67 protein-coding genes and 2 pseudogenes (1 of these 69 running past the window's edge) are annotated in these 115,343 nt (G+C 41.8%); 28 read left to right on the top strand and 41 right to left on the bottom strand.

All coding sequences use genetic code 11. The features are described from left to right. The 14 genes from ACEYW6_RS17120 to ACEYW6_RS17055 all read right to left on the bottom strand — a co-directional run. On the bottom strand, nt 1–2,025 hold the 5' end (the start) of the coding sequence (locus ACEYW6_RS17120) for an amino acid adenylation domain-containing protein (protein ID WP_412980643.1). 3,777 nt of this gene lie to the left of the window's left edge; only the first 2,025 of its 5,802 coding nucleotides appear in the window; its start codon is at nt 2,023–2,025; its stop codon lies off the left edge, out of view. Nucleotides 2,026–2,039: 14 nt separating this feature from the next. Further along, on the bottom strand, nt 2,040–3,080 hold the full coding sequence (locus ACEYW6_RS17115) for a TauD/TfdA family dioxygenase (protein ID WP_412980642.1): 1,041 nt from the start codon (nt 3,078–3,080) through the stop codon (nt 2,040–2,042). Between the two features lie 8 nt (nt 3,081–3,088). Next, complete coding sequence (locus ACEYW6_RS17110) at nt 3,089–8,608, bottom strand: amino acid adenylation domain-containing protein (RefSeq protein ID WP_412980641.1); 5,520 nt, start codon at nt 8,606–8,608, stop codon at nt 3,089–3,091. Nucleotides 8,609–8,664: 56 nt separating this feature from the next. After that, the gene (gene ectB, locus ACEYW6_RS17105; protein WP_412980640.1) at nt 8,665–9,933 is read right to left on the bottom strand and encodes a diaminobutyrate--2-oxoglutarate transaminase; all 1,269 of its coding nucleotides are present in this window, start codon (nt 9,931–9,933) and stop codon (nt 8,665–8,667) included. 13 nt (nt 9,934–9,946) lie between these two features. Continuing rightward, complete coding sequence (locus ACEYW6_RS17100) at nt 9,947–11,350, bottom strand: condensation domain-containing protein (protein WP_412980639.1); 1,404 nt, start codon at nt 11,348–11,350, stop codon at nt 9,947–9,949. A gap of 122 nt (nt 11,351–11,472) precedes the next feature. Then, nucleotides 11,473–16,068 carry an amino acid adenylation domain-containing protein gene (locus ACEYW6_RS17095; RefSeq protein WP_412980638.1) on the bottom strand — a complete coding sequence of 1,532 codons (4,596 nt, stop codon included), beginning with the start codon at nt 16,066–16,068 and terminating at the stop codon, nt 11,473–11,475. Between the two features lie 182 nt (nt 16,069–16,250). After that, on the bottom strand, nt 16,251–20,354 hold the full coding sequence (locus ACEYW6_RS17090; protein WP_412980637.1) for a condensation domain-containing protein: 4,104 nt from the start codon (nt 20,352–20,354) through the stop codon (nt 16,251–16,253). Nucleotides 20,355–20,368: 14 nt separating this feature from the next. After that, complete coding sequence (locus ACEYW6_RS17085) at nt 20,369–28,372, bottom strand: amino acid adenylation domain-containing protein (protein ID WP_412980636.1); 8,004 nt, start codon at nt 28,370–28,372, stop codon at nt 20,369–20,371. Continuing rightward, entirely contained in the window at nt 28,369–33,012 is a 4,644-nt protein-coding gene (locus ACEYW6_RS17080) for an SDR family oxidoreductase (protein WP_412980635.1), read from the bottom strand. The genes ACEYW6_RS17085 and ACEYW6_RS17080 overlap by 4 nt, the downstream gene beginning before the upstream one ends. Nucleotides 33,013–33,034: 22 nt before the next feature. Beyond that, nucleotides 33,035–36,295, bottom strand: a complete 3,261-nt coding sequence (locus tag ACEYW6_RS17075) for a non-ribosomal peptide synthetase (protein ID WP_412980634.1) — start codon at nt 36,293–36,295, stop codon at nt 33,035–33,037. Between the two features lie 107 nt (nt 36,296–36,402). Continuing rightward, on the bottom strand, nt 36,403–37,293 hold the full coding sequence (locus ACEYW6_RS17070) for a hypothetical protein (RefSeq protein WP_412980633.1): 891 nt from the start codon (nt 37,291–37,293) through the stop codon (nt 36,403–36,405). 51 nt (nt 37,294–37,344) lie between these two features. Then, nucleotides 37,345–43,320: an SDR family NAD(P)-dependent oxidoreductase gene (locus ACEYW6_RS17065; RefSeq protein ID WP_412980632.1), complete on the bottom strand. Its 5,976-nt coding sequence runs from the start codon at nt 43,318–43,320 to the stop codon at nt 37,345–37,347. An 84-nt stretch (nt 43,321–43,404) separates the two neighbouring features. Continuing rightward, the gene (locus tag ACEYW6_RS17060; protein WP_412980631.1) at nt 43,405–44,271 is read right to left on the bottom strand and encodes a TauD/TfdA family dioxygenase; all 867 of its coding nucleotides are present in this window, start codon (nt 44,269–44,271) and stop codon (nt 43,405–43,407) included. A 26-nt stretch (nt 44,272–44,297) separates the two neighbouring features. Further along, entirely contained in the window at nt 44,298–49,613 is a 5,316-nt protein-coding gene (locus ACEYW6_RS17055; RefSeq protein WP_412980630.1) for an amino acid adenylation domain-containing protein, read from the bottom strand. Between the two features lie 635 nt (nt 49,614–50,248). Here ACEYW6_RS17055 and ACEYW6_RS17050 point away from each other — a divergent pair. The 5 genes from ACEYW6_RS17050 (at nt 50,249) to ACEYW6_RS17030 (ending at nt 58,181) form a co-directional block, all read left to right on the top strand. Then, nucleotides 50,249–53,008 carry a TonB-dependent siderophore receptor gene (locus tag ACEYW6_RS17050; RefSeq protein WP_412980629.1) on the top strand — a complete coding sequence of 920 codons (2,760 nt, stop codon included), beginning with the start codon at nt 50,249–50,251 and terminating at the stop codon, nt 53,006–53,008. Between the two features lie 41 nt (nt 53,009–53,049). Next, a complete protein-coding gene (locus ACEYW6_RS17045; RefSeq protein ID WP_412980628.1) occupies nt 53,050–54,000 on the top strand; it encodes an iron-siderophore ABC transporter substrate-binding protein in 951 nt (316 codons plus the stop codon). A gap of 11 nt (nt 54,001–54,011) precedes the next feature. After that, on the top strand, nt 54,012–54,404 hold the full coding sequence (locus tag ACEYW6_RS17040) for a DUF1636 family protein (protein WP_412980627.1): 393 nt from the start codon (nt 54,012–54,014) through the stop codon (nt 54,402–54,404). A 128-nt stretch (nt 54,405–54,532) separates the two neighbouring features. Beyond that, nucleotides 54,533–56,293: an ABC transporter ATP-binding protein gene (locus tag ACEYW6_RS17035; RefSeq protein WP_412980626.1), complete on the top strand. Its 1,761-nt coding sequence runs from the start codon at nt 54,533–54,535 to the stop codon at nt 56,291–56,293. Nucleotides 56,294–56,351: 58 nt separating this feature from the next. Then, a complete protein-coding gene (locus tag ACEYW6_RS17030; RefSeq protein WP_412980625.1) occupies nt 56,352–58,181 on the top strand; it encodes an ATP-binding cassette domain-containing protein in 1,830 nt (609 codons plus the stop codon). 100 nt (nt 58,182–58,281) lie between these two features. Here ACEYW6_RS17030 and ACEYW6_RS17025 read toward each other — a convergent pair. Continuing rightward, a pseudogene (locus tag ACEYW6_RS17025) lies at nt 58,282–58,638 on the bottom strand (winged helix-turn-helix domain-containing protein); the annotation flags it as partial. Nucleotides 58,639–58,644: 6 nt separating this feature from the next. Here ACEYW6_RS17025 and ACEYW6_RS17020 point away from each other — a divergent pair. From ACEYW6_RS17020 to ACEYW6_RS16995, 6 genes are all read left to right on the top strand, one after another. Then, nucleotides 58,645–59,727: a glycosyl transferase gene (locus ACEYW6_RS17020; protein WP_412980624.1), complete on the top strand. Its 1,083-nt coding sequence runs from the start codon at nt 58,645–58,647 to the stop codon at nt 59,725–59,727. A 219-nt stretch (nt 59,728–59,946) separates the two neighbouring features. Continuing rightward, the gene (locus ACEYW6_RS17015; protein ID WP_190890618.1) at nt 59,947–60,360 is read left to right on the top strand and encodes a secondary thiamine-phosphate synthase enzyme YjbQ; all 414 of its coding nucleotides are present in this window, start codon (nt 59,947–59,949) and stop codon (nt 60,358–60,360) included. 291 nt (nt 60,361–60,651) lie between these two features. Then, nucleotides 60,652–61,401 (top strand): hypothetical protein, encoded by a 750-nt coding sequence (locus tag ACEYW6_RS17010; protein ID WP_412980623.1) that lies wholly within the window; start codon nt 60,652–60,654, stop codon nt 61,399–61,401. A gap of 32 nt (nt 61,402–61,433) precedes the next feature. Beyond that, nucleotides 61,434–62,222, top strand: coding sequence for a Nif3-like dinuclear metal center hexameric protein (locus tag ACEYW6_RS17005; RefSeq protein WP_412980622.1), 789 nt, complete (start codon nt 61,434–61,436; stop codon nt 62,220–62,222). A 281-nt stretch (nt 62,223–62,503) separates the two neighbouring features. Continuing rightward, on the top strand, nt 62,504–62,722 hold the full coding sequence (locus tag ACEYW6_RS17000; RefSeq protein WP_190890622.1) for a hypothetical protein: 219 nt from the start codon (nt 62,504–62,506) through the stop codon (nt 62,720–62,722). A 609-nt stretch (nt 62,723–63,331) separates the two neighbouring features. After that, the gene (locus tag ACEYW6_RS16995) at nt 63,332–63,643 is read left to right on the top strand and encodes a DUF6679 family protein (RefSeq protein ID WP_012408115.1); all 312 of its coding nucleotides are present in this window, start codon (nt 63,332–63,334) and stop codon (nt 63,641–63,643) included. Between the two features lie 77 nt (nt 63,644–63,720). On the opposite strand, the gene ACEYW6_RS16990 is transcribed toward ACEYW6_RS16995, so the two are convergent. Next, nucleotides 63,721–65,388, bottom strand: coding sequence for an MBL fold metallo-hydrolase (locus ACEYW6_RS16990; RefSeq protein ID WP_412980621.1), 1,668 nt, complete (start codon nt 65,386–65,388; stop codon nt 63,721–63,723). Between ACEYW6_RS16990 and ACEYW6_RS16985 the strand changes: the two genes are divergently transcribed. Beyond that, nucleotides 65,387–65,674 (top strand): hypothetical protein, encoded by a 288-nt coding sequence (locus tag ACEYW6_RS16985; RefSeq protein ID WP_412980620.1) that lies wholly within the window; start codon nt 65,387–65,389, stop codon nt 65,672–65,674. The two genes, ACEYW6_RS16990 and ACEYW6_RS16985, sit on opposite strands and share 2 nt — an antisense overlap. 391 nt (nt 65,675–66,065) lie before the next feature. On the opposite strand, the gene ACEYW6_RS16980 is transcribed toward ACEYW6_RS16985, so the two are convergent. From ACEYW6_RS16980 to ACEYW6_RS16955, 6 genes are all read right to left on the bottom strand, one after another. Then, nucleotides 66,066–67,184, bottom strand: coding sequence for a hypothetical protein (locus ACEYW6_RS16980; RefSeq protein ID WP_412980619.1), 1,119 nt, complete (start codon nt 67,182–67,184; stop codon nt 66,066–66,068). A gap of 545 nt (nt 67,185–67,729) precedes the next feature. Next, nucleotides 67,730–71,359: a HEAT repeat domain-containing protein gene (locus ACEYW6_RS16975; RefSeq protein ID WP_412980618.1), complete on the bottom strand. Its 3,630-nt coding sequence runs from the start codon at nt 71,357–71,359 to the stop codon at nt 67,730–67,732. An 81-nt stretch (nt 71,360–71,440) separates the two neighbouring features. Next, the gene (locus ACEYW6_RS16970; RefSeq protein ID WP_412980617.1) at nt 71,441–71,695 is read right to left on the bottom strand and encodes a hypothetical protein; all 255 of its coding nucleotides are present in this window, start codon (nt 71,693–71,695) and stop codon (nt 71,441–71,443) included. A gap of 234 nt (nt 71,696–71,929) precedes the next feature. Beyond that, nucleotides 71,930–72,406 carry a hypothetical protein gene (locus ACEYW6_RS16965; RefSeq protein ID WP_412980653.1) on the bottom strand — a complete coding sequence of 159 codons (477 nt, stop codon included), beginning with the start codon at nt 72,404–72,406 and terminating at the stop codon, nt 71,930–71,932. A 130-nt stretch (nt 72,407–72,536) separates the two neighbouring features. Beyond that, nucleotides 72,537–75,671 carry an efflux RND transporter permease subunit gene (locus ACEYW6_RS16960; RefSeq protein WP_412980616.1) on the bottom strand — a complete coding sequence of 1,045 codons (3,135 nt, stop codon included), beginning with the start codon at nt 75,669–75,671 and terminating at the stop codon, nt 72,537–72,539. Nucleotides 75,672–75,768: 97 nt separating this feature from the next. Then, nucleotides 75,769–77,226, bottom strand: coding sequence for an efflux RND transporter periplasmic adaptor subunit (locus tag ACEYW6_RS16955; RefSeq protein WP_412980615.1), 1,458 nt, complete (start codon nt 77,224–77,226; stop codon nt 75,769–75,771). A 564-nt stretch (nt 77,227–77,790) separates the two neighbouring features. Here ACEYW6_RS16955 and ACEYW6_RS16950 point away from each other — a divergent pair. Both ACEYW6_RS16950 and ACEYW6_RS16945 read left to right on the top strand, forming a co-directional pair. Next, nucleotides 77,791–78,672 carry an Npun_R2479 family HD domain-containing metalloprotein gene (locus ACEYW6_RS16950; protein WP_412980614.1) on the top strand — a complete coding sequence of 294 codons (882 nt, stop codon included), beginning with the start codon at nt 77,791–77,793 and terminating at the stop codon, nt 78,670–78,672. Nucleotides 78,673–78,805: 133 nt separating this feature from the next. After that, on the top strand, nt 78,806–79,921 hold the full coding sequence (locus ACEYW6_RS16945; protein WP_196512485.1) for an ABC transporter permease: 1,116 nt from the start codon (nt 78,806–78,808) through the stop codon (nt 79,919–79,921). Nucleotides 79,922–80,185: 264 nt separating this feature from the next. On the opposite strand, the gene ACEYW6_RS16940 is transcribed toward ACEYW6_RS16945, so the two are convergent. Together ACEYW6_RS16940 and ACEYW6_RS16935 are read right to left on the bottom strand one after the other, a co-directional pair. Next, on the bottom strand, nt 80,186–82,894 hold the full coding sequence (locus ACEYW6_RS16940) for an ATP-binding protein (protein ID WP_412980613.1): 2,709 nt from the start codon (nt 82,892–82,894) through the stop codon (nt 80,186–80,188). Between the two features lie 83 nt (nt 82,895–82,977). Next, on the bottom strand, nt 82,978–84,090 hold the full coding sequence (locus ACEYW6_RS16935; RefSeq protein ID WP_412980612.1) for an AAA family ATPase: 1,113 nt from the start codon (nt 84,088–84,090) through the stop codon (nt 82,978–82,980). Between the two features lie 148 nt (nt 84,091–84,238). On the opposite strand from ACEYW6_RS16935, the gene ACEYW6_RS16930 reads away from it, so the two are divergent. Then, nucleotides 84,239–84,781: a hypothetical protein gene (locus ACEYW6_RS16930; RefSeq protein WP_412980611.1), complete on the top strand. Its 543-nt coding sequence runs from the start codon at nt 84,239–84,241 to the stop codon at nt 84,779–84,781. Between the two features lie 41 nt (nt 84,782–84,822). Then, a pseudogene (locus ACEYW6_RS16925) lies at nt 84,823–85,423 on the top strand (hypothetical protein). Between the two features lie 16 nt (nt 85,424–85,439). Here the strand turns inward: ACEYW6_RS16925 and ACEYW6_RS16920 are convergent. After that, nucleotides 85,440–86,465: an ABC transporter permease gene (locus ACEYW6_RS16920; protein ID WP_196512486.1), complete on the bottom strand. Its 1,026-nt coding sequence runs from the start codon at nt 86,463–86,465 to the stop codon at nt 85,440–85,442. Nucleotides 86,466–86,601: 136 nt separating this feature from the next. Next, complete coding sequence (locus tag ACEYW6_RS16915; protein ID WP_412980610.1) at nt 86,602–88,254, bottom strand: ABC transporter substrate-binding protein; 1,653 nt, start codon at nt 88,252–88,254, stop codon at nt 86,602–86,604. Nucleotides 88,255–88,833: 579 nt separating this feature from the next. On the opposite strand from ACEYW6_RS16915, the gene ACEYW6_RS16910 reads away from it, so the two are divergent. From ACEYW6_RS16910 to ACEYW6_RS16890, 5 genes are all read left to right on the top strand, one after another. Further along, nucleotides 88,834–89,160: a hypothetical protein gene (locus ACEYW6_RS16910; protein WP_196512488.1), complete on the top strand. Its 327-nt coding sequence runs from the start codon at nt 88,834–88,836 to the stop codon at nt 89,158–89,160. Between the two features lie 447 nt (nt 89,161–89,607). Next, nucleotides 89,608–91,137 (top strand): photosystem II chlorophyll-binding protein CP47, encoded by a 1,530-nt coding sequence (psbB, locus tag ACEYW6_RS16905; RefSeq protein ID WP_412980609.1) that lies wholly within the window; start codon nt 89,608–89,610, stop codon nt 91,135–91,137. Nucleotides 91,138–91,249: 112 nt separating this feature from the next. Further along, on the top strand, nt 91,250–91,357 hold the full coding sequence (locus ACEYW6_RS16900) for a photosystem II reaction center protein T (protein ID WP_084227385.1): 108 nt from the start codon (nt 91,250–91,252) through the stop codon (nt 91,355–91,357). A gap of 295 nt (nt 91,358–91,652) precedes the next feature. After that, nucleotides 91,653–92,780, top strand: a complete 1,128-nt coding sequence (locus ACEYW6_RS16895) for a 30S ribosomal protein S1 (protein WP_196512490.1) — start codon at nt 91,653–91,655, stop codon at nt 92,778–92,780. A 167-nt stretch (nt 92,781–92,947) separates the two neighbouring features. Then, on the top strand, nt 92,948–93,682 hold the full coding sequence (locus ACEYW6_RS16890) for an HAD family hydrolase (protein WP_412980608.1): 735 nt from the start codon (nt 92,948–92,950) through the stop codon (nt 93,680–93,682). Between the two features lie 188 nt (nt 93,683–93,870). On the opposite strand, the gene ACEYW6_RS16885 is transcribed toward ACEYW6_RS16890, so the two are convergent. Further along, nucleotides 93,871–94,887 carry a sulfate/molybdate ABC transporter ATP-binding protein gene (locus ACEYW6_RS16885; protein ID WP_190890660.1) on the bottom strand — a complete coding sequence of 339 codons (1,017 nt, stop codon included), beginning with the start codon at nt 94,885–94,887 and terminating at the stop codon, nt 93,871–93,873. Nucleotides 94,888–94,981: 94 nt separating this feature from the next. Continuing rightward, nucleotides 94,982–95,506 carry a membrane protein insertion efficiency factor YidD gene (gene yidD, locus ACEYW6_RS16880; RefSeq protein ID WP_412980607.1) on the bottom strand — a complete coding sequence of 175 codons (525 nt, stop codon included), beginning with the start codon at nt 95,504–95,506 and terminating at the stop codon, nt 94,982–94,984. Nucleotides 95,507–95,688: 182 nt separating this feature from the next. On the opposite strand from yidD, the gene chlP reads away from it, so the two are divergent. Then, nucleotides 95,689–96,909 carry a geranylgeranyl reductase gene (gene chlP / locus ACEYW6_RS16875; protein ID WP_196512493.1) on the top strand — a complete coding sequence of 407 codons (1,221 nt, stop codon included), beginning with the start codon at nt 95,689–95,691 and terminating at the stop codon, nt 96,907–96,909. 202 nt (nt 96,910–97,111) lie between these two features. Here chlP and ACEYW6_RS16870 read toward each other — a convergent pair whose 3' ends face one another. Next, nucleotides 97,112–97,456, bottom strand: coding sequence for a hypothetical protein (locus tag ACEYW6_RS16870; RefSeq protein ID WP_412980606.1), 345 nt, complete (start codon nt 97,454–97,456; stop codon nt 97,112–97,114). Nucleotides 97,457–97,486: 30 nt separating this feature from the next. Between ACEYW6_RS16870 and ACEYW6_RS16865 the strand changes: the two genes are divergently transcribed. Next, nucleotides 97,487–98,839 (top strand): pentapeptide repeat-containing protein, encoded by a 1,353-nt coding sequence (locus ACEYW6_RS16865; protein ID WP_412980605.1) that lies wholly within the window; start codon nt 97,487–97,489, stop codon nt 98,837–98,839. A 372-nt stretch (nt 98,840–99,211) separates the two neighbouring features. On the opposite strand, the gene map is transcribed toward ACEYW6_RS16865, so the two are convergent. After that, the gene (gene map / locus ACEYW6_RS16860) at nt 99,212–100,012 is read right to left on the bottom strand and encodes a type I methionyl aminopeptidase (RefSeq protein ID WP_412980604.1); all 801 of its coding nucleotides are present in this window, start codon (nt 100,010–100,012) and stop codon (nt 99,212–99,214) included. Between the two features lie 10 nt (nt 100,013–100,022). Continuing rightward, nucleotides 100,023–101,033, bottom strand: coding sequence for a Gfo/Idh/MocA family protein (locus ACEYW6_RS16855; protein WP_412980603.1), 1,011 nt, complete (start codon nt 101,031–101,033; stop codon nt 100,023–100,025). Between the two features lie 771 nt (nt 101,034–101,804). Between ACEYW6_RS16855 and ACEYW6_RS16850 the strand changes: the two genes are divergently transcribed. Beyond that, entirely contained in the window at nt 101,805–102,104 is a 300-nt protein-coding gene (locus ACEYW6_RS16850) for a ferredoxin (protein WP_190890680.1), read from the top strand. A gap of 272 nt (nt 102,105–102,376) precedes the next feature. Here ACEYW6_RS16850 and ACEYW6_RS16845 read toward each other — a convergent pair whose 3' ends face one another. After that, nucleotides 102,377–104,044, bottom strand: a complete 1,668-nt coding sequence (locus ACEYW6_RS16845; protein WP_412980602.1) for a SpoIID/LytB domain-containing protein — start codon at nt 104,042–104,044, stop codon at nt 102,377–102,379. Between the two features lie 115 nt (nt 104,045–104,159). On the opposite strand from ACEYW6_RS16845, the gene ACEYW6_RS16840 reads away from it, so the two are divergent. The 4 genes from ACEYW6_RS16840 to ACEYW6_RS16825 all read left to right on the top strand — a co-directional run bounded on the left by ACEYW6_RS16840 (nt 104,160) and on the right by ACEYW6_RS16825 (nt 106,609). Beyond that, nucleotides 104,160–104,423 carry a ParB N-terminal domain-containing protein gene (locus ACEYW6_RS16840; protein WP_094329374.1) on the top strand — a complete coding sequence of 88 codons (264 nt, stop codon included), beginning with the start codon at nt 104,160–104,162 and terminating at the stop codon, nt 104,421–104,423. Between the two features lie 94 nt (nt 104,424–104,517). After that, nucleotides 104,518–105,009: a Dps family protein gene (locus ACEYW6_RS16835; RefSeq protein WP_190890685.1), complete on the top strand. Its 492-nt coding sequence runs from the start codon at nt 104,518–104,520 to the stop codon at nt 105,007–105,009. Nucleotides 105,010–105,097: 88 nt separating this feature from the next. Continuing rightward, on the top strand, nt 105,098–105,751 hold the full coding sequence (gene grpE / locus ACEYW6_RS16830) for a nucleotide exchange factor GrpE (RefSeq protein ID WP_412980601.1): 654 nt from the start codon (nt 105,098–105,100) through the stop codon (nt 105,749–105,751). Between the two features lie 531 nt (nt 105,752–106,282). Then, the gene (locus tag ACEYW6_RS16825; RefSeq protein WP_196512501.1) at nt 106,283–106,609 is read left to right on the top strand and encodes an STAS domain-containing protein; all 327 of its coding nucleotides are present in this window, start codon (nt 106,283–106,285) and stop codon (nt 106,607–106,609) included. Here ACEYW6_RS16825 and ACEYW6_RS16820 read toward each other — a convergent pair. From ACEYW6_RS16820 to ACEYW6_RS16780, 9 genes are all read right to left on the bottom strand, one after another. Further along, on the bottom strand, nt 106,592–107,746 hold the full coding sequence (locus ACEYW6_RS16820) for a SpoIIE family protein phosphatase (RefSeq protein ID WP_190890691.1): 1,155 nt from the start codon (nt 107,744–107,746) through the stop codon (nt 106,592–106,594). The two genes, ACEYW6_RS16825 and ACEYW6_RS16820, sit on opposite strands and share 18 nt — an antisense overlap. A 153-nt stretch (nt 107,747–107,899) precedes the next feature. Further along, nucleotides 107,900–108,667 carry a DUF1350 family protein gene (locus ACEYW6_RS16815; RefSeq protein WP_190890694.1) on the bottom strand — a complete coding sequence of 256 codons (768 nt, stop codon included), beginning with the start codon at nt 108,665–108,667 and terminating at the stop codon, nt 107,900–107,902. Between the two features lie 179 nt (nt 108,668–108,846). Beyond that, a complete protein-coding gene (locus ACEYW6_RS16810; RefSeq protein ID WP_412980600.1) occupies nt 108,847–109,566 on the bottom strand; it encodes a hypothetical protein in 720 nt (239 codons plus the stop codon). Between the two features lie 336 nt (nt 109,567–109,902). Then, nucleotides 109,903–111,834, bottom strand: coding sequence for a M48 family metallopeptidase (locus ACEYW6_RS16805; protein WP_412980599.1), 1,932 nt, complete (start codon nt 111,832–111,834; stop codon nt 109,903–109,905). A gap of 6 nt (nt 111,835–111,840) precedes the next feature. Next, nucleotides 111,841–112,428: a LemA family protein gene (locus tag ACEYW6_RS16800; RefSeq protein WP_412980598.1), complete on the bottom strand. Its 588-nt coding sequence runs from the start codon at nt 112,426–112,428 to the stop codon at nt 111,841–111,843. A gap of 292 nt (nt 112,429–112,720) precedes the next feature. Continuing rightward, nucleotides 112,721–112,963, bottom strand: a complete 243-nt coding sequence (locus ACEYW6_RS16795; RefSeq protein WP_412980597.1) for a hypothetical protein — start codon at nt 112,961–112,963, stop codon at nt 112,721–112,723. A gap of 55 nt (nt 112,964–113,018) precedes the next feature. Next, nucleotides 113,019–113,420 carry a type II toxin-antitoxin system VapC family toxin gene (locus ACEYW6_RS16790; RefSeq protein WP_412980596.1) on the bottom strand — a complete coding sequence of 134 codons (402 nt, stop codon included), beginning with the start codon at nt 113,418–113,420 and terminating at the stop codon, nt 113,019–113,021. Further along, the gene (locus tag ACEYW6_RS16785) at nt 113,417–113,776 is read right to left on the bottom strand and encodes a ribbon-helix-helix protein, CopG family (RefSeq protein ID WP_412980595.1); all 360 of its coding nucleotides are present in this window, start codon (nt 113,774–113,776) and stop codon (nt 113,417–113,419) included. The genes ACEYW6_RS16790 and ACEYW6_RS16785 overlap by 4 nt, the downstream gene beginning before the upstream one ends. Nucleotides 113,777–113,835: 59 nt before the next feature. After that, nucleotides 113,836–115,269 (bottom strand): ABC-three component system protein, encoded by a 1,434-nt coding sequence (locus tag ACEYW6_RS16780; RefSeq protein WP_412980594.1) that lies wholly within the window; start codon nt 115,267–115,269, stop codon nt 113,836–113,838. Nucleotides 115,270–115,343 lie beyond the last annotated feature (74 nt).

Genomic DNA, 115,343 nt, shown 5'->3' with positions numbered 1-115,343 from the left:
ATGCAGACATCCACCACTGCACAGCGAAGGGAAAATTGTGGTGTTGCCTAAGTCAGCAGCAAAGGTAGTAATTGTCGCAAATGTATTACAGGCGGAAAGGTCTAGTCTCTCTTTGATAGCGTTGATATAGTTGAACAGTTGTTGATGTTCAACAGCAACGCCTTTGGGTTTGCCTGTAGAGCCAGAAGTAAACAGCACATAGACTAAATTATCTAGTTCAACTTCGCTAGTGAGATTCTCCTGGGTTTCCTGGGCAATATTTTGCCAGTCAGTGTCTAAAGATACTATTGTTCCAGCGTAATCAGGTAGTGTCTCAACTAAATGCTGCTGGGTTAATAGTATTGGGGCTTGGGCATTTTGCAACCTTAGGTTTAAGCCTTCTTTCGGCAATGTTGGGTCTAAAGGTAGGTATGCTCCACCAGCTTTTAGGATACCAAGGATTCCTATGATTAATTCAAGCGAACGCTCGACAAACAACCCTACTAACACATCAGGCCGGACTCCCAGTCGCTGGAGATAATGAGCTAGTTGGTTAGCCTTGCCATTGAGTTCAGCATAAGTAATTTGCTGGTCTTCAAAGACTACAGCAATTTTGTCTGGTGTCAGATCTGCTTGTTGTTCAAATAAATAGTGAATGCATTTATCTGGCGAATAGTCAGTTTTGGTTTGATTAAACTGAATTAATAATTGTTGTCGTTCAATATGATTGAGGATTTCTAACTTGCCAATTGCCACTTCCGGTTCATTGATTGCACTTTGCAACAAAGTCTGAAATTGGCTTGCTAAACGTTCAATAACTTCTGAGTTAAATAAAGATGAATCGTAGTGAAAATCTAATGTTAAATAATCATCTCGATAAATACAAGATAATTTTACTTTAAATCTGTCAAGACAGACATACTGCTTCAAAAGCGAGAATGTAATTCCGCCATGAGAATATTTTTCAGGATATTCTGAAAATTCAAAACTAAAAGGTAAAAATGCTGGTTTTATACTTTTGTTAGTAAAATTTATTTGCTCCCAATCAAAATATTCTTGCCATTTGTAGGCATTATTGACTAATTTACTGGCTTGATTTATAACTTCACTAATTTGTAAATTATCTTCTAGAACACAAGCGATCGGTAAATATTTGGCAAATAGCCCTATTGCTTGCTCTAACTCTTCATATTTTCTACCATCGAAAGCCTGACCTACAATAATCTTTGACTCTCCAGTAAAACGCCATAACATAATTTGCCAGCAAGCTAGTAAAAATGTAGAAGTTGAAGTTTCATATTTCTGAGCTAAAGCTGCAATTTTATCTACTAAATCTGGACGAATATTTAAAGTTAAACTTTGAGGATGAAATAGTGATTTTTGTATAATTTTATTTTCAAAAGGAAGCTGTGCCTTGCAAATTTTATCAATATCTATAAATTGCCAATATTCTACTCCTGTTTTTGTGTCATCAACTTCAATGATTTCATTTTGCCATTGAGCAATATCTGCATATTGTGTAGGTTCATCAGTTAATTCTTCATCATGACAACATGCTGCATATAAATCACTAATTTCTTCTACTAATTTAAGGATAGTTGCAGTATCCGCACAAAGAGATGGTAAACTAATCAGCAATATATGCTTATTTATGGATAGATTTATTAGATATACATCAAAAATTGGCTTCTGTTCAAAGTTAAAAGGTAATTGAAGTACTTCATCAAAAAGCACTGCAATTTTGACATCTTGTTGTTGGCTATCTAAATTGCTGAAGTCAGAATAATGAACTGAGAGTTTACTGTTATCAGCTATTACCTGAAGTGGAATTGTCATTCCAGGTAAACAACAAAAGTTTGTCCGAAGAATTTCATGTCGATTGACAAGCTTTTCTAAGGCAATCTCTAAAATTTTCTGATTGAGATTTCCCTCAATCATCAGAGAAAACTGAGCGCGATAATGTAGTGACGAATCAAGTTGTTGCAATGACCACAAATGCCTTTGTTGAGGCGAAAGCCGATAACCTTCAATGATTTCCTGTTGCATTTTTCACCCTCTGATTAATTCTTACTACTAAACGGCTCTGCCATACCTGCTAAAACCTTTCGAGAGCCTATGAATGGAGAGCGTCCATGACAAGTCAACATATTGTCTAGTAACAATACATCACCGGCTTGCCAAGGAAAAGTAATTGCTTCTTGCTGATAAATTTCCCGAATACTATCTAATACAGAAGTTTCAATAGGTGAACCATCACCGTAATAAGTATTACGTGGTAAGTCTTCTTCTTTGAAACCAGCTAATAGACCTTCTCGAACAGTTGGATTCAAGCTAGAAACATGAAACAAATGAGCTTGATTAAACCAGACTATTTCGTTGGTTTTAGGATGAGTAGAAACAGCCTGACAAATTTGGCGAGTTTTCAGACTATTTTGATCATACCATTCATATTCAATGCCATTGTTGCGGCAATAATCTTCTACTTCGGTTTTGCTATTAGTCTGAAAAACATCTTGCCAAGGAAGGTCTAATTTATCTCTATAGTTTCGCACATACATGACCTTTTTTTGCTGAAATTTTTCTCTAATGCTGGGATCGATGCGTTGAAAAACTTTACGACTATCGGCAATTGGTGTTTCTCCTCCTTCTTTTGCAGGTTGCACGCAATGAAAGCAAATCTTCATTGGCCAGTTGCACGAATATGACATTTCATTGTGTAGGGGAATAGACTCTTCAGCCGGATATTCAGTTGAAGTGTAGATTTTGCCACTGACATGATGACGTGGTGTTGAACGATAAGAATACTCTAATAATTTTCCAGCGATCGCCTGAATGAATAACTCAAATTCTGCTGCTCCATTTACCTGAAAATTACGAAAAAGAATGCCGCCGTGGTCGAGTAAATTTTTATCGATAAACCGTTGATTATTTTTAGCCCAAGCTGCAAGGTTTAATCCTTCTACTGTTGGCTTAACGATTAAAGGTAATAATTTCCCAGGCTGAAGATACTCTACATTTATCAATTTTTCTGGAGCAATGCTGATAGATTGCCGCCTACTAATTCCTTTGATACTGGGCTTTTTGAGTTCTGGGTTGTTCATAGTCAGTCTTACATACGGATTGCTTTTCGCTTTGTTAGTTTGAGCTTATTTAGACTAGCTTTTTCAGTTTCTTTTTCTTTGAGGAATTGCTGTTTTCTATCGGCTTCAGTGAGAATTTCTATTAGTTCACTCAGCTTGGCGTTAGGTTCAGCAATCATCTTTTCCAGGAGTGTTTCAAGTTGACCTAATCTCTGTGTGATAGTAGTGCCTTTAAAACGATAGGAATCGTACATCATCTGTAGCGTCCATTCTGCACCAAGCACAACTCTGAGAGTTAGAGGATAGTTATTTCTGGTAACTGAAAGAATTTGAGACACTTCTAAGTCTGTAATGCCTTGACTTAATGAAGGGTCAACAGGTAAATTTTGAAAAACAATAATACTCTCAAATAAAGGCAAATTTTGAGGTATGTCACTCCATTTACGGATTTGTACCAGCGGAGTATGTTCGTATTGGCGTGCTTCAACCTGCTGATCCTGAAGTTTCTTCAACCAAGACGGTAATGTTTCCTGCGGTTCAACTTGTGTTCGCAGTGGCAAAGTATTGATAAACACTCCGATTATCGACTCAGAACCTACTAAAGCTGGTGGGCGACCAGATACAGTGCTGCCAAAAACTACATCTGACTCACTACTAACAAAGTTCAGTAACAGCGCCCACGCTCCCTGAATTACTGTATTAAGTGTCAGTTGATACTGCCGAGCTAAGGACTGTAGTGCTGTTGTTGTTGCCTTTGATAGCTTAATTTCCTGCTTATCGTAGCTTGCTTCCTGTTGATGAAAACTTCCAGCAGCACGGTTAATTTCTAGAGGCGTTGGATTAGTGAAGCCTTTGAGCATCTCCCGCCAAAAACTTTCAGCTTTTGATAGATTTTGCTGTTGTAACCAGGCGATATAATCCCGATAAGGACGACGCGCTTCTGGAGTAATTTTCTCACTTTGGCGGAATGCTTCGTAAGAAGTCAAGATTTCTTTGAATAGTAAGGGAAGAGACCAACCATCCATCAGTAAGTGGTGGTTACTCCAAATAAAGTAATAGTCATCCTCAGCTATCTGAATGAGAGTTAGACGCAGTAAAGGGGCTTTGACAAGCTCAAATCCTTGCTTGCGGTCTGTTTGCAAGAAAGTTTCTAGCTGCTGTTGCTGCTCAACTGGAGATAAGGATTGCCAATCATGCACTTCCCAAGGCAATGCAACTTGCTGATGTACAATTTGTAGTGGCTGTTCCAGATTTTCCCAGTGAAAAGAAGTACGTAAAACGGGTTGGAAATCTACTAATTGTTGCCAAGCTTGCTGCAATGCTGAAATATTGAGATGTCCGTGGATTTTAAATAGCATCTGCTCAAAATACACACCCGCCTCTCGTTCGTAGACACTGTGGAAGAGTATGCCTTGCTGCACCGATGAGAGGGGATAGATATCTTCTAGCTGCGGCGTATTTCTGAGTAACTCATCGAGTTGTTGCTGAGTTAATTTAGTCAGGAGAAAGTCAGAAGGTGTGTAGCCTCCGGCTTCTGGGGACTGACAGTGACTGATGAGCGATCGCAATGCTGTTAAAAATCCTTGAGTCAACGCCTCAATTGTTGACTGGCTATGAACTGCTTCGCTGTACGCACAACTGAGTTGCAACTGACCATCTACTACAAAACTGGTGAAGCTGAGTAAGTGACTGCGGTTATTTTGCAGGCTACTTTGTGGTCCTGTAGACTCGTGCGCCAATTTAAATAGCGATGACTCTGAAAGTGTTTGGTCAAACTGGCCCAGATAATTGAAAACTACCTCAGGTTCCGGAAGCGCACGTAATGATTCAATTACTTTGGTGTCATCACTGAGATAGCGCAGCATACCATAGCCAATACCACGATTTGGGATATGCCGCAGTTGTTCTTTAATAGCTTTCAAGGCATCCCCAGGCGTAGATACTTCCCCAAGATCCAACAGCACTGGGAAAATCGAGGAAAATAAACCTACAGTGCGGGATATATCCGCGTTGTCAAAAATCTCCTCCCGTCCGTGACCTTCTAAATTAACAACTAGCGATCGCTGTCCCGTCCATTGTGCTAATGTCTGGACTAATGCCGTTAGCAACACATCGTTGATTTGGGTGCGATAGACAGATGGCACATCCTGTAGTAATACTTTGGTTTCTGCAATACTCAGTGCGATCGATACCTCACGAACTGAAGCTTCGGTATTAGCTCCCCCCGGATAATCCACGGGTATACGGAATGCATTTCTCCGGCTGGGAGCCAGCCAGTAGTCTAACTCTTGCTGTACTAGCGCTGAATTAGCATACTCGCGTAACTGTTCGCTCCACTGTTTGAGTGAGGTCGTTTTGGCAGGAAAACTAACTGCCTTTCCTTGGCTGAGTTGCTGATAGGCTGTTTGGAGGTCTTCAAATAAAATCCGCCAAGATAAGGTATCAACTACGATGTGGTGAATAATAATCAGCAAGCGGCTGGTTTTTTCTGCACCCAGGTTGATCAAAGCTACTCGTACTAGGGAACCTTGGGATAAGTTCAAACTAGTTTGTAGCTTGGTAGCGGCTGCCTCAAGCGCAGATTCATGTTTATCAGGTGGTACGCTCGACAAATCTATGCAGGAAAATGGCACTTGCTCACTAGGTTCACCATAAATTTGTTTCCAGCCAGATTCTGTTTGCTCAAACCGCAGGCGCAGAGAGTCGTGGTGGTTTAGCAATTCCTGGACAGTCTGCTCTAGAAGTTTGGGGTCAAGTGCTTGGTTCAACTCCAGCAAAACTGCTTCGTTCCAGTGATTTGGCTCCAACAAATTTTGTTCAAAGAAGTAGTGTTGAATCGGTGTGAGGGTTACAGAACCAGTCACTAATCCTTGCTCTGCTGAGATGGTTTGACTTGTAGCAACAACCTTGGCTAATTCAGCAACTGTCTGGTTTTGAAACAACTGCTTAGGAGTCAGATTCAATTGGGCTTGGTGGGCTTTGGCGATCGCCTGAATGCACAGAATAGAATCCCCGCCCAATTCAAAAAAGTTGTCGTGGATGCCCACGCGCTCAATACCCAATACCTGCGCCCAAATCTTGGCAAGAGTTTCTTCAGTTGGTGTGCGAGGTGCGGCAAAGGTATCTTGCAATTGCGGCTGTACTGGGTCTGGTGCTGGCAGTGCCCGACGGTCTATCTTGCCACTAGGAGTTAGAGGCAGTGTCTCCAGCAGCACAAAAGCTGATGGGATCATGTGTTCAGGTAGCCTATCTTTGAGGAAATGCCGTAGCTGTGGCACTAGATCATGGCTGATGGAGTCGAGATCCCGATCTGCAAAGTTAGGAACTACATAAGCCACCAAACGCTTGTAGTTCGTTTCTTCTCTGACTACAACTACAGTCTCTTGCACAGCCGAATGCTGAATAAGTAGCGCTTCAATTTCTCCTAATTCAATGCGGAAGCCGCGAATTTTTACTTGGTGGTCGATGCGTCCGAGAAATTCGATATTCCCGTCAGCAAGCCACCTACCTAAATCACCAGTTTTATAGATAACATCTGTGTTAGTTCCTGGTAAAGGTTTTTTGGTAAGAAATGGGTTAGGAATAAAGCTTAACTGAGTAAGTTCTGGATTTTTCCAATACCCCACACCAACACCAAATCCTGATACACAAATCTCTCCCGGAACTCCAACAGGTACTAATTGCATCTGTGGATTAAGTATATAGAGATTTAAGTTAGCTAAGGGTTTACCAATAGGAACTGTTCGCTGGTTTACTGGTAAAGGCTTGTCGATAATAAATTGAGTAATATCATCAGCAGCCTCAGTTGGCCCGTAGGCATTAACTACCTTGATTGCAGGGTAAAGATTTAGCCATTGATTTACCAATTCTACCGATGCAGATTCTCCTGTTACCATCATCCACTTGAGGTGAGGTAAGGCTCTTTGCTCAGTTGATAAGCGGGAAATATAATCTATTAATTCTCTTAAGATAACTGGGACAAGTTCAGCGATCGCTATTTTTTCTTCTTTAATAATCTTGAATAAGTTTTCCGGATTACAAACAGTTTCTGTTTCAACTATAACTGTACTACCGCCAATTAAAAGCGGTGCAATAAATTGCCAAACAGAAATATCTGAGGAAGCCGGAGCAGTTTGAAGAAAGTTAAATTCTTCAGTAAACCCTAAAGCATCAAATTGGGCATATATATGATTAATTGCACCACCATGTCTAATAATTGCTCCCTTCGGCAATCCGGTTGAGCCGGATGTATAAATCATGTAGGCGGGATCTACTCCCTGATGATTTTCATTTATATTGTTTTGGGGTAATTTATCGAAATCAAATTTATCGTATATATTTACTTCTGATAGATTGATATTTACCAAGTTTTTTGGTTTTACATCTAAACAAATAATAGATTTTAGATGAGAACTATCTTCTAGCAGATTTATTAAATTGTTGAAGAATGTAGAATCTGTAAACAAAATTCTAATTTCGCTATTGGATAGCATATAGCGAATTCTATCAACTGGATAAGTACTATCAATTGGGACGTAAGCTCCACCTGCCTTTAATATAGCCAGCAAGGCTATTAAGAAATTAATGTCACGCCCTTTTAATATTCCAACAAATTCCCCTTTTTGTAATCTAGAGTTTTGCAGAAAATTAGCTAATTTATTTGCTTTATTATTTAGTTCTTCATAGGTTAATTGAATATTTCCAAAAACTACAGCAATTTGATCAGGTGTTTGTTTTACTTGCTTCTCAAATAAGCTATGAATAGTTTGTTCTACCGGATAATCACCGATATTATTATTAAATTCTTTTAATAGTTGATATCTTTCTGATTCTGCTAATAAATCTATCTCTGATATTTGAATATTACTGTTATAAATAAGCTGTCGAAGAAGATTGGTATAGTGTTTAGCTACTGCCTTTATAATTCCTTCTTTAAAAATAAAATCATTATATTTAATTTCTCCATTAATTTTATTACCTTCCACAAAAAACTCTATTGTTAAATCATTGATGACATCAGCTACATCATTGCTATCATGTAGATTTCTCATTAAGATGATGATATCAAAAATTGGACAGCGATTCTGGCTTGTTGGTAGCTTCAATAACTGTACCAATTCATCAAAGGGATAGTTTTGATGAGTATAGGCATTTATTATCGTTTTTTTAACTTCTAGTAAAAATTCCTTGAATGAAATTTGTTTCGTTATTCTAGAACGTAAGGTAACAATTTTATTATTTAAAATATTGCTATTTATTTGTCTATAAATAGGCGAACCAACAATAATTTCTTCATTGTTAGTATATTTATTAAGCAAGAGCTTAAACGCTGAAACAAGTACTAGATATGCTGAGAAATTAGAGTTTTGTGTAAACTTGAGGATTGCTTGAGATAATTCATTGCCTAAATCAAAAGCTATAGATTTAGTTTTGCCATTATAAATTATGGGTCTGACATAATCTGTAATTAAGTTTGTCTCAGGTAGCTCTCCTGATAATTGATTTAGCCAATAAAGTTTCTGAGAAAAAAGCTTATTAGAGGATGTCATATATTTACCGATTTTGAAATGTTACTTTACTTGTCTATTTATTTTTATTCAAATCCTTAAGCACTAACTGATTGCTGGAGACAATCATCAAGAGCTTGTTTAATGATTAAACACCCTTTTTTCAGGGTTGATAATTCAATTGTTAAAGCAGGTAAAATTTTAATTACAGTGTCATTTCTGCCAACGCGTTCAGCTATTAATCCCATTTCAAAACACCGTGAGGTGATTTGTTTCGCTAAATTAGTACCTCCAAAGTTGGCTAGATCAATGCCCCAAATCATACCAATGCCTCTGATTTTTATTTTTTCATTGATGGATGCTATTTCTTGATTAAGGAAGTCTTTTAAAAAAGCTTCTTTAACTTTTACTTCTTCTTCGAGATTACTAATTTCTCTATACTCAAGAGCAGCTGTACCACCAACAAAGGCTAGTTGATTTCCTCTAAACGTGCCAGTGTGTTCACCCGGTTCCCACAGGTCTAATTCTGGTTTAATCAACAATAACGACATCGGGAAACCATAACCACTAATAGATTTTGATAACACTACCATATCAGGCACAATTTTGGCTCTTTCAAAAGAGAAGAAAGGCCCAGAGCGACCACAGCCTACTTGAATATCATCACAAATTAATAAAATCTCATGTCTATCGCACAAATCTCTCAACTTTTGCATCCATTCAATTGGTGCTACGACAATTCCACCTTCGGCTTGCACTGTTTCAAAAATGATTGCTGCTGGTTTTTCAACTCCAGAATTGACATCATTAAGTACTGATTCAATAAAGCCGATTGTGTCTAAGTTTTCCATAAAACCATAAGGATAAGGCATAAACGTCACGTTATTTGATGTGCCACTTATCCCTGAGCGAATTGCAGTATTACCAGTAATAGATAAACTTCCCAAAGTCATGCCGTGATAAGCTCCCATAAAGGAGAATATCCCCGTTCTATTTGTAACTTTTCTAGCTAATTTTAAAGCTGCTTCAACAGCATTAGTTCCAGTAGGCCCACAAAACTGCACGTGATAATCGAGATTTTTAGGATTTAAGATTAACTCCGAAAATTTTGCTAAAAACTTTTCCTTTGCTGATGTATGCATATCTAAACCATGTGCGATCGCATCAGCTTCTAAATAAGAAATTACTCTTTCTTTGATGTAATCATTATTATGTCCATAATTTAACGCACCTGCACCTGCCAAAAAATCAATATACTCTTCGCCAGATTGAGAGTAAACTATAGAACCCTTGGCTCTATGGAATATAGCCGGGAAACTGCGACAATAACTCCTAACATTTGACTCGCGCTGTTCAAAGATATTCATAATATCTACCTGCTTAATTGCAATTAGCAAATTCAAAATCAAACATTGCTGATTTTTCTAAAATTAAGGCTATCTGCTGTTCTTCTGTTGTTAACAAAGACAAGTCTTGAAGGCGTACTTCCGGATTAGCCACCATATTTTGTAGTAGTATCCGAAAATGCTCTAAGATACCATTAATTGTGTGATTATCAAAGCGACGAAAATCGTAATTAATTCCTAGCCCTAACTTTAAACCAGGCAATCCAACCACTGTTAAGGGATAATTTGTCTTGTAAAAATAACCACTCTGCTGAAGCTCTAGACTGCCTAATTCTTCTTGTAATACCTGAGCTACTGGGTAGTTTTCAAACACAAGAATGCTGTCAAACATAGGCACGCCTCGTCGGATTTCACTCCACGCTTGAATTTGTGTCAGGGGCGTGTAATCATACTGGCGCATTTCAACTTGGTGAGCTTGAAAGTCTCTTAGCCAAGGCAGTAAAAATTTTTCACCATCTACCTTTACTGATACAGGCAAAGTGTTGACAAAAGTCCCTATCATCGATTCAGCATCCGTCAACTCTAGCGGACGTGCAGAAAGAGTACACCCATACACTACGTTTTTTTCACCAGTGTAATAACTTAGGAGAATAGCCCAAGCCCCCTGAACTAAGGTGTTCAGTGTTAGCCTATGCTGCTTTGCTAAGGACTGTAGTGCAGATGTGGTTGCTTCCGATAGATAAATAACTTCCTCGTCGTATTTTTCTTCTTGAGTTGATAAGTCGTCAACATAGAGGTTATTTAAGGCAGTGGGTGCTTTTACGCCCCTCAGCGCCTGTCTCCAAAAATCCTCAGATTGAGATATATCCTGTTTTTGCAACCAATTGATGTAGTTTCCAAAGGAACTACCGGGTTCTGAGGGAGCATCTTTACTTTGGCAAAATGCTTCGTAATGCTGAGCAAAATCCTTAATTACCATCGAACTCGACCAACCATCGAGAATTAGATGGTGTTTGCTGAAGATAAATTCGTAAGAGTCGTTAGTAAGACGGATTAAAGTCAGACGAATCAGTGATTCTTGAGAGAAATCAAAACCCCGTTGGCGATCGCTATCTAAAAAAGATTTTAAGCGCTTTTGCTGTTCAATTGGGTCTATTGTCCGCCAATCTTGCTGCTCTAGGGGGACTTTTACATTTTTGTACACAACTTGTAAGGGTTTGTCTATTTCTTCCCAATAAAAGCCGGTACGTAAAACTGTGTGCCGATCCACTACTTTTTGCCAAGCTTGCTCAAAAGCAGCAACGTTGAGATTCCCATACAATGTATGACTAAATTGGAAAAAATAGAGTCCTAATTCTGGGGCGTACAAACCATGAAAAAGGATGCCTTTCTGTAGGGGTGATAGTTCGTAAATATCTTGGATGTTGTCTGTTTTCATTACGGAAAACCTTTATGTATGCCCGTCGTGTATAGCAAGATTTTTTGAGTTGAAGGTGTTAGATCATGTCTGGTGACATAGTTGTTATTTCTCACGTAGAAACGCAAAGAGTTTTATTATGGCTACTTAGGATTATTTCCTTGGTTGATTTTGGCTAATAACTGGTCTAAATCTTCTTGGCTAACGTTCGCTTTTGAAAAATCAGAAGGTGTATAACCTCCAGTAGGAGAGGATTGACAATGAGTGATAAGTTCGCGCAACGCCTGTACAAAATTCTCAGCTAAAGTTTCAATCGTGATTCGGCGATGGATATTTTCGCTATAACTCCAATTCAGTTGCAGCTGACCGGAAGTAATTAAGCTGTTAACTACCAACAAGCGATCGCGGCTACCTTGCAAACTGCGCTCTAGTCCAGTAGACTCGTGAGCTGGTGCAAACAATGATGACTCCGACATCACCTGGTCAAATTGACCCAAGTAGTTAAATTTAACTTGCGGTTGCGGCAGTTTTGCTAGTTGGCCAGTAATATTACTGTCTTCGTTGAGGTAGCGCAGCAAGCCATAGCCAATACCCCGATGCGGTATACTACGTAGTTGCTCTTTGATCAGTTTTAATGCTGTTCCAGGTTCGGCAACTTCCCCTAAATCCAACAGTAGCGGGAAGTGGGTTGTAAACCAGCCAACTGTACGTGATAGGTTGATGTTATCGAAGATTTCCTCGCGTCCGTGACCTTCCATCTCAACTAACAGCGAATTCTCTCCTGTTAACTCAGCAAAAGCTTGCACTAGTGCTGTCAGCAAAACTTCGTTTATTTGTGTACGATAGGCAGCCGGAACTTCCTGAAGTAGCGCTTGAGTTTCTTCTTTACTCAAGGATACTGAGACTACTTTTTCGGAAGCAGCTGTGTTATCACCTTCTAAATAGTCCACTGGGAAGGAGGAAGATGATTTCTGAGTTTGAGTACGCCAATAATCCCACTCTTGCTGCACTGCTGTTGAGTGCGCGTACTCTGTTAGTAACTGTGCCCATCGTTTGAAAGAGGTTGTTTTGGGTGGCAATTGCATCGCCTCTCCCCGTTCCAGTTGTTCATAAACTGTTTGGAAATCTTCCAGCAAAATCCGCCAAGAGACACCATCAACAGCTAAGTGATGGATGAGAATTAACAAGCGACTGGGTTTAGATGCACCCAAATTAAATAAAGCTACTCGCACCAGTGGGCCTGAGGACAAGTCAAGACTAGTTTGTAACTCTGCTGCGGCTGTTTCCAAAGCTTGTTGTTGCTCTGTTTCTGGGAGTGCTGACAAATCTATTTGTGTAAATGGCACCACATTCTCAAAATCAGCGTTGATTTGTTGCCAACTAGATTCTGTTTGTACAAAATGCAGGCGCAGTGCGTCATGGTATATCAATAATTGCTGGACTGTCTTTTGTAATAGTACAGGGTCAAGCGATCGCCTCACTTGCAGTAAAACTGACTGGTTCCAGTGGTGTGGTTCAGGCTGATTTTGCTCAAAAAACCAGTGCTGAATCGGTGTCAGAGGCAAGGAACCAGTTACTGTATCTTGTTCCGCCACCATAACCAAACTAGTGCCAGCTGCTGCTGCTAAGTCAACAATTGTTTGGTGTTCAAACAGTTGCTTTGGTGTCAGCTTGAGACCTGCTTGATTAGCTCTGGCGACAATTTGAATACTAATAATCGAGTCACCGCCTAACTCGAAGAAGTTGTCATAAATGCCAACTTGCTCAACCCTCAGAACTTGTGCCCAAATATCAGCTAATATTTTCTCGTTAGGTGTGCGTGGTGCTAAATAGGCTGCTTTCAACTCCGGTCTGGATGTATCAGGTGCGGGTAGTAGCTGGCGATTCACTTTACCATTGGCTGTCAAAGGCAAAGCCTTTAGCTGGACAAAGACAGCAGGTAGCATATATTCGGGTAGCAACTCCAGCAAGAATTCCCGCAGTTCACTAGTTGTAGGAGACAATTTGGCTTTAGGCACGACATAAGCTACTAACCGCTTGTTGCCTGGTTGATCCTCCCGTAAAATCACCACAGTTTCACTGACAGCATGGTGTTTCAACAATGAGGCTTCAATTTCTCCAAGTTCGATGCGGAAGCCGTGCAGCTTAACTTGGTCGTCAATGCGTCCAACGAATTCAATATTGCCGTCGCTGCGATAGCGAGCTAAATCTCCAGTTTTGTAAAGGCGTTTTCCAGGAATAAAAGGATTGTCAATAAACTTCTCAGCAGTCTGTTCTGGCTGATTGAGATAACCTCGTGCTAAACCTGCACCACCGATGTGCAGTTCGCTTGTTACACCAATAGGGACTGGTTGTCCTAGTGAGTCAAGTAAATAGATTTGGGTATTCGCCAGAGGACGACCAATAGGAACGGTTTGAGATTCCTGATTAGTGGGTATGCTCTCGACACGATAAGTTAGCACGCCTACCGTGGCTTCAGTTGGGCCGTAGTGGTTAAAAATTTGACAATCTGGTGCTAATTGCTGAATCTGCTCAATCAAATTCCAATTTGTTGCCTCACCTCCTAGCACGAGTCGCTGACGGGGGAGAACTTGTTTGCTGTTCTTGGCACTCAGCAATGCTTTTAGGTGAGATGGCACAATTTTGAGGCAGTCTATGGGATGGCGGAAAAAGTAATCTGCTAGAGCTTCAGGATCGGCGGAGCGATCGCTTGACACCACATGCAGACATCCGCCACTACACAGGGAAGGGAAGATAACAGTATTGCTCAAGTCGGCGGCAAAGGTGGAAACAGTCGCAAAATTCGCACCGACGGGAAAATTCAATTTTTCTTGGATGCTGTACAGGTAGTTGAGCAGTTGCTGATGCTCAACTAACACGCCTTTGGGTATGCCTGTGGAACCAGAGGTGTAAATTACATAAACTAAGTTCTCAGGTTTAACTTTACTAGTTGGATTATCGCTAGCTTCTCGATCGATGGCTTCCCAGTCAGTATCTAAGCAAACTACCCGTGTTGTCTGTGCAAAAACATGATTTACTAAATGCTGTTGCGTTAATAATATTGGTACTTGAGCATCCTGCAAACGCAAAGCGATGCCAGAAGTTGGTAAGGTCGGGTCTATTGGTAGATAAGCTCCGCCTGCTTTGAGAATACCAAGCAGTGCAATAATCATTTCGAGCGAACGCTCTACACAAATACCTACTAATACATCTGGCCCGACTCCCAATTGTTGGAGATAATGAGCTATTTTGTTAGCACGACTATTAAGTTCGCTGTAGCTTAGTTGATCCTCCTCAAACACAACAGCAATTTTATCTGGTGTCTTGGTGACTTGTTCTTCAAATAGTTGGTGAATGCACTTATCTTGGGGATAATCTGTAGTTGTTTTGTTACATTCAATTAGTAGATGATTTCGTTGGTTTTCGCTGAGAATATTTAATTTCAGTATAGCAGAATCTGGATTATTAATAACGCTTACTAATAATGTCTGGAATTGTTCTGCCAGAAGTTTAATATTATCTTCGCTAAAGTAATTTACATCGTAGTGGAATTTTGTTATTAGTGCATCCTGGTAATGATTACAAGAAAGTTTCAATTTAAATTTATCTAGACAAATGTATTGCTGAATCAGTGAAAACCAGACATCACCGGCTAAAATCTTTCCTGTCCACTGTTCATATTCAAATTCTATTGGAAAATAAAATGTCTCTGGATGCTTGACTATTTCTTCTACCGTAAAATACTCCTGCCATTCATAGGCATCATTGACAGTTTGATTAATTTGCTGAAGTATTTCCGAAAATTTAGAATCAGTCTCAAAATGACAATTTAATGGTAAATATTTAGTAAATAATCCTAGCGATCGCTCTAACTCTTCATATTGACGACCATCAAAGGCAGTACCAATTATAATATCTTGTTGTCCAGTGATACGCGACAACAGAATATGCCAGCAAGTTAATAAAACTATAGAAATTGAAGTTTCATATTTTCGTGCGATCGCTTCAATTTCAGTAACTATTTTAGGCTCTATCTTCGATTCAAATAAGTTAAACTCAAATTTAGCATAATCATTACTTTGTTGGATTCCAAAAGGCAGTTTTAGAGTAGTTAGAGCAGACAAATCTTGCTTAATCCAGTATTCTTTACCAACTGCACAATCTTCATCATTGAGTAATTGATTCTGCCATTCTGAAAATTGAATATATTGTATGATTTCTTCGGCTGAGGATAATTCCTCTCCTTGAAGACAAGCAGCATAATACTGGTGAATTTCCTCAACTATAATTTGGAGTGTTTTGCCATCGGCACAAATTGCTGGCAGACTAATTAGTAAAATATGCTTTTGGGCTGACAATTTCAATAAACATAGACGCAACAGAGGACTTTTATCAAAGTCAATGTTTTGTTGTCTTTCCTTCTGAATAACTTTTTCTATTTGTGCTTTTTGTTCTTTACAGTCAAAATTACTCAAATCGATATTGTGCCAAGAAACTTCACTGCTCTTTGATACGACCTGAAGAGGAGTTTTTATTCCTGGTTTACGGAGAAAATTTGTCCGCAGAATCTCATGTTGGCTAATAACCTTTTTTAAGGCTATTTCAATAAATTCTGTTTTGAGATTTCCTTCAATGAGGATAGCACCTTGACTCTGATAAGCAAGGCTATCTTGTTGTAGTGACCAAAGATGCTTTTGTTGAGGAGAAAGTTGAAATCCTTCGATTATTTGCTTTTGCATTGATTTTTCCAGCTTTTGTGTCTTATTTCTTAATACCAGCCAAGACAGCAAACAACTATGTATTACTAAATCATTGGTGAAAATATCTCTGTGCCCTCTGCGTCTCTGTGGTTAGTTTAAAAAAACACAAATTTGCCTAGCACTTTTATAAAAATAGAATACCATTTAATGGTGTTAATTCACTAAAAAATACTATTTTTTATTTTATCCAAATTTTTAAAACTTATCATTTCTCCCATTGCGACTACAATTTTTCGTGAACCAACAAAGGAATTTCGTCCGTGGGCAGCCAACATATTATCCAACATTATTATGTCCCCTTTTTGCCAAGTAAAACTAACTTGTGACTGTTGATAAATCTCACTAATTTCTTGAATTACTGATTGTTCAATAGGAGAACCATCGCCATAATAGACATGACGTGGTAGCCTTTGTTCTCCAAATAATGACAATAGGGAATTTTGAATTTCAGAGTCTAGGTATGATATATGGTGCAACTGCAATTGATTGAAAAATACTAATTCATCAGTACGAGGATGTTTGGCGATCGCTTGTCGATAAGAGCGAGTTCTTAAACTATTATCTGACCATTCAAAATCCATGCCTGCTTGGCGGCAATAATCTTCAACTAATGCTTTTTCTGTAGTTCTAAAAAACTCTTGCCAACTCACATCTAAACCTTCTGTGAAGTTGCGGACATACATCAGTTTTTTATCAGCAAATCGCTCTCTCAGTTTGGGGTTGAGAAGTTGATAAATCTTCCGACAATCTACAATCGGTGTTTCTCCACCAAGCTGGGCTGGTTGCACACAGAAAAACCAAATTTTCATTGGCCATTGCTGTAAGTGCGAACTTTCATTATGAAACAGGATTGCTTTGTCGTTAGGATAAGGGGTAGAACCATAAACTTTACCGCCTAATCCCTCACGTGGTAAATCACCATACTCACCGAATAAATTTGGGCAAATAGCACCAGCAACATTTTCAAACTCAGAAACTGAATTGATATTGAAGTTGCGGAAGAGAATTGCACCATGCTTTAATAGCTGAGTTTCGATGAAGTCGCGGTGACTTGTAGCCCAGTCTGCAAGTTCAATATCTGCTACATCAGGTTGTATTACCAAAGGTAAGGTGCTTTCCGAATGGAGAAAATCTGTTTTAATTAATTCTCCTGATGGCAAACTTACAGCTTTAGGTTTAACCGTTTTGAATTTGCTTAACTTAGCCGTTTGGCGTTGTTTTTGTTCTAAGCTTTGATGTTTCTTTTCAGGTTCAGTCAGCATTTCTAAACTATTAATTCTAGTATCGGGCTGTGCCACAATGTTCTTGAGCAATGTTTCAAAGTGACCTGACATGCGGGTAATGGAATCAGCATCAAAAAGATCGGTGCTATATTTCCAAGTGCCCATAAGTCCTTGTTCGGTTTCTGTAACAAATAAAGCCAAGTCAAACCTTGCCATACCAGTGTTAATTTCCATCGGTGTCAAGGTAAGTTCTGAAAGCTCTACGGTTGGGTTTGGGGTATTTTGAAGGACGAACAATATTTGAAATAGTGGTGTATGACCTAACTTGCGTTCTGGCTGTAAGGCATCTACCAATTTGGCGAAAGGTAAATCTTGGTGAGCATAGGCTCCTAATGCCACTTCTCGCACCCGCCGCAGTAACTCCCGAAAACTAGGGTTACCAGAGAGGTCAGTCCGCAAGACCAGTAGGTTGACAAAGAACCCGATTAGTTGTTCGGTATTGCTACGGTTACGGTTAGCAACATCTGTACCAACAACGATGTCTTCTTGATGGGTGTAACGCGATAAAAGCGTTTGCAAGGTTGCCAGCAGGGTCATAAAAAGAGTGACTCCCTCCTGGCGCGAGAGCGTTTTGATTTCCTCAGTTAACGCTTTGGGGATGACAAAGTTAGTACTTCCTACACCGAAAGTCTGGACTCTCGGTCGTGGTCGAGCCATCGGTAACTTTAGCATGGTGGGAGCGCCACTTAAATGCCGTTGCCAGTATGAAAGTTGCGTTTCTAAAACTTCTCCCACCAGCCATTGCTGCTGCCAATAAGCAAAGTCTGCATATTGGATGGGGAGTTCGGGTAATGGTGAGGGTTGACCACGGTTAAAAGCTTCGTACAGTGTCGCCGCTTCTTGGACGAGTAACCCCATTGACCAAGCGTCAGAAACTATATGGTGAATTGTAAATAAAAGTACATGCTCATCTTTATTTAATTGCAGTAGCATGACTCGCAGTAGCGGCCCCTCTGCCAAATTGAAGGGTCGCTGTGACTCTTCTGCCGCAAAATGTTCTATCTCTATTTGCTGCGTATTTGGAGAGAGCGATTCTCTGAAAGAGACACTTCGTGAACGCAAGTCTACTATCGGTAAGCTTAATCTTAAGACAGGCGTAATTACTTGGACTGGTTGTCCATCTACCGTGGTAAAAGTAGTACGTAAAGCTTCATGACGCTGCACAATTTCATTGAGACTCTGCGCTAAAGCGGCAATATTGAGCCTACCTGTAAGCCGCACAGCGATAGTGTCATTGTATAGCGAGCTACCAGGCTCTAGCTGGTCGATAAACCACAGACGTTGTTGAGCGAACGACAGAGGTAAATTTGTCTCGCGTGGGCAAGGCTGAATAGGTAGTTCCTTGAGTCCCTGCCCAGCTTTCATAAGTTTTTCAATGCTTTGGGCAAGTTCTGCTATTGTTGGTGACTCAAACAAATAACGTAGCGGTAGCTCTACCTGAAAGGCATCCCGGAGGCGAGAAATAATTTGCGTTGCCAATAGGGAGTGTCCTCCCAACTCGAAGAAATTGTCATTGCTGCCAACTTTCTCTAAACCAAGTACCTGAGTCCAGATTCCTGCTATTACCTCCTCAATGGGAGTGCGAGGAGTCACAAAAGTTTTCTCTGACTCAAGTTGCAGAGTTTTAAATTTAGGGATTTGGTTAACCGGAATTTGCCCCAGCAGTGTTGCAATGCTAATTTCTGGTTCGGAAATGAGGTTTTGCAGTACAGCTACAAAATGCTCGCGAATCAGCGCTACATCAGCACTATCGAAGCGGCGTGCGTCGTAGATAAGCTTCAATTCTAGTTCTGATTCGACAGTTACTAAGAGAGTTAGGGCGTATTTAGTTTGTGCGCCAATGAATCGTAAATCGCTGATATCGATTTTAAAATCGCTAGATTGTAATACAGCTGAATCAACCGGATAGTTCTCGAAAACTAAAATGCTTTCATAAAGAGGTAATGCTCCTGGTACTTCACTCCACTGATGGACTTGTCCAGAGTGGCTGTGTTCATACTGCCGTAATTCAAAATTATAAGTTTGGATATCTTGCAGCCATAACCAAAGCTGTTCTTGGGGATTAATTTTTAACCGTAAGGGCAAAGTATTAATGAAAAGCCCGATTGTTGATTCGACCCCTGGCAAACTCGGTGGACGGCCAGATACTGTGATGCCAAATAATACATCCTCTTCGTGGCTGTAGCGGCAAAGCAGCAACGCCCAAACTCCCTGAACCACAGTATTTAAAGTTAGGCGGTTCGCTTTTGCTAAAGATTTGAGAGTTGCTGTGTTTGAGGCGTTCAAAGACAGCGACTCTTCGCCATAGCGTTCTGTTGCCGAGCAATTACCAAGTTCTATTTTGCCTAGTGGGGTTGATTTTGTGAAACCTTGCAATGCTCTACGCCAGAAAACTTCTATTTGGGATAAATCCTGCTGTTGTAGCCAAGTTATGTAGTCTCTGTAGGGACGGACTGGTTTTAGTTGCAAATTCTGACCTTTGCTGAAAGCTTGGTAACAGGAAAGGACTTCTTGAAAAACTAAAGGAACACACCAGCCATCCATCAAAATATGATGATGAGTCCAAACGAATTGATAGGTTTCCTCGCCCATTTGCAAAAGTGCCAAACGCATAAGCGGTGGCTTGGTTAAATTGAGGCCGCGATCGCGCTCTGTCTTAATAAATGCTTCCAGTTGCTCTTGTTGTTCAGATAATGAGTACTGACGCCAGTCTTGCCGCTCAATGGGGATTTCTACTTGTCGTAACACCACCTGAAGCGGCTGTTCCTGATCCTTCCAGACAAAGCCGGTTCTGAAAATGGCGTGTCGCTCAATAATCTGCTGCCAACCTTGCTCAAAAGCCGAAAAATTGAGTTTTCCGTCCAAAACACAGGTAAATTGCTCGATATGAATTCCTAACTCTGGAGTGTATAGAGTCTCAAAGAGCATACCTTGTTGCGAAAAAGACAGGGGATAAATAGCTTCAACGTTTTTTTTGCTCATGGTATTTGCTCCTGTTACCCAATTTCCATTTCTGCCAGGGCTTTTTCAAGTTGTGTTTGGCTAAGTTCAACATCAGGAAAGTCTGAAGGTGTATAGCCACCAGATTCAGAAGATTGACAGTGGGTAATAAGTTTACCTAAAGCAGTTACAAAGTTTTGCATTAGGAACTCCACTGTAGTTTTGCGATAAAGGTTCTTGCTATATGTCAGTTCCAGTTGTAGCTGTCCGCCATTCACTAAACTATTGATTTCTAAAAGATGACTTCGCTTACCTTGCAAACTGTGCGATCGCCCACTAGACTCATTAGCAAAACTAAACAAAGATGAATCAGAAAATGTTTGGTCAAACTGACCCAAGTAGTTAAAAATAATTTCAGCCTGGGGCAGCGTTTTCAAAGTTTCGATTATTTCCGTATTATTACTGAGGTAGCGCAACATTCCGTAGCCAATGCCTCGATTAGGAATACTGCGTAACTGTTCTTTGACTGCCTTTAATGCTGCTCCAGAATCAGCAGCTTCTCCGACATTTAGCACTACTGGAAAGATAGTCGTGAACCAGCCCACTGTCCGCGATAGATCGACATCGGGGAAAATTTCTTCTCGTCCGTGACCTTCGAGATTTACCAACAAAGAGCGTAGGCGTAGCCCGTCGTAGACATCGCCCCAAGTTTCAGCAAAAGCTTGTACCAATGCTGTAAGCAATACATCGTTAATTTGGGTGTTATAAGCTTTCGGTACTTCATGTAGTAAGCCTTGGGTTTGTTCCACACCCAGAGCAATTGATACTGTCTCAGCTGATTCCTCTGTGTTTTCGCCCTCTGGATAGTCCGCCTGCAAGTAAGAAACTGGTTTTTGCAGTTCTGTTAGCCAGTAGTTCCACTCTTGTTTAAGAGTAGCTGAATGTGCGTACTCCTGGAGACTTGTAGCCCATTGCTTGACAGAAGTTGTTTTTGATGATATTAATACTGCCTCACCCTTGCTCAGTTGCTTGTAAGCTGTCTGCAAGTCCTCAAGCAAAATTCGCCAAGAAACTCCATCCACAACTAAATGGTGAATGACAATAAGGAGGCGGCAACGCTTGTAAACACCCAAATCAAACAAAGCCACTCTTACAAGCGAGCCTGCTGACAGGTTGAAGCTAGCTTGTAATTCAGTAGCAGCTACTTCCATCGCTTCTGCTTGTGCAACTTCTGCCAGCGTCGAGAAATCCCAGCAAGTAATGGGAACTTCGGGTTCAGAACTAGTGATAAATTGCTGCCAACCAGACTCTGTTAGTTCAAAGTGCGATCGCAGTGCATCATGATGTAACACTAAGTGCTGTAACGCCTGCTTTAACAAGTTAACATCGAGCATCGGCACTTCCAGCAGCACAGCTTGGTTAAAGTGATGCGGCTCTGGCGAATTCTGCCCGAAGAACCACTGCTGAATGGGCATAAGCGGCACTGCACCCGTGACAAGTCCTTGCTCCGCTTGAATTGCCCCAATAGCAACACACACAGTTGCCAAATCGGCAATATTCTGGTGTTGAAATAGCTGTTTAGAAGTTAGCTGTAAACCTGCTTGATTAGCTTTAGCAACAATCTGGATAGTGAGGATAGAATCTCCACCCAACTCAAAAAAGTTATCGTGAATTCCCACCTGCTCTACATGAAGGACTTCAGCCCAAATTTCAGCTAACTGAGCTTCGACAGAAGTGCGGGGAGCTACAAACGCTTTGTCTAATTCGGGTCTGGCTGTGTCGGGTGCTGGTAGTGCTTTGCGGTCTAGCTTGCCGTTGGGAGTTAGAGGTAAGCTTGCAAGCGGCACAAACACGGCAGGAATCATGTATTCGGGCAACTTTTCACTTAGGAAGCGGCGCAGTTCACTAGTAGAGGGTGTTGGCTGTTCCTTGGCAACTACGTAGGCTACTAAACACTGATCTCCACGTATATCTTCTTGAGTTGTCACTACAGTTTCTCGCAGTGCTGGGTGTTGGCTTAATAAAGCCTCAATCTCTCCGAGTTCTATTCGGAAGCCGCGGATTTTTACCTGATTGTCAATTCGTCCCAAGTACTCAATGGTTCCATCTGGTCGGTATCGCCCGATATCTCCAGTTTTGTACAGTCGTTTTCCTGGTTCTTGACTAAAGGGATGGGGTATAAATTTTTCAGCAGTCAGTTCTGGACGGTTGTAGTACCCGCGCGCCAAGCCAACACCACCAATATACAGTTCGCCTGGTATGCCCACAGGAACTAAGCGCTGCTGTTCATCCAGCACATACATTTGCATGTTAGCAATTGGAGAACCAATGGGAACTTCTTGCCTCGTGCTTGCGCGATCGCACGCCCAAGCTGTAACATCAATTGCCGCCTCAGTTGGCCCATACAGATTGTGCAGTTCTGCTCCCAAATGTGCAAAAAAGCGTTGCTGTAGATTGAAAGACAATGCTTCACCACTGCAAATCACACGCTTAAGACAATTACAGGTTTCTAGCCTCTGTTCTTCTAAGAAAATAGCCAGCATAGAGGGAACAAAATGAATTGTGGTGATTTTTTGTTCAGCAATTAGCTTGACTAAATAAGCACTATCTCTATGAACTCCCGGTTGGGCAACCACAAGACAAGCACCTGTAAACAAGGGCCAAAAGAATTCCCAAACAGACACATCAAAGCTGAAGGGAGTTTTTTGGAGAATACGGTCTGCTTGGGTTAATTGATAAGTATCCTGCATCCACAGTAAGCGATTGCATACTCCTACATGAGTGTTCATCGCTCCTTTTGGTACACCTGTGGAACCAGATGTGTAAATGACGTAGGCTAAGTTGTGGGCTGCAATGCCGGTGACTGGGTTATCGCTGAGTTCTTGGGCAATGGTAGCCCACTCACTGTCTAGGCAAATTAGTTGAATTTCCTGCCTGGGCAGGGTTTGTTTAAATTTATCTTGAGTTAATAATATTTTTGTTTGGCAGTCTTGTAAAAAGAAGGTTAAGCGCTGTTGCGGATAGTCTGGATCGATTGGTACATAGGCTCCACCAGCTTTGAGGATGCCTAAAAGACCGATTACCATTTCTAGCGATCGCTCTATGCAAATCCCCACAAGCACTTCTGGCCCCACTCCTAGCTTTTGCAAGTGATGTGCTAGTTGATTGGCTCGCTGATTCAGTTCTTGGTAGGTCAACTGTTGGTCTTCAAATACTACAGCAATGGCATCTGGCGATCGCTCTACCTGCTCCTCAAACAACTGATGGATACACTTATCCTGGGGATAGTCAACCTGAGTGCTATTCCACTCTACTAGTAACTGCTGTTGCTCAGATGCTGTCAGTAGAGGTAATTGCGAAATCTGCTGTTGTGGGTTAGCAACAATTCCTGCCAGCAAAGTCTGCAAATGCCCTGCCATCCTCTGTATAGTACTTGCGTCGAACAAATCGGTGTTGTACTCCAGAGTCCCAATCATTCCCGCAGTTGTCTCTTCCATGTACAAGGTCAAATCAAACTTTGCTGTGTCGCTGTTGTCCTCCAAGAAACTCAAAGTCAAACCTGGCAACTCCAACGCAGACATCGGTGCATTCTGAAGCACAAACATCACTTGGAATAAAGGCGTATGACTCAAGTTGCGTTGTGGCTGTAGTGTTTCTACTAGCAGTTCAAATGGCAAATCCTGGTGGGCATATGCTCCTAATGCCACTTCGCGTACTCGCCGCAGTATTTCCTCAAAGGTGGGGTTTCCAGAAATATCTGTTCGCAGTACCAAAGTATTGACAAAAAAACCAATTAACCCTTCTATTTCGGTTCGGTTGCGATTAGCGATCGGTGTACCTACGACAATATCCGCGCTTCCGGTATAGCGGTAGAGCAGTGTCTTAAAAACTGCTAATAAAGTCATAAATAGAGTACTCTGTTGCTGCTGACTCAGATTTTTGAGTGCAACAGTTAGTTTTTGAGATAGTTTGAGAGTATGGGTAGCACCTCGAAATGTCTGAACCGCAGGACGTGGGCGATGCCTACAGCGAGCTTCCCTAACGCTCGGTAACTCTAGTACTGTGGGTGCGCCGCTAAGGTGTTTCCGCCAATAAGCGAGTTGAGATTCTAGTACATCACCTTGCAACCACTGCCGTTGCCAAGCTGCGAAGTCTCCATACTGTATTGGTAGTTCCGGTAGGGATAAAGGTTGCCCGGTACAGAAGGCTTGATATAGCGTAGCTAATTCACTTACAAGTACACCTATTGACCACCCATCAGAAACAATGTGGTGCATCGTGAGTAGCAAGATATGTTCTGTCTCACTCAGTATGAGTAAAGTCCCCCGTATTAACCATTCAGTAGCGAGGTCAAAGGGTTGCTGGGCTTGTTTTGTTGCTAATTGCTGCCAAAAAATGTGTTGCTCATTGGTTGGTAGATCTTCGCAGTCAACAACTGACAGTTTCCAAGTACTTTCTGGCTGAATAATTGCAACTGGTTGCCCATCCACCGTGATGAAGTTGGTGCGTAGGGTTTCGTGGCGGCGAATAACTTCTTTAAGACTTTCTTCTAAAGCAGTTGGGTTAAGTTTACCTTGCAAACGGACAACAGCAGGGATGTTGTAAAAGTTGCTGTTTGGCTCTAACTGATCTAGAAACCACAAGCGTTTTTGAGCAAATGACAGTGGTAACCCTGCATCCCTTGTTGTTGGTAACAGCGGTGGTGCTAATAATTCTGACTTTTCTTGCTGTCTTTGCTGAATGTACTGGGCAAAATCGGCGACTGTAGCAGCTTCAAATAAACTACGTAATGGAACTTCTAATCCAAAGGTGGTTCGCACGCGTGAGACGAGTTGAGTTGCTAGCAGGGAGTGTCCACCTAGTTCAAAGAAATTATCGTGAATCCCCACTTGCTCAACTCGCAAGACATCAGCCCAGATCAGCGCTAGTATTTCTTCGATAGGAGTTCGCGGCGCAACAAAGCCGATTTCCAGTTCTCGATATGATTCAGGTACTGGTAGTGCTTTACGGTCTACCTTGCCATTGAGAGTTAGTGGTAAGGTTTCTAGCATCACGAAAGCTGAAGGAACCATGTACTCAGGCAGCTTTCTTTTGAGGAATTGCCGCAACTCACTGATTGTCAGTGTCTGTTTGTGGCTGGGGACAAAGTAGGCAACCAAGCTTTGAGTATTGGGAGTGTCTTGTCTAGCTATCACTACAGATGTTTCCACATCCGGGTGTTGGGCTAGCACGGACTCAATCTCACCCAACTCAATACGAAAGCCGCGAATTTTGACTTGGTAATCGATGCGTCCCAAGTATTCTATATTGCCATCACTTAAGTAGCGAACTAAATCACCAGTTTTGTAGAGACGGGAATGGGGGTCATCGCTGAAGGGATTGGAAATGAATTTCTCTTGTGTCAACTCTCTTGCGTTGAGGTAGCCTCGTGCTAGACCAGAACCACTAATGTACAATTCGCCTGGTACACCAATAGGCACTGGTTGGAGATAGCGGTCTAGAATGTAGGCTTGTGTATTAGCAATCGGGCGACCAATTGCAGGTAACTGGCTTGTACCTCTTTCTATCAAAGCAAATGTAGAGTATGTGGTGTCTTCTGAGGGGCCATAAAGATTGAAGACATGCTGGATTGTTTTTTGCTGATAAATCTGCTGTACAAGTTGATTTTGTAAAGGTTCACCAGCTAGGTTGACTGTACATACCCAATCAGGTAAGCTACTAACTCGAATTAACTCAGCGATCGCCGACGGTACTGTATTAATTAGAGTGACTTGGTTAGCAGTAGGTAAGGTGGGTAAATGTAACGCATTTACGGCAAGAATAACTTTCCCACCCCAGCACAGTGGCACAAACAACTCAAAAACTGAGAGGTCAAAACAGATAGAGGTGGAAGCTAATACACCAGCAAGCTGCTGTGAGGTAAATACTTCTGATGCCCAACTTACTAAAGCGACTGGACTGCGATGTTCGATAGCTACTGCCTTGGGTCTGCCCGTAGAACCGGAGGTATAAAGTACGTAAGCTAGGTTTGTTGGCTTCACCCCGCGGGCAAAATTCTCTGCATTCTCTTGGGCAAATGTCTGCCAGTCACTATCCCAACACACCACAACCGCCTCATGCTCAGTTAGCCTCTCAACTAGTTGCTCTTGCGTCAACAACACTTTCGCCTTTGCATCTGACAACATGAAACTCAGTCGTTGTTGGGGATAATCTGGGTCTAAGGGTAGATAAGCCCCACCCGCCTTGAGAATTCCCAGTAGTCCCACAACCATTTCTAAGGAGCGTTCGATGCAAATCCCCACTAGTACCTCTGGCCCCACTCCTAGCTTTTGCAAGTGGTGTGCTAGTTGATTGGCTCGCTGATTCAGTTCTTGGTAGGTCAACTGTTGGTCTTCAAATACTACAGCAATGGCATCTGGCGATCGCTCTACCTGCTCCTCAAATAACTGATGGATACACTTATCTTGGGGATAGTCTCTTTGAGTGTCGTTCCATTTATACAGTAATTGGTAACGTTCAATTTCTGTAAGTAGCGGCAAATGGGAAACTGGCACTTTAGGATTTGCAACAATCCCTGTGAGTAAAGTCTGGAAATGCCCTGTCATTCGCTCGATGGTGCTAGCATCAAATACGTCAGTGTTGTATTCCCACGACCCCACAAATCCATTAGGGGTGTTCTCCATTGTCAAGGTAAGATCAAACTTTGCTGTCAAGCTTTCTACTGCCAATGGACTCAGAGTTAAGCCGGGAAGCTCCATCTTGGGCATGGGAGCATTCTGGAGTACAAACATTACCTGAAACACAGGTGTATGGCTTAAGTTTCGTTCCGGGTGTAATGCCTCTACCAGCATCTCAAACGGTAAGTCTTGATGAGCATAGGCATCCATTGCTGTTTTCTGGACTCGACCCAGTAATTCTCGAAAACTGGGATTGCCTGACATATCAGCGCGGAAGACTAAAGTGTTAACAAAGAAGCCAATTAATCCTTCAAGTTCACTGCGATTGCGGTTAGCGATGGGTGAACCAACCAAGATGTCTTCTGTACCTGTGTAGCGGTAAAGTAATGTGTCAAAGGCTGCCAACAGGGTCATGAACAAGGTAACTCCTGCTTCCTGACTCAGTAAGTTGAGTGCTGCAATTAGCTCTACAGAGAGTACAAAGGATTGAGATGCCCCCTGGAAAGTTTGTACTGCTGGTCTGGGTCGGTCAGTAGGCAGTGATAATAAAGCTGGCGCATTTGCGAGTTGTTGCTGCCAGTAAGTGAGTTGGGCTTCTAGTACATCACCTTGCAACCACTGCCGTTGCCAAGCTGCGAAGTCTGCGTACTGTATTGGTAGTTCGGCTAAAGGTGAGAGTTGTCCAATACAAAAGGCTTCATAGAGTGTGGCTAACTCACTCACAACTACACCCATTGACCACCCATCAGAAATAATGTGGTGCATGATGAGTAGTAAGATGTGTTCTGTCTCACTCAGCACTAGTAAAGTCGCCCGTACTAACGGTTCAGTCGCTAAGTCAAAGGGTTGCTGGGCTTGTTGTGTTGCTAATTCCTGCCAAGCGGTTTGTTGCTCAGTTGTTGGCAGATCTTCGCAGTCAAAAACTGACAATTGCCAAGCACTTTCTGGCTGAATGATTGCAACTGGTTGCCCATCAACTTTGATGAAGTTGGTGCGTAAAATTTCGTGGCGGCGAATAACTTCTTTAAGACTTTGTTCTAAGGCTAGTATGTTTAGTTGACCTTGCAGGCGGACAGCAACCGGAATGTTGTACAAGGCACTGTTTGGCTCTAACTGGTCTAGGAACCACAACCGTTGTTGAGCAAAGGATAGAGGTAGTTTTCCTTCTCGCGGTATGGACTGTATCTTCTCAAAGGTAGAACTAGAAGCAAGATGAGCTTTTTGAAGAAACGGGAGTATTTCTGCTTTACGCTCTTGTATTTGAGTACGCAAAGTTAATGTCAAGGTTCCTTCGGGTGCGTTACAGCGCAGGCGATCGCCATCAGCCCAAAGCTTAATGTCCAAGCTGCCAAGGTAAGACAAAAACTCCTCGATAGTTTTCATAACTCTATCTCCTCTCGGTTGTTCATTAATGCAGCAGGGCGATCGCCTATTTGTTGGACTATCGAACGAATTCTCTCAATTTGCTCAACTAGTCCGGCTACGGTAGGCTCTTTAAACAGGTCATGCAACGGTAGATTGACTTGAAATGCTTCGCGCACTCGTAAGATAACTTGAGTTCCTAGCAGAGAATGTCCTCCTAATTCTAGGAAATTGTCGTAAATCCCTACTTGCTCAATCCCCAATAGTTCTTCCCAGATGTTAACGAGTGCTTGCTCAGTGTCATTTCTCGGAGCAACATAAGCATTGGGCAAATTTGGTCTGGTATGAAGTGAGAATGAATTATCTATTTGAGAAGCAGCTTTTTGTGGTAAGGGTTCCAACTTAATCCATTGGTCAATCCTGGCTTGTAGATTTCCAGTTGAGACAATTAGCTGGTTGACTTCACCCCAAGATAAAATCTTTTCAAATGCCTCCAAACCTTCTGTTGGCGTCATTGCCAATTTCGTCAAATTTCCACCAAAGGATATATTTGGTTGATGTTCTTCTTCTAATAGCCAACCATCCCAATTTATGCCGAGCCAAGGGAACGAATTTTTCTGGTTATGCTGATGAACAAAAGCATCCATGAAAACATTGGCTGCCGAATAAGCAATAAATTCTAGCCCTCCTAAAATTGTCGATAGGGAAGACATTAATACGCAAAAGTCAAGCTTTCTGTTCTGCAAAATCTTTTCCAAAACCAAAGTTCCGTATATTTTTGGTTGAAATTGCAGTTCACACTCCGTTTTACCAATCTGTGCAATGGAGGTAAATGAATCTCCTGCGACGATCCCAGCAGCATGAATCACACCGTTGAGTTGACCAAACCGCTTTTCACCTTGGGCGATCGCTGCCTGCATTTGTTGTTCATTGGCGACATCAGCAGCGATCGCTATCACCTCAGCTCCTAGTTTTTCTAATTCCTGCAATTTTTGGATCTTGCGGCTTGTGCCATCGTTTTCATCATGAGTAACTAACCATTTTTCCCATTCATCTGGTGCGGGAAGTGCTGAACGCCCTATTAATATTAATTTGGCGCGAACAGTCTTAGCCAAATGTTCAGCCAGCACTAGTCCAATGTCTCCGAGTCCCCCTGTAATTAAATAAACTCCTCCTTCTCTAAATTTAGTAGTTGTTCTATTAAAGTTATCTAATCGAACTGGTTCAAAAGTTTGTACCCATCGGTGATCGCCACGGTAAGCTATCACTAATTCAGAAGTTTTTTTGGTAATTTCTAATAACAAATAGTCTATAATTTTCTGTTCATTATCTTGAAGAGATTTGGGAATAAGAATATCAATATTACGACAATGAATATTTCGGTATTCCTGGGGGATGACGTTTATACAACCAAGCACAGTTGCCTTTTGGGGACATAGCACTTCCTCTCCTGTTACTGCTTGAATGTTGTTGGATATAACGACAATTTCCACTTTATTATTAAAATTGTGTTTTTCCAGCGCTTGGGTTAAAAACAACAGACTATAAAAACCTAAATCTTGAGCTTTATTCAGGCTTGATGCTTGATAAATATCTGGTGTTACACTCCATAAATGAATAATATTTGTAGGAATATTGTCTGTTGCATCAAGTTTTTCCATTAAGGCATTATAATCCTGATGATTATGAGGATTAATAGTAAATATACGTTGAAAATATTTATCTGTAAGAGATTCACTCACCTCACTAAACTCTAACCCGACCTTGACAATAATCACGTTCTGATTTTCTTGTTCCAGTCTTTTTACCAGTTGGTAACCTAAGCCGCACTCATCGATAAAAACAAGCCAAGTGGAGCGAATCTGCATTTCCCCTGGTTTGAAGGTCAAAGCTATAGAGCGTTTCCAAGATGGTATATAAAACCAGTCTGCAACGTCTGGCTTTTTGGAGGTTGTAAGTAATACTGGTAAATTAGCCTTGAGAAGTTCTGCCTGTTTTTGGGGATCGATCCAATAACGCTGACGCTCAAATGGATAAGTTGGCAAGGGGATGCGGTGACGGCGTTCTTGCGAGTAAAATTGCGACCAATTCACCTGCACACCAGCCAGCCAAAGTCTGCCGAGAGTAGTGAGCAAAAACGCTATATCTGACTCTTGTTCGCGGGGGTGGCGGATTGAAGAAACCACAACCTGTTGAGTACATCGAACAAGCTGCTGTTTAGCTAAAGTACTCAAAGTTTTTCCAGGGCCAATTTCTAGGAAAATGCCTTCTGGTTCTTGGAGTAACTCAGCCATACCCGTGGCAAAACGAACTGTTTGGCGTAAATGCTTCACCCAATAACTCGGATCTGTCGCATCTGCTGCGGTAATCCAAGTACCAGTTACGTTGGATACAAAGGGAATTTCTGGGGTTTTGAGAGCGAGTTTTGCAACTTGCTGCATGAATGGAGCGAGGATAGGCTCCATCATTTGGGAATGAAAGGCATGAGATGTATGTAAGGAGCGGTAGTCTACACCTTTTTCAGTGAGTTGATTTTGTAGTAAAGCGATCGCCTCACTACCACCTGAAACCACACACATGGCAGGCCCATTGATGGCTGCTAAAGAAAGTTTCTCACCAAGTAGGGGGTTAATCTCCGACTCTGATAGAGGTACAGCCACCATTTCCCCCACAGGAAGTTGCTGCATCAGTCTTCCTCGCGTAGCTACTAGTCCTAAAGCATCTTCTAGAGAAAAAACTCCGGCTAGAGTTGCAGCTACATATTCCCCAATGCTATGACCAATCATCGCTTGCGGATTTACTCCCCATGCCATCCACAACTTAGCCAAGGCATACTCAATTACAAATAGTGCAGGTTGAGCCAAAGAAGTCTGCATTAGCTCTTGGGTAGTGTCTTGCTCTTGGGGATAAAGTACACTACGCAAATCCAACCCAAGATGCGGTTTTAGCACTTGGCAGCAGTAATCAACTTGCTCGCTGAAGATAGGTTCACTCTTGTAGAGTTCCAGCGCCATATTTACGTACTGCGTTCCCTGTCCAGAAAACATAAACACAACAGGGCGATTGCTGGGTGTCTGGTAGCTGGTAAAAACTCTTGGAGAATCTGTAATTTCCAGCACTTTTATCGCATCATCAAGGTTTTGGCATACCACCATGCGACGATGGTCAAAAGCCTGACGGCCCACATCTAAGGTGTAAGCGACATCAGCCAAGTTCAAATCAGGATGCTGTCGGAGGTGAGCAACTAAATTTGCTGTAGCAGTTTCCAGAGCTGTACTAGTCTTTGCCGAAAGTAGTAACAATTGCCAGGAGCGAGAAGCACTGGAAGATTCAGCAATTGGGGCTTCTTCGAGAATTACATGGGCATTAGTGCCACCAATGCCAAAGGAACTTACTCCCGCACGGCGAGGAGTGCCGTTGGTTTTCCATTCCGCCAGGGAGCTATTGACGTAAAAAGGACTATTGGCGAAATCTATCTGAGGATTAGGCTGCTCAAAGTGCAAGCTGGCTGGTATTTGTTTATTTTTAACTGCCAATACAGTTTTAATCAGACTTGCGATCCCAGCTGCGGTATCGAGATGTCCAATATTTGTTTTTACCGAACCAATGGCACAAAAGCTTTTTTGCTCCGTTTTATCACGAAAAGCCTGTGTTAAGGCTGTGATTTCAATCGGATCGCCCAAAGTTGTGCCGGTGCCGTGGGTTTCTATATAACTAATAGTATCTGGCTCAATCTCTGCCATAATTTGAGCCGCCCGAATCACTTTTGCTTGAGAATCTATACTGGGCGCTGTATAACTAACTTTGAATGAGCCATCGTTGTTGATAGCTGAACCTTTGATGACAGCAGAGATAGAATCACCATCAGCGATCGCCTCTGCTAGCCGTTTTAAAACTACAATACCTACACCATTACCGCTGACAGTGCCCTGCGCTTGAGCATCAAAAGCTCGACAATGCCCGTCAGGAGACAAAATGCCTCCTTGTTGATACAAATATCCACCTTTTTGAGGCAGTGCGATCGCTACGCCACCCGCCAAAGCAATATCACATTCTCCACTTAGTAAGCTTTGACAAGCCAAGTGGACAGCAACTAAGGAAGTTGAACAAGCAGTTTGAACTGTATAACTCGGCCCTTTCAGATTTAATTTATAAGATACGCGTGTAGTTAGAAAATCTTTATCATTAGCAATAGCTATTTGAAAATCACTGAAGTCTGTTAAATTCTCCCTCTGAGAAGCAAGGTTGAATAAATAGCTGTTCAGACCTGTACCAGCGAAAACTCCAATCAATCCTTCGTATGTTTCTGCATTGTAGCCAGCAGCTTCAATGGCTGACCAAGCACACTCCAAAAATACCCGGTGCTGTGGGTCAGTAATGGCTGCTTCTCTAGGATTAAAGCCAAAGAATGAAGCATCAAATGTTTCTACATTTTCTAATATTGCTCCAGCTTTTACATAATTGGTATCCTGTAGCAAATTATGATTTATTCCTGAATCCTTTACTTCTTCATCCGTAAAAAATGAAATTGATTCTACACCATTTTGTAAATTTGTCCAAAAGTCATCAATATTTTTAGCTCCGGGAAATTGCCCCGCCATGCCAATAATTGCTATCTCTAAACCAGTTGTTACGCTGTATGCTTCAGCAGAAGTATTCATTTTTCTCTAACTCTTTAATAGTTTAAGATTTTTGTCTTTGTTTAAGACGTTGTTCGAGTCTTTGCTTACCTTCTGTTAGCTTTTCAGTTCGTTCAGAATAAGAAACTTTATTATTGGCTTGACTAAAATAATTTATTAATGAATTGATGGTGGGATATTTAAACATTTCTGGCAAGGATAATTCTAACGACAATACCTTACGCAATTGGCTATGAATCTGAAGCATTAGCAATGAATTACCACCTAATTCAAAAAAATTATCGTGGATACCGATTTTTTCTACATTCAATACCTGCTGCCAAATATTAGCAATGGCTCGTTCACGCTCTGTTTTTGGCATCACATAATCAACTGCCAATTGTGGGCGTAAATTATCTGGTGTTGGTAGCGCATTACGGTTCAGTTTGCCATTAGGTAAAAGTGGTATTTCCTGCAAGAACATGAAGACTGAAGGCATCATGTAATTCGGTAATTTATCTTCCAAGAAATGCCGCAGTTCAGTAATTGTGGGTGTTTGTTCTTGGTTAGGAAGAACATAAGCCACTAAATAGTTGTGAACCCGCTCATCTGCTTGTGCTATCACTACAGCCTGTTGCACTGCTGAATATTGTGTTAATGCCGCTTCAATTTCTCCAAGTTCGATGCGGAAACCACGAATTTTTACTTGGTTGTCGCTCCGCCCTAGAAATTGCAGCTTTCCATCTGGGAGGTAACGAACTAAGTCACCCGTTTTATAAAGACGACTTCCTTCTGCCTTCTCAAAAGGATTAGATATGAATGCTAAAGCTGTGCGTTCTGGTTGGTTGAGGTAGCCTCGTGCCACACCTACTCCTCCGATGTAAAGTTCGCCTGGAACGCCTACCGGAGTAAGTTGTAAATTGGAGTCAAGCACATAGGTTTGAGCGTTCTGAATTACCTTGCCGATGGGCAATTCTCGCCCAAATGATTTAACAGCTCTTGGCCCAGATAAATCGCAATGCGTTGCGACAATCGTTGATTCTGTGGGGCCATAACTATTAACGAGGCGCACTTGTTGACTTACATGTTGCTGCCAAATTTCTAGATAAGAATATTCAGCACGTTCGCCACCAATAATTACTAGTCGCAGTGTTTCGGGTAATGGCAAATTTGCAGTAGATATTTCGGCTGTCAGTTGATGCCAGAAAGCGGTGGGTAGATCAAGTACTGTTAATCCCAAATGCCGAGATTGTTGCACAAACGTTGGTATGGAACTCAACATTTCATCAGTACGCAGAACTAAAGTTGCCCCTTGTACTAAACAGGGAAAAATTTCTTCGGCTGCGGCATCAAAGCTGATTGAGGCAAATTGCAAAATGCGATCGCTCGGTTTTATCTCATACTCTAAACAAGCAGTTTCAATATAGTTGACTAAAGAGCGATGTTCAATCATCACACCCTTGGGTGTACCAGTAGAGCCGGATGTATAGATAATGTAGGCGAGATTATCAAGTTGAGTCTGAGTTACTAAGTTTTCCCAACTTTCTTGAGCAATAACTGACCAGTCTGTATCTAATAACACTACTTGTTGCTGATGTTCAGGCAGTACAGCCAGCAATGATTGCTGCGTTAAGATGACTGAGACTTGCGTATCCTTCAACATGAAGGTCAAGCGCTCTTGAGGATAAGTTGGATCGAGAGGAACGTAAGCTCCACCAGCTTTGAGAATGCCTAATAGACCGATTATCATATCCAGCGATCGCTCTACGCAAATCCCCACAAGCACTTCTGGCCCAACTCCTTGCTTTTGCAGGTAATTTGCTAGCTGATTCGCACGTTGATTTAGTTCTCTATAGGTCAGTTGTGCTTGCTCAAAAACCACTGCCACAGCGTCAGGTGTGCGTTCTACCTGCGCCTCAAATAGCTGATGAATGCAGATTTGAGAGTAATCAGCTTGAGTGTTATTCCACTCTACCAATAGTTGGTAACGCTCTTGTGCAGTCAGTAACGGTAACTCAGCAAGTCCCTGATTCGGATTTGCGACCATACCCGCAAGTAAAGTCTGGAGATGTTCCAGCATTCGAGTTATTGTAGCTGAGTCGAAGCGCTGGCGATCGTATTCAATTTCTAGTAATAACTCTGAATCCACCTCCACTGATACAGTGAGCGGATAATGGGTATGAGCAAAATTGCAAAAATTGGAAATTTGCAGGTTGTCAAACTGCTGTTGTGCAAAAAAATCTGTTGAGTAGTCCTGAAAGTTGAAAATGCTCTCAAACAAGGGCAACCCATTAGGCATATCACTCCAGCCAAGCACCTTTACTAGTGGGCTGTACTCATACTGACGTGCCTCAATCTGCTCTGTTTGCAGCCTCTTTAGCCAAGGTAAGAGAGACTCTTCTGGATGAATGCACACTCGCATTGGCAGAGTATTGATAAACAACCCCACCATCGACTCAGTTCCAGCTAAAGTTGGCGGACGACCAGAAACAATGGCTCCAAAGTTGACATCGTGTTCACCACTATAACGACTCAGGAGGATAGCCCATGCGCCCTGTAATAAGGTGTTGAGTGTGAGCTGTTGCTGTCGAGCAAACTGTTGCAATGCAGAAGTTTCTTTCTCTGATAACCGGACGTGTTGTGTGTCATAGTTATTGCTTTGACTAACCAAGTTATCAGTTTTCCGGTCTACCCTAAAAGAATTTAATGTGGAAAAACCTTTAAGCCTTTGCCGCCAAAATATCTCGGCATCTGCCAGGTCTTGCTGTTGCAACCAAGCTATGTAATCACGGAAAGGACGAGGGCGCTCTAGAGATAAGTTTTCACCTTGAGTGAATCCTTTGTAAAGAGCAAAGACTTCATTGAGGAGTAGGGAAGAAGACCATCCATCCAGCAGTAAGTGATGATGGCTCCAGATAAAACGGTAGTCATTTTCGCCTAACTGAATCACACTCAAGCGCATTAGCGGTGGTTGAGAAAGTTCAAAGCCTCGCTCTCGTTCTACTTTGAGAAAATCCTCCATGCGTTCTTGCTGGGCGACGCTTGTCAAACCCTGCCAATCCTGTTGCTCCCAAGGCAGCCCAACTTGCTTATGCACCACTTGCGCGGGTTCTTTAAGTCCTTCCCAAATAAAGGAAGTACGTAAAATTTGGTGACGCTCTACGACTTGCTGCCAAGCTTGCTTAAATAGTGAAATATTTAAATGTCCGTGGATATTACAGCTAAATTGTTCGCAATAAACCCCAGACTTTGGAGTATAAAGGGCATGGAAGAGTATGCCCTGTTGCATGGGTGAAAGCGGATAAAAGTCTTCAATATTTTTCATGGCGCTGTAGAACTTTTAGAGTGAGTATTGGCTCCATTAGCTGGACTTAAAAATAACTTTTAGGTAGGTGATAAACTGCGCCAGATGCAGAAAACTTTAGCAGTAATCTAACGTTTATTTAAGTACTTTGTTGGATCGTCAATATTAGAGAACTCTAACCCTAATTCATCCATTGATTTTATTCCAATTTCTTTTAAAAATTCTGCCCTAAGTACGTTATCTTTAACTGCGTTACCTGGTGCTGTATTATCTCCTTTATGGATAAAAACTTGATTTCGGTAAAAGTGTATTGCCACAATATGCTGGTCAAAATAATTAGGTGTATAACCTGGATGTATAAACTCCTGATGACTGAGGCAATCAACCAGTCTTTTAAAAAAATTGATCATTGTTTTAGAATCATATAAATCCAGGCTGCCTCCATATTCTGCCCAATGAGGAGGAGAAGGATCGTTACAAAATTTTGACCAATTTTCGTAACTGGGTATATAAGAAGTATGTGTATCCTCTACTACGTAAATGCCACCATCATTTAATTGGGGGAACAGGATTTTAAAAGTTTGAATTACATGGTCATTACGATGACTACCATCATCAATAATAATGTCTAGTTTACCAGTTTCAGAGACAAGTTTTTTTAAAAGTACTTCATCAACTTGGCTACCCTGAAATATTTTAATCCGCTCTTCTTCTAAAGAGCTTTTATCTACGATATCTAGACCGTAAATCATACTGTTAGGAAAATAAGTCTTCCACATTCTTAAAGAATCTCCTCCAGATAGAGGATCATCATAGCCACCTACACCAATTTCCAAAATCTTCAATTTTTTGGTTCTCAAAGGGGCAAAGTGATGTTGGTAATGTTGACCATATATGTGAGGATTCCATTTGCTGTTATAAAGAGGTAGCAACTTGGTTAAATCCTTACGGTAGATAAATGACTTTAATTGATGAGGTATATTCTTAAAAAATATTTGGCGATCGCTTTTTATTTTCATTGCTAAAAATCCTTGAAAAATAGTTTTTAATGCATTGTCAAAGTTGAGCTTTTAAAGTATTCTTTGTTCTGAATACGCTGTCAAATCTTCAGATTCATTGAGGGTAGCCAAAATATTGTCGAGGTCGGCTTGACTCCACTGACTAGATTTAAACTCTGCAAAATCAGAAGGTGTTAAGTTTTCTACTGAGTCAGGCTGACCGTTAGTAATAAGTGCTTGTAGGGTTGTGACCAACTCATCAGCTAATTTCTCGATTGTTTCTCGTCGATGAATATTTTCGCTATAGATTAAATCGACAACGAGTTGGTCATGAACAATCGAAGCATTAACTTCTAGCAGATGGCTCCGTTTTCCACGCGGGCTACGGGGTGAGCCGCTAGAATTTTGGGATAGCTTAAACAAAGAAGATTGAGGTAAAGTTTGCTCAAGATTACCAAGGTAGAGGAAAATTACTTCTGCTGGCTGTAGCGATCGCAATTTTTCTGTAATTAATGTATCTGTACTTAAGTGGCGCAGCACGCCATAACCCAGGCCTTGATTCGGAAAACTCCGCAGTTGCTCTTTAATCACTTTCAATGCTTCCCCTACTGGCGAAATTTCTCCAATTTCCAACAGCACAGGGGCAATGTTAGTGAACCATCCCACCGTCCTTGATAAATCTACATCATCAAAAATTACTTCTCTGCCATTACCTTCTAAGTCAACCAGCAGTGAGGATGTTCCAGTCCACTTGGTCATTGCTTGTACTAAGGCAGTCAGCAGCACATCATCCATTTGTACTCGATAAGCTGCTGTTATTTCTTCTCGCAGTGCCTGGGTTTGTTCGACACTTAGTTTTACCGATACAGTCCGAGCCGATGCCACGATGTTAGCGCCATCTGGATAATCTACCGGCAGTGGTGATACCCAGTCGCGCTCATCTGCCAGCCAATACACCTGCTCTCGTTCCAACTCTATTGACTGTGCATATTCAATCAGCTTTAAAGACCACTGTTTGAATGAGGTTGTCTTTGGTGGTAGTTTAACCACTTTCTCTTGAGTGAGTTGTTGGTATGTTGTTTCTAAATCCTCAAGTAAAATCCGCCAAGAACCAATATCTACAGCTAAATGATGGGCAACAATCAGCAGACGGCTTGGTTGGTGTTTACCCATGTCAAAGAGGGCAACTTGTAAAAGCGGTTTTGATGCTAAATTCAGGGATGCTTGCAATTCTATTGCAGCCTCCTCAAAAGCCTGCTCTTGCAAATGCGGTGACAGCGCCGATAAATCTACGTGTGAGAATGGCACAACTGTGTCAAGACCGAAATTGATCTGTTTCCACATAGATTCTTCGGGTACAAAACGCAAACGTAACGCATCGTGGTGTTCAAGCAACTTTTGAACTACCTGCTCTAAAAGTATTGGGTCGAGAGTTTGTTGTACCTCCAGCAAAACTGTCTGGTTCCAGTGATGCGGGTCAAGTAAATTCTGTTCAAAAAACCAGTGCTGAATAGGTGTCAAAGGAAGTTCTCCTTGCACTAATCCCTGTTCGCTACAGATAGTCTGAGTTCTGTTGGCGATTTCAGCTAACTGTGCGATCGTTGGGTATTCAAATAGATGCTGATTAGTAATCCGCAAGCCTGCTTTGTTGGCTCTAGCAGTAATTTGAATGCTGAGGAGAGAATCACCACCTAGCTCTAAAAAGTTATCGTCAATACCTACCTGTTCAATTCCTAAAACTTCTTGCCAGATGTTAGCAATGATTTGTTCAACTTCATTTCTAGGAGCAACATAGGTGTTGATTAAGTTGGGTCTGGAATGGAATGATAATAAATTTAGTTGATTTCCAGGTTCTCTAGACTTAATCCACTTTTTAATTCTAGTTTCAAGATCGGTTGTAGAAACAACTATTTGATTGATTTTTTTGAGGGTTAAAATGCGTTCAAATACTTCTACTCCTTCTTGATTATTCATGAATAATTCTGTAGAAATTTCTGGTTTTGTGGCTAATTCAGCAGCTAATTGGCTGGTTAACCAGTTATCCCAGTTCACAGCTATCCACGGTGTAAAGCTTGTTTGGTTGTGCTTACAAATAAAAGCATCAGTAAAGAGGTGCGCCGCTGGATAAGCTGCCATGCCTAATGCACCTAATACAGATGATAAGGAGGATATCAATACACAAAAATCAAGTTCTATCCCTTGCAAAACTTTTTCTAATACAAACAGTCCATATCCATTGGCTCTCAATTGTTGTTCACATTCGTTTCTAGTGATTTCTGGAATAGTTTTAAATAACTTGATGCCAGCAGCATGAATGACACCATGAATCTGACCAAAATGCTGAACAGCCTGAGCCATAACTGCTTGCATTTGTGTTTCATTAGCAATATCAGCAGTTTGAATCAGAACCTCTGCACCTAGTTGTTCTAGTTCCTGTACTTTTAGTATCTTGCGGCTGAATTTATCTTGTTCATCATGAGTTTTCAGCCATTCATTCCATTCATCTCGCGCAGGCAAAGCTGAATACCCTATGAGAATCAGTTTGGCTCTGACTGTCTGAGCTAGGTATTCGGCTATTTCCAGACCTATACCTCCCAATCCACCAGTTATCAGGTATACTCCTTGATCTCGTAATCTACTCGTAGTCTCATCACTATGAATCGCTTCAAATGTTTGTAACCAGCGATGATTACCACGGTAAGCAACTACTGTGTCAGCGGATTTAGCACTCAACTCTATTAAAAGTTGGTCTATTAATTGGTTTTCTAGAAGTGATTTAGCTGCGGGAATGACAACATCAATACTGCGACAGGTGATATTGGAATACTGTTGAGGAATGACTTTACATATTCCTAAGACAGTTGCTTTTTCTGGATTTAAACTTTCAAAACCTGTCAAATCGTAGATATTATTAGTGACAACTAAAATATCTATAGGCTGAGTAATATTTTGTTTGCTGAAGGATTGTGCCAGAAACAGTAGACTGTAGAAACCAAGATTTTGACAATTGTCAAAAAACTCAATTGTTGTTTGTGTCTGGTCGTTTGCTGTGAGGCTCCATAAATGGGCGATCGCATCTGGAATTTGACCCTGTGTCTGCAACTGTGCAATTAAGGCATTATAATCTTCAGGCTGCTGGGGATTGATTGTGTATTTGCGATCGCTCAGTTGGCTAAACTGCTCTCCCTGCAACACTGTGATCACATTATGACCACCATCTTCTAGGCATTTTGCCATTTCTACGCCGATGCAAGTATCCGCAAAGATTAGCACCTGTTCTCTAGATTGGATAACTTGCGGTGCGATGGCTTGTTTCCAAACTGAGACATAGAACCAGTCTGCAACATTTGGCTTTTTGTGGTTTGCTAAAGCAGAATTGCTAGATTGTTTTTGCGGTTCAATCCAGTAACGCTGGCGTTCAAATGGATATGTCGGTAAAGGTATGCGGTGACGGCGCTCATCAGTATAAAAGCTAGTCCAGTTTACTGAGGCTCCTGCTAGCCAAAGACGACCCAATGTATTCAGCAAGAACACTATATCTGTTTGTTCTTCCTTAGTATGTCGTAATGAAGAGAGTATTAACTGCTCAGTAGTCTGTGCTGAATGCTGTTTGGCTAAGGTACACAAAGTACGCCCCGGCCCTACCTCTAGGAGAATGCGATTTTGCTCTTGGCGTAATGTAGATATACCTGCTGCAAAGTCCACGGTTTGCCGCAAATGCTTTGCCCAATAATTTGCATCTGTCGCATCTGCTGCGGTAATCCAAGTTCCCGTGACGTTGGAGATAAAAGGAATCTGGGGCGGATTAAGTTTGACTTTTCTAACTTCTTGGATGAATGACTCCAAGATAGACTCCATCATCTGAGAATGAAAGGCATGAGAAGTATGCAGACGGCGACATTCTACACCTTGAGCAATAAGTTGTTGCTCAATTGCATTTACAGCCTCATGGGTTCCGGAAACTACGCATGAATTTGGTGCGTTGATGGCAGCCAGAGATAAGTTTTCGTTCAGTAGAGGTTTAATTTCTGCTTCCGGTAAAGGAACTGCAAGCATTGTTCCTGAAGGTAATTGCTGCATTAATTGCCCACGTATAGCAACTAAAGCTAAAGCATCTTCAAGAGACATAACGCCAGCTAGGCAAGCAGCCACGTATTCACCAATGCTATGACCAATCATGGACTCTGGAGAAATACCCCATGTTATCCACAACTGGGCTAAAGCATACTCAATCACAAACAGCGCAGGTTGAGCGAGGCGAGTTTGTTTGAGCTTTTCTGCTGCGGCTGTTTGGGAGTCGTTGGGATAAATTACTGAACGTAAATCTAACCCCAAATGCGGCATGAGCAAGAGACAGCAGCGATCTACCTGCTCACGAAATACTGTCTCAGTCTGGTAAAGTTCTTGACCCATATCTACATATTGGGCACCTTGTCCAGCAAACATGAAGGCGATGGGGCGATCGCTGTTTTCCTCAAAAGAGGTCAAAATTCTTTGTGAGTCTTGCTGCTGCAAGGCGTTGACTGCATCCTGGATATCTTGACACACCAATACGCGACGATGATTAAACTCTCTACGCCCCAAATGCAGGGTGTAAGCGACATCCGCTAGGTTTAACTCAGGATGTTGTGTAAGATATTCTCCTAGATTTTGGGTGGCAGTTTCTAATGCAGACTCAGTTTTCGCAGAGAGTACCAATAACTGCCACGGACGAGAAGGGCTAGAGGCTGGTAATGCTGGTGCTTCTTCTAGAATTACATGGGCATTAGTACCGCCCATACCTAAAGAACTTACACCAGCGCGACGAGGAGTGAATCCCGCCTGCCATTGTGTCAGTTTTGTATTGACATAAAAAGGACTGTTGGCGAAATCAATTTGGGGATTGGGTTGCTCAAAATTTAAGCTGGGTGGGATCTGTTTGTGTTTGAGGGCAAGAACAGTTTTGATTAGCCCAGCCACCCCAGCAGCTGCATCTAGATGACCGATATTTGTTTTGACTGAACCAATGGCACAGAAATTAGTTTTCTTGGTGCTGGCGCGAAAAACTTTGGTGAGTGCCGTAACTTCAATGGGATCGCCCAAAGCTGTACCAGTACCATGCGCTTCAATATAGCTAATTGTTTCTGGCTCAGTATCAGCAAGCATAATCGCTTCTGCGATCGCCTCGGCTTGACCATCGACGCTAGGGGCTGTATAACCCACTTTTCCAGAACCGTCGTTGTTGATAGCTGCACCTTTGATCACAGCATGAATGCAATCACCATCAGCGATCGCTTCAGATAGCCGCTTGAGGATTACAACTCCCACACCATTACCAACAACTATTCCTTGGGCTTTAGCATCAAAGGCGCGGCAATGCCCATCAGAAGATAATGTTCCCCCTTCTTCGTACAAGTAACCTGTTTTTTGTGGGACTCGAATCGAAACTCCTCCTGTCACAGCCATATCACATTGATAATTTAGTAAACTTTGGCAAGCAAGAGTGATTGCAACTAATGAGGTAGAACAAGCAGTTTGAATTGTAATGCTTGGGCCTGTAAGATTTAATTTATATGAAACACGGGTCGTCAGAAAATCTTTATCATTTCCAATTAGTTTTTGATAGGATTTTGCCGACCCTACTTGGTCATTATTTAAATTAAAAGATAAATAGTTATTTAGGCTGGCACCTGCATAAACTCCAATGCGACTTTCACACTTAGTAGAGTCATAGCCAGCACTTTCTAAAGCTTTCCAAGCAGATTCCAGAAAAAGACGGTGTTGTGGGTCTGTGACTTCTGCTTCTTTCGGGTTCATATCAAAGAAAGAAGCATCAAATAAATCAATATCTTCTAATACACCACCCGCTTTAACATAATTGCGATCGTTCAGCCAAGCTGGTTCTATACCTGCTGCTAATAAATCTTCATCTGTAAAATTGGAAATTGACTCTATGCCATCTTGTAATTTTTGCCAATATTCATCAATATTATTGGCTCCTGGAAAACGACCTGCCATACCAATAATGGCTATTGCATCTATTGATTCGTATGCTTCTGAACTACCCATTTTCTTTTTTCCCAGGGTTGTTTAAACTCAGTGAAATTCTACTGACTTTTATTGTGACATTTTGAAAATTTAGATTGCGACTAATTACTTTAAATAACTTAGTAAAGCAAAAATTCGCCTACGAGTATCAGCAAAAGACCTACGCCCGTGTAAAAATCTTGAGTTATCAATCATTACTAAATCACCTGTTTGCCACGGTATTACACCAGTTAACCTATTGATAACTTCGTTAATTTGATTAATAACTATTACAGGAATCGGTGAACCGTCTTCAAAAGTTACTGTTCCTCTAGGATTTTTATACTCGGCTATCAGACTGTTAGCAAATGCATTGTGATTACCATATTTTGTTTTTACCACAGCCGAGCAACAATATTCAATAGAAACAGATTGGTCGGAATTTATTTGATAATTTAACCCTTCAATATTATTCAGAGTTCTCTTGACATCAGCTATGGTTGCACCCGTTCCTAAAAAACGCTTCCAGTCAGTAACCGGGAATTTTTGCAAAAATCTAATTTTCCGAGAAATAAATAATTGTCTTAATTCTTCACTGAGATTCTGCCATACCTGAACACCATCCCAAAATAAAGTCTCACCTCCTTGGGATGCAGGCACAGCACAACAAAACCATACTAAATCAGGACGAAAAGGAGAATTAGCATTTTCAGAATGAGGACTTACATAGTGCATTCCTGGGTCTACTAACGTCACAAATTTATTACTTGAATCAATGATCGGTCTATCTTTATCCAGAACAAATCTAGAACTGAATTGTTGGGCAAAGTCTTTCATCTCTGTATGATTGACCTTAAACCCTCGAAAGAGCAGAATACCAAATGACTGGAATAGTTCTAAAGTATTTTTAACTGGTAGTTGCAAAATACTTTGATAATTTTCATTTTCAATTATATTGGCAGTACTAATAACTGCTAACTCAGTTCTCATCATATAATTCCAACTGCTAAGTTCTGATTTTACTTAATATTTGTTCTCGTGTACTTCGTCAATAATGATCTTTGTTTTTGCACGCGATCGCGTATTCGGTTAAAATTATCCTGGTTTTCTAGATTTTGATTCAAATACTGTGCCAAAGAGTTAATAGTTGGGTTTTGAAACAATTCAACAACTGATAATTCTCGCTGGAAAATATTCCGTAGTTTATGATTCACCTGAATTATCAGTAATGAATGGCCACCAAGGTCAAAGAAATTATCATTTACACCGACTTTCTCTAGATGCAATACTTCTTGCCAAACCTGAGCAATAGTTTTTTCTACATGAGATTGAGGAGACTGATAAGTTGTAGCTAATTGTGGTCGCAGTTCCTCTGGAACAGGTAAGGCACGACGGTCTAATTTTCCATTGGGTGAAAGCGGTAATTCATTTAATAGTATATAAGCAGAAGGTATCATATATTCGGGTAACTTTTCTTTAAGAAAATCCCGCACTTGATTGATAGAAAATTCACTCTGCTTATGGGTAATTACATAAGCGACTAAGCGGCGATCATTTGGAATATCTTCCCTGACAATAACTATCGTCTCTCGCACCTGGGGATGTTGGGACAACACTGCTTCAATTTCTCCTAATTCGATGCGGAAACCACGAATTTTCACTTGGTGGTCACAGCGTCCGAGAAACTCGATATTACCATCGCTTAAGTAGCGCGCTAAGTCTCCAGTTTTGTAAATGCAGGCATCTGGTTCATTGCTAAAAGAGTTAGGAATGAATTTATCAGATGTCAAATCTGGACGATGGAGATAACCTCGTGCCAATCCAGCACCACCGATGTACAATTCCCCGACGACTCCAATGGGTACTGGTTGTAAGTTGAAGTCTAAAATATATGCTTGGGTATTGGCAATGGGACGACCAATAATTGATGATTTGCTTAACCCTTTTTGCACTAAGGCAAATGTAGAATAGGTGGTTGCTTCTGTGGGGCCATAAAGATTAAATACTTGCCTAGTTGGGTGATCTTGGTATAGTTGTTGTACCAGCTGATGGGGAAGAGGTTCCCCAGCCAAGTTAATGATCTTTACGCCATTTGGTATACCATTCATTCTGACTAATTCGGCGATTACTGAAGGCACTGAATTCAGCAAAGTGACATTTTCAGCAGTAGATAAAGTAGGTAAATGTAAAATATTTTCAGCTAAAATTACCCGACCTCCCCAACACAGAGGCGCAAACAATTCAAACACTGAAAGGTCAAAGTTAATAGAGGTGGAGGCGAGGACACCAGCAAGTTGCTCTGGAGTGTATACTTCTCGCGCCCAGTATAAGAAGTTAACTGTACTGCGGTGTTCTACCGCTACACCTTTTGGTTGACCTGTAGAACCAGAGGTATAGAGGATATAGGCTAGGTCTGTCGGTTTAGTATTTGTAGTTGGGTTGGATTGGTTTTCTCGGCTGATAGCTTTCCAGTCTGTGTCCAGAGGGACTACAAGAGCGTTATGTTGAGGAAGCTCTGCTATTAACTTCTCGCTGGTCAACAGCACTTTTAATTGAGTATCCGCCAGCATAAAAGCTAATCGCTCTTGCGGATAGGTAGGGTCTAAGGGCACATAAGCACCACCTGCTTTCAAAATTGCTAAAAGTCCCACTACTATCTCAATGGAACGTTCTATGCAGATACCCACTAGTGTTTCTGTACCTAATCCTAAGCTTCCCAGATAGTGCGCTAGCTGATTAGCTCGACAATTTAACTCTTTGTAGGTTAATTGCTGATTTTCAAACACTAAGGCAACTGCATCTGGTGTACGTTCTACCTGCTGCTCAAATAACTGATGAATACAAAGGTCAAGCGGGTAGTTTGTCTGGGTCTGATTCCAATCAACTATTAACTGGTGTTTTTCAGATGCTGTTAACAAAGGCATCTCTGCAATACAAGAGTCGAGATTGGCAGTTATGCCTTCCAACAAAGTTTGAAAATGCCCCAGCATCCGAGTCATAGTATCTGCGTTAAACAGATCAGTGTTGTACTCTAGGGTTGTAAACAATCCTTGCTTTCTATCTTCGATAAACAGAGTTAAATCGAATTTTGCCGTCCCACTATAACCCTCTTCAGTGGTTATCGATATATCTGATAATTTTGGGGTCGGTAGAGGCATATTCTGGAGGACGAACATTACCTGAAAGAGTGGGTTATAACTCAGGTCTCGTGTCGGTTGTAGTGCCTCGACTAACTTCTCGAATGGCATGTCTTGGTGAACATAGCCAGCTAAGGCTGTTGACTTAACCCGTGCTAATAATTCTCTATAACTGGGTTCGCCAGAAAGGTCGGTACGCAATACCAAAACATTGACAAATAATCCAATTAATGAATCAATTTCACTGCGGTTGCGGCTGGCAATTGGCGAACCCACGAGGATGTCTGTTTGGCCTGTGTACCGATAAAGTAAGATTTTGAAGGCTGTCAGCAAGGTCATAAACAAAGTTACGCCTTCTTGATGACTCAGCTTCTTCAGTTCCGTAGCCAGGGTTTGAGGCAGAATTAATTTAGCTTGAGCGCCTTTGAAGGTTTGAATTGGCGATGTCTGATGACAAGAAGCAAAGCTTCTACGCGGCCGGTCTGTTGGTAAATTCAATATAGGCAGTTCACCACCTAATTGCTGTTGCCAATATGTCAATAGGGGTTGCATACGCTCATACAACCACTGTCGCTGCCAAGAGGTAAAATCTAAATACTGGATGGGTAGTTCAGCCAGTGGTGAAGGTTTGCCATGAGAAAATGCCTCATACAATTCTGCTAATTCTCGGATGAGAATTCCCATAGACCAACCATCAGCAATAATGTGGTGTATGTTGAGGAGCAGCTTATACTCTTGAGAACCCAAGTGCAGAAGTTTAGCACGCAAGAGTAGTTGACAAGTGAAGTCGAACGGCTGCTGCGCGAATTCTGTAGCTATACATTGCAGGTCGTGTGACGTTACATCCTCAACTGACAGATTTAACTGTACTGCTGTATTGATAACCTGAACAGGTTTGCCTTCATCTAAAATAAAGTTTGTTCGCAATACTTCGTGGCGGTGGATAATTTCGTTCAGGCTTTGAGTTAGTGCCGCAACATTGACGTGTCCCGTTAAGCTAATAACAACAGGGATGTTATATGCAGGAGTATTAGGCGCTAACTGATTAATAAACCATAGTTGTTGTTGAGCAAAAGATAGAGGATAAGCAGATGTAGTTCTCTGTATTTGAGTTATCGATACTGATGAGGTGGAAGTTGTTGTCAGTTGAGATAGGATTTTTGTAGAGAGCGATCGCGTACTCAAGTTTTCAAAGAAGTCTGCTACAGATATCTCAACTTCTAAGTCAGCCTCTATTCGGTTTTTTAACTCAAAAACTCTTAAAGAATCTAATCCCAAACTGCTTAACGGCTGTGTTGGGTTGACTTCATCGGGTGCTATTGTCAACACCCGCGCCACTTGCTCTATAAGATACGACTCTAATAATGGCTGAGACTCGCGGGGGGAAAGTGCCAAGAGTTCAGCACGTTGCAACCGATTTTCTTTTCCTGCAACCTCGACACTTTCGAGAATGCTACTGCCAATTACATCCAGCTTACCTGCCAGAAAATCTGCTTTCGTAGCGCGGCGTTGAATCTTGCCACTAGAGGTTTTGGGAATTGTACCGCCTTTAATTAGGACTACGCCATAGACTTGGACTTCATGTTCTTCAGTCACCGCCTGACGAATGGCTGCGGTTACTTCATCAATATTTGGTTTGGCGCGAAACTCCAACTCTTGGACTACAACGAGCTGTTCTTCATCACCAACTTCTACAGAAAAGGCTGCACTACTACCAGAACGTAACAATGGATGACTGCATTCTGTAGTTAGTTCTATATCCTGTGGGTAAATATTTCGACCGCGAATAATAATTAAATCTTTGGCTCTACCTGTAACAAAGAGTTCTCCATTGTCCAAAAAGCCTAAGTCGCCAGTGCGTAGAAATGGCCCCTCTTGCGTATCTTTTAAATAGGCGTGGAAGGTTTGCTCTGTTTCCTCTGGACGATTCCAATAACCTTGACCAATACTTGGCCCTGATATCCAAATTTCCCCGACTTCATCTGGTTGACAACGAGTCAAAGTTTCTGGATGAGCAATGACAATTTGCTGTTGCGGAATGCTTTGACCACAACTAACAAAGCTTTGGCTATCTTCAGTCTCTGCAATAGCTTCAATGACCTGATTTTTGGATAAGGCAGATTTTTCAACAGGTTTAACACGAGGTAAGACTGTTTTGATACTGCCGGAAACCATGAGGGTTGCCTCTGCCATGCCGTAACAGGGGTAAAAAGCTTCTTTACGAAAGCCACACTCGGCAAAAGTTTCTGCAAACTGTTCTAAAGTATCTTGACGGATAGGTTCAGCACCATTAAAAGCTACACTCCAACTGCTCAGATCAAGAGATGAGCGTTGCTCTGGAGTAATCTTTTGAATACACAGTTCATAGGCAAAATTAGGCCCGCCACTTGTGGTGCCTTTGTATCTAGAAATAGCCTGCAACCAGCGATAAGGACGTTGTAAAAAAGATGTTGGGGGCATTAAGATGCAAGGAAATCCACCATATAAAGGTTGCAATATCCCACCGATGAGTCCCATATCGTGGTATGTGGGTAGCCACGAAACAAATTTGCTGGTGGGAGAATGTTCCATGATTTGGTAAGTCGTGGCAGCATTGTGTAGCAAGTTGCCATGACCAAGCATTACGCCTTTAGGTGTGCCAGTAGAACCCGATGTATATTGCAGAAAAGCTAAAGTATTAATATTGATTAAAGGTTCTTGCCAAGAATTTTCTATATCTGGCGTTAAGTTATCTGTTGTTAGCCACTGAAGATTTCCGCAGTTAGTCTTGTCTGCAAGCAGGGATTGGATTGTGGGGAGCAGAACTGTTGTAGTTAGAGCAGTTTTCGCTTGTGCATCTGCCACAATCGCTTCTATTCTCGGTGCTTTGCGCTGATTGCGCGGTGGGTAAGCCGGTATAGCTACTACGTCGGCATACAAACAACCAAAAAAAGCGACCAGATAATCTAATCCTGGTGGATACAGCAGTAAAGCACGTTCTCCACTTAATCCTAGTGCTTGTAGTTGTGCTGCGATCGCGCGAGAACACCTATCTAAATCTCGATAAGTCAGTGTTGTTTCTAGCGTTTCTCCATCTTGGAGGAACGTGAAAGCAACTATGTCTGGCTGGTGTATTGCTCTGTAACGTAGTAGATCAACAATCGTAGAACAGCTAAGGGAAACCTCTCCTACGCCTAATTCATTAAAAGGTCGAGCCATTGTACTTTTAAAACCCTGAAGCACACTAAAAATTTTTGATGGCGCCTAATAGCGCAAGGCGGAATTCTGTTAGACCGCACTCAGTTGCCAGATTGCCGTTGTCGTAAATGCGGATAAATCGCTAGGCTTTCCTGCAAATTTCAATGTAGTTTATTGCAATTTATTTTCAATTAACTATCTCACCTTAATGCAATTCACTCGAATTTACAATCCCAAAATAATAAATAGTATTTATCATTACCCCAAAAATTTAATTAGTTTACTTTTTAATTAAATTTTTATATCTTTAGATAGATGACAAGCTTTTTTATGATTAATTCATCATCTGTGTATAACAACAACTACCTTCTCATATGCCTACTAAATAACCTAGAACCATTGCGGGGATAGGATCTTCCGCTAAAAAATGCACGTTCATGGTTCATCATGATCAATGATTAGGGGAACAGAGATTTTTGGGATACTTGCCCAAAGCCAGGTATTTATGATAAGTATTTTTAATAAAGTTGATTTTGATTAGGAAATATTTGCATTTAGCTAATGACTATTAGTTAAAAAAATATGCAAATTTATTGCAAGAGATGACAGTGTTGTTGCAAACAACATGACGTTTGCTATTGGGTGTGAGGCAAAAAATGAAATTAGAGCAATTACTGCAAAGCCTGTTACTTACAAGCTCAGTTGTCGTATTAGTAACAACTCCAGCTAATAGCGAGGAGATACCAACTCAACAAGTGCAGCGCCACAGCAGATCAACTGGTGCGGGTACGAGTTCTTCCACTCCAGTACAGTTAGTTAAACTAAACACAGAGATTCCACAATTGAGTGAGATCAAACCTCCACTCATCAGTGCCGATAAGTTAGTGCAATCGCCAACACCAGGTGAAGCAGGTTCTCAAAATGTTGTGGAAGTTACGGGAGTTAAGATTAATCCCATCGACAACAAACTGGAAATTATTCTAGAGACTCCGAGAGGAGAACAGTTGCAAGTAACACAAAAGGAGCAAGGCAATACATATATTGCTGACATTCCTTCATCGCAACTGCGCTTACCATCAGGAGGCAATACGTTCCGGCAAGAAAACCCCGTTGCAGGGATCACTGAAGTCACAGTAACGAACGTTGATGCCAACAGTATCAGGGTGACAGTAATCGGTGAGGCGGGTGTACCAGTAGTAGAGCTATTTGATAGTGATGAGGGTCTAATTTTTGGTCTGACATCGGTTGCATCTTCAGCCCAAACTCCCCAGACTCCAGAGGTTCCACAGCAAACACCACAGACTTCTCAGACTCCAGAAGTACAACCAACACCACAGCCAGAAACCCAAACCGAACCGAGTGAACCAGCAGCCGAGACAGAAGAACCGATAGAACTGGTAGTGACAGGTGAACAAGATGGATATAAAGTACCAAATGCTTCAAGTGCTACAAGAACCGATACTCCCATTCGAGACACTCCTGCATCAATTCAGGTAATTCCTCAACAGGTCTTAAAAGATCAGCAGGTGCTACGACTCCCCGAAGCTTTGCGTAACATTAGTGGTTACTCCGAAGAAGGTGGTTTTGGTGATACTAGAGAACAATTTAGCCTGCGAGGCTTTTCGGTTTCAGGTTTGTCAGACAGTCAGATATTTCAAGATGGTTTTAGAGTATTTAACCAGCAAGGTTTAATAGAAACTGCCAATCTGGAGCGAATTGAAATTCTCAAAGGCCCAGCTTCAATTCTGTTTGGTAGTCTAGAACCAGGCGGTATAGTTAATTTGGTGACAAAAAGACCTTTAGCGGAGCCTTATTATGGAGCTGAATTATCTATAGGCAGTGATGGATTCGTTCGTCCAACTCTTGATGTTTCAGGACCACTAAATACAGATAAAACTGCACTTTATAGACTAAATACAGTTTATGAAACTGGAAGAAGGTGGAGGGGAGATTTTGATACTGATATCAGTCGATTCTTTATTGCACCTGTAGTGGATTTCAAGCTTGGCGATCGCACTGAGGTAACATTAGATTTAGACTATCTCAACGACGAGCGCCCTTTTGATCGGGGACTAATAGAGGTAAATGGCGGTGTAGCGGATATTCCCCGCGATCGCTTAGTCTTAAGTACCCCCAAAGATTTCCTCCGCCAAGAAAATCTTTCTACTGGCTATCGACTATCACACCAATTTAATGATGATTGGACTATTCGCAATGCCTTTCGTTATTCAAAAACAGATTACCTAGACTATCGAGCTGAAGCTAGAAGCTTAGATGATGAGACAGGTGAGCTTTCGGGTCGTTATTTCTTCTCTCGAGAAACTTATGAAGAAAGCTATGGACTACAAACAGATGTTGTCGGCAAATTTACAACAGGCTCAGTCAAGCATACTCTCGTATTCGGGGTTGATTTAACCAGAAATACATCTGATGGTAATGTCCGTAGAAGTGAAAACGGATTTATCCCATCAATCAATATTTTCAATCCAGTTTATCCAGATATTACTCGCCCCAATCGTTTAGAACTGAATTTAGACCAAGATTATACAATCCGCACAGACCGACTTGGTATTTTCTTACAAGACCAAATTGCATTTACGGATAATCTGAAAATTTTAATTGGAGGCCGTTTCGATAGTGTAGACTTTCGCTATGATGACCCTGTTAGTGAATTTTTAGCAGAGCAGAGTCAGCAAGCGTTTAGTCCTCGTGTTGGTATTGTTTATCAACCAATTGAGCCAATTTCCCTTTATGCTAACTTCACCCAATCATTTAACCCCAACTACTTTGACATAACGGCCGATGGTTCACCGTTGGAACCAAGCCGCGCCACACAATATGAAGTTGGGATCAAAGGTGAGTTATTTGACGGTAGACTTGCAGCCACTCTTGCTGCTTACCAAATCACCAAGACTAACATTCCTACGACTGATCCTGATAATGAAGACTTTTCTGTTGCTATTGGTGAAGCTAGAAGTCGAGGGATTGAGTTAGATATTACAGGCGAAATTCTTCCAGGCTGGAAAATTATTGCTTCCTATGGTTACACAGATGCAATTATTACGGAAGATCAAAATATTGTGTCAGGGACTCGTCTTGCCAATGTTCCTAGAAACGCAGCTAGTCTTTGGACTAACTATGAGTTTCAACAAGGGTCTTTAGAAGGACTTGGTTTTGGATTTGGGATCTTTTATGTTGATCAAAAGTTTGGAGATGATACGAGTGACCCTTATTTTATTCCGAGTTATATCCGCACGGATGCGGCAATTTATTATCGACGCAATACCTGGCGAGCTGGCATTAATATCAAGAACCTGTTTGATGTGACCTATTTTGAATCTGGTGCTAACGTTGGTAACTCCATTGAAGTAGGTGCGCCGTTAACAGTTATCGGGACATTGGCAGTGGAGTTTTAGATTGTCTCATACTTCAAGTTGAACCAAATCAACTTTTCTCAATGTATAAAATTCGTCGTGTGATAGGGTTATTATTTGGGTTGACGTTTCTGGCGATCGCTCTATTTTCTGTTGACGCTGGCAATTTATCTCAAAATCTGACTAAATCTCGTAATTTACAACCTCCGGAGTGCAGAATAGTCAAGCACCTCATGGGTGAAACCTGCGTTCCTATTAACCCACAACGGATAGTAGTACTAGACGATCTAAGCTTAGAAATCGCCCTTGTTTTGGGATTTAAACCCGTAGGTGCTACTGACTGGTTGGGAAATTTCCCCCCTTATTTACAGAAAAAAATTCAAGGAGTGGGAAGCATTGGTGATGCTGAGCAACCCAACTTGGAAAAGATTCTGATGCTTAAGCCAGACGTGATTCTTTTTGCCTCCCATGCCGCAGCCCAAGAAACCTTATACAATCAACTGTCCCAAATTGCACCGACAGTTGGCTACCAATGGTATGACGGCGTTTATCGTTGGCAGGAATGCTTTCAATCGTTCGCTGAAGCATTGGGTAAATCATCTGAGGCTGATATTGTCATAAATAATTATCAGCAACGGCTAGAAAAGTTAAGACGGGCATTAGGCGATCGCCTTTACACAACAGAGGTTTCCCTGGTGAGGATTTACCCAGATAGAATCCGCCTTCGAGGGGAAGGGCAACATCTATGTAGTAGAGTAATTCAGGATTTGGGCTTACCTCGTCCTCCTGCTCAAAAAAAGGGGATGGATATCTCGCTTGAGAGCATTAACTATGCAGACGGGGATGTGATCTTTCTGCAACAGCACGCACAAGCAAATAACTATCAACACATTACTAATCATCCCTTGTGGCTAAAACTGAATGCAGTTAAGTCGGACAAAGTTTATGAGGTAGGTGATGATTATTGGCATGGTGGTAGCTACATCGCTGCCAATCTAATTCTTGATGATCTGTTTAAATATTTAGCAGAGTAACAGTAATAGTTATGCCTAAACACACTCTATTCGTTTGTAAATCTTGCCATATGTCCGATGAGGAACCATTAGACAATCAACATAAAGATGGTATACGTTTATTAGCGCAACTAAACACTTTATCTAGGGAAAAATGTCCATCATCACAACTGGATATTAAGCCTGTAGGATGTATGTGGGCTTGTGATCATGGCTGTGTTGCGGCTATTTCTAGCCCGAAAAAACCTACCTATCTCATCGTTGATCTTCGACCTGATGAAAGTGCTCCAGCATTACTGGAACTTATGGAACTTTACATCAGTAATAACAAAGGAGGGATTCCTTATGAAAAAATCCGGGAACTATTGCAACCTGATACTTTTGTGCAAATTCCTCCTATATTAATTGAAGAAAATGCCGAATGATTATTACTAAAAATTATGCAATACAATTACATATCACCTGATACATTGCATTATGGCAGTTACCGCAATTCCTTTACCTTATTGTTAAGCCAGTCTCCAAAATACTGCTTGCTGATAGCTAAATCTTTATGAAAATTGGACTACAGCAATACTGGAACTTACTTGTAGACTATCTCAATCCCCAAAAAGGAAGAGTTGCCAAATTTGCGATCGCTCTCCTCGCCAGCATCGGACTACAATTAGTCAACCCCCAAATTCTCCGTTATTTCATCGATACAGCCGTAGCTGGTGGTTCTGGACAAAGTTTATTCTTCGCCGCCTTACTATTTACTGGTGTAGCTTTAATTACTCAACTGATCACAATCGCTGCAACCTATTATGGCGAAAACGTTGCTTGGAGAGCCACCAACGCCTTACGTGCTGACTTAGTTGAGCATTGCTTGCAACTAGACTTATCCTTTCATAAATTCTCTACACCCGGTGAATTACTAGAGAGAGTAGACGGTGATGTTCACACTCTGTCGCAATTCTTCTCCAAATTTACCGTTTACATCTTGGGTAATTTGCTGTTGATGTCGGGTGTGATTGTAGTTCTATTTGCCGAAGATTGGCGTGCTGGTTTAGCGATCGCATTTTTTACTTTAACAGCATTATCTACTTTAATTCGTCTACGTTCTATTGCCGTTCCCCATTGGAGAAGTTATCGCCAAATTAGTGCTGATTTTTTTGGTTTCGTCGGTGAACAAATCGCCGGGATGGAAGATGTGCGGGCGAATGGAGCCAAAAGCTATGTTATGCACCGCTTCCACAAAATTTTGCAAGGCTGGTTACCTATCTTTCACAAAGCACGTTTTGCTAGTACTATTCTTTGGGGTACAACTAACGGTATCTTTACTTTAGGAACTGCGATCGCCTTAAGCGTTGGTGCTTACCTTTGGAGTCAAAATATTATTACCATTGGCACAGTATATCTACTGTACTATTACACCAATTTACTTAGTGAACCGATTGAGCAAATTCGGGACCAATTTGAAGACTTACAACAAGCAGAAGCCAGTATTTATCGCATTCAAGATTTACTCAAAGTTAAATCTAAACTCAGTACAGAAGGCGAACAGCAACTTCCTCAAGGCGCACTTTCCGTAACTTTTGAGAACGTCTCATTTGGCTACGATGATCGAGAATTAGAGATTGGGGATTTAGTACTGCAAAATATATCTTTTAATCTACCTGCTGGTCATTTACTGGGTTTACTAGGACGTACAGGTAGCGGTAAGTCTTCCCTGGCGCGGTTATTACTTAGGTTATATGATCCCCAATCAGGCTCAATTCACTTGGGAGGAGTGCCGATTAACCAAACTCCTTTAACAGATTTACCTCAAAAAGTGGGATTAGTCACTCAAGATGTCCAACTGTTTCAAACTACAGTTCGTAATAATCTCACCTTTTTTAACCAGAATATCAGTGATGAACGCATATATGAAACCTTAGAAATTTTGGGATTGTCAGAATGGCTGCACTCATTACCCAAAGGCTTAGAAACAAATTTAGGGCCAGATAGTAGCGGCTTATCTGCGGGACAGGCGCAGTTACTCGCATTTACGAGAGTATTTCTCAAAGACCCTGGTTTAGTAATTCTAGACGAAGCCTCTTCTCGCCTCGATCCCATGACAGAAAAACTGATTGAAAAGGCTGTAGACAAGTTATTAGCTGGGCGTACAGGGATTATTATTGCTCATCGTTTAGCGACTGTAGAAAGAACAAATCAAATTTTAATTTTAGAACAGGGTCAAGTTATTGAATATGGTCAACGAGAAAAATTAATTAAAAACCCTCACTCACATTTTACCAAATTATTAAAAACTGGTTTGATCGATTTATTAAACTAATACTCTTCTCTTTGTAAATTACGAATTACGAATTACGAATTACGAATTATAAAATATCATGGTGTCAACAAAAAAGCTCAGAAGTTGGGAATTATTATGGCAACTGATTTGGTACAAACCAAAATTATACACAATTGACTCCTGCTTCTGGATTTTAATTATGGGGTTGCCTGCCCTACCTGGATTAATTATCCGGGAATTCTTCAACAGCTTGACTAACAAGGCGCAATTCGGATTATCACCTTTGACTTTAATTGCATTATTACTAGCTCTTAATTCGGGACACATCGCGCTTATATTTGCGGGGCGTGTTACCAAAACTCAGCACCGTTTCATTATGCGGTCATTACTGCGACATAATTTGTTAGATCGCCTTTTTAAAAATCCTACAGCACGACCAATGGCTGTTAGCAAAGAGGCTGAAAAAACTGTATCTCAGGGTGAAATAATTAGCTACTTTCGTGATGATGCTGAACAAGTAGAAGAAAATGTGGCATTGATATCAGAACTTTTAGGACAAGGTATATTTTCTGTTATTTCTTTAGTAATTTTATTAAGTATCAATGTCCAAATGACATTGTTTGTGTTTCTGCCAGTGGTGGGGATGGTAGTGATTGTTCAACGAGCAGAAACTCGTATTAAACAGTATAGAACAGCCAGCCGCGAAGCAACCGAAAAGGTGACAGGAATTTTAGGCGAAATATTTGGCTCAGTACAAGCGATTAAAGTAGCTGGAGCAGAAGAAAATGTGCTGGATTACTTTCGCACCCTCAATGATAAACGCCGCCATATGATGATTAAGGATAGCCTATTCAATGCTATTCTGAATTCTCTATTTCAAAATATGGTGAGTCTGGGGACAGGGATAATTCTGCTGCTGGCTTCCCAATTAATGCAGAGTGGTGTTGGTAAGTTGACAGTGGGTGACTTTGCTTTGTTTGTGTATAACCTTTCGTTTGTAACTAGCTTTTTTAATTTTCTCGGCGGCTTTATGGCTTTGTCTAAGCACACAGAAGTTTCTTTTGAACGTATGGCTAGTTTACTGACTGATGTATCAGTAGATACTTTGGTAGCTCCTAATCAACTTTATCTTAATCACCTGAATGGTCGCAAAAAACTCTTGCCCTCAGTAGAACAACCGTTGAGGAATAAAAGCGATAAGTTTGACGGCATGGCTAGCGCTTACCATTTGCAATCATTAAAAGTATCTAATTTAACTTATATTTATCCTGGTACTAATCAAGGAATTACAAATATTAGCTTTGAGATGCAGCGTGGTAGTTTGACTGTGATTACTGGTCAGATTGGTTCTGGCAAAACTACATTGTTGCGGCTATTGTTAGGATTATTACCTATGCAAAGTGGATGCATTTACTGGAATGGTCATCTTATTGAAGACCCCGCCAGTTTCTTTGTTCCACCTCGCAGTGCTTATACTCCCCAAATTCCTCAATTGTTTAGCTACACCCTGCGAGAAAATATTTTGTTGGGCTTGTCTAAAGATGATGAAGATATCGCTACAGCTTTAAACATGGCTGTGTTTGAGCAAGATTTAGCAACTATGAATGAAAGTCTAGAAACTTTAGTTGGTTCTAAAGGTGTGCGACTTTCTGGTGGACAAATACAGCGTGTAGCAGCCGCGCGGATGTTTGTGCGTCAACCGGAATTGTTGGTGTTTGATGACCTTTCTAGCGCTTTGGATGTGGAGACAGAATTGGCTTTATGGTCGCAAATATTCTTTAACAGCACAGAACCAGAGCAAAATAATTGGACACCGACCTGTCTTGTGGTTTCTCATCGGCGTTCAGTCTTGCGCCGCGCCGATCAGATTATTGTGATGAAAGCAGGGAGAGTGGAAGCGCAAGGGAAGTTAGATGAAATTCAGTAGACCGAAAACTTTTGCGATGCCATCAGCGGGCGTAATCGCTCTCCAATACGAGATTTAGCTTTCCTGTTTCGATTTCGTAGCGGTGGTTTGCCAACAATTACTGAATCTCTTTTTTTTCTGCAACAGCGTCTGCATCGGCTTTCGGATGTAGCTTTGTTGTTTTCTTCCAACTGATGTCAGCGGCATCGAACAAGTCATAGTAACTTTGTTTTGACTCATAAACCACGTCGTATTCAAAAGCTAACTTATACTCTAGTTCTCCAAGCTCCCAACAGTGCTTGGTTTGCAACCATCTCAATACTTCTTCTCGTTGTTCGCTACTCAAGTAGCTTTTCTTTTCTTTGTGGTTTAACCGTAGTCCATCAACTCCATTCTGTTCATAGGCTTGTTTCCAACCTGTTATCGAGCCTAAAGACACATCTAAAATAGTTTTGATTTCTTCGTACAAGTAATCTTGGTTAAAATGGAACGTCCAATCTTATACTTAGCCATCACTAACCACGGCTTTGGACATACTACCCGCATGGCTTCTGTAGCTGCGACAATTCAAAAATTATGTCCAGAAGTTCTGCTAATTATGGTGACTACAGCCCCGCGCTGGTTGCTAGAGTGCTACATAGAAGGCGATTTTATCTATCGTCCCCGTGCATTTGATTTGGGTGTAGTGCAAACCGATAGTTTGACAATGGATAAAGTAGCGACTTTAGAAAAGTTGCTAGATATTAAGAAACAACAAAATTCGCTCATTGCTTCAGAAGTAAATTTTATCCGCCAAAATCGCGTTAATCTGATTTTGGCAGATATTCCCTTCCTTGCTCCTGGGTTTGCCAAAGGTGCAAATATTCCCTGCTGGATGATGAGTAACTTTGGCTGGGACTTTATCTACCGAGATTGGGGAGGTGAATTTACCGCAGTTGCAGATTGGATTAGTGATTGGTATTCAAAGTGCGATCGCTTATTTCGTCTTCCCTTCCACGAACCGATGCAGGCTTTTCACAATATCACAGATGTTGGCTTAACAGGCGGTTCCCCCCGTTACCCTGCTGATGATTTACGTTCTCTTTGGGGAATAACTGCACCAGTGGAAAAAACTATTTTGTTGACCTTTGGCGGCTTGGGTTTACAGCAAATTCCCTATGATAACCTGCGGCGGTTTCCAGATTGGCAATTTATCGTCTTTGATCAATCTGCCCCTAATTTACCTAATTTAGTGAAAATTAATGACCGCAAATACCGCCCTGTAGATTTTATGCCTATTTCTGGGCGAGTTGTTTCTAAACCTGGTTACAGTACTTTTGCTGAAGCCACACTATTAGCAGTACCCATTGTTACCATGCTGCGTGAGGACTTTGCTGAAGCAACATTTCTAATAGAAGGCATAACAAATTATAACCAGCATCAAATCATCACCCCATCTGAGTTTTGTCAAGGGACTTGGGATTTTCTACGTGAGTTACCTCAATCGCCAAAGCAATCTGAACCAATTACTAAGGATGGTAATGAAGCGATCGCTCACGCTATTATCAACTATTTTCGCAGTAATTAAACTTTACTTAATTTACAACATCGAATAAACTGCTAGCTTTCCTATAAGGAGGTTATAGCCGTTTTCAATTATGTAAAATACAGTAGGGGCGCACATCTGTGCGCTTTAAGCGCGTATTGCATACAAACGATAACCGCTATAAACTTTAGTGATATGGTGGGAAAATCATCCAAACTAAAAAATTAACGGTTATTAGTCAATAATCAATCAAATTTACAGATGACTCACTACCAAAAGTTACTAAAAATTTCCACCACTGGTAAATCTTTTTACAATATCACTGCGAAAATTGAAGCTACAGTTGCAGAATCAGGAGTTGAAACTGGTCTTTGTACTTTATTTTTACGCCACACTTCAGCCAGTTTAGTCATCCAAGAAAATGCCGACCCCGATGTACTTGTGGATTTAGCTAACTTTATGGCAAAACTCGTCCCAGAATCGGGAAAATACATCCACGATGCAGAAGGTCCCGATGATATGCCAGCACACATTCGTACTGCACTCACCCAAACTTCTGAACATATTCCCATTAATCGTGGTCATCTGGTACTGGGAACTTGGCAGGGAATTTATATTTGGGAACACCGCCAGCACAGTCATTTAAGAGAATTGGTTGTTCACATTTCTGGATAGCTGATTCTCAAGTTTTATTTAAGGTGGAGTTTTATAGAGTTTAAATACTCTAGTTATCCTGCCTAGCCTTTGGGTATAATCTCATAAACTCGCGGTGATATGCATTAAATAAATTTCGCCGTGATAGCTTTTTATTGAAAATTGATGATGCAAAATTAATCAGAATATAGACTAAAAATTTATGTAAATTTGTAAATTTAATAGTTAAGTTTATTTGTAATTATTTAATGTTCTAATTATTCTATTATAAAATAATATTTAATATAAGCTGTTTGGGCTATTTCAATTACTATGAAGCAAGAACTGGCACCAACTCATACTTTCCAATTTATTGATGAAATACTTGCCCAACAGTCTCTTACCCTATTATCACTTAATCCCCAAAAGACATTAATTACCAGTTTTGCAGAGTTGGGGGATTTGATTACTGAACAAAATATCGACATTGAAATTTTCACAGCGCTTCGAGAAACTCTTGAAAGCATAGTCCGTACTCAGTTGCAAAACTTCCCAGAAAATATCTTCTGGGATTTTGATTTTATGGTGAGTAGTATGCTCAGACAAGCTTTAATAGCAGAAGAGGGTGCTGTTCCTTTTTTAAAGCTTTTTGGTAAAAGGATGGTCTCTCTGACAGAGATGTTCGGAAATAAAACGGAAATACGCTTCCGTTACGTTCACGATTTTATGTATGGATTTGAATGGGCAAGATGGGTACAAAAAGACCCACAAAAGCGCGAACATATAGAGCCTTTTAGTCTGGTTTTTTTGGATTATTTGCTCGTCAAAGGTAAGGAGATTTTACAACGGATTAATCACGGACAAATAACATCTTATAAACTATGTGATAGCGGCTACCGCAATCCATTCACATTTTCTCGTGAACCAGAAGATGAATACCGTCTACTAACTTATCTTGCTGAAGAACAACTGATTCCAGTGGCAGTGTGGAACTGGGATGATAGCCCTGTATGGAACAAACCTTTCCAGGAAATGCGCCAGCAATTAGCATTAAAATTAAATATTCAACCACAGAGACACTGATTAGCAATTAAAAATTGCTGAAGAAAATAATTATGAAAATTGCTGACTTAATTACTTGGTTTGAAACATGGGCAAATCCCGCTTGGTGTGAAAGCTGGGATAATTGCGGCTGGCAGATTGAACCAGGATTGTTGCAGCAAAAAGCACGGGTTTTAGTATGTTTGACACCGACTTTGGCAGTAATGCAAGAAGCGATCGCAGAAAATGCTAATCTGATTTTTGCTCATCATCCCTTGATTTTTACTCCTCCCAAATCTTTACGCAGTGGTGAAGCGATCGCAGAAATGGTACGGTTGTCCTTTAAGCACAATATTGGTATTTATACTGCCCACACGAATTTTGACCAAGTGCAAGATGGGACTGCTGATGTTTTAGCTCAGATTTTAGAACTTAAAGAAGTCACTCCCATAGAATCTACACAAGCAGGGTTAGGATATGGTCGTATTGGTTCGCTAGAGCCATTTATGACATTACAGGAGTTACTTGCAGCCATTCAAACGCGACTTGCTCCTCCTAATTTGATTTTTTCCCCAAGTGCTGATTTACAGCAAACAATTTCACGAGTTGCCGTTTTGGGTGGTTCGGGGGCTAGTTTTATTTCAGCCGTCGCCAAAAGTGGTGCTCAAGCTTATCTGACTTCTGACTGTAAATTTCATCAGTTTCAAGAAAGCCGCGATCGCAATCTCATTTTAATCGATGCTGGACATTACGCTACCGAACGTCCGGCTTGCGATCGCTTGGTGCAAAAATTCCAGTCTTTAAACCTAGACTGGGTGCAATTAAGTAAAAAGGATGAAGATTTCCGCCAGTTTTTGGATTGATTGCTTATGTTTCACTATATTTTTTGGATGCTTGTCTAAAATTTTTTTATTGCCAAACCATGTAGCTTTTAAACATTAATGCTGGGCAGGATTGTATTAAAATTTGACCGTATATCACTAAGCAGTCCCATCAACAACTCTTATTATGAAGCATTCTTGTGATATGAATCACTAATTACTTGTAACTATAATCACATGATACCAATGTTCCATATCAATTAGTAATACAGGAAAATGTTCCACACTTGAGGTAACAAATTGTTTACTCTGCCCTAACCGAGATGATTCGCACAATCATTGAATCTGCTTTCCAAACTGGATATCTTAGTGTTGAATCTGAGGGTTTACTCCATCAAGTGCTGGTAACTAAATGCTATCAGTCAGAGGATTTGCCAGTCATTGCAGCCCTATACGATGCAGTTCGCGCCGGTCAAATTAAACGGGAAGCATCCTCGTCGAATGCGCTCATAGAATTTCCCATACCATATAAATCTTGCTGATACTTCCACAGGGCAAGCAGGGGAGCAGGAACTTTGTGTAAGGAAGTCTTTCTCTTCTATGCCCCCACTCTTATCTCCTTTCGTTTTTCCTGAGTGCTGAATCCGGCAAAAATCTCAAAAACTCAAAACTCTTTGGATGTTGTTGTTGAAAACCATCAAGGTCAGCAAGAGAATGAGTTAAGATCAGATACACATGGGTAAAAGTAAAGCTAAGTCCCCGGACTTCCCAGTAATGCCAATGAGTAAAAGTAGGCAAGTTAAACAACCGCAATCAACGATTGTTTTGGAGTATTCTTTATTACATAATGGTAAGAATGACTCACCAACAAATATGAACCTGGTTAGGACAGGTTCCGAATTGTTTGACTTCTATGAAGCAGACATTCCGTAGAATGAGCCAGAAGGAGATTGATTTCATTGCTAGAGCAACTATTGATTTATTACCCAATATTTCCTAAGATTTTGACAAATATAAGCAAGTCTTGGGATTGGGTCATGAAGCGTAGTTGTTCCGAACAGTGAAATTAACCTCTTAAAGGTGTAATGTAATGGGGTAGAACCCAGATTTGACAGGTTTAACTACGTTGTTTAAAAAGGCAGAAACAGTACATGCTACACCGCAAGATTTATCAACTCTGTTGCGATGGGCGCGAGGTATGTGTTTTCTTGCGGGACCAGCAACGCTGGATTGAACGCGCCCGCATCATCGACATAGAGGGAGATTTAGTGACCCTACGCTATGAAACAGAAGAAGAGGACGAAGTTTGTTCTTGGGAAGAAATGGTTCGCCTCGAGAGCATTGGTGCTGTAACGCAAAAATTGGCTTCAGTACCGCGCGGGAATGTGGAACCTCTAATGACAGAAGACTGTCCCGAAGCTGAACGCATCCACAACCGTTACACTGACTCGAATCCAGAATAATTAGTCATTAGTCAATAGTCATTAGTCATTAGTCATTAGTCATTAATTAAAAATGATAAAGGGCAGCGGATTAATGACTATTGACTATCATTCAAACCTTCAAAGGCAGGACAGTAACCTTCTAGAGTTACCTTAAAGTTATACAACGGGGAAGCTGGGTTCCAACACCGCTGCCCCCTTTGATGTCGGCAGGTACCGCAACAGTCTACATCTGTCCATGTATAGCGATCGCTATTTTGGTTGAGCAATTCTCGTTGAGACAATCCCCTTAATACTAGTTCTTCCCCTTGCCAACGAGCTTCGATTAAACCAGTATCGGCAAATTGTCGCCAACGAGGATCAGTAGTAATCACATCTGCTAAGGTGATTGTGATTACTGTTCCCATCTCTGTCAGTTCACCTTCGTAGTTAGTTTCTGGTGCTGCCGGTTGTAAAAATGTATCGCCGATAGGCAGTTCTACTAAGGTGTCAGCCGCCGGGGAATGTATATGGTAGCGGTTTTGCAACTCCTCTAAGCTAGTCAGGTCTGCTAAGTAGGCAGGAGAACCGTGGACAAAAATTACATGCTGGGGTCGCAAATTATGAATTAGCTGCGTAGTACCAGGGCCATCACTATGTTGAGCCAGGAGATAGGTTTCGACAGTGGTAGGTGCTAAATATTCTTTGTTAACTTTTATATCAATTTTTTCTGGTAGGAGGATTAGCCAAGGGCCTGTGTCTAGCTGGCAGTGCTTACCCAAATCATCCGTAGAGTCGGTAAGGACTATACAGGGTGACTTGCCCACAGTGGCACGATGTTCTGGTTGTAAACGACGCACACGGGGACGCACCCGTTCATCCCAAAACAAGGGTTGATGGCGGGCGAAGTTCTGTACAGATGGGGGAAGGTGGGGAAGCAGTTCTAGGTAAGCATCACAGCCAGTAGCGACAGCACCATCTACCCAGATATCTAAATCTCGTCCGGTGAAGTGGTGATGTGACCGCAAGAGCATTAGCAGTTCTTGACCCAAACCTAAAGCCGGGGTGGGAAGGATTACAGAACAATGGTCAGCGATCGCGCGATTAATTCGTTCTGCTAGTTGATTTTCTTGGTTGCGGCGATGGGGATGGCGGGATGTACCATAACTGCCTTCAATAATCAGCACATCCAAGTCCAAGCCCCGCAGTTCCTCTAAACGCAAACCTTCTACCAGCCGGGAGTTTGACAGGAAAAAATCACCTGTATACAGTAGCTTGTAAGTACGCTGCTTGGTAGTGTAGGTAAGGAGAATTGCCACTGCCCCTGGGAGATGCCCTGCGGGAAATAATTCTGCCACCAAACCCTCTTGGAATTCGACAGGCGATCGCAATGGCAAGGCATGACAAAATTGGGAAATTTTCTCAGCGTCTTGGTCTAGCCAATTCAGTGGCAGTAACTTGCTGGTTACTTCGCTGCCATAAATAGGTAACTTCGGATAAGCTTTATGCAGTGCCAGTAAGCCTCTGGCGTGATCTGGGTGGGCGTGACTAATCAAAACTAAATCTGCTGGTAGGGGCGAACTAGCTCCACGTATCGACTTAGTAAGCCCCTTAGCCAGCAATGAGATATCCTCCATACCACAGTCCAATAGGATGCGGTGTGGCCCCATCTTTACCAATAAACACACGCCCTCATCGTAATGCTGGACGCTATAGGGCAAACATTCTAATTCACTACCCACTTCCGCAGCATCTACGCGAGAAGATGCCGACAGATTATCCCTCATGCTCTCCTCCCCTCAAACCTCATCATCATGGACATATCCCAAAAGCCAAAAGTTACACAAATTTTGGTTTTGTGACTTAGGGGTAAGTTTTATCGTGCGCCCCTACACCCTGAGAATACAGATTTTTGATTGGGGAGGACGCCTCCACCGAACCCGCACTGGTTCGGAAAAGTGGGCTAACGAGAGAGAAGCCTTAAAACTAGGAGGTAAAGGATGCCTCTTGTTTATTTTCTCTTTGCAAGTTCTGAGCGCTCTTAGCCAAATCACCTTGCGGCAAGTCGCCTAAGCGTCTACAGATTTATTTCAATGTGCCGAGCCATTTCCGTGATAGTTATCTGAATCATAGAATCCATTTTTCGTGCCAAAAAATAAGCACGAAATCGTGAATATAACTGTTAATCCAGCTAGAATGAGCTTTACATCCATTTGTTTGCTGTCCCTTATTCAAGACTTTCCTATATTAATTTAGTGCTTCCACAATCAAATGGGATCACTAGAAAATCTTTACTATGCAGATTTGGATTGGGCAATAGGTAATATTACCACAATCAGTTCAGATTGTAGAACTTTTCGGTCAACCTGTCTATCCATACTAGAAATGATCCCGCGTCGAGGTTAGGACTTACTATAAAGACCGTAAAAGGTAGAAGAGAAGGTTTTAAAGCCTTATTGTAATGTCACTGCTTGCGGCGTACGTAGCTAACTCCATCGAGCCAGATGACACTCTTCGGATCTTTCGGATCGGTGATTAGGATACGACGCTCGCTTGAGCCATCTTCGTAGGTTATATACAGCGTCAGTCCTTCAATGCGATAGCGACCGCGCTGATTTGGTGCTGTGTTGCTAGTGGCGATCGATGTGTCGCCAGATTCCGCGCGTCCACCAGCACCTTTGCCGCGCACGACTTGGCCATCAGCCGAGAAGCGATAGTCTTGCCAAGCGGCGATCGACTGGTTGCCTCCGATCGCAACCGTCCCCGTACCAGAGAGTGAGCGGAAGAGTCCGTTTAGCCTGAAGTCATTGGGCAATTTTGGATATGTCGTTTGGAAAGGTAACGCCTTCCAGCCGTCCTTTTGTGCAAGTTGCAGTTTGCCACCCTGACGACGCCAACGTGTCCATTCGTCCGGGTTGGCGCGTTTGTGGGCCGCGAGTCCGCCTCCGAAGGAAAGCCCTTTGACATTGGTGAGTGCATCGCCGTTGCGAAAGAGGACAACGGGATAGATATCGAGGGCTATGAAGCCACCAATACCAACCTTCGGACGCGAATTGAAGCCGAAGCTATCGATTTGAGCCACAATTTTGGCGTTCGATTGGGAAGATGCAATTGCAGGCGTGGCGGCAGGCGATCGCTCGCCCTTGTTGGGAGTTTTGGGCGGTTTGCTCACCGACGCCAGGAGTTGTGGCGACACCGTTGCAAACTGCGCGTCGGGCAGTTTTGACACCGATAATGCCGCAGTGCAGGCATCGAGATTGGCGTACTGACCTGCGATTTTTTGAGTGATATTGGCTACAGCCTGGCTGAGTTGCTGCTTTTGAGTGGGGTAGCGATCGAGGTCGCGTAGGCGCATACGGATCTGGGCGACACCGTTCGCGGTTTGCCACGCCTCGATCTTGGCAGCATCATTAGCAGCGAAGCCACTACCCTGCTTGCATTTTGTCGCGTAGTAGTCGAATGTCATCACCGTCAGCGCCGCCTGCATGAATGCCTTACTCGTGATGTCGGTGTCTTGCGCGTAAGCACCCTGTGCCGCAACCATTGAGACTAGCACAGTCATGGCAATAACATTTACTTGCATACAATACACACTCCCAGATCGTGACGCTAACGGTTGAATTGAGCGGCAGTAGATATTATGTTTAAAGATTAATTGAAATTATCTCTGTTTTGTCCGCTTCTAATGATGTATTATCCCCCAATCGCTTGATCACCGTAAAAATCCTCATCTAGAATCTGCTCAATAGAAAAACGACAAAGGTCGGAATACTCACTTTCGTCGGGTATGCCAATTCCAGCTAGCCCCCGAAGTTTATAGGACTCACACAAGAACTCTCTGAAACTCTTATTTCTCTGTGTTCTCTGTGTCCTCTGCGGTTTGATTTTCCGTTACCTGTGCGTCAGTCCTAGTTTATTTGATCGTAGCGATGAAAGCGATCGCACTTAGAGCCAAGGCGAATGGAATTGCCTACAGCACAATGCATCTAGCTACACGCTCTTTGAAGACGCGATAAATCGCGTCTCTACAACATGAGTTTGTTGCTCATTCTGAACTGTATTGGGATTTAACTCCCTTACTCGACTCTTAAAATTACGAATTACGAATTACGAATTACGAATTACGAATTATCTTGTTCGTAACAACTGCACAAAAGTATTACTCACCGTATTGTCTTTAGTGTCAGCCGCGTATTGAATCAAATCTTCTCGCAGTTCTTTGGCTGCATCTAAAGGAAGTAAGGTTGCTAGCAAGAAATAAACGCCACGAAAACGCGGATCGCCCATTCTATCAACTAATAGTTCTTCGGCGGTATCAGTTTCGCCGAGGAAGTTTTGCACCAAGAAGAAATCCATGATTTTATCGTGGCGGAAGTACCATTCTTTCTTAGCTTCGCCTTTTTCATCTTGCCACTGACGGCTGACTACCATTTTGTATTTATCGTCTTCCAAAGACATGGCAACTTGGTGAAATTCATCGGCGGGTAAGGCTTGTTTGTCATCGAGTCGCATTTGGTAGACGGCGGCTGAGAATCTTTTGAGCGGAAATTCTTGTTTCCATTCTTGCTGGTATTCTGCGGCCATCAGGTTGTATTGCTGTTCTTGCAGGCGAAATAAGTTTGGGTGTTTACCTTGTGATAGCATCAGCGCTACCACTGTTAGATCCATTGGATTGGAAAGAATTCGGCGGACAGCATCTAACTCTTCTTTGGCTTGCTGGTTGTTGAGGACTTCTGTTAAATAATTGGTGCAGGCTTGGGCATAATCAGCACCTTGAATTTTGGCATCTTGGGGGAGTCGCGGCTGACGGGAGATCAAAAACTCTTGAATTTGTTGTTGTTCAAGGGGCTGCAAGTAGTAGGTTTTGGCTGTTGAGGGGGGTGTCCACTCTAGGGGCTGGGTAGTCATAATAATGTTGCCCCGGAAATAGCTTTCGACAAACTGGCAGATTTTTGCGCGGGTTTCGGCGGTGACTTCGTTGAGTCCGTCGATGCAGATATCTATGGCGCCACTGTAAATCAGGTTTTTCAGGAAGCCGGCATCTTGGGCTTGGCCGTGTAGCTTGTCTTGGATGGCTTCAATTACGCCTTTATGACATTTTTGGGCGGGGAGATAAACGACTATGCGCTGGGAGTTTTTCAACAGATGACGGAGAAACATCGATTTGCCTAAGCCGGAATCTCCTTCTAAGATAATTTGTCCTTGAATGCTGGGTAAGGCTGCGGTAATTGGCAGGATGTCTCCTGAAGTGGGAACTTTGACTTTTGATTCTGGGAAGTATGATTGGTCATGAAAATTATCTAAGCCGGCATCGGCTAATAGGGAAGGTTTGAAGGGTTCAAATAATTTGCGGCGGAAGGGGGGAAACCAGGTGAGGAGAAAGCCGACATAGCCCACGCCGAGAATCCGGCGTACCCAAGGGTTCCAGAAGAAGATGGCTTGGACTTGGGGAAATTTGGGGTAGGCAAAGATGAGGGCTAGCCAAAAGACAGCATGAATGAGGATCGTGTTTCTAGCTTTGAAAAACCACTGCCAATATTCCAGATTATGAATTACTGACTGCACCGCATTCGCATCAGTGGGGTTGACTTTTTTAAGGTTGCTGTAATGGCTTTGCAGTAAACTAATATCTTGCCATTTCCAAGGAACATTTTTGTTAGCGGCAACTTCAGAAATTTGATTGGCTAAGTCGTTGCGTAAGCGTTCTAGTCCTTGGCTGTTATTCCAAGTTTGCAGAAATACGTTGAGGGTTTTGACACCTTCATCATGTGAGAGTTTATCAGGAACTATTTGAGGAGAGCCAAGCCATTTCAGCAGAGTTTTCACTTCCTCAGTGCCACCACTCAGGAAATAGGTTAAAAAACGCCAATTCAAATATTGTAAATTACCAAGTTCATAAAAATTATTCTGAATTACAAGAACTTCTTTCAACTCCAGTTTTCGGATACTCCCCAATGCCTCCGCTGCGCTACGACGAACAGATGAGTCAACCTTTTCATCCTTGAGAAAGTTAAGGATGTCTGGGATATACTTCATCGTCGCCTGTCCAAAATTACTTAATGCCTCTGCCGCACTACGACGAATAAATGAGTCAACCTTTTCATCCTTGAGAAAGTTAAGGATGTCTGGGATATACTTCGCCGTCGCCTGTCCAAAATTACTTAATGCCTCTGCTGCACTACGACGAACAGATGAGTCAACCTGTTCATTCTTGAGAATGTTGGCAATATCAGGGATATACTTTGCCGCTTCCTGCTCTAGGTTGCCCAATACTTTTGCTATGGTGCTACGAACAGATGAGTTTACCTTTTCATTCTTGAGGATGTTAGCGATGTCAGAAATGTGGTTAGCCGCTGGCTGCCCCAGTTTGTCCAATACCTCTGCTGCACTGGCACGAACAGATGAGTCCGCTTTTTCATCCTTGAGGAAGTTGAGAATATCAGGAATGTGGTTAGCAGCTGACTGCCCTAACTTGTTGAACGCTCGTGCCACGCTAATACGAACAAATGAGTCTGCTTTTTCATCCTTGAGGAAGTTGAGAATATCAAGGATGTAGTTAGGGGCTGACTGACCCAGTTTGCCCAATACCTCTGCCACACGGGAACGAACATCTGAGCTTACCTTTTCATCTTTGAGAAAGTTAAGGATGTCAGGAATGTATTCAATCGCCTCCTGTCCTAAGTTGTCTAATACGTCTGCCGTATTGTAACGGAGGTTTGAGTCTACCTTTTCATCTTTAAGAAATTTGAGGATGTCAGGAACGTATTTAACTGCTGCCTGCTTAAAGTTGCCCAATGCCTTTGCCGCACTGTGACGAAAATCTGAGTTTACCTTTTCATCCTTGAGGATATTGGCGATATCAGGAATGTATTTAACCGCTGCCTGCCCCAAGTTGCCCAATGCCTCTGCTGCACTGCCACGAACAAATAAATCTACCTTTTCATCCTTGAGGATATTGGCTATCTCAGGGATGTATTTAACCGCTACCTGCCCCAAGTTACCTAATGCCTTTGCCGCACTGCCACGAACTAACAAATCTACCTTTTCATCCTTGACGATGTTAAGGATTTCAGGGATGTGCTTTGCCACCCATTCTCCCAGATTACCTAATTCCTCTACTGTACTAGAACGAATATATTTGTTTACCTTTTCATCTTTGACGATGTTAAGGATTTTTGGGATATACTTTGCTGTGGCCTGCCCCAGTTTGCCTAATGCTTTTACCGCTCCATAACGAACAGATAAATCTACCTTTTCATCTTCGACAATATTGAGGATTTCAGGGATATAGTTAACCTCCCCTTGCGCCAAGTTGCCTAATGCCTCTACTGCTCTGCCACGAACATATGAGTCAACCTTTTTATCTTTGACGATATTGAGGATTTCAGGGATATGCTTTGTCGCTCCTTGCCCTAGATTGCCCAATGCCTCTGCTGTACTGCCACGAATGTATTTGCTAATTTTTTCCTCTTTGAGGATATTGGTGGCTTTTTGAGCAATTTCGTCCGGTTTCTTAACGATAGTTTTTAAATCCTTAAGCTCATATTTAACCATTTTATCCAGAGCATATTCCTTCACTTTGGAGTAGCTGTCATCAAGGGCTGCTGCTATACCGTCAATTTGCCAGGGTTGTGGCTTGGATTTGGCGATTTCTTGGGCGCTAACCCAAGGCAGACAGAGGAGGAAGGAAAGAATGAAAGCTAAAGGATAAAGGACAAAAGGGGAAGGCTTGCTGGTGTAGCGGGGTATGGTGAGCATAATTGGGGGCAGGGCGGCAAATTACACGCGGCTATCGGTATAATACCAAGCTTGCAATTCCTAATTCCTGATTGAGAGTCTTTAATGCTCGTGAACGAGTATTAAAGATTCATTAACGAAGTTCTGAGGTTCATCGTCAATGCTTTGAGGTTCATCGTCAATGCTTTGAGGTTCATCGTCAATGCTCTGAGGTTCATCGCCGATGCTTTGAGGTTCATTAACGAAGTTCTGAGGTTCATCGTCAATGCTTTGAGGTTCATCGCCGATGCTCTGAGGTTTATCGCCGATGCTTCGAGGTTCATCGCCGATGCTTCGAGGTTCATTTACGAGTATCAAAGACTCATTTAATGTAAATTTGATAAACCTCTTGCTGCCTTGAACTTTACTTCAAGCCTGTCCCTCTCCGAGTCAGAGCTATAGCGTACACACAAGTCGAAAATAGTAGTCTGTCAAGGAATAATTGACAGTACATTCTCTGTAGATACGGCGATTTATCACGTCTCTCTAACATGCCAGTTTTTTAGACGCGATAAATCGCGTCTCTACATGAGGTCTGGCAATGTTTACAGGCTATGAATTAGATGCAGCTTTCGCGGGTTTACTTTTAATAGCTTTAAACCGTTCGCCTAATTGTTCAGCAATAGTTTTTAACCCTGGAGTTTTCTTAGCAGCTGTCTTGACGTAATCATAAACTGTCAAACTGCTACCCATTGCTTCACTACCAACAGCCATTAGGGTATCATCTACCTGTTCTGTTAGTTGTCGCAGTCCAATCAAAACTTCGGTGAGGTTAGCAGCTAGTTGATAATCCCGCACAAATTCATCTAAATCAAAACTGGCTGGTAAAATATCTCGGTTAGATTGGGCAGCAATCAGGCTATTGTTGACAAAAGCTAGTCTTTTATCGCCCATCTTAAATAAATTGCGTCGTTCTTCTGCACTCAGGGTAACAAGAAAAGGCATCTTTGCTTGGATAGTCGCAAAGGCAGCTTTAATTTCTTGGATATCTGCTGGGGAAAGGGATGCGGTAATGTTTTGGTATGCCATTGGATATTTACTGTAATAAATCTGTTTGTTATGATTCCCACTGGTAAATGCGATCGCACAATAGTACAGGGGCGGAAGCAATACGATTTGATTGTAGAGACGGCGATTTATCGCGTCTTTATTATTTTTATTATTGGCGCGATGGTTTCTTACCAAAGCCATAGCGCAATGTATGCATAATCCAAGTTTGGAAGTTGTCAATGTAGCTAAATATCACTGGCACTACCAGCAATGTCAGTAGGGTGGAAGTTGTGAAACCGCCCATAATAGCAATTCCCATTGGTTGGCGAACTTCAGAACCTGCGCCAATTCCTAATGCTAGGGGGAGAGTACCTGCGATCGTTGCTAAAGAAGTCATCATAATCGGGCGCAGACGTGACACACCCGATTCAACAAGTGCCTGACGTTGGGTTTTACCTTCTTCCATGTTGATGATTGTGTAGTCAACTAACAGAATCGAGTTTTTGGTGACAATCCCTAACAGCAACACGACACCAATCAGGGCATAAAGCCCCAAGGGCTTTTGGGCAACCATCAACGCTACCAATACGCCGCCTAAACAAAAGGGCAAGGCTGCCATAATCGACAATGGATGGAGGAAGTTGTTATACAGCAGCACCAGAATCGCATAGATACACATTAATGCCAGTCCTAATGCACCGCCCAAGCGACCGAAAATATCTTGCATAATTTTGGCGCTACCTGATGATTGCTGTACTACTCCTGGCGGTAAGTTTTGCATCGCAGGTAGTTCGTTGATTGTCTGGACTGCCTCTCCTAAAGAAATTCCTTGCAAATTGGCTTCTACGGCAACTTGACGGGCGCGATCGTAACGGTTGATGGTAGCAGGGCCACTACCAAAGCGGATGTCTGCAACTGCGACGAGGGGAATCAAGCTGCCATTTTGACTGGGGACTTGCAGATTTGTGATTGTATTGATGTCAGCCCGCGCTTTCGGATCGATTTGTACACGAATGGGAATTTGGCGATCGCTCAAATTAAATTTTGCCAAGTTTGCATCATTGTCGCCGATGGTGGCAAGGGAAGCAGTCCGAGCGATCGCTTGCACTGTCACTCCCAAATCTGCGGCTCGTTGTGGGTTGGGAATGACCAAAATCTCTGGTTTAACTAAACTCGCAGTCGAAGATACTTCTACTAATCCGGCTAGCGATCGCATCTGCTTTTCTAGAGCATCAGCAGCTTGACTCAATGCTTCGGGATTTTCACTCCTCAGAACAATTGATAAACCTTTCCGACTGTCACCTGGTGACTGACTTTGGAAACTAATTCTAGCTCCCGGTATTTCCTCAAAGGAAGGGCGTACTTCTTCCTCAAACTGTTTTTGGGAAATATTTCGTTCTTCTCTGGGTTTGAGATTAATGGCAAGGGTTGCAGAATTGATCTCTTCTATTGCTAGTACACGTTCAACTACTGGGTTTTGTCGGATGATATCAGTCGCTTGTGTGACTACCTTATTAACGTCTGACAAAGTGGAACCAGGAGGTAATTCTATAGATACGTTGGAAATTCCGAAGTCACCATCATCAACAAAACCCTTGGGAATTAAGGGAACCAGCATCGCACTGGCAATGAAGAAAGCTAAAGCGATCGCCATTGTTGTCAATCTATGACGTAACGCCCACTGGAGGATTGATCTATAAGGTTGAAAACCTTGACGCTTTTGAGTTCTATTTCTACTTCCGTTACCGCTACCTGGAAGTGCAAATTTGAAATTCAAAAATTTTATTACTCCCCCTGCCCCCTGCTCCCTGCCCCCTGCCCCCTTCTCCTTTAAAAGATACGCCCCCATCATCGGCGTAACCATCCGCGCTACAAGAGTAGAAAAAATTGTGGAAACGGCAACGGTAACACCAAATGGTTGAAAAAATTGCCCCGGAATCCCACCCATAAAGGCAACGGGCAGAAACACCGCAATAATCGTCGCGGCACTTGCTATTACTGCTAATCCTACTTCGTTAGAAGAATCAAAAGCAGCTTCCCAAGATGATTTACCCATAGCCATGTGCCGTTCCATGTTTTCAATTTCCACAACGGCATCATCTACCAAGTTGCCCACCGCCAACGCTAATGCCAATAAAGTCATGTTGTTGAGGGTGTAACCAAGGGCTTGCTGCACTGCGAAGGTGGGAATTATTGACAAAGGTAAGGCAACAGCCGTAATTAATGTTGCTCGCCAGTCCCGCAAAAATACTAAAATAACGATGACCGCTAGCACCGAAGCTTGAATCAATTCATCAATGGTGCTTTGGTAGGATTGGCGAACAATATCGGCTCTAGTAAAAATTAAATCCAGTTTGACATCTGCGGGAAGGGTTTTTTCCAGTTCTTTGACTGCTGCTTTTACTCCTTCTTCCACACTCACCAGAACGCTGCCAGTACTACGCAACACTTGGAAAGCTACCACAGGTTGATTATTCAAGCGGGCGGCTTGACGCACATCGCCAAATTTATCTTCTATGGTTCCCAAGGTGGATAAAGGTACGGAACCACCTTGTGGTAAGAGGATTTCGTAGGTTTTCAACATATCCACACTGTCGGCACTTCCTAAGGTGCGGATACTTTGTTCGCTACCACCAACTTCGGCCCGTCCGCCGGGTAAGTTAATATTCAAAGCGCGGATTTGGTCGTTTACCTGGGTGGCGGTAATAGCTAGAGATTGTAAGCGGTTTGGATTGAGGTTAATCCGAATTTCTCGATCAACTCCACCCACGCGCTGAATTTGTGCCACACCACGGACTCCTAATAAGGCGCGGCTAATGGTTTGGTCTACGAGGTTGCTTAATTCTTCTACAGAACGCTGATCTGATTTAACTGCGTAAGTAATCACCGGGCCGCCGGAAAATTCCAGGCGTTCCACAATTGGATCGTTGATATCTTGGGGTAAGTCTTGGCGAATTTGAGCGATCGCATTCCGAACATCATTGGTGGCGCGATCGCTATCTGTTCCCAAAACAAAATTGATTGTCGTATTAGAATTCCCATCGCTGACTGTGGAAATCATAAAATCGATATTGCCCAACCCTGCGACGGCATCTTCAATTTTTTTCGTCACTTGGGATTCTAGTTCTGTTGGGCCTGCACCCGGTTGGCTGACTTTTATCGAAACTGTTGGCACATCAATATTTGGGTTAGTATCAATCCCCAAGGATATGAAGGAGAACCAACCCACAATCGTCAAAATTAAAAATAAAACTATCGTGGGAACAGGTTTTTTGATCGACCAAGCTGAGATATTAAAGGACATTAGGAAATTTTAGATTTTGGATTTTGGATTTTGGATTAGACATCTCACATCAAAGAGTCTGAATCCCCAACTGATTGCATTCAGAATTCTGACTTCTTCAATTTGCGACTCGAACCTTGTCGCCATCTTTGAGATATCCTGCACCATCAACTACGACGCGATCGCCTAATTGCAACCCACTCTTGATTTCCACTTTGTCGCCATTGGTGGGATCTCCTAACTCTACTTTTTGGCTGCGGACTATATCTCCACTCGATAAGGTAAATACAATTACACTTCCATCGGCTTGGGATTGCACTGCTTTTTGTGGTACTACCATTCTCATCCCTGAGTTAGTAGTAATTGCAGCACTAGCAAACATCCCTGGTTTAAGTAAAGTTGTTGGTGGTAAGTCAATTTTGACTGTAGCTTCCCGTCTTTGATCGTTCACCTGTGGCTGTATGTCTCTGACTCGTCCCTGCGATCGCACGCGCTGATCGACATCAGAAGTAATTTGCACGGATGCGCCAATTTTCACTTGAGTTAGTTGAATTTCGGGCACCTTCGCCTGAAGTTCTAACTTTTCATCTCGGATAATTGAAAATAGCTTTTGTGTGCCACCAATCACAGTTCCCACCTGGGTTTGCGGCGGTACACCAGTCACATCACCTACTCTAGCCAGTTTCTCAGCTATTACTCCAGAAACCGGCGATCGCACCACAGTTTGTCCCAACTGAGTTTGTAGTTGTTGCACCTTAGCAGCACTGCTGCGGACATCGGCTTTGGCTTTGTTGATGATAGCTTGGGCGTTACCAATATTAGCCTGGGCGCTGCCGATATTGGCCTGGGCACTACGCACATTTTCTTCGGACAGATTCACAACTTCTATGGCAGTTTTCACGGCGTAGGAACGAGTATCGAGTTCTTGCTTACTAATCGTTCCAGAGTCAGCCAGTTGTTGATAGCGCTGATAATTCTTGGCTGCTTCTTCTAACTTCGCCTTAGCTTGAGCTAAATCTGCTTGTTTTTGCTGCACTATGGCTTTACTTGATGCTAAATCTGCCTGTTTGGCTGCTAAATCTGCTTGTTTTGATTCCACATCTGCTTGTTTTGATTCCACATCTGCCTTTGCTTGGCTAATTTGGCTTTGCAGTATGGAACCATCCAACACCGCCAACACTTGGCCTTTTTTGACAAAAGCCCCTTCTTTTACATTTTCGGGGATGCTTTTGATTTGTAAGCCGTTTGCCTGCGGTAAGACTGGAATTAAATCGTGTGCTGCTACAGTTCCAGTAGTTTTGAGAGTACGGAAAACACGGGCGGTTTCTACTGTGGCGATGGTAACTGTCATCGCTGGGTTAACTTTTTTATCCGCTACCGCGCTTTGTTGACGGGATGGAAGACGGCTGATTACACCCATCCCACCAAAGGCGATCGCGATTCCTAAACCAGCACCTAAGAATAATGGTTTCAACCATGCCCTGTTTGATTTTTGATCTGATTTGCTCAAAAAGCCACCATCTTCAGATGTTACAGGTTGCTCCACCTCGACTTCTGAAACACTTTCATCGCTCACAGTCCTACCTCCACTTTCTGTCTATGCATACCAATCTTGGTATTTTCTTAAGAAAACTTGAAATTTATTTACTTCATATAAACTATGACGCATTTCATCGTAAATGTCTTTCTCGTAAAACAGTATATAATACAACTTTTTAACTAAGAGAAATTACTAACAAATCATACTTATAAATTTTATGTAAATTATAATACAAAAAATTATCTCATCTTATTTAGATACTCTAGGTCACACACCATATGTATTTAGATCACTGTCAACCAATGGTTAGATATGAAAAACTGATGAATATAATCTAGATTTATCTAATTAAAATTTGAACTATTTATAATATGCTTTTTTACACTAAAAATTATTTTATACGCAAATCATAATCCCTCTAAAGCCTTTGTGCTGCTAGAAAGCCATATATCTAGGCATAGTAGCGTCCACAGCTACACGTGAGTTACAAAGGAGCAAACTCCATTGCCTTAAATTCCAGCAAGGGTGGCCCTGATAATGGAATTTTGAAATCAATCAATGAAATCAATAAATAATTGGTATTTACCAGAGTAACCAAATATGTTCAATGCCACTGAAATTTTAATTGATGCCTTTGTAAATGAAATTCGAGAAGGCTACCGTCGCACCTATGGCTGCTTCAAAAATGATTATCAGGACATTATCGCCTGGGCTGGTAACATGGCTTTGGAAAACATTGCCAATAGCGATGCCCTTTATCACAATGTCGAACACACTGTCCTTGTCACCCTAGTGGGTCAAGAAATCTTACGTGGCAAACACATTAGAGAAGGCGGTGTTTCCAGCGAAGACTGGTTGCATTGTATTATCTCCTTAGTGTGTCATGATATTGGCTACGTTAAGGGAGTTTGCCGACAAGATCGAGAAGCAGCAGACTTATATGCCACAGGTAAAAATGGCAAAATGATTTCTGTAGCTCCTGGCGCTTCTGATGCCAGTCTCACGCCGTATCATGTTGATAGAGCCAAGCTTTTTATTGATGAGCGTTTTGGAGGTCACAAGTTAATAGATGCTGAGGCAATTAAGAGCAATATTGAATTGACTCGATTTCCCGTACCTGCGGCAGAAGATCATCAAGATACAAAGTGCTTTGCAGGATTAGTACGTGCTGCTGATTTAATTGGTCAACTAAGCGACCCGCGTTACTTGAAGAAAATTACTTCTTTATTTTACGAGTTTGAAGAAACTGGTGTAAATAAAGTTTTGGGCTATAAAACCCCTGCCGATTTACGTAATAACTACGCGAAGTTTTACTGGAATGGTGTCTATCCCTATATCCAAGAGGGACTGCACTATCTGTCACTGACACAACAGGGAAAACAAATTCTCGCTAATCTCTACTCAAATGTGTTTGTTGTAGAACATGAAAAACAACAGCAAGAACAGCAGCGGTATTTAGAGAAGTTAGAAGTTGGGAGTTAGGAGTTAGGAGTTGAGAGTTGGGAGTTGGGAGTTAGGAGTTGGGAGTTGGGAGTTAAGAATTATTAATCATGAGTTATGAATTAAGATAAAAGTTTAATAACTCATAAGTCATAATTTATAACTCCTAACTACTATGGATTGGTGGCGACGACTGAAGAAAAATCCTTTGGCACGATTTGGGGCAATTTTGCTTTTAATTTTCTACATAGCAGTAATTGCGGCTGATTTCGTGGCTCCTTATGATCCCTATGCTTCACAGCCGAATGGTTCACTGCTGCCACCAACTAAGATACACTGGGTTTCTCAGTCAGGGCAGTTTATCGGGCCCCATGTTTATCCCACGACTCAGGGAGACACTAATTTAGAAACAGGCGATCGCAAACTCATTGTAGACTTGACAAAGCCCTCACCCCTGCGTCTATTTGTCTCTGGGCCAGAATACCGCTTGTTGCAGATGAGTTTGCCGCTACCCCCAAATTGGGATGAAGTCACAATCTTTCCTGGTATCCCTTTAAATTGGCATTTATTTGGCACAACAAGCGGTGCAAAAGTCAATATATTGGGGACTGATGACCAAGGCCGCGACCAATTTAGTCGCCTTCTACATGGCGGTCGCATCAGTATGTTTATCGGTATTTTTGGCATTATCATTACCTATCCCCTCGGTTTGCTCATAGGGGGGATTTCCGGCTATTTCGGCGGTGTCACTGATAGCCTCATTATGCGCTTGGCAGAAGTGCTAATGACCTTCCCTAGTATTTATCTTTTGGTGACTTTGGGAGCAGTCTTACCAGCTGGTTTAAGCAGTACCCAGCGATTTTTGCTGATTGTGGTGATTACTTCGGTTATTAGCTGGGCTGGTTTAGCACGGGTCATTCGAGGACAGGTACTATCAATTAAAGAGCGAGAATTTGTCCAAGCGTCACGCGCGATGGGCGGGAACCCAATTTATATCATCCTCCGCCACGTTTTGCCACAAACGGCTAGTTATGTAATTATCTCTGCGACTCTTGCAATTCCCAGCTTTATTGGCGCAGAAGCGATATTGAGTCTCATCGGTTTGGGAATTCAACAACCAGACCCCTCTTGGGGAAATATGCTTTCTCTAGCGAGCAATGCTTCAATTTTGGTGTTGCAACCTTGGTTAATTTGGCCGCCGGCTGTGCTGATTATCCTGACAGTGTTGGCATTCAATTTACTTGGTGATGGGCTGAGAGATGCACTTGACCCACGTAGTTTAAGAAGATAAGCCCTCAATAATAGCAAATGCGATCGCTGAAATAACAAATGCGATCGCAGAAGTAGCAAATGGAGTCGCTGAAATAGCAAATGCGAACCCCGAAATAGCAAATGCGATCGCCGAAATAACAAATGCGTACTCCGAAGTAGCAAATGCGATCGCCGAAGTAACAAATGCGAACGCTGAAATAGCAAATGCGTACTCCGAAATAGCAAATGCGATCGCTAAAATAACAAATGCTGTCGCCGAAATAGCAAATGCGATCGCTTTACTCTACTGCTGCAAAACCCAACGGCGAAAAAGTTCTACCATAATCCGCCAACTTCCCTGAGTTTCCTCAACGACATCATGACGCTTCAGAGTATTCAGTGCTTCCTGTAAATCAGCGTCATTCATACCTGTAGACTGAGCTAAGGCATCCAGACTTACCCCTTCTGGGTGAGGTGCAAGCACTTGTACAATTGCTTGTTGACCCTCAGCACCCCGCGCTGCCTGACCCCAAACTCCATCAAAGTAGTAGCGTCCCCGCTTGAAAAACTCAGGGTCATTGATAACTGCTTCCACATCTTCTAGAGTGAAAACTGGGTCATGCGATCGCCCTTGCTCAAAAACAAAGTCATTGTAGCCGCGCACTAGCTGAAAACCCAGCAGTTGCACTAAATATGGTTGACCGTGTGTCAAAGCATAAATTTCATCTAAAGCTTCCGGGATGTAGTCGAGGGGGAAGTCTTCATTACCTGGGTTAGCTAGAATTTGGCGCGTAGCTGCACGTTCTTGAAAGCTGACATGGATATTAATTAAGCTTCCAAAGAATGGATGAAAGTAATTTGCTGTCATCTCCTCTAAAGTGTGCAAACCAGCAAAGGCAAAAGCGACTTTACAACTCATTTGCACCAACCCTCGCAGATAACCCATAAAGTCTGAAGGTATTTTGCCAGCATCAATCAATTCTTCAATCTTCTCGAATTCGTCTAAGGCAATAATTAGCCCACCTTCTAAATTTGATTCCGCTTGTTTCAAATACCGTTCAAAAGTTCGGTAGGGAAGATTCAGCAAATCACAATCAGCAGGAGGTGCAAGTTGTACAGCTTGAGAGATTTCATCACTAATTGCCATTAATACTTCACCAACACCTTGAGGGCTATCTCCCAAACGCAGTAAATTGACATATGCTAGCTTGATTCCTGACCCTAGACGGTTAGTAGCATTAAGCAAGATAGAGGTTTTGCCCATGCGCCTGTGACCGTAGATAACTACAGACTGAAGTTGATAACCCAGCACCCAAAGTTCTTGTAGTTGCTTGATAACATCTTCTCGCCCAATGAAAAGGTTTCCTTGAACGGGATCGCCAACTATGTAGGGATTAGCCACACGATGATCGATGCGAACTTGCCCTACCTCAGTAGCTACATCCATTAGGGCTACTGACCAATTAATCGTTATTTTTTTGATTAGCTCTCGTTCAAGTTCAGGTAAAATATCATAATTGTCTCGCAAACTTTTAAGTTCTCCAATAGCACGGCTGAGGGCAAAGGCTCTGGCAGAACGAGACGAACTATCCCTAATAACTTTGATATCTTCTGCAACTCGACGCAAACTAGCAATTGCCTTCCAAGTCTCCGGGCGTAACAAACGTTCTATTGGAAAATTTTGTATTTTAAGGGCAGCAATATTATTTAAATTCTTAGCTCTATCAAAGTTAAACAAAGTTCGAGTAAGAATATACATCTCTGACCCATGATTTAGAGAACGTACAGCAGCAAAAGCTTCTGTGGACTCACGAAGATTTTTTTGATGTAAAAACCAAAATCCAGCAGCAGTAGCAGCAGCAGGAGTATCCAATCGATACGATAGAGGAAATAGATAACCACAAAGACAACGAATCAATTCCCAATTGTAAGGAGGTTCGGCCAATTGTGCTACACGATATACTACTTGGTCTAAATCTGTTTCAGCTAAAACTTGATTAAGAGCTTTGATAATAGGTATAAATTGAAAAGTATAAGAAAAAAGTTTTTTACCATTTATTGCTCCTTCTTCCCAATTATGATGTAACCAAATTTTCAATTGTTCAGATAGATAGGGAAAAGGTATTGGAGTTACATGGGGAAATTGCTGCCCTCTATTATCGTTACATAAGTTTTTTTTTCTAAATAAACTTAAAAGCCAGTCATCAGGACGTAAGAATATAAAACATACAACTAATATGGAGGCAATACCTGATAATAAAATAAATAGTGTAGATTTTACTAATCCAAACTCAACTGGAAGATTTTGAAAAATGACTAGAAAATTCGTTATAATAAATGCAAATATAAATATGCTAATTATAAAAAATGATTCAATATTTGCTACATCTACTAGAATTACAACAGCTGTTTGAATAGATATACTTAACCAAATAAATCGTAATATTGAGAAAATTAAAGTAGTTAATATATCTGACGATTGTTCTTTGGATGGCAAAGCACTAATACTATAAAATAGATTAAAAGTAATACTTAAATTGATAAATAAAGGTAGCCCCCAACTTATCCAGCTTTTTAAAATTTCTATATAATAATTATTTCTATTCGATTCATAACTAGACAGATAAAATAGATATAAGAATAAAAAATAACCAATAAATATTAAAGAAATGCCAGCTAATACATATAAATAATTTAATGTAAAACCTATTTTTTGTAAAATAAAGACCTGACCTAATGCTAGAATAATCGCTAATATTAAACCCTGTAAAAATAATTTACCTATAGTCTTATTAGGCAATAATCCCCAAGCATTCTTCCAATTCAGATTTTCAGGAATAAAAAATCCTTCCGGCAAGTTTTGTGTGTACCAAAGTGTATACCATCGTAAAGCTTGGGGAAAGAAAAATACCCAGTGCAATAGGCGCATATAATCCAAGGGATTCCAAAGTGACAGAGGTCGCCTCAATTTAGGTGCTAATTCTAAGCGAGGTACAGCGAGGTATTGGGTCATTATTCAGTCTCCTTCTTTACCTGTAAAAAAACCTAATTCCCTAAATTACCTTCCTTTGCAAAGGAGATGTAAAGCACTATATTTCATTGCAAACTCTCCACATACCGCGAATAAGTTCGATAACACATTTGCATGAGTTTTCGAGGATGTCCGCCACTTTCTTGGATGAGTTGGATGATTTCTTCTTCAGTAAAACTAACTGAAGTTCTAGCCAAACGGTTGGTAATAAAAGCACGGATAGTAGCTTCATCCCAAGGATGAATGTGTTCCTCTTGGCAAATACCTGCTAACGGAGAAGTATTACCTTGCTCCTGACTATCATTAAATAGGTTGTTTAGGGGTTCGATGGCAGCTAAAATCAGCTTTAACGGAGCATTACCTCCTTCAGCTAAACCGCGCAAATAATCCCTTATGTTGCGAGTAAAACCTTCGCCTGTAAGTTTTCCTACATTGTCTATAGCCAGTAGTATTTTACAACTTCGCAAATTGCGAGTTAACTGATAGTCTTTACTTTCGGGTATACCAATCTCGTAGCACAAGGCACTATAAAATTGACTTTCATTATGAAGTAAATTCAAGTCTAAGAAAACTGGCTGACGTTTAACGTTTAGACGAGTTTCTGCTTCTTGGCGAATCATCAATAGCAGCGAGGATTTTCCGATTGCCTCTTCACCAATTAAAACAACACTACTACCGCTATTCAACACCTCAAATACTCGCCGAATTTCGCCCTCTCGGTCAAAGAATAGATACTTTTCTTCGACTCTGCCATTAAGGGGAATGAAGGGATTATGATTTCGTTGTAATAGATTATCTGACTGTGATTCATCTCCTTGTGCTAGATTAATTGGCTCTACAATTGATTGTTGGGAAGGTAAAGTTGTTTCTGAATGCTGTTGATAATGATATTTAATTTGATTTTTAAAATTTCTCTTATTAACTTTTATCCCTAAATCTTTTGTAATCTTTTTGCATAAATTTGCACCTGCATCTCTCAAATATTGCTCAGAGAGAATAGTCTGAGTAGCAATATCTGAATAAATCTGACCTTCCCAGATTCCTAAAAAAAGCTGTTCTTCCAATTCATTTAAGACTTGATTAGTCTTTTTAGCAAACAGCGCATTAATGAATGCTAACGCTTGTTTTGAGTCCATTAGGCGTAATTGAATTGGCAGAGCGAAGTCAAAATCAGCCATTAGTGTAATACTTTACCCTACAAACCTACATTTGCCTACTTTCCCTTACAACAATTTAATCACTCAAACTTCCTACTAGCGCCTACCTATAGAGCCTGTGTCTCAAGTGATGATGGTGTTACAGCACAAAAGTTGAGGAGTTTGAGAAATGACAACTTTTAGACAACAGCTTGCACTTGTTCTTATCGCTGCCACCGCCACCATAGTAGCTGCCGGAGTGCCTGCCATAATGGGGCTTGGGAACAAACCTTCTCTAGAGTCACCCTCTGTCATCGCCACTTCTACAACGTGTGATAAAGTTACTGTGGCTAAAGTATGCGTTGATAATCTTACAGTGCAGTTTAATAGCAACGAACCTCAGCAAGTAAAAAATAGCGATCGCATACCTTTAAAAGCCGGAGATATTCTAAGATTATCAAATCTAACCTATTGCATACCATCTAAAGCTCCGGTCAATCGAGTAGAAGTAAAAGTTTATCTGTTTCCAAATGGAGTTGAGAGTTATAAAAATGGACTTTCCACTCCTAGTAACTTCCCAATTAATGCTGCTTGTCATAATATTGGTAATTTTCAACAAACTTGGACGCTTGAACCAGGACAGCACCGAGTTAGCATCCCTATTATCAAATATGTTGGCAGCAACAGAGTTGTAGAAAATAGTTTCTATTTTAACTTAGACGTTGGACGGTAATTTCAGTCTTATATTTAAAAGCGAAAGAGAGTAATAGTTTTATGGCTTACAGCGAGTTTAGTTTAGCTAAAGCAAAACAAGACTTTAGTTTAAGCACATTAGAAAAACGCAATATCTTCGCTGGTGTTTCTGAATTAACAGCGAGTAATTTACTTGGAGAAACACTCAACTATAATCTCGATATTGCTTTAGGAAGTAATAGCGAAAAAGCTCGTTTTAATTATTGCTCCCATTTTAGTTGATTTACGCCGACAATTACACGAACAAGTTAGTTTATTTTCTGGAGTAGATTTTACTGTCGATAATAGCAAAGGATTAAACGGCACTTGCGATTTTATTATTACCAAATCTCCAGAAATTCTAATTTTGACAGTACCAGTAATTACAGTTGTAGAAGCTAAAAAAGAAAATATTAATGGGGGTTTGGGTCAGTGTGCGGCGGAAATGGTAGCAGCCCAAATATTTAATGAGCAAGCTGCAACTGAGATTAAAACAATTTACGGTGCAGTTACAACAGGCAGTATTTGGCAATTCTTGAAATTAGAAGAACAAACATTGACCATTGATTTAAGCGAATATTATCTCAAAGATGTGAATAAAATTCTTGGGATTTTAGCCAGTAGTATTTCTCAAGAAGGTTAACAAAATGTCAAACAGCTTAATATCGAATTCGCGGATCTACATAAGCATTTAAAATATCAATCAAAATACTGGCACTGACAACGATCGCACCAAAAAATACTAGCACTCCCTGAACTGTGGGATAATCACGATCTGCGATCGCTTGATACAGTCGATTAGCTAACCCAGGCCAAGAAAATGTTACCTCTGTCAAAATCGCTCCACCCAACAGAGACGCAAAGGTTAATCCCAAGACTGTAATTACTGGAATTAAAGCATTTTTTAAAGCGTGAGAGGCTAAAATCTTATTTTCACCAATACCCCTAGCTCTAGCTGCTTCTACATAATCTGCTTGCAAGGTTTGCTTTAAATTCACTCGCACAATTCGCTCAAAAATCCCACTGAGCAAAATTCCTAGTGTGAGACTCGGTAGGGCAAGATGGTGCAAAGATGTGAAAAACTGAGTGAAGTTTCCACCGAGTAAGCTATCAATTGTATACAATCCAGTGACAGTAGTGGGAGCCGGAAGATTGGGTGGAAAGCGGTTGGAATTGGGAAACCAACCCAATTGGACTGAGAAAATCAACTGCAAAAGCATTCCCGCCCAAAACATGGGGAGTGCGTAGGTGATGATCCCAAATAAGCGCCCACCGACATCAAAATATGTCCCAGGACGAGACGCGGAAAGAGTCCCGACTGCAATTCCAACGATGAGTGCAACTGCCATACTAGATACTGCTAACTCCACCGTCGCCGGGAAATATTGCCCAATTATGTCCCAAACATTCTGTCCGCGACTCATTAAAGAAGTTCCCAAGTCAAAGCGTAGTATGCTTCCTAAATAGTTTAGGTACTGTAGCCACAGGGGAAGGTTTAAACCAAGTTGTTTTCGCAATTCCTCTTTAGCAGCTTCTGGCGCACGTCCACCGAGAATTGCATCTGCTGGATCTCCTGGTGTTGCTCTTAGTAAAAGAAATACAATCGTGATGATTGTTAATAGCTGAAGTGGCGCGAGAAGTAACCGAGAAACAATGTAATACTGTAAAGCTTTAGAACGAGACATAAGCAATTCAAAATTTAAAATGCAGTTTTTAGAATTATCTTAGCTATTAACTAGAAATATATTGAGCATAAAATATTTTATTTAATAGTCAAAAGTCAATGGTCAACAGTTATTACTAATGACCAATGACCAATGACTACTTTTTAATTCTTTGATAAACCAGAATTTGGGTAGGATTAAGTTGTACGCTGCTCACACCATTTCGGGCAAATACATAGTCTTTGCTTTGCCATAAAGGAACATAAGGTACATCAGTCGCTACTTGCGTTTGAATTTCGGTAAAAATTTTCTGACGCGCTTCGGGATTTAGTTCTTTGCGTTGCTGATCAATCAGTTTATTCATGGCTTCGCTATAGTAAAACGAACCCTGAGTTTGACTGCCTCCATCTTCGCATCCTTTAGCAACTGAACCTTTGTCACAAGACAAAAACGGTTGAACGTAATTATCTGGGTCTAAAAAGTCTGGATACCAATCAAGTAAAGCTGCTGGATATAATCCCTTGGAAATGTCTTTAAAAAAGGCTGGCCCTTCCGCTTGGGTGACTTCAAATTGCAGAATTCCATCCATCTTGGCATCAACAAGGGATTTGAGTGTCTGTGCTGCCAAACTCCGAGTAGGCGAACTCGAAGGATACCAAATTTGTACTTTTGCGGGATTTTCTTTGGAGAAACCAGCAGTAGTTAATAATTTTTTAGCTTGCTCAAAGTTAGCATCGCCATATTTATCTTTAAATAATGGCTGGGAAACATTGAATGTCGTGGGAATCATGCTATAGAGCGGATCTGCTTGACCAAGTAAGGCTCGCTGATTTAAAAGTGGACGGTCAATGATTGATGCGATCGCTTGTCTTACCTCTGGTTTATCTAAAGGCTGCTGATTCCGGTTTAATACCATATAACTTACTACGCTACCTTGAGCAGCGATCGCTTGCCAATCTCCTTTTTTAGCACCTTCTTCTAAGCTACGATTTTGATCTGGCTGTAGCGACAGATAAGCTACATCGATTGCGCCTGTACGGAAAGCATTGAACAAATTAACGGGACTAGTTTGAATTTGGAGATTAACACCCTTGTTAGCTGGTTTTTCTCCCCAATACTTATCAAATGCATCAAATCGTATTGAATCAGTACCATACTGCGCTAACTTGTAAGGGCCAGTCCCCACAAAAATATTCGGCTTGAATTTACCTGCACCGAGTTCGTAGGCTTTTGGCGAAACTGCACACACCCCAGGAAACGCTAACAGTGAAGGAAATGCTGCAAAGGGCTTTTTCAGCTTAATGCTTAACTCATACTCGCCTTTGGTAGTTACCGAATCTACTATATCACCTAGTAAAAAAGAGGGTTTTCCTTTATTTTGAATAAAGCGGTTGATGGTAAACGCCATTGCTTGGGCATTGAAGGGAGTTCCATCGTGAAAAACTACACCCTGACGTAAGGGGATGGTATAAGTTAAGCCATCTTGACTAACCTTAGGTAATGCTGTAGCTAGCTGGGGTTTAATTTCTGTGCTTCCTGGTTCGTAGGTGTAGAGGCGATCGCTCATATTAAACACCAAACCTAAGGATGCTAACTCATAAGTATCAGCCGGATCAAGGGTTCTCGGTTTCGCTGTTGTACCTATAGTAATACGACCATCACCTGTAGGGCTATTCACAGAACCCGATGGTGGCGTAGTTGGCTGTGGGCGAGGAGTGCAACTAACAACTAAACATAAACATAGACAGAACAAAGATAGGAATTGTGTAATCCTACCCCACCGTTTCACGGACAAGGAAAACCAGGTCATAGCAATAAAATATTTAATATCAGCGGTCAGCAATTTTACTACATTTGTGAATATTGTGCTTGATTTTTACAATTAATTACAGCAATGTCTGTGGCTAAGTATACGTATTACGTATATAGATAAACATAACTTGCAGCCAGATATGAAAAAATTTTCTAGATATTATGACTGAGTTGGCAACTAACTCTAAAATTTATGCCGACTACTCAACTTCATAGTTAAGTTTATTGCTTTTGTGCAATCGCACTATTTGTTACCAAAAAACAGTAACAAATAGATAAACTTTGGTATTCGTTAAGTAATAAAAAGCTTTTATTTAATTAAGATTTTAAACATTGACTAAATTTGTCGTAAATTCATAATTACTAGTGAATAGATTTGTTAAGCTTTGACGGTAGGCCAAGTAGTGTACATTAAAACTTTGCATGTTGCTACTGGGGTACAAACACCCGTGAAGTTGTTTTTCGTAGAGAACGGCTACATGGTTTTACTTACAAATCTAGTGTTTATACATCAGCGAATAAAGCGATCGCAATATCGTAAACAACAGATTGAAAGTCTAAAAGTGAGACTAAGAGCGTGAAGTATTTCTTTCTATCTGAGGGATGGGCAGTTGCTAGAGTCTGGGCATCTGATGGACTCTGGCAAATAACTGCATGGCGACGTCAACCAGATATTCAGCGAATGAATATTTGTTTAGTGGAACAAAACGAATTGCTATGGCTTTATCGAGTTGAAGAAGCCGTTTTAACAGTGGAAGTGAAGCCAACAACACCTGTAATTGCCAGTAAGACCATAGGCCAAGTAGTACTCAAGCGTCTGATGAGCGCCGAACAGGTAATCGAACGCCTGGGTACAGCTGAGGCCAAGTGTCACCTGCAAAACATCCAATTGGTGGTTCAGTAGATAGTGGGTCAAAGAGGCAGAGGGGCAGGGGGCAAGGGGGAGAATGAGATGAGAATTTATCTCTTTCTCCCTACTCCCCAATTCCCCTCATCAAGAAAAGATAAGCAAATTTAATCCCCGACAGGGATTGGTAGCGAAAAAACTTTGAGATGCTACGCGATCGCATCAATTTACACGCTTGCAAACAATTCCATCAATAGTTACACTTTTTAAAACATTCTCATTTTTGCTTAGTGATGGCTACCCTACAGGGTAAATCTCCCGAAGCGAGTAAGCATTGCCAAAGCACCCACGTTGTCTGACTTAATAAGACTAGGCTGTGGTAAGGTTCTGGCTGTGGCAATAACAAAAAACAAGAGAGAGTTTTCTGAGTGGCGAGTTTCGTTTCTCAGAATCTCAGTAAGAAAATTGCTTTGTAAACTAACTCATCGAGGAGGAGCGTAGTCGATGGGACTACCCTGGTACCGAGTACATACAGTCGTTCTGAATGATCCAGGGCGACTGATTTCTGTACACCTGATGCACACAGCCTTAGTAGCAGGCTGGGCTGGTTCGATGGCACTCTACGAACTAGCTGTTTTTGACCCTAGCGATCCAGTTCTCAACCCAATGTGGCGTCAAGGAATGTTCGTCCTGCCATTCATGTCACGTTTGGGTGTTACCCAATCTTGGGGTGGTTGGAGCGTTACTGGTGGCCCAGCAACCGATCCTGGCTTCTGGTCATTTGAAGGTGTTGCTGCGGCTCACATTGTTCTTTCCGGTCTTTTGTTCATGGCTGCCGTATGGCACTGGGTTTACTGGGATTTGGAACTCTTTAGAGATCCCCGCACTGGTGAACCCGCTTTAGATTTGCCAAAAATGTTTGGCATTCACCTGTTCTTATCTGGTCTACTTTGTTTTGGATTTGGTGCTTTTCACCTCACCGGACTATTTGGCCCAGGCATGTGGGTTACTGACCCCTACGGTATAACTGGAGCCGCGCAAGCAGTCGCACCAGAATGGGGCCCAGATGGTTTTAACCCATATAACCCTGGTGGCATTGTGGCTCACCACATTGCTGCTGGCGTTGTTGGTATTATTGCAGGCTTATTCCACCTCACAGTCAGACCCCCCGAACGGCTCTACAAAGCCCTACGGATGGGGAACATTGAAACAGTACTTTCTAGCAGTATTGCAGCAGTTTTCTTTGCTGCTTTCGTTGTTGCTGGTACTATGTGGTACGGTAATGCCGCCACCCCCATCGAATTGTTTGGCCCAACCCGCTATCAATGGGATCAAGGCTACTTCCGTCAAGAAATTCAGCAACGCGTCCAAACAAGTGTTGCCCAAGGTGCAACCCTTGAACAAGCTTGGTCGCAGATTCCCGAAAAGCTGGCTTTCTATGATTACGTAGGTAATAGCCCCGCCAAAGGCGGTCTATTCCGTACAGGGCCGATGGTTAAGGGTGATGGCATTGCTCAGTCTTGGCAAGGTCACGCCGTATTCAAAGATTCTGAAGGAAGGGAATTGACCGTGCGTCGTCTCCCCAACTTCTTTGAAACCTTCCCAGTGATTTTGACCGACGCAGATGGAATTGTCCGCGCTGACATTCCCTTCCGTCGGGCAGAATCTAAGTATAGCTTCGAGCAATCTGGTGTCACCGTCAGCTTCTATGGTGGCGATCTGAATGGTAAAACCTTTACAGAACCAGCTGATGTGAAGAAGTATGCCCGGAAAGCTCAAGGCGGTGAAATCTTTGAATTTGACCGGGAAACCTTGAACTCTGATGGTGTATTCCGCACCAGTCCTAGAGGTTGGTTTACCTTTGGACATGCAGTATTTGCTCTGTTGTTCTTCTTTGGTCACCTCTGGCACGGCTCTCGGACGATCTACCGAGACGTATTTGCTGGTGTTGATGCGGATCTAGAAGAGCAAGTTGAGTGGGGTCTTTTCCAGAAAGTGGGTGACAAGTCAACCCGCCGGAAGGAAGCTCTCTAATTTCAGGGCTGAGTTATGAGTGCTGAGTTCCGAGTTAAGGCTCTAACTCAGCACTCAGGCGACTCAGCATTAAAAACTTTAATTACTGGCTCGATAGGCAGGAAATCTTAATATGGAAAGCGTTGCGTACATCTTGATTTTTACTCTGTGTATAGGTACTCTCTTCTTTGCGATCGCATTTCGCGAACCCCCTCGCTTTGAAAAACCAAAAGATAAGTAGATCCTATATACCAGACCTTTAAGCGGATTTAATGTTAGTATCCGTTGCTACGATCCTTAGTAGCAACGGATATTATCTTGTATGTCCTTTGTTGGTTTTAACTACTAAGTAAACAACCAATCATTTTTAATATTGTGATATAATTTCCAATCTTGGGAGTAGATATGTGTTAATACTAGCTTTTCTGCGCTAGGATGAAAATGGATGTTAATGTAAGCTGCCATAAAACTGTTTGCATAGCACATCGCGCTTGTCGCACAACCTTTACGGAGACTAGAACCAGGAACAAATCAGCATGGTCAATCAGAATTTAACCGCTACAGAAATTGGATTCACTCACGAAGATTTCGCTGCTCTACTTGACAAATACGATTATCATTTTAGCCCTGGTGATGTTGTCCCAGGAACAGTTTTCAGTATAGAGCCGCGCGGCGCTCTGATTGACATTGGTGCTAAAACCGCAGCATATATTCCTATACAAGAAATGTCTATTAACCGGGTAGATAGCCCGGAAGAAGTCTTACAGTCAAACGAAACGCGAGAATTTTTCATCCTTACCGATGAAAACGAAGATGGTCAATTAACCCTTTCCATTCGCCGTATTGAATATATGCGGGCTTGGGAGCGCGTGCGACAGTTGCAAGCAGAAGATGCTACTGTCCGTTCTGGCGTATTTGCAACCAATCGCGGTGGAGCATTGGTACGAATTGAGGGATTACGTGGCTTTATCCCCGGTTCTCATATCAGTACCCGCAAACCTAAAGAAGAATTGGTAGGCGAAGATTTACCATTGAAATTCCTAGAGGTGGACGAAGAACGTAACCGCTTAGTTCTATCTCACCGTCGGGCACTGGTTGAGCGCAAGATGAACCGCCTAGAAGTCGGCGAAGTAGTAATTGGTACAGTTCGTGGCATCAAGCCCTACGGTGCTTTCATCGATATTGGCGGCGTCAGTGGTCTACTGCACATTTCTGAAATTTCCCACGAACATATTGATACACCTCATAGCGTGTTCAATGTCAATGATGAAGTGAAAGTTATGATCATTGACTTGGATGCAGAAAGAGGTCGAATTTCGCTATCTACCAAGCAGCTAGAACCCGAACCCGGTGACATGATTAAAAACCGGGATTTGGTCTACGATAAGGCAGAAGAAATGGCTGCTAAGTATCGTGAACAGCTACTAGCCAAGCAACAAGGTGCTACTGCTGCGGCTGCTGCACCTGTGGAAGTTGTAGCAGAAGAAGATATTCCACCAGCAGCGGAACTTGAAGAGGAGATTCCACCAGCAGTGGAACTTGAAGAAGAAATTCCACCAGCAGCAGAACTTGAGGAAGTAACTCCAGTAGTTGCGGAAATTGAAGAAGAGATTCCAGCAGCGACGGAAACTGAAGAGGAAATTCCAGCAGCTATTGAAGAATAATACATTTTATAGTTTTACTTGTTTTTAAGTAAGAGTATTAAATAATTGGATAAAGAGGGTTTTTCCCTCTTTTTTTATGTGGAGAATTGGTAATAGTTAGGAGTTAATAGTTAATAATAAAAACTCATAACTCTTCATTTCTAACTAAATAAGTGGGGTGAAATATTGTGGCAACCATTAAATGTAGAAACATCACTTTTGATAATATTCAGGCAATTTTGTTTGACAAAAATGGTACTCTAGAAGATTCAGAAACGTACTTGCGATCGCTTGCACAAAGAGCAGCAAGGTTAATAGATGCTCAAGTTCCCGGTATTGGGGAACCGCTATTAATGGCATTTGGCATCAATGGGAATATTCTCGATCCGGCGGGTTTGATATCAGTAGCGAGTCGCCGTGAAACAGAAGTTGCGGCTGCGGCATATATTGCCGAAACAGGAAGAGGATGGTTTGAGTCCTTAAAAATAGCCCGTCAAGCTTTAGATGAAGCAGAAAAATACATTGAAAAAACTCCTTCACCGCTGTTTGTGGGTAGCTTAGACTTGTTGAAATATCTACGAGAAGGGGGTTTGAAACTTGGTATCCTCTCAGCTGCAACAAGCGATGAAGTACATAAGTTTGTAAAGAATCACCAATTAAATGATTATATCCAGTTGGAAATGGGAGTAGATGAGGGGCCAAGTAAACCAGATCCAATGCTATTTTTGCAAGCTTGCCAAGCTTTGGGAGTCGAACCAGGCGCTACATTGATGGTGGGTGATTCAGTTGGTGATATGCAAATGGCGCGTGATGCTAAAGCCGCAGGTTGTATTGGTATCACTTGGGTGAGTAAGTCGGATAATGTCCGAGGTGCGAATGTGGTGATTAATCAACTTGATGAAATCCAGATTTTAGAAAATTAAGTTATAACAGTTTTCAATTACGTGAAGTAGCAGCGTTACAAGCAACAAATGACGATCGCATTCCATCACGATTTTAGTATTGTGAAGTGATGCTCGCTCTAGCCTACTTGAGATTAAAATCCCCAGCAAATAGCTGAATTACACAGCGATTAACTAGGGGTTTTGACCCTTGCGAAACTGACAAAAGTCTAAATTGAATAAGACACTGGAAAGGACTTTGCATCCTTTGGCTTCACATAGACTCGCTGTTGAGGTTCTAACTCTAATTGGTTAAAGCGATCGCGTGTTAAATGTGCCATCAACACTTGCCCGTCATCGAAAGTTAATTCCACCTGAATTTCCCAACCCAAATGTATCAATCGGCTCACTGTAGCAGCCGTAGTGGCACCGTTGGCAACCTTTTCCAAAATTACATCTTGCGGACGCAAAAATACTTGTGGGTGTGGCGCATCATATCCGCTACTTTGAAAAATCTTTGAGTTGCTGGGTAATACATTCACTGGGCCTATGAAGCTCATCACAAATGCTGTGGCAGGATTATCGTAAATTTCTGCTGGTGTACCCACCTGTTCCACACGCCCTTTATTCATGACCACAACCTCATCGGAGACTTCCATTGCTTCCTCTTGGTCGTGGGTGACGAAAACCGTGGTAACATGAACCTCATCATGGAGGCGGCGTAACCATGCCCGTAAGTCTTTGCGGACTTTAGCATCAAGTGCGCCAAAGGGTTCATCTAGCAGTAATACTTCGGGTTCTACTGCCAGTGCCCTTGCTAATGCGACCCGTTGTCTTTGACCACCAGAAAGTTGTGATGGATAGCGATCGCCTAATCCGCTCAATTGCACCAATTCTAGTAACTGTTCTACCCGCCCCTTAATTTTCTTTGGCTGTGCTTTACGAATTTCTAAGCCAAAGGCAATATTCTGCTTGACAGTCAGATGCTTGAATAGGGCATAGTGCTGAAACACAAACCCAATATTCCGCTGTTGCACGCTTTGGTACGTAGCGTCCTTACCAGTAAGCAGGATTTTACCGCTATCTGGCATTTCTAAACCTGAAATTAACCGTAGTAGCGTAGATTTACCTGATCCCGATGGTCCGAGCAACGCAACTAGCGAACCACTCTTAATTTCCAGGCTGACCTGATCAACTGCTTTGAAACTCCCGAATTGTTTGGAGACATTCTCAACTACTATGCCCACTGCCTCTGTACCTCTGCAACTAAATCTACAGATCCTTGATAGGATTACTGTGTCTTACATATACCATACATAATTATTTGTAGATGAACAAGATTTAGCTACCGCAACTGCCGCAATCGAGGAAGTTACAATCAGCACCACTACAATCTAGAGAATCACAATCAGCAACGCCACAATCAGGAATCATGCTAACCATCTCGGCACAATTGCATCCCAAATCGGCACAATCAAAACAGTAGGTATTGCTGTTGCTAATAAATGAAGATTTTTGAGCAACTTTACCAGATGCTTTTTGTCGTGGCTGCTTACCTGCTTTTTCGTCCTCTGTGGGTTCTTCTGAATTCTCAATTTGCGTAGAGACATAGCGGCTTGCTGCAAGGCATCGCAAAATTTGATTAGCTTGCTTGCAAGCTTGAAATCGTTCACGGGTATTGATAAAAGCTTCTTTTAACCCTTCTTTAGCAATTACCCGCTTGAAGTATCCAGAGCAAGATTCACCGCCATATAACAAGCGATGAGCGCAAGCAAAGCCTTTGTGTGGGGAAATATGCTTTTGATAGCCAGTAATTGCGGCAATGCTGACTTGTCTGCTAAGAGAATCGAACAAAGAATGCTGCATATTCGGGACTAGGCAATTTTCTTCATTCTTCCCAGTCCTAATGCCCAATTCCCAATCCCCAATTCGTATCGAAACATTAAGGAATATTGCATTTCAGCAGAAACATGAAGGGAAAGCGCCAAATCACCAGAAATACCGTGGTAGTATGCTCTCGGTAAATGTGAAGATTGGGAGAAAGACCTTTGACACTACGGGTTGCTGTTATTGGGTCAGGCCCTGCTGGTTCATCTGCCGCTGAAACACTGGCAGCCTCTGGGATTGAAACCTACCTGTTTGAGCGGAAGCTAGACAATGCAAAGCCTTGTGGGGGTGCAATTCCCCTATGTATGGTGAGTGAATTTGACTTACCACCAGAGATTATCGATCGCCGAGTACGGAAGATGAAAATGATTTCGCCTTCCAATCGCGAGGTTGATATCAATCTGATAAATGAAGATGAATATATAGGAATGTGCCGCCGGGAAGTGCTAGACGGCTTTTTGCGCGATCGCGCGGCAAAACTAGGCGCAAATTTAATTAATGCCACTGTTCATAAACTTGATATACCAGGAAACAATACTGATCCCTATACCATCCATTACATTGACCATACAGACGGTATATCACAGGGGATTGCCAAAACCCTGAAGGTGGATCTAATTATTGGGGCGGATGGGGCTAATTCCCGCGTTGCCAAAGAAATGGATGCTGGGGATTACAATTATGCGATCGCTTTCCAAGAACGAATTCGCTTACCCGAAGACAAAATGGCTTACTACAACGACCTCGCCGAAATGTATGTCGGTGATGACGTTTCTACCGATTTCTACGCTTGGGTTTTCCCCAAATATGACCACGTAGCTGTCGGTACTGGTACGATGCACATCAATAAAGCCAGCATCAAACAGTTACAAGCTGGTATCCGCGCCCGTGCTTCCGAGAAGCTAGCAGGCGGTAAAATCATCAAAGTCGAAGCCCACCCCATTCCTGAACATCCCCGTCCCCGTCGTGTTGTCGGTCGCATCGCTTTGGTGGGAGATGCTGCTGGTTACGTTACCAAGTCTTCTGGCGAAGGTATTTATTTTGCCGCTAAATCTGGACGGATGTGTGCTGAAACCATTGTAGAAGCATCTAACAGTGGTAGCCGTATTCCTACAGAAGGCGACCTCAAGATTTACCTGAAGCGTTGGGATAAAAGATACGGACTCACCTACAAGGTGTTGGACATTCTGCAAACCGTGTTCTATCGTTCCGATGCTACCCGCGAGGCTTTTGTGGAAATGTGTGATGACCTCGATGTGCAGCGGCTAACATTCGATAGCTATCTGTATAAGACCGTTGTCCCAGCTAATCCCATCACCCAATTGAAGATTACTGCCAAAACCATTGGTAGCCTAATTCGGGGCAATGCCCTTGCACCTTAATTGAGTGCAAAGGACTGGGAATTCCAACAAATAAATTACTCAATTTTGTGGGGTGGATATCTTGCACGCTTAATTAATCAGGGCGGGCAAGATGCCCACCCCACAATATATATTTTTATCATTTGATAGCAAATAGACCCATGTTGTAAGGGCAATTCATGTAGACACAAACGCGAGAGCGTCTCGCAGAGAAGTGGCTACTCTAGGAGAACGCCAAAGGCCAACCCGCAGGGTATTGCCCCCATATAGCTACCTTTTTACCTTGACGTAAGGCATCTCTAAGTACAGACTGTAGTAGCACCTCAGCAACTCCAGGCTGACTTTTAACCTGCCTAATTGTCACCTGTGTCTGATTCAGGTGACTGGCATCATCGACCATGCCAGCAGGTAGGGGTTGACGGTCATCGCGATCGCTCCAGGCTGTTAAAGTCAGGTGAGCAACTGGTCTAGCAATGACTGTCAGGGCAATAGTGGTAGTTGCCAGAAAGACAAGCAGGATAATCTTTAGCCTGTTTTTTAACAATTTACTGCGGTAGGAACGCTGCATAACCTGGATTGAGGGGGCAAAATAGAAAACATGACGATTGAATCCAATTCCTCTAATCTACCAACCCCAGAACCAATTCCCGAAAATGACTTGCAACCGGATGACTTTGACGGTAGTGCAACTGAGAATAACCTCACCTCAGAAGCACTAGCGACACAACAAGCCCTCGCAGCGATCACATCTTTGCAATCTCCGCAACATACAACTGCTCTCAAACAAGCCCGTTCTGACTTTCAGCAACCCACTGCCAAGCAATTCATAGTTAAGCCAAGGGCATTGCTGATTACTTTTATAGCGATCGCCATCACCTTTATTGGAGTTATTCTCAATAACTGGATCATCGGCATTATCGGAACGCTGATGACTTTGCTGTTATCCCTAGCGATATTATTGCCTTGGTTGCAAGAAGTTTTAGACGAGTGGTTTTCACCCCAAGAACGTACCCTGTTTGTTGCCTTTTTGGGACTAATAGTAGCGATCATCGGCTTGATCAGGTTCACAGGTATAGGCGATCGCTTGCTACTTTTAGGACGCCAGATTAACTGGGAAACTGCTGGTAGCCTAGCAGAATGGTTTGGTGCTTTGGGGCAAATTCTCATCGCCATCATCGCCGTTTACGTGGCGTGGCGACAATATGTCATTTCCAAAGACTTGACAATTCAGCAAAACCTGCTAACAGTTCAGCAAAATATTATCACCCAGCAGCAGACAATTGATTCCTATTTCCAAGGTGTTTCAGACTTAGTATTAGATGAAGAAGGATTATTAGAAGATTGGCCCCAAGAAAGAGCGATCGCTGAAGGACGCACTGCGGCAATTTTAAGTAGTGTCGATGGCAGTGGTAAAGCTAAAATTCTCCGCTTTCTCTCACGTTCCAAGTTGCTGTCACCTCTAAAACGCGATCGCCTATTAGGTCGAGCCATTCTTGATGGTACTGGCGGATATGCAGAAGACCGCCTCGAAGGTGTGCGTGTCATTGATTTAGGCGTAATGCTAGCCGCAGCAGACCTTTCTGGTACTGATTTACGTTGGACTGACCTTAGCGAAGCTAATCTTGTCCGCGCTAACCTATCCGGTTGTGATTTAGTAAAAGCCAACCTCTCCCGCACAATTTTATACGGTGCTAATCTCAATGGTGCTGATATCAACGGGATTCGCCTATTCTATGGCGTAGTAGATAAAGCATCACCCCGCAGTCGCACTGAACCACCAGATTATGAAACCGGCGAACAAACTGGCGCTGTGGTGGAAAATACTGATTTCAGCAATGTGCAACGGATGTCTGAGTCTACACGTAACTACTGTTGCACTTGGGGTGGCGAAAAAACTAGAGGTACTATTCCTGGTGGTTGTGAAGGTATTCCTAATAAGTTGGGAAGATAGTTACAACAGAATTCAGAATTCAGAATACAGGAGTAAAACACAGTTTAAATACTTCTACTTCTCTCCAAAGAGTGCCAATACGGTTCGGATAAGCATTTTGAACTCAGAATTACCTTTGGGGAAAAGGTTAAAGGTTTTTCTCCCCTTTTCCCTTTCCCCTTTAACCGAACCGTATTGCAAAGAGTGTTACGTGTTCCCCAATCTCTAACTCTAGCGACCCGCAACAAATATCTGTTCTGCGGTCAAATTCAGGTGTGGAAATGTTTGGGAGATGAGGCGTTCTGTTCCCTTAAACTGTTGTCCTTGATAAAACCATCAAGATTTGTCCTTCCAGGTTCAGAACTAGAGCAGGTATTGCTGCTCTTAATTATTCTAACTACCTGTTTTATCTAGGTTCCAGTAATTCTCGCCTTCAGGTAGGGTAAGGATTTCAACACCATCTTCAGTTACAGCTAAGGTATGCTCACATTGAGCAGAAAGCTTGCGATCGCGCGTTACAGCAGTCCACTTATCGCTGAGAACCTCGACTTCGTAAGTACCTTCATTAATCATTGGCTCAATAGTAAAAACCATCCCTGGTCTGAGGCGCTTGCCCTTACCGCGTGTACCATAGTGGGGAACATCCGGCGCAGTATGGAAAATGTTACTGATGCCGTGTCCAACGAAATCTCGCACTACAGAAAAGCCTTGTGCTTCAGCATACTCTTGAATCGCTGCACCAATGTCGCCAATCCGTGCCCCAGGTTTAACTTCAGCAATACCTAAGCGCAAACACTCCTCTGTCACCTCTACCAGCTTTCTCGTTGTTGGCGAAGGAGTGCCCACAAAGAATGTCTTAGATGTATCGCCGTGGTAACCTTCAACAATCGGCGTTACATCAATATTAATAATGTCACCTTCCTTGAGAATTTGCTTGGCATTGGGAATGCCGTGACAAATTACCTCATTTACACTGGTGCAAATCGATTTAGGATAGCCCTTATAACCAAGAGGTGCGCTTTTTGCTCCATGTGCTTGCGTCCAACGTTCGGCTTCATCATTTAGTTCAAGAGTGCTAACCCCTGGCTTCACAAACGGTTCCAAATGCTGGAGAAGTTTAGCTGCTAAACGCCCAGCTTGACGCATTTTGTCTAATTCTCGTTGGGATAAAATAACAATTAGTTCGGTTTTCATTAATTTTTATTTAGATATCTTTCATAAACATAGTTAACCCTGTCTGTGCAGCCCTTTGTGCAGCATTAGCAACTTTTAGGGTATACAAGCTCTCTTCTGGGGTAACGTACAAAGGAGTGCCATTAAAAAGATGGTCTAACACCATACTCGTGTCTTTGGCGAACAAACCCCGGCGAGGGCCAACTTCTATAGGTGTTGTTTCCCCTGGCTGGATGAAAATTCCTGTGTCACCATCAAAAATTAAACCACCTTTTTCCCCGTGAACTTCAAACTTGCGTTCTGATTGCCAAATACTTTCACCTTTGCCGTAGACTACTTGAGCTAAAAGTCCACTATTAAACGATACTTCACTAGTGCAGAAACAGCTTTGGTAATATTCCGGTTCTATTTCCCAATATCGCTGGTGACAGTTAACAGTAAATACTTTACCAAATAAATCTATAAGACGATGTAGGCGAGACAGCGCACCAATTAAAGGAAAACCGAACAACTCGTGGTTATAAGTCCATTTGCGGGGTGCAGGATTCTGGGGATTGATGGTGCTGTAGCGAACATAAAACACTTCACCAATTTTGGCTAAGTTTTTCTTCAAGGCTTGATGTAAACCACCCAAAAGTTCCAGGTGTTCAACGTGCAGGAGTTTTTGTTGTGCTTTGGCTAAAGCAATCAGTTGTTCAGCTTCGACTACATCCAACGAAAGAGGATACTCTACAATCACATGTTTGCCGTTGGTAAGTGCTGCACGAGCGATCGCACCATGATCTCGATTAATAGTGGAGATCACCACTAGGTCTATATCTTCACGCTTTACTAGCTCTTGCCAAGAACTCAACGTTTCAATCTGGTACTCTTTGGCAAAGTTTTCTGTTTTTTCTGCGGTATGCCCAACAACTGCGATTAACTGCGATCGCAGTTGCTCACTATGGAGCAATGCCTCAGCCCGAAACTTTGCCGCATACCCAGTACCTATCAAACCTACACGCACTCTTGCTTTTTCCAAAGCTGCTTTTGAATTATACATGATCCTCACTAGTTCTATTTTCGAGCTTCTCACGCTTCTAGCGGTGAGATTCTCTCTTCATGGGGAATCCAATGAATTCACCAGTCTAGACTCTACAACATTCGTCCTACCCCCTCAAGGACGCATAAGAATTTATTTGAACCTAGGCAGAAGTACGTATGCTCAAAAGGGAGACTTCAAAAGAAAAGCCCTTTTTTTGAGGGCAAGGTTGTTCCTCCATAAAACAGGATCTTTGTCAATATAATGAGCGAAAAATTTTAGGAAATTGGGAAAAAAATTACCGATTCAATTCAGTAAATTTTAGTGCGTTGCCGAACGCGAGTGCGTCTCGTAGAGAAGCCTTGCTAAAGGCATCACTATGATAATTGTCTAATCAGATTTTTTAATCACCTAATTTTTTGCTAATAGCACTTGTAAATCAAGGCCTTCTAGGAAATGAAACAGCCCTGCTTTTTAAGGGAGTTGGGAAATCTCTCCTGCGTAAGTCCTACAAAATACAGGTGACATTAATTTCACTCATTTTTTCTCATTTATAAGATAATTTTTTCTAATCACAACCTGACTGTGGCAGTAAATACATAAAGAAAACTTATCGGGATTAAGCAACTAAATTTCATTACTAATCGGCTTCAATTTCCAGTTACATCGTTTAATTTTTCTCGTAGTATCAGAATTGAAGCAAATTTAAACTAGCGGCTAATCCCAGAGAACAGCCGTGACCTTTGCCTTAAGATAACTTATACTGCCGTTTGCAAAAGAGAGGATTACTCAATGCCAACTTATAAAGTGACACTAATCAACGAGGCCGAAGGGCTGAACCAAACACTTGAGGTTGAGGACGATACCTATATTCTAGATGCTGCCGAAGAAGCTGGTCTTGACTTGCCCTACTCTTGCCGCGCTGGTGCTTGCTCAACTTGTGCAGGTAAACTCGTTAAGGGTACCGTTGATCAGGGTGACCAGTCATTCCTAGATGACGATCAAATAGAAGCTGGATATGTACTAACCTGTGTGGCTTACCCAACCTCTGACGTGACAATCGAAACTCACAAAGAAGAAGAACTCTATTAAGAGCTAAGAACCTCAACAATAAACCTCTTGCAAGAGTTACTGATGTTGAAAAAATAAAAACACCGCATCTAGGGTAAAAACCCTCCCAATGCCGCGTGTACTTCTTAAAGCGACTTTGACAAAAAGCCTAATTTTGTTTTAAGCAGGAACACAAAATTTACTGTGTTCCTGCTTAATTTTTCAGTAGGGAGAAAACCGCGCTGCCTCCCATTTACCTTTTGTTTACTCCAGATTCCTATCTAAAGATAGATGCAACTTAAATACCGACTCGCTTAAAGCTTAGTCTCTTTGCTGAGAATTTGAATCTGAGTACCAGGATAGTAGAATTGGAGAATTTTTGGACTCGACCAACCTAATTTAGCTAAATTTTGAGCGCCAGTTTGACTCAAGCCGACTCCATGTCCCAATCCACCACCAATAAAAGCGTATCCCCAGAGTTCTGGTTTGCCTTTGTTCAGAGGTTCTATGTAAAAAAGCGTACTCGTAGGAGCAGCAAAGGCACTGCGAACTTCGTCTTTGTGGAGAATAAAGGTACTGTTGTCAGTTTTAACCGCGAGTTCAAGGATGCGTCCACTCTTGCTTCGCTTCACTACTGCCATAGCCTGAATTGTCTTAAATTTGGCATGGGGACTATTTTTCACCTGCAAAAATTTCTGCAAGTCCTTGGTAATATCCTCTAAAGGGGTTTCCTTGTGCCAACGAAACATATTCCACTGGCTTTCATTAAATCCTTGTTGGGTATTAATAAATTTTTGGAAGTTCTTTTCATCTGCTAAACTCTGCTTAGACAAGTTCCAAAAATTAGTCGCAGCATCCAGTACAGGGCGCAGATAGGGACGATCATCGCCATTCCAGACATCGCTGAAGGAGGCGGTAACGCCACCTGTGGTGGAAGAATATAGAGCATCTACTAGTTCGTTTTTATAAGTTACTACCTTACCTCTGGTGGAAGCGATCGCTTGGTCTGTTTTAGCAGCTGCTCCATTCAGCCCATAATAAACTTGGCAGTGAGTATCAGCACACAACTGATAGTTATCTGCGGCAAACCTGCGTAAATTTCTTAAAGCATAAGTCCGCGCAAGAATTGCTTGGGCCTCCAGCGCTGCTGTTGGTGCATTTATACCTATTTCGTAAGGCACAACCCCACGCAAATAAGTTTCTAAGGGTACTTGGTTAACGAGGGTGTATGTGCCGTAAGCATTTGGCTGCAAATTCAGTCGCCCAGCGTAAAGACGAGCATTTTCTGGTTTTTCGCTTTTATTCACCCGAATCAAGTTTTTATCAGTGCTGATTTCCAAATCATTCGGGCTATAGCGATTACCATCTACTACCCAACTAACTCGTGGCACTTGTTTCAAAACTCTAGTATCAAGATATACTTTTTCTTTAGTAGTAGCTTGGATGTTTTGCAATAGCAAGCGCCGCAGTAAAGGAGTGCTGTAAACATCTCGTTTCGCCCAAACCTGCCAGCGTTCTGGCTGGGCTATTTCCACTTCCATTCCCTGAGAACGCCATTTATTAGCACTGTCTTCCGCAGTTTCAAAAGTGCGATATGTGCCCAAAATTACCACTTCTTCGACTGCTGACTGGGGTAAAGCCTGCATGACAGTTTCCAGCTTTACAGGGTTTTTGGTAACTAGGGTTTGGTGCTTGTTGCCTGCTTTAAATTTTAGCTTTAAGCGATCGCCTTTTGTGGGTTCTAATTGCAGCTTGGCTGTGGATTGTGAGCCAAATCGCTGCACAATCCCAATTTTCAGTTCTATATCCTGGATGCTGCTCTTAGGCCCTGATGCAGCAGTCAGCCCCAATAGACAAAATGTGGCCATCACACTGTGGGAAAAACGCCAAAACGAAAATTTCATGGCTACCTGTTTCTGCCTCTTAATGCGGCGTTGGAGCTGATTTTCTAATTGCTTTGTAGCGCGTTTTTTTTGTCGCATGAGTGCTCCAATGATACCATTACCAGTTTTACCCCAAATATTAGTTGCAAAATGAAGTCATAATGACTATGATTTATGTGGAGATACAAAACAGAACTAGTTGGATAAACTCTTTATGGTTAGAGTCCAAGAAATTCCGTTAAATCAGATAAAACGGCCATTGCCCCGTGTAAACGATCCAAATAAAGTGCAAGCTTTAATGGAATCGATTGCGGAGATTGGGCAGCAAGAACCTATTGATGTCCTAGAAGTAGATGGACAATATTATGGCTTTTCTGGTTGCCATCGGTATGAAGCTTGCCAGCGTTTAGGCAAAGAAACCGTTTTAGCTAGAGTCCGTAAAGCACCCCGCAGCGTTTTAAAGATGCACTTGGCATAGAGAATGTGGGGATACAAGGGGACAAGGAGAATAACCCATGCCCCATGCCCAATTCTCAACCCCCAATTACATATAACCTAATTAGGAGAAAATTATGTCATCGAAAGCAACAGTCAAAAATGTAAATATCGGCATTGACGAGGTGAGTAGGGCTAAAATTGCCGAGGGTTTATCTCGCCTGTTGGCTGACACTTATACACTTTATCTGAAAACTCATAACTTCCATTGGAATGTAACAGGGCCGATGTTTCAAACATTGCATTTGATGTTTGAGACCCAGTATACAGAATTAGCCTTAGCAGTTGATTTAATAGCCGAGAGAATTAGAGCGCTTGGCTATCCTGCGCCAGGAACCTACAGCGAATATGCCAAACTGAGTTCGATTCCAGAAACTCCCGGAGTTCCGAAAGCTGTGGAAATGATCGGTTTGCTAGTGGAAGGACAAGAAGCCGTAGTCCGAACTGCAAGGTCTATTTTCCCCGTGATAGAGGAAGTTAACGACGAACCTACTGCCGATTTATTGACTCAGAGGATGCAAGTACACGAAAAGACAGCTTGGATGTTGAGAAGTTTGCTGGAAGAATAGGGAATAGGGAATAGGGCATAGGGAATAGGGGATAGAAAAAAACTTAATCGCCAATGCCCCATACCCAATGCCCCATGCCTAATACCCAATGACCAATATTAATTTCACCCAAAAGTTGCAAAATTTAATGCAACAGGTGGGTATTTCTAGTTTTAAAGCGCTGAGTCGCGCTGCTGGTGTCTCAGAACGTCAACTTTTGCGGTTACGCCAAGGAAAGCTTGAGCAAATGCGGTTAGATGTGCTGCTCAAGCTGTCGCCAGTGCTACAGATGCCATTGAATGAATTAATCGCAAATTTTTCAACCATAGAGTTGTTACCAGAGAAAGCAGCACCGACTCAGGAATTATTAGAAGAAATTGTAGATTTAAGAAAAGAGTACCAGCGATCGCAGCAACAAATAGAACAGCAGCGAGAGATATTACTACAAGAACTCCAGCAGTCAAGTTTGCAACTGCTGGAGTCTTTATTATTACAATGGCCAACAGCAGCACAGAAAGCGCAGGAGAATCCCCAGTTAGCAGCAGTCAAAATAGTCCCGTTGGTGCAGAAACCTCTAGAAAAGCTTTTACAGGCGTGGGGAGTGGAAGCGATCGCACCTGTAGGAGCAGAGTTACCTTATGATCCCCACCTGCACCAATTGATGGAGGGAACTGCACAACCTGGAGAAACAGTCAAAGTGCGCTACACTGGTTACCTTCAAGGTGAGAAACTGCTTTACAGAGCCAAGGTGAGTCCTGTTTAAGAGAGTTAGGAATCAGGAGTGAGGAATTACAAATCCATAACTCTTTAATGATGGCTATCATCATGAAGCCTATTGGAAAATTTCAGTTTTGCAAAAATATTTAATCAATAATCTGAAAACCAATAACTTCAGATTGTAGATCAGTATATGCTTACATCTCATTGATGTAGGTAAGCAGTATTAAAAAATTAAACTATGTGATGAAACGCCAAATCAACCAACAGCTTATAAATCGGTCATGCCAACCTTTTTACAAAACTAAATATACATGTTTTTTACCGTGCCGACTTACTTCCCTTGTTTATTTATAATTGGTCTTTCCTAGTAAGAAAACTATACTTAATTAAGCTAATAATGTTTTTGTCATTACAAAAGAACAGATTGAAATAATTATAATTAATGTTTATCCAACCGGAGTAATTATCAATAATTACTCAATCTTGCATCTTAGATTTTATGTTGCCAGCATTTTTAAATGTTATATAATAGCGAAATCAGACCATCATTTACACAAATCAGCGTGACATAATTATGAGAGAACAAGTAAAAGTTATTAAGCTCAATGGTAACTTAAACGCCACAACCTCACAAGAATTTCGACAAAATATTACCGAAATTTTAGTAACTGGTGCGAAAATTGTGTTAGTTGATTTTCAAGATGTAACGTTTATGGATAGTTCAGGATTGGGAGCTTTAGTATTAGCTTTTAAAACCTTGCGAGCGGCGGATACAAAACTTGTTCTCTGCTCAATTAATGAGCAAGTTAGGATACTATTTGAACTCACTAATATGGATAAAGTATTTGAAATATTTCCCAGCCAAGACGCATTTAATCAGGTTTTAGTCTCCAAAACTTAATTCATCAAAGTTAATTTGCAAAATAGATAAATCATCATCAAAAGCATCTTTGGAGTTCAGAGCGATTAAATAACTCAGTACGCGATCAAGTTGGCAATCAACAGGATGTTGTAAGCTAACTAGTAGCTGAATAAAAGCATCTAAACTCCAAAGTGTCCCATCTGATTTGGTGATTTCATAAGCGCCGTCACTAAAAATGTAAAGGGTACTGAATTTTTCAATATTGCAAAACCCATCAACATATTTTGCCTCTGGAAACATCCCAACAGGCATACCGGGTGTTTTCAGGAGTTTAACTTCAGACTTCCTTGGAGATGTGCCGGTTACTAAAACGGCTGGTGGATGACCTGCACTAGAGTAAATTAACTGGTGGTTGATTCGGTTGTAAACTCCGTACCAAATCGTAAAGTATTTATCATTTTGATAATTCATCTGGAAGGTATCATTCAAAGCCTTCAATACATCACTAGGTTGATAATAATTTAGGCTTTTGAGTGCACGTGAACGCAGCAGATTCAGCACTGAAACAGAGGGAAGAGTGGCTTTGAGTCCATGTCCGGCAGTATCGAGTAAGTAAATTGCCAGATAATCATCATCGAGCCAATAGTAATCGAAACAGTCACCACCGAGTTGCCGTGAGGGAATGAATCGGAAATTTATATTGAAAGGTTCAGTCATAGAAAAAGGCAGCAGCGATCGCACATATTCTGCGGCTTCTGACATTTCCGATTCTAAAAGCAACTTTTGAGCCTGCAAATCTCTACTTAACTGATGCAGGCGTAAACCCGCTCTTACCCGTGCTTGTAATTCATTGTGCTCGATAGGTTTGGAGATAAAATCATCAGCACCAGCATCTAGACCTTTGACACAATCGGCAACGGAATCTAAAGATGTTAATAAAATAAAGAATGTGGTAGAAAATTTGGGGTCTGTCTTAATGCGATGGCAAACTTCTAGTCCAGTCAACCCTGGCATGATCCAATCACAAATAATTAGTGCTGGACGGCAAGCCAGTGCCTTTTCTATTCCTTCCTCGCCACTACTGGCAGTAACTACCTCATAACCCTGTTTTTCCAACATCCTTTTCAGGAGTATTTTTATTGAATAATCATCATCAATTATTAGTATTTGAAACATATAAAATTGCAGTAAACACTAATTAATAATTTGCTGTAAAAATAGAGAATAAAAATATCATATGGGCTAATGAGTTAGTAGTATCTCTGTAAGGAGACTACTAACTCATTCTATTTTCCAGTCGAATTCATGACTTTTTAACGTCATAAAATATTATGGTGGTGCAAGAGGATTCACCCACAAGAGGATGGTATTTTTTAGCTGGTTTAAATCGCGGTATGCTTCTTGCTTGAACCATTGCCCTAAGGCATCAAAGGGGGTGAAAGATGTTCCAGTTTGCCATTTAATATCTTGACCTAAAGGTGTTGTATGAGTTCCTGGTAACGTTTGTGTTGTCACCATGTCATCAAAGCGTTCTTGTAAAATTTTGGTTAAAGCTGCTGATTGATCAATGGTGTCATTGCTAAATTTTATTAATAAATTGCGCCGGATATTGTAGCGCTCTTGGACAAGCTTGTTGGTTTCCAATGGTGAAGGGGTAAACTCGATCGCAAAAGTAGAATTGAACTGTTCTACTAAAGGGATAGCTTCTTTAGCGGCGTAGTTGTTGAAGGATATTAAAATATTGCCTGCACGTTCAACTTTAAAAAGGCTACCAATCAGCAAGTGAAGTTTACAACCCATACTGTGTCCAACGCCGTAGATGGGGTAGTAAAGCTTGCGTAATGCCCCAGAATCGTGTAGGCGTTCGATGGTGCGGTCAAAGTTTAACAGCACAGATTTTGCGATCGCAGTATGATCCAGTGTATTGACGAAAGGCGTAGCAATTACAACATAACCTTTACTTGCCAGTTGTTCGAGTAACCAGCGATAAGTGATGTGTGGTGCAGTTGCGACAAATGCACCTCCTAAAAAATGGATGATACCTATGGGATTTCGGGGAATGATTACCCAGTTACCTCTGACTTCTTTCCAGTCCATGCGGATGAGCGATCGCTTTCTTGATATTCTTTATGTTAGACCGGGGATCGCAACCGTGGGAAGGATTATAGAAAAAGCCATTGAGGATGTCTCCATCCAGCAGCGTCTATGGACTTATCGGGAGCATCTACGCTTTCTCCAACTTACTTCTTTTACGCAGGTTGCCCTGAGTATTGGTTTTAACCCTGAGTCTGTAATCTTTTCATTTCGTGTTGTACATCTAATGCAATCTGTAATGCTTCATTGAGTAACCTTCCATGCTCAGTAGCCTGTTCGTTTACTTGCATGGCTGTTAAAGTTGCTAAATTGTTGACGAATAGTTCTGTATTACTAAGGATAAAGCTCTTATTTTCTCTCAAAATCCTTTCTGTCTTCAAAGCGCGAATTAAATCAGCTTTGGTGAGGTTAAGCGCTTCGATAACACTCTCTCTTTGCTTTATAAGCACTTCTGGATTGCCGGCTTCTTCTATTTGGTCATTGATATCTATTGCTCTAATAACAGTATTATATCTTTCAACATCACTTAACAAGATTTGCAGAGAAGTTGTCATGTTATTTTTGACAATATTACTTCTATTTTTCCATATTAAATATAAAATAGTTTGCGTAAGACCGCCAATCCAAAGACCTAAGATAATTAATGCTAACCAGGATGGAATTGCTATCCATGATACAAATATTTTTAGAAAAATATCAAATATAAGATAGCCAAAAACAAATGTAGCAAACCCAATAAAAATTACAGTTGCCCCTTCCGAACTTTTAACTTTATTAATGTATAAATTTGCTAATTTTTTGAGAGGATTAGTGATGATTAAAAGTTGATCATTGACAGGTAAATTAGTCAGCTTTTGCAGTTCATTCTGACTAATTTCCAAGCCCTGTAAATCATCCCGCACAGCTTTTCAATCCTTGCCAGAATAGTTATTTAATCTAATATAGCAATCAAATTTCTGGAATGCGGGCATTTTGTCTAAAGTTTTTCAGGCAAGTTAATACTTCTAGTGAACTAAATATTTTTTTGTACAATATTATACTATTTTGCCAAGATAACTATTTATAGTGTAAGAGTAATCAGAACGAAAATAAATCGATGGCTTGTAAATGTAGTGAAAATGCAATAGGTTATTGTCCTGATAAACAGCTATTTACAACTATAAGAAAGAATAATGAAAAAGTCCGCGAAAACGGACATTACTTGTTGATTTATCAATAATTGCGTCTCACTTGTTACATTAACTTCGCTTTGGAGAAGATTGTTTCTGTTTGGAAATGCTACGCTGAGGATTTAAAAATGGGGGGATGGGACAGTCTAGCGTCATAGCGATCGCTCTGAGTAAATCTGCTTCTGACTGTGTAACTTTGTTATCTAAAAGTACTGTGTGGGCGCAGGCATCAACAATAGCTTGCTTGAGTTTGGGACTGGCAAGGCGCAGGCGCTCAACACTCTTCTTAAGTTCAGTGAAATTACAGCCTAATGGTGTTTCTGGTTTTTCTTGTTCTCCGGCTTTGGGAAGTCGAAAAACTCCAGAACGAAAAGCATAGGCGATGTCTTCGGTGGATGCATCAGGTTGAGAGTGTCCGACGCGGGCAATTACGGACAGTACTAATAGGCTATCTGGCCAAATCTGTTCGATCGAGGTGAATTCTACCGTTGTAACCGACGTGGGATTTATACTCGGTTGGAGCCGATGCCAAAGTATTAACTGCAACACAAAATGCCACAGTGACAAACTTCCGGTGGCTACAGTTAAACCGTGGACGCATTTGCAAAGCCTTTGGCATTCTTTGGCAGAATTTTGGCGTAATACGGGTACTGCCAAATCTACAAGTGGCAAGCGAATGCTGGGATCTAAGTGACTAATTTCACTGCTCAATTCCAAGGTTTTGTCTACCAACTCAGCAGGCTGCACCTCTCGTAACCAAGCAATTTGACGTTGTTGGATCTCGATATTTTCCGTATCTAACGCTAGGGCAAAAGCGATCGCTATTGCACTTTGCTGCTCCCGCACACGCAAGCGCAGGGATTCTGGTAACTGCGACAACAGCGCTTGAGCATGGGCAAAATGCTCTGGTGTGACGCTTCCAACTTGGTTTACAACTTGTTCTGGTATAGCGTTGTCACCACCAGCAAAGCCCATTGTTAAGGATTCCTGCGAAGGGGAACGCGTCTGATTGCAAGATGGCATTGCTGGCAAATTGCTGACGTTCAAACCCCCAACACGGCGAATACGTTCTGCTAGCGGTGGGTGAGTAGAAAACATATCTTCCCAGAAAGAGGGGTTGAGAGCATTGCCAAAAAACATGTGGCTGGCGGCTTCTGCACCCGGCGCAATCAAGCGTGAATCCATTTGTTGGAGTTTTTGGAAGACTCCGGTAAGTCCATTAGGATTGCGAGTGAACTGTACAGCCGAAGCATCGGCGAGAAATTCACGTTGGCGAGAGACTGCGGCTTTAATCAAGCGTCCGCAGAGTAAGCCGATACCGCCAATTGCCATCAGTGCCAAGCCAAAAGCCCAGATAGGTAAACCCTTGCCTTCCTTGTCTGAACGGAAAGTATCACGAATTCGCCACAGAAATTCCCCGGTTATGTAAATGAACAAAATCCCGTGGAGTAGTCCCACTAAACGCAAATTTAGCCGCATATCTCCATTGAGAATATGACTGAATTCGTGGCCGATGACTCCTTGTAGTTCATCCCGGCTCAGGTGTTCCAGAGTTCCACGGGTAACTCCAATTACAGCATCATTGGGCGTAAATCCAGCAGCAAAGGCATTAATGCCGGTTTCTCTCTCCAGGAGATAAACTTTTGGGACAGAAATACCAGAAGCGATCGCCATTTCCTCGACTATATTTAATAGTTGTCGCCCTTGTTCATCGGCCGTTTCTGGTAGCAGGAGTCTTCCCCCCAATTCCTGAGCGATTACGCTTCCTCCTTGACGGAGACAGGCAATTTTATAGAGGCTTCCTACTGCGATCGCAACTATTGTAATCCCAGCCACGTAGAGAAATATCCCTGGATGCCACCAAACACGGGGAGCCATGCCGAACAGAAATAAAGTGGCAATATAAATCGCCATAATCATGACTGCGATCGACAGGGAAAATAATCCAATTAGTTGTTGCGTATTTTGGCGTGCCCGATCCTGATGTTCAAAGAAATTCATAGACACCTAAAAAGACACGCGTGGAGCATTTCTTATTTCTGGAGTAGCTTCGGCGAGCAATTCTGCAACAGTAAAGTTAAAAGTATTTGCCACAAGATTGCTAGGGAAGGATTCGCTCTTGGTGTTGTAAAGTGTCACCGCGTCATTAAAAGCCTGACGGGCAAAAGCAATCCGGTTTTCAGTGGAAGATAATTCTTCCATTACCTGAGTCATGGCGCGATCGGCTTTCAATTCTGGATAAGATTCTGAAAGTACCATCAACCGACTTAACGCACCTGTCAGCGCCCCTTCAGCATTACCCAACTGTTGCATCGCTTGCGGATCGCCAGGATTTTGTGCCGCATTACTGCTAGCATTAATTGCAGAATTTCGAGCCGCAATAACTGCTTCTAAAGTTTCTCGCTCATGTTTCATGTACCCTTTAGCAGTTTCTACTAAGTTGGGAATTAAGTCATAGCGACGTTGTAATTGAACATCGATTTGAGAGTAAGCATTTTTGTAACGGTTGCGGTACTTGACTAAATCGTTGTAGCTATTAATGATAATTACAGCAACAATGGCAACTAAAGCAACAGAAAATATTAAAAGCCCCATATTTTTAGATTATTTCCATTAGCTACTTACTTTATATCCAGCAAAATTTGTGTGGATATAAAGATGAGTCTACTTGTAGCAAGTTGGCTTCGTCGTCTGTAAAATTAGTTACGCAATTGCACTGAGCTAGTAGATAGGTTATAAGATTTTATAAATAATCACAGCGACAAAGAAACACAAGGATAAGATAAATAATTTCTAACAATTCCAAAGTTTTGTGAACTTTATCGTCTGTCTTTTCTCTGTGTACTCTGCGCCTCTGTGGTTGATTAAAAATTGTAGTCAGAGTAACTTACCCATGAATATGAAGAAATAGGGAATAACCACTGGCAGCAAAAATAAAAAGGATGGCGGCAGGAAAAATTATTACATCCCTAACAATAAATAAAATCCAATCTTTTCTTAGTTCTTGTTTAAACTTAAGTTCTCTCAGTTTTCGCTCAAGTTCTACGTCTTCTTGCAACTGCAAATTTTCAGGTGAGGTAATTAGTGGATTGTCGCCTTTGTGGGCAATTATTTTTGATAAATCTGTCATGGTGTTTAGATAGCAATAATTTCACAGTGTTAATATGCTTATTTTTGCTAAGTTTTTAAGGCAGAGTCCAGTTTTCTAGTTTTAATCCGTTGATGCGTTCGTAGTGACGAGTATTGTTTGTTACTAAAGTGTAGTTTTCTGCAAGTGCAACACTAGCAATTAGTAAATCAAATTCAGCAATTGTTTGCCCTATTCTACGGAGTTGTGCCTTTATTTCACCATACTTTCTCAGAGCAGGATCAGTTAATGGTAGAACGGGTAAGTTTTGAATAAAGTCTTCTGCATTACTTAAGTTTTCTGAAACTCGATTAGAATTGTATGCACCATAATACAATTCAGCAGCAGTGATGACACAAATGCATACTTCATCGCATCCGACTGCCAATAATTTATCCCTGACTGGCTGGCGACCCTTAAGCCAATAAATACATGTATCAGTGTCGAGTAAATAATTCACAAGCTATAATTGCGATCGCTTACAGTACGACTTGAATATATTTCATCAACAATTTCTTCTGCAGTGCGTGTATCTTCCCAGCTTCCAAAGGTTTCTAAAAAACCTTCTGATGCATTGGGTTTTGGCTGCTTTTCAGATGAGAAAATGATTTCATCCACTATCAATTGATTTGCTTCTGGGACTCCTAATTTTTTGGTTTCCTCTTTAGCTATAACCATTATTTGCATCAAAGTTATAGCCTGACGCAGAACATCACTTTTACTTGTGCCTATTTTATTTGCTAGTTCGTCTAATATCTGATTTAGTTCAGGTGACAAATCTAAGTTTAAGCGAACCATCTTTTGAGCGTCAGTCATAGTTCCATCCTTGTGTAAAATCTTAAATACATTCTTAATATTTAAATCTACATTGTTACCTAAAAACTAATGCCTAGTAGTCCTCCCTCCTCATTCTCATCTGTAAGTCTTAGTCTCACAAAAGAATCAAAATTAAAATCAGGTGAAAAATCTGAACGTGGAACCATATCTGAATTCAATGTACAGATATACTGAAAGCCAAGCCTTCTTGACTCTCTATCAGCTAATTGTAGAGCAAGGGATACCTGTCTCTCATCTACACCATCAAAAATTGTGCTGTCATGAATTAATATACGCGGTGAAGAGTCACGCTCTGACCAAAGTTGCGCCAACATTAAGTCATAACAGAATATCTTCATCTTATCGATCCCTTCACTACCATCACGTCTAATTTCTACTCGGAAACTAAAGCCATTGCTTCCTACATCAATAACAAGTGTTCCTGGAACGTCGTACAGGAATCGAGAGTTAATGCTGAATAAATTAATAGCACGTTCTGCTTGCTCATTCCGTTCTCCATAGTCACGACGTGCGCGTTGTAGTAACTGTTCTTTTTCAATTTTTAAGGTACTTTTTTGTTCCTCAAATTGTTTTAGTTCTTCGATGCGTTTATTAATTTCATTGAGATTAGCTACATCATCAAGATAAATTTCTTGTAACATTGTGTATTCTTCTAAAGCTCCATGCGTCTTTAGCACTTCCAAAAGTTCGGCACGCTCATTAGTTTTCTCTCTAATAAAACTTTCTCTAGAGGATATTTGCCTTCTAATACGTTGAATTTCACTTCCTAAAAATTCCCTACGATTCTCTATTAGTCTGCGATGAAATAGTTCTACTTCTTCTAGTCTTCTAATTACTAAACCTGGTAACTCAACACCTGCATCCTCATATATACGAACAACCTGATCTGGTCTTGGTTCATCCTCCGAGTCAAGACTAGATTGATAAAACTCCAGTAATTTATTTTCAATAATCTTTTTATTTGTTGCCTCGTGAATTTGTGAGGTTAAACGGTTAGCAGTTGCCTCTAATTCATGGTATTGGACCGCTACCCTAAAATTGTTAAGAGTTTCTTTTCTTTCACGTAATTGTGCTTCTACTTGAACCTTTAAAGCTTCAAGCTCACCTAGAGAACCAAAAATTGCAATTGCAACTCCAGGTTCTGTATCTTTTTTAAGTTTTTTAATATCTGCTATTAATTTCTGTTTATCCTTTAAAAGTTGTAAATCTCTTGCCTCTTCCCAAGCAAGACCTAATAAAAAAGCATTATTAACTTGCTTATCCCATCCAGGTTGCTTTGGATGATGCTCGAATGGTGTAGAAAATGCATCTCTTCCCCTACGGATAAAGTAAGAAATTAGTCCTCTAAAAGTAGGTCTATATTTTTTAGCTTCATTATCACTAGTTAATCCAAATGTTAGCTCTCCCAAAACAGTCTTCCAGTCTTCCAAACTGAGAACTTTTTGATCTTCTTGTTGTTTTGGTTGAATCATCGGTGAGAGGTTAGAATGATTGCACTTTTGTCAAGAGGGTGCAGGAAAAGGCGATAAATCCAGCTTGGGGACTG

This window comes from Nostoc sp. UIC 10607 (genome assembly GCF_047228265.1).
Lineage (GTDB): Bacteria > Cyanobacteriota > Cyanobacteriia > Cyanobacteriales > Nostocaceae > Nostoc > Nostoc foliaceum_A.
Note: the sequence above shows the minus strand (reverse complement) of the source record. Positions and strands in the feature narration are given on the sequence as shown.

Coding starts and splice junctions, on each gene's coding strand:
- ACEYW6_RS17115 (WP_412980642.1), bottom strand. CDS start 3,080: ATGAACAACCCAGAACTCAAAAAGCCCAGTATCAAAGGAATTAGTAGG.
- ACEYW6_RS17110 (WP_412980641.1), bottom strand. CDS start 8,608: ATGACATCCTCTAATAAGCTTTTTTCTCAGAAACTTTATTGGCTAAAT.
- ectB (WP_412980640.1), bottom strand. CDS start 9,933: ATGAATATCTTTGAACAGCGCGAGTCAAATGTTAGGAGTTATTGTCGC.
- ACEYW6_RS17100 (WP_412980639.1), bottom strand. CDS start 11,350: ATGAAAACAGACAACATCCAAGATATTTACGAACTATCACCCCTACAG.
- ACEYW6_RS17095 (WP_412980638.1), bottom strand. CDS start 16,068: ATGCAAAAGCAAATAATCGAAGGATTTCAACTTTCTCCTCAACAAAAG.
- ACEYW6_RS17090 (WP_412980637.1), bottom strand. CDS start 20,354: ATGAGCAAAAAAAACGTTGAAGCTATTTATCCCCTGTCTTTTTCGCAA.
- ACEYW6_RS17085 (WP_412980636.1), bottom strand. CDS start 28,372: ATGAAAACTATCGAGGAGTTTTTGTCTTACCTTGGCAGCTTGGACATT.
- ACEYW6_RS17080 (WP_412980635.1), bottom strand. CDS start 33,012: ATGAATACTTCTGCTGAAGCATACAGCGTAACAACTGGTTTAGAGATA.
- ACEYW6_RS17075 (WP_412980634.1), bottom strand. CDS start 36,295: ATGAAAAATATTGAAGACTTTTATCCGCTTTCACCCATGCAACAGGGC.
- ACEYW6_RS17070 (WP_412980633.1), bottom strand. CDS start 37,293: ATGAAAATAAAAAGCGATCGCCAAATATTTTTTAAGAATATACCTCAT.
- ACEYW6_RS17065 (WP_412980632.1), bottom strand. CDS start 43,320: ATGGGTAGTTCAGAAGCATACGAATCAATAGATGCAATAGCCATTATT.
- ACEYW6_RS17060 (WP_412980631.1), bottom strand. CDS start 44,271: ATGATGAGAACTGAGTTAGCAGTTATTAGTACTGCCAATATAATTGAA.
- ACEYW6_RS17055 (WP_412980630.1), bottom strand. CDS start 49,613: ATGGCTCGACCTTTTAATGAATTAGGCGTAGGAGAGGTTTCCCTTAGC.
- ACEYW6_RS17050 (WP_412980629.1), top strand. CDS start 50,249: ATGAAATTAGAGCAATTACTGCAAAGCCTGTTACTTACAAGCTCAGTT.
- ACEYW6_RS17045 (WP_412980628.1), top strand. CDS start 53,050: ATGTATAAAATTCGTCGTGTGATAGGGTTATTATTTGGGTTGACGTTT.
- ACEYW6_RS17040 (WP_412980627.1), top strand. CDS start 54,012: ATGCCTAAACACACTCTATTCGTTTGTAAATCTTGCCATATGTCCGAT.
- ACEYW6_RS17035 (WP_412980626.1), top strand. CDS start 54,533: ATGAAAATTGGACTACAGCAATACTGGAACTTACTTGTAGACTATCTC.
- ACEYW6_RS17030 (WP_412980625.1), top strand. CDS start 56,352: ATGGTGTCAACAAAAAAGCTCAGAAGTTGGGAATTATTATGGCAACTG.
- ACEYW6_RS17020 (WP_412980624.1), top strand. CDS start 58,645: ATGGAACGTCCAATCTTATACTTAGCCATCACTAACCACGGCTTTGGA.
- ACEYW6_RS17015 (WP_190890618.1), top strand. CDS start 59,947: ATGACTCACTACCAAAAGTTACTAAAAATTTCCACCACTGGTAAATCT.
- ACEYW6_RS17010 (WP_412980623.1), top strand. CDS start 60,652: ATGAAGCAAGAACTGGCACCAACTCATACTTTCCAATTTATTGATGAA.
- ACEYW6_RS17005 (WP_412980622.1), top strand. CDS start 61,434: ATGAAAATTGCTGACTTAATTACTTGGTTTGAAACATGGGCAAATCCC.
- ACEYW6_RS17000 (WP_190890622.1), top strand. CDS start 62,504: ATGATTCGCACAATCATTGAATCTGCTTTCCAAACTGGATATCTTAGT.
- ACEYW6_RS16995 (WP_012408115.1), top strand. CDS start 63,332: ATGCTACACCGCAAGATTTATCAACTCTGTTGCGATGGGCGCGAGGTA.
- ACEYW6_RS16985 (WP_412980620.1), top strand. CDS start 65,387: ATGCTCTCCTCCCCTCAAACCTCATCATCATGGACATATCCCAAAAGC.
- ACEYW6_RS16990 (WP_412980621.1), bottom strand. CDS start 65,388: ATGAGGGATAATCTGTCGGCATCTTCTCGCGTAGATGCTGCGGAAGTG.
- ACEYW6_RS16980 (WP_412980619.1), bottom strand. CDS start 67,184: ATGCAAGTAAATGTTATTGCCATGACTGTGCTAGTCTCAATGGTTGCG.
- ACEYW6_RS16975 (WP_412980618.1), bottom strand. CDS start 71,359: ATGCTCACCATACCCCGCTACACCAGCAAGCCTTCCCCTTTTGTCCTT.
- ACEYW6_RS16965 (WP_412980653.1), bottom strand. CDS start 72,406: ATGGCATACCAAAACATTACCGCATCCCTTTCCCCAGCAGATATCCAA.
- ACEYW6_RS16960 (WP_412980616.1), bottom strand. CDS start 75,671: ATGTCCTTTAATATCTCAGCTTGGTCGATCAAAAAACCTGTTCCCACG.
- ACEYW6_RS16950 (WP_412980614.1), top strand. CDS start 77,791: ATGTTCAATGCCACTGAAATTTTAATTGATGCCTTTGTAAATGAAATT.
- ACEYW6_RS16945 (WP_196512485.1), top strand. CDS start 78,806: ATGGATTGGTGGCGACGACTGAAGAAAAATCCTTTGGCACGATTTGGG.
- ACEYW6_RS16940 (WP_412980613.1), bottom strand. CDS start 82,894: ATGACCCAATACCTCGCTGTACCTCGCTTAGAATTAGCACCTAAATTG.
- ACEYW6_RS16935 (WP_412980612.1), bottom strand. CDS start 84,090: ATGGCTGATTTTGACTTCGCTCTGCCAATTCAATTACGCCTAATGGAC.
- ACEYW6_RS16930 (WP_412980611.1), top strand. CDS start 84,239: ATGACAACTTTTAGACAACAGCTTGCACTTGTTCTTATCGCTGCCACC.
- ACEYW6_RS16920 (WP_196512486.1), bottom strand. CDS start 86,465: ATGTCTCGTTCTAAAGCTTTACAGTATTACATTGTTTCTCGGTTACTT.
- ACEYW6_RS16915 (WP_412980610.1), bottom strand. CDS start 88,254: ATGACCTGGTTTTCCTTGTCCGTGAAACGGTGGGGTAGGATTACACAA.
- psbB (WP_412980609.1), top strand. CDS start 89,608: ATGGGACTACCCTGGTACCGAGTACATACAGTCGTTCTGAATGATCCA.
- ACEYW6_RS16900 (WP_084227385.1), top strand. CDS start 91,250: ATGGAAAGCGTTGCGTACATCTTGATTTTTACTCTGTGTATAGGTACT.
- ACEYW6_RS16895 (WP_196512490.1), top strand. CDS start 91,653: ATGGTCAATCAGAATTTAACCGCTACAGAAATTGGATTCACTCACGAA.
- yidD (WP_412980607.1), bottom strand. CDS start 95,506: ATGCAGCATTCTTTGTTCGATTCTCTTAGCAGACAAGTCAGCATTGCC.
- ACEYW6_RS16870 (WP_412980606.1), bottom strand. CDS start 97,456: ATGCAGCGTTCCTACCGCAGTAAATTGTTAAAAAACAGGCTAAAGATT.
- ACEYW6_RS16865 (WP_412980605.1), top strand. CDS start 97,487: ATGACGATTGAATCCAATTCCTCTAATCTACCAACCCCAGAACCAATT.
- map (WP_412980604.1), bottom strand. CDS start 100,012: ATGAAAACCGAACTAATTGTTATTTTATCCCAACGAGAATTAGACAAA.
- ACEYW6_RS16855 (WP_412980603.1), bottom strand. CDS start 101,033: ATGTATAATTCAAAAGCAGCTTTGGAAAAAGCAAGAGTGCGTGTAGGT.
- ACEYW6_RS16850 (WP_190890680.1), top strand. CDS start 101,805: ATGCCAACTTATAAAGTGACACTAATCAACGAGGCCGAAGGGCTGAAC.
- ACEYW6_RS16845 (WP_412980602.1), bottom strand. CDS start 104,044: ATGCGACAAAAAAAACGCGCTACAAAGCAATTAGAAAATCAGCTCCAA.
- ACEYW6_RS16840 (WP_094329374.1), top strand. CDS start 104,160: ATGGTTAGAGTCCAAGAAATTCCGTTAAATCAGATAAAACGGCCATTG.
- ACEYW6_RS16835 (WP_190890685.1), top strand. CDS start 104,518: ATGTCATCGAAAGCAACAGTCAAAAATGTAAATATCGGCATTGACGAG.
- grpE (WP_412980601.1), top strand. CDS start 105,098: ATGACCAATATTAATTTCACCCAAAAGTTGCAAAATTTAATGCAACAG.
- ACEYW6_RS16825 (WP_196512501.1), top strand. CDS start 106,283: ATGAGAGAACAAGTAAAAGTTATTAAGCTCAATGGTAACTTAAACGCC.
- ACEYW6_RS16820 (WP_190890691.1), bottom strand. CDS start 107,746: ATGTTTCAAATACTAATAATTGATGATGATTATTCAATAAAAATACTC.
- ACEYW6_RS16815 (WP_190890694.1), bottom strand. CDS start 108,667: ATGGACTGGAAAGAAGTCAGAGGTAACTGGGTAATCATTCCCCGAAAT.
- ACEYW6_RS16805 (WP_412980599.1), bottom strand. CDS start 111,834: ATGAATTTCTTTGAACATCAGGATCGGGCACGCCAAAATACGCAACAA.
- ACEYW6_RS16800 (WP_412980598.1), bottom strand. CDS start 112,428: ATGGGGCTTTTAATATTTTCTGTTGCTTTAGTTGCCATTGTTGCTGTA.
- ACEYW6_RS16795 (WP_412980597.1), bottom strand. CDS start 112,963: ATGACAGATTTATCAAAAATAATTGCCCACAAAGGCGACAATCCACTA.
- ACEYW6_RS16785 (WP_412980595.1), bottom strand. CDS start 113,776: ATGACTGACGCTCAAAAGATGGTTCGCTTAAACTTAGATTTGTCACCT.
- ACEYW6_RS16780 (WP_412980594.1), bottom strand. CDS start 115,269: ATGATTCAACCAAAACAACAAGAAGATCAAAAAGTTCTCAGTTTGGAA.